This window comes from Streptomyces sp. NPDC005803 (assembly GCF_040630435.1).
GTDB lineage: Bacteria > Actinomycetota > Actinomycetes > Streptomycetales > Streptomycetaceae > Streptomyces.
The window spans coordinates 1-113,186 of sequence record NZ_JBEXXO010000008.1 but is presented as its reverse complement, the minus strand read 5'-3'; the positions used below and the strand labels follow the sequence as shown (position 1 = coordinate 113,186).

Annotated in this window: 102 protein-coding genes and 2 tRNA genes (1 of these 104 running past the window's edge); 41 read left to right on the top strand and 63 right to left on the bottom strand. The window is 72.1% G+C overall.

Features of this window, described 5'->3' with window-relative positions; translation table 11 throughout:
* Nucleotides 1-1,011: the 3' end of a ribonucleoside-diphosphate reductase subunit alpha gene (locus tag ABZ454_RS13875; RefSeq protein WP_359537905.1), read on the top strand. Its footprint begins 1,413 nt before the window's first position; 1,011 of the gene's 2,424 nt are visible here — the last part of the coding sequence; the start codon falls outside the window, past its left edge; the stop codon is at nucleotides 1,009-1,011.
* Nucleotides 1,011-2,027 carry a ribonucleotide-diphosphate reductase subunit beta gene (locus tag ABZ454_RS13870; RefSeq protein WP_359537904.1) on the top strand — a complete coding sequence of 339 codons (1,017 nt, stop codon included), beginning with the start codon at nucleotides 1,011-1,013 and terminating at the stop codon, nucleotides 2,025-2,027. The genes ABZ454_RS13875 and ABZ454_RS13870 overlap by 1 nt, the downstream gene beginning before the upstream one ends.
* 53 nt (nucleotides 2,028-2,080) lie before the next feature.
* On the opposite strand, the gene ABZ454_RS13865 is transcribed toward ABZ454_RS13870, so the two are convergent.
* On the bottom strand, nucleotides 2,081-2,293 hold the full coding sequence (locus ABZ454_RS13865; protein ID WP_356316847.1) for a hypothetical protein: 213 nt from the start codon (nucleotides 2,291-2,293) through the stop codon (nucleotides 2,081-2,083).
* Between the two features lie 81 nt (nucleotides 2,294-2,374).
* Between ABZ454_RS13865 and ABZ454_RS13860 the strand changes: the two genes are divergently transcribed.
* Both ABZ454_RS13860 and ABZ454_RS13855 read left to right on the top strand, forming a co-directional pair.
* Nucleotides 2,375-3,349 carry a helix-turn-helix domain-containing protein gene (locus ABZ454_RS13860; protein WP_356316845.1) on the top strand — a complete coding sequence of 325 codons (975 nt, stop codon included), beginning with the start codon at nucleotides 2,375-2,377 and terminating at the stop codon, nucleotides 3,347-3,349.
* Between the two features lie 104 nt (nucleotides 3,350-3,453).
* Nucleotides 3,454-5,361, top strand: coding sequence for a family 20 glycosylhydrolase (locus tag ABZ454_RS13855; RefSeq protein ID WP_359537903.1), 1,908 nt, complete (start codon nucleotides 3,454-3,456; stop codon nucleotides 5,359-5,361).
* Nucleotides 5,362-5,414: 53 nt separating this feature from the next.
* Here the strand turns inward: ABZ454_RS13855 and ABZ454_RS13850 are convergent, their stop codons facing one another.
* The 9 genes from ABZ454_RS13850 to ABZ454_RS13810 all read right to left on the bottom strand — a co-directional run bounded on the left by ABZ454_RS13850 (nucleotide 5,415) and on the right by ABZ454_RS13810 (nucleotide 13,714).
* A complete protein-coding gene (locus tag ABZ454_RS13850) occupies nucleotides 5,415-6,146 on the bottom strand; it encodes a D-Ala-D-Ala carboxypeptidase family metallohydrolase (RefSeq protein ID WP_359537902.1) in 732 nt (243 codons plus the stop codon).
* A 162-nt stretch (nucleotides 6,147-6,308) separates the two neighbouring features.
* Entirely contained in the window at nucleotides 6,309-6,947 is a 639-nt protein-coding gene (gene def / locus ABZ454_RS13845) for a peptide deformylase (RefSeq protein WP_359537901.1), read from the bottom strand.
* 127 nt (nucleotides 6,948-7,074) lie between these two features.
* Nucleotides 7,075-8,067, bottom strand: a complete 993-nt coding sequence (locus ABZ454_RS13840) for a hypothetical protein (RefSeq protein WP_148020640.1) — start codon at nucleotides 8,065-8,067, stop codon at nucleotides 7,075-7,077.
* Between the two features lie 90 nt (nucleotides 8,068-8,157).
* Nucleotides 8,158-9,450 carry an HD domain-containing protein gene (locus ABZ454_RS13835; protein WP_359537899.1) on the bottom strand — a complete coding sequence of 431 codons (1,293 nt, stop codon included), beginning with the start codon at nucleotides 9,448-9,450 and terminating at the stop codon, nucleotides 8,158-8,160.
* On the bottom strand, nucleotides 9,447-10,832 hold the full coding sequence (locus tag ABZ454_RS13830; protein WP_359537898.1) for an HD-GYP domain-containing protein: 1,386 nt from the start codon (nucleotides 10,830-10,832) through the stop codon (nucleotides 9,447-9,449). The genes ABZ454_RS13835 and ABZ454_RS13830 overlap by 4 nt, the downstream gene beginning before the upstream one ends.
* A 104-nt stretch (nucleotides 10,833-10,936) precedes the next feature.
* On the bottom strand, nucleotides 10,937-11,257 hold the full coding sequence (rsrA, locus tag ABZ454_RS13825) for a mycothiol system anti-sigma-R factor (protein WP_356316832.1): 321 nt from the start codon (nucleotides 11,255-11,257) through the stop codon (nucleotides 10,937-10,939).
* Complete coding sequence (locus ABZ454_RS13820) at nucleotides 11,254-11,910, bottom strand: sigma-70 family RNA polymerase sigma factor (RefSeq protein WP_018105559.1); 657 nt, start codon at nucleotides 11,908-11,910, stop codon at nucleotides 11,254-11,256. Before ABZ454_RS13820 ends, rsrA begins: the two co-directional genes overlap by 4 nt.
* Before the next feature lie 284 nt (nucleotides 11,911-12,194).
* Complete coding sequence (locus ABZ454_RS13815; RefSeq protein WP_359537896.1) at nucleotides 12,195-12,845, bottom strand: alpha/beta family hydrolase; 651 nt, start codon at nucleotides 12,843-12,845, stop codon at nucleotides 12,195-12,197.
* A gap of 53 nt (nucleotides 12,846-12,898) precedes the next feature.
* Complete coding sequence (locus tag ABZ454_RS13810) at nucleotides 12,899-13,714, bottom strand: SOS response-associated peptidase (protein WP_356316828.1); 816 nt, start codon at nucleotides 13,712-13,714, stop codon at nucleotides 12,899-12,901.
* 65 nt (nucleotides 13,715-13,779) lie between these two features.
* On the opposite strand from ABZ454_RS13810, the gene ABZ454_RS13805 reads away from it, so the two are divergent.
* The 4 genes from ABZ454_RS13805 to ABZ454_RS13790 all read left to right on the top strand — a co-directional run bounded on the left by ABZ454_RS13805 (nucleotide 13,780) and on the right by ABZ454_RS13790 (nucleotide 17,431).
* Nucleotides 13,780-14,493, top strand: coding sequence for a M50 family metallopeptidase (locus ABZ454_RS13805; protein WP_356316826.1), 714 nt, complete (start codon nucleotides 13,780-13,782; stop codon nucleotides 14,491-14,493).
* A gap of 89 nt (nucleotides 14,494-14,582) precedes the next feature.
* Nucleotides 14,583-15,923: a 3-phosphoshikimate 1-carboxyvinyltransferase gene (gene aroA / locus ABZ454_RS13800; protein WP_356316824.1), complete on the top strand. Its 1,341-nt coding sequence runs from the start codon at nucleotides 14,583-14,585 to the stop codon at nucleotides 15,921-15,923.
* A gap of 3 nt (nucleotides 15,924-15,926) precedes the next feature.
* Nucleotides 15,927-16,943 (top strand): ribosome small subunit-dependent GTPase A, encoded by a 1,017-nt coding sequence (rsgA, locus tag ABZ454_RS13795; RefSeq protein ID WP_356316822.1) that lies wholly within the window; start codon nucleotides 15,927-15,929, stop codon nucleotides 16,941-16,943.
* Between the two features lie 164 nt (nucleotides 16,944-17,107).
* On the top strand, nucleotides 17,108-17,431 hold the full coding sequence (locus tag ABZ454_RS13790) for a multidrug efflux SMR transporter (RefSeq protein WP_030969764.1): 324 nt from the start codon (nucleotides 17,108-17,110) through the stop codon (nucleotides 17,429-17,431).
* A gap of 15 nt (nucleotides 17,432-17,446) precedes the next feature.
* On the opposite strand, the gene ABZ454_RS13785 is transcribed toward ABZ454_RS13790, so the two are convergent.
* Nucleotides 17,447-18,067, bottom strand: coding sequence for a helix-turn-helix domain-containing protein (locus tag ABZ454_RS13785; protein ID WP_359537894.1), 621 nt, complete (start codon nucleotides 18,065-18,067; stop codon nucleotides 17,447-17,449).
* A gap of 123 nt (nucleotides 18,068-18,190) precedes the next feature.
* Here ABZ454_RS13785 and hisN point away from each other — a divergent pair, with 123 nt between their 5' ends.
* Together hisN and ABZ454_RS13775 are read left to right on the top strand one after the other, a co-directional pair.
* Nucleotides 18,191-18,991 carry a histidinol-phosphatase gene (gene hisN / locus ABZ454_RS13780; RefSeq protein WP_356316818.1) on the top strand — a complete coding sequence of 267 codons (801 nt, stop codon included), beginning with the start codon at nucleotides 18,191-18,193 and terminating at the stop codon, nucleotides 18,989-18,991.
* Between the two features lie 197 nt (nucleotides 18,992-19,188).
* Nucleotides 19,189-19,590 (top strand): CBS domain-containing protein, encoded by a 402-nt coding sequence (locus ABZ454_RS13775; protein WP_359537892.1) that lies wholly within the window; start codon nucleotides 19,189-19,191, stop codon nucleotides 19,588-19,590.
* A gap of 101 nt (nucleotides 19,591-19,691) precedes the next feature.
* Here the strand turns inward: ABZ454_RS13775 and ABZ454_RS13770 are convergent, their stop codons facing one another.
* A complete protein-coding gene (locus ABZ454_RS13770; protein ID WP_359537891.1) occupies nucleotides 19,692-21,143 on the bottom strand; it encodes a catalase in 1,452 nt (483 codons plus the stop codon).
* Nucleotides 21,144-21,317: 174 nt separating this feature from the next.
* Here ABZ454_RS13770 and ABZ454_RS13765 point away from each other — a divergent pair, with 174 nt between their 5' ends.
* The 4 genes from ABZ454_RS13765 (at nucleotide 21,318) to ABZ454_RS13750 (ending at nucleotide 24,810) form a co-directional block, all read left to right on the top strand.
* Complete coding sequence (locus ABZ454_RS13765) at nucleotides 21,318-21,737, top strand: Fur family transcriptional regulator (protein ID WP_356316812.1); 420 nt, start codon at nucleotides 21,318-21,320, stop codon at nucleotides 21,735-21,737.
* A 207-nt stretch (nucleotides 21,738-21,944) separates the two neighbouring features.
* The gene (locus ABZ454_RS13760; protein WP_359537890.1) at nucleotides 21,945-22,763 is read left to right on the top strand and encodes an ABC transporter ATP-binding protein; all 819 of its coding nucleotides are present in this window, start codon (nucleotides 21,945-21,947) and stop codon (nucleotides 22,761-22,763) included.
* Nucleotides 22,760-23,629: an ABC transporter permease gene (locus ABZ454_RS13755; RefSeq protein ID WP_359537888.1), complete on the top strand. Its 870-nt coding sequence runs from the start codon at nucleotides 22,760-22,762 to the stop codon at nucleotides 23,627-23,629. The genes ABZ454_RS13760 and ABZ454_RS13755 overlap by 4 nt, the downstream gene beginning before the upstream one ends.
* A 32-nt stretch (nucleotides 23,630-23,661) precedes the next feature.
* Nucleotides 23,662-24,810 (top strand): ABC transporter substrate-binding protein, encoded by a 1,149-nt coding sequence (locus ABZ454_RS13750; protein ID WP_359537887.1) that lies wholly within the window; start codon nucleotides 23,662-23,664, stop codon nucleotides 24,808-24,810.
* Nucleotides 24,811-24,890: 80 nt separating this feature from the next.
* On the opposite strand, the gene ABZ454_RS13745 is transcribed toward ABZ454_RS13750, so the two are convergent.
* The 4 genes from ABZ454_RS13745 to ABZ454_RS13730 form a co-directional block, all read right to left on the bottom strand.
* A tRNA-Met gene (locus ABZ454_RS13745) sits at nucleotides 24,891-24,964 on the bottom strand.
* A 97-nt stretch (nucleotides 24,965-25,061) separates the two neighbouring features.
* Nucleotides 25,062-27,113 (bottom strand): sel1 repeat family protein, encoded by a 2,052-nt coding sequence (locus tag ABZ454_RS13740; protein ID WP_359537886.1) that lies wholly within the window; start codon nucleotides 27,111-27,113, stop codon nucleotides 25,062-25,064.
* Between the two features lie 212 nt (nucleotides 27,114-27,325).
* A tRNA-Met gene (locus ABZ454_RS13735) sits at nucleotides 27,326-27,399 on the bottom strand.
* Nucleotides 27,400-27,451: 52 nt separating this feature from the next.
* Nucleotides 27,452-30,385, bottom strand: a complete 2,934-nt coding sequence (locus ABZ454_RS13730; protein ID WP_359538071.1) for a UPF0182 family protein — start codon at nucleotides 30,383-30,385, stop codon at nucleotides 27,452-27,454.
* A 127-nt stretch (nucleotides 30,386-30,512) separates the two neighbouring features.
* On the opposite strand from ABZ454_RS13730, the gene ABZ454_RS13725 reads away from it, so the two are divergent.
* Nucleotides 30,513-31,079 (top strand): PPA1309 family protein, encoded by a 567-nt coding sequence (locus tag ABZ454_RS13725; RefSeq protein ID WP_356316802.1) that lies wholly within the window; start codon nucleotides 30,513-30,515, stop codon nucleotides 31,077-31,079.
* 154 nt (nucleotides 31,080-31,233) lie between these two features.
* On the opposite strand, the gene ABZ454_RS13720 is transcribed toward ABZ454_RS13725, so the two are convergent.
* The 4 genes from ABZ454_RS13720 to ABZ454_RS13705 form a co-directional block, all read right to left on the bottom strand.
* Entirely contained in the window at nucleotides 31,234-32,322 is a 1,089-nt protein-coding gene (locus ABZ454_RS13720) for a PDZ domain-containing protein (RefSeq protein WP_359537884.1), read from the bottom strand.
* Nucleotides 32,323-32,467: 145 nt separating this feature from the next.
* On the bottom strand, nucleotides 32,468-32,656 hold the full coding sequence (locus tag ABZ454_RS13715; protein WP_356316798.1) for a hypothetical protein: 189 nt from the start codon (nucleotides 32,654-32,656) through the stop codon (nucleotides 32,468-32,470).
* 128 nt (nucleotides 32,657-32,784) lie between these two features.
* Nucleotides 32,785-33,246 carry a molybdenum cofactor biosynthesis protein MoaE gene (locus tag ABZ454_RS13710; protein ID WP_359537882.1) on the bottom strand — a complete coding sequence of 154 codons (462 nt, stop codon included), beginning with the start codon at nucleotides 33,244-33,246 and terminating at the stop codon, nucleotides 32,785-32,787.
* Nucleotides 33,247-33,360: 114 nt separating this feature from the next.
* Entirely contained in the window at nucleotides 33,361-34,599 is a 1,239-nt protein-coding gene (locus ABZ454_RS13705) for an SDR family oxidoreductase (protein ID WP_356316794.1), read from the bottom strand.
* 190 nt (nucleotides 34,600-34,789) lie between these two features.
* Between ABZ454_RS13705 and ABZ454_RS13700 the strand changes: the two genes are divergently transcribed.
* The gene (locus tag ABZ454_RS13700) at nucleotides 34,790-36,256 is read left to right on the top strand and encodes a zinc-dependent metalloprotease (protein WP_359537879.1); all 1,467 of its coding nucleotides are present in this window, start codon (nucleotides 34,790-34,792) and stop codon (nucleotides 36,254-36,256) included.
* On the top strand, nucleotides 36,253-36,837 hold the full coding sequence (locus ABZ454_RS13695) for an NUDIX hydrolase (protein WP_359537877.1): 585 nt from the start codon (nucleotides 36,253-36,255) through the stop codon (nucleotides 36,835-36,837). Before ABZ454_RS13700 ends, ABZ454_RS13695 begins: the two co-directional genes overlap by 4 nt.
* A 91-nt stretch (nucleotides 36,838-36,928) precedes the next feature.
* Here the strand turns inward: ABZ454_RS13695 and ABZ454_RS13690 are convergent, their stop codons facing one another.
* The 4 genes from ABZ454_RS13690 to ABZ454_RS13675 form a co-directional block, all read right to left on the bottom strand.
* Nucleotides 36,929-37,684, bottom strand: a complete 756-nt coding sequence (locus ABZ454_RS13690; RefSeq protein ID WP_356316788.1) for an AIM24 family protein — start codon at nucleotides 37,682-37,684, stop codon at nucleotides 36,929-36,931.
* A 19-nt stretch (nucleotides 37,685-37,703) separates the two neighbouring features.
* On the bottom strand, nucleotides 37,704-38,384 hold the full coding sequence (locus tag ABZ454_RS13685) for an AIM24 family protein (protein WP_250967767.1): 681 nt from the start codon (nucleotides 38,382-38,384) through the stop codon (nucleotides 37,704-37,706).
* A gap of 11 nt (nucleotides 38,385-38,395) precedes the next feature.
* The gene (locus tag ABZ454_RS13680; RefSeq protein WP_356316786.1) at nucleotides 38,396-40,045 is read right to left on the bottom strand and encodes a TerD family protein; all 1,650 of its coding nucleotides are present in this window, start codon (nucleotides 40,043-40,045) and stop codon (nucleotides 38,396-38,398) included.
* A gap of 106 nt (nucleotides 40,046-40,151) precedes the next feature.
* On the bottom strand, nucleotides 40,152-40,775 hold the full coding sequence (locus tag ABZ454_RS13675) for a M48 family metallopeptidase (RefSeq protein ID WP_356316784.1): 624 nt from the start codon (nucleotides 40,773-40,775) through the stop codon (nucleotides 40,152-40,154).
* 187 nt (nucleotides 40,776-40,962) lie between these two features.
* On the opposite strand from ABZ454_RS13675, the gene ABZ454_RS13670 reads away from it, so the two are divergent.
* Together ABZ454_RS13670 and ABZ454_RS13665 are read left to right on the top strand one after the other, a co-directional pair.
* Nucleotides 40,963-42,108: a ThiF family adenylyltransferase gene (locus ABZ454_RS13670; protein ID WP_356316782.1), complete on the top strand. Its 1,146-nt coding sequence runs from the start codon at nucleotides 40,963-40,965 to the stop codon at nucleotides 42,106-42,108.
* Between the two features lie 41 nt (nucleotides 42,109-42,149).
* Complete coding sequence (locus ABZ454_RS13665; RefSeq protein ID WP_356316780.1) at nucleotides 42,150-43,679, top strand: AarF/ABC1/UbiB kinase family protein; 1,530 nt, start codon at nucleotides 42,150-42,152, stop codon at nucleotides 43,677-43,679.
* A 39-nt stretch (nucleotides 43,680-43,718) separates the two neighbouring features.
* Here the strand turns inward: ABZ454_RS13665 and ABZ454_RS13660 are convergent, their stop codons facing one another.
* The 5 genes from ABZ454_RS13660 to ABZ454_RS13640 form a co-directional block, all read right to left on the bottom strand.
* A complete protein-coding gene (locus ABZ454_RS13660; RefSeq protein ID WP_356316778.1) occupies nucleotides 43,719-43,922 on the bottom strand; it encodes a hypothetical protein in 204 nt (67 codons plus the stop codon).
* Nucleotides 43,923-44,367: 445 nt separating this feature from the next.
* On the bottom strand, nucleotides 44,368-44,691 hold the full coding sequence (locus ABZ454_RS13655; RefSeq protein WP_356316973.1) for a hypothetical protein: 324 nt from the start codon (nucleotides 44,689-44,691) through the stop codon (nucleotides 44,368-44,370).
* 32 nt (nucleotides 44,692-44,723) lie between these two features.
* Nucleotides 44,724-45,092 (bottom strand): WhiB family transcriptional regulator, encoded by a 369-nt coding sequence (locus ABZ454_RS13650; RefSeq protein ID WP_356316776.1) that lies wholly within the window; start codon nucleotides 45,090-45,092, stop codon nucleotides 44,724-44,726.
* 173 nt (nucleotides 45,093-45,265) lie between these two features.
* The gene (locus tag ABZ454_RS13645; RefSeq protein WP_356316774.1) at nucleotides 45,266-45,601 is read right to left on the bottom strand and encodes a hypothetical protein; all 336 of its coding nucleotides are present in this window, start codon (nucleotides 45,599-45,601) and stop codon (nucleotides 45,266-45,268) included.
* A 164-nt stretch (nucleotides 45,602-45,765) separates the two neighbouring features.
* The gene (locus ABZ454_RS13640; RefSeq protein WP_356316772.1) at nucleotides 45,766-48,015 is read right to left on the bottom strand and encodes an ATP-dependent DNA helicase UvrD2; all 2,250 of its coding nucleotides are present in this window, start codon (nucleotides 48,013-48,015) and stop codon (nucleotides 45,766-45,768) included.
* Nucleotides 48,016-48,310: 295 nt separating this feature from the next.
* Between ABZ454_RS13640 and ABZ454_RS13635 the strand changes: the two genes are divergently transcribed.
* Entirely contained in the window at nucleotides 48,311-48,553 is a 243-nt protein-coding gene (locus tag ABZ454_RS13635; protein ID WP_279559893.1) for a mycoredoxin, read from the top strand.
* Between the two features lie 147 nt (nucleotides 48,554-48,700).
* Here ABZ454_RS13635 and nudC read toward each other — a convergent pair whose 3' ends face one another.
* The 5 genes from nudC to ABZ454_RS13610 all read right to left on the bottom strand — a co-directional run bounded on the left by nudC (nucleotide 48,701) and on the right by ABZ454_RS13610 (nucleotide 59,168).
* Entirely contained in the window at nucleotides 48,701-49,645 is a 945-nt protein-coding gene (gene nudC / locus ABZ454_RS13630) for an NAD(+) diphosphatase (protein ID WP_356316770.1), read from the bottom strand.
* A 44-nt stretch (nucleotides 49,646-49,689) separates the two neighbouring features.
* Nucleotides 49,690-51,084 carry a dipeptidase gene (locus tag ABZ454_RS13625; RefSeq protein WP_356316768.1) on the bottom strand — a complete coding sequence of 465 codons (1,395 nt, stop codon included), beginning with the start codon at nucleotides 51,082-51,084 and terminating at the stop codon, nucleotides 49,690-49,692.
* Nucleotides 51,085-51,094: 10 nt separating this feature from the next.
* Nucleotides 51,095-54,541 (bottom strand): UvrD-helicase domain-containing protein, encoded by a 3,447-nt coding sequence (locus ABZ454_RS13620; RefSeq protein WP_356316766.1) that lies wholly within the window; start codon nucleotides 54,539-54,541, stop codon nucleotides 51,095-51,097.
* 138 nt (nucleotides 54,542-54,679) lie between these two features.
* Entirely contained in the window at nucleotides 54,680-58,339 is a 3,660-nt protein-coding gene (locus ABZ454_RS13615) for a UvrD-helicase domain-containing protein (RefSeq protein WP_359537870.1), read from the bottom strand.
* A 427-nt stretch (nucleotides 58,340-58,766) separates the two neighbouring features.
* Nucleotides 58,767-59,168: an MGMT family protein gene (locus ABZ454_RS13610; RefSeq protein ID WP_359537868.1), complete on the bottom strand. Its 402-nt coding sequence runs from the start codon at nucleotides 59,166-59,168 to the stop codon at nucleotides 58,767-58,769.
* Nucleotides 59,169-59,389: 221 nt separating this feature from the next.
* Between ABZ454_RS13610 and ABZ454_RS13605 the strand changes: the two genes are divergently transcribed.
* The 3 genes from ABZ454_RS13605 (at nucleotide 59,390) to ABZ454_RS13595 (ending at nucleotide 65,459) form a co-directional block, all read left to right on the top strand.
* Entirely contained in the window at nucleotides 59,390-62,119 is a 2,730-nt protein-coding gene (locus ABZ454_RS13605; protein ID WP_359537867.1) for a lysylphosphatidylglycerol synthase domain-containing protein, read from the top strand.
* Between the two features lie 92 nt (nucleotides 62,120-62,211).
* Nucleotides 62,212-63,816 carry an alpha/beta hydrolase gene (locus tag ABZ454_RS13600; RefSeq protein WP_359537865.1) on the top strand — a complete coding sequence of 535 codons (1,605 nt, stop codon included), beginning with the start codon at nucleotides 62,212-62,214 and terminating at the stop codon, nucleotides 63,814-63,816.
* Nucleotides 63,817-63,884: 68 nt separating this feature from the next.
* Entirely contained in the window at nucleotides 63,885-65,459 is a 1,575-nt protein-coding gene (locus tag ABZ454_RS13595; protein ID WP_359537863.1) for an alpha/beta hydrolase, read from the top strand.
* Nucleotides 65,460-65,534: 75 nt separating this feature from the next.
* On the opposite strand, the gene moeZ is transcribed toward ABZ454_RS13595, so the two are convergent.
* The 12 genes from moeZ to ABZ454_RS13535 form a co-directional block, all read right to left on the bottom strand.
* Nucleotides 65,535-66,713, bottom strand: a complete 1,179-nt coding sequence (gene moeZ / locus ABZ454_RS13590; protein WP_356316756.1) for an adenylyltransferase/sulfurtransferase MoeZ — start codon at nucleotides 66,711-66,713, stop codon at nucleotides 65,535-65,537.
* Between the two features lie 85 nt (nucleotides 66,714-66,798).
* Complete coding sequence (locus ABZ454_RS13585) at nucleotides 66,799-67,641, bottom strand: spherulation-specific family 4 protein (RefSeq protein WP_356316754.1); 843 nt, start codon at nucleotides 67,639-67,641, stop codon at nucleotides 66,799-66,801.
* Nucleotides 67,629-68,594 carry an NAD-dependent epimerase/dehydratase family protein gene (locus tag ABZ454_RS13580; RefSeq protein ID WP_356316752.1) on the bottom strand — a complete coding sequence of 322 codons (966 nt, stop codon included), beginning with the start codon at nucleotides 68,592-68,594 and terminating at the stop codon, nucleotides 67,629-67,631. Before ABZ454_RS13580 ends, ABZ454_RS13585 begins: the two co-directional genes overlap by 13 nt.
* 140 nt (nucleotides 68,595-68,734) lie before the next feature.
* The gene (locus tag ABZ454_RS13575; protein WP_356316969.1) at nucleotides 68,735-70,096 is read right to left on the bottom strand and encodes a hypothetical protein; all 1,362 of its coding nucleotides are present in this window, start codon (nucleotides 70,094-70,096) and stop codon (nucleotides 68,735-68,737) included.
* Nucleotides 70,097-70,457: 361 nt separating this feature from the next.
* Nucleotides 70,458-72,371, bottom strand: coding sequence for a glycosyltransferase (locus ABZ454_RS13570; RefSeq protein ID WP_356316967.1), 1,914 nt, complete (start codon nucleotides 72,369-72,371; stop codon nucleotides 70,458-70,460).
* A 190-nt stretch (nucleotides 72,372-72,561) separates the two neighbouring features.
* Nucleotides 72,562-74,256, bottom strand: coding sequence for an ABC transporter ATP-binding protein (locus ABZ454_RS13565; protein WP_359537860.1), 1,695 nt, complete (start codon nucleotides 74,254-74,256; stop codon nucleotides 72,562-72,564).
* A complete protein-coding gene (locus tag ABZ454_RS13560) occupies nucleotides 74,253-75,242 on the bottom strand; it encodes an ABC transporter permease (protein WP_359537858.1) in 990 nt (329 codons plus the stop codon). The genes ABZ454_RS13565 and ABZ454_RS13560 overlap by 4 nt, the downstream gene beginning before the upstream one ends.
* Complete coding sequence (locus ABZ454_RS13555; RefSeq protein WP_359537856.1) at nucleotides 75,239-76,222, bottom strand: ABC transporter permease; 984 nt, start codon at nucleotides 76,220-76,222, stop codon at nucleotides 75,239-75,241. Before ABZ454_RS13555 ends, ABZ454_RS13560 begins: the two co-directional genes overlap by 4 nt.
* A gap of 2 nt (nucleotides 76,223-76,224) precedes the next feature.
* Complete coding sequence (locus ABZ454_RS13550) at nucleotides 76,225-77,952, bottom strand: ABC transporter substrate-binding protein (protein WP_356325803.1); 1,728 nt, start codon at nucleotides 77,950-77,952, stop codon at nucleotides 76,225-76,227.
* 228 nt (nucleotides 77,953-78,180) lie between these two features.
* Entirely contained in the window at nucleotides 78,181-78,276 is a 96-nt protein-coding gene (locus ABZ454_RS13545; protein WP_356325801.1) for an Ms4533A family Cys-rich leader peptide, read from the bottom strand.
* 157 nt (nucleotides 78,277-78,433) lie between these two features.
* On the bottom strand, nucleotides 78,434-79,915 hold the full coding sequence (locus ABZ454_RS13540) for a DUF3152 domain-containing protein (RefSeq protein WP_359537854.1): 1,482 nt from the start codon (nucleotides 79,913-79,915) through the stop codon (nucleotides 78,434-78,436).
* A complete protein-coding gene (locus ABZ454_RS13535) occupies nucleotides 79,900-80,865 on the bottom strand; it encodes an alpha/beta hydrolase (RefSeq protein WP_356325797.1) in 966 nt (321 codons plus the stop codon). The genes ABZ454_RS13540 and ABZ454_RS13535 overlap by 16 nt, the downstream gene beginning before the upstream one ends.
* A gap of 110 nt (nucleotides 80,866-80,975) precedes the next feature.
* Between ABZ454_RS13535 and ABZ454_RS13530 the strand changes: the two genes are divergently transcribed.
* The 4 genes from ABZ454_RS13530 (at nucleotide 80,976) to ABZ454_RS13515 (ending at nucleotide 83,047) form a co-directional block, all read left to right on the top strand.
* Nucleotides 80,976-81,191: a hypothetical protein gene (locus ABZ454_RS13530; protein WP_356325794.1), complete on the top strand. Its 216-nt coding sequence runs from the start codon at nucleotides 80,976-80,978 to the stop codon at nucleotides 81,189-81,191.
* Nucleotides 81,192-81,359: 168 nt separating this feature from the next.
* A complete protein-coding gene (locus ABZ454_RS13525) occupies nucleotides 81,360-82,001 on the top strand; it encodes a TetR/AcrR family transcriptional regulator (RefSeq protein ID WP_136329491.1) in 642 nt (213 codons plus the stop codon).
* 131 nt (nucleotides 82,002-82,132) lie between these two features.
* Complete coding sequence (locus ABZ454_RS13520; protein ID WP_024490505.1) at nucleotides 82,133-82,360, top strand: DUF3107 domain-containing protein; 228 nt, start codon at nucleotides 82,133-82,135, stop codon at nucleotides 82,358-82,360.
* A gap of 417 nt (nucleotides 82,361-82,777) precedes the next feature.
* Nucleotides 82,778-83,047 carry a hypothetical protein gene (locus tag ABZ454_RS13515; protein WP_356324318.1) on the top strand — a complete coding sequence of 90 codons (270 nt, stop codon included), beginning with the start codon at nucleotides 82,778-82,780 and terminating at the stop codon, nucleotides 83,045-83,047.
* Nucleotides 83,048-83,068: 21 nt separating this feature from the next.
* Here ABZ454_RS13515 and ABZ454_RS13510 read toward each other — a convergent pair whose 3' ends face one another.
* The gene (locus ABZ454_RS13510; RefSeq protein WP_356324316.1) at nucleotides 83,069-83,803 is read right to left on the bottom strand and encodes a ferritin-like fold-containing protein; all 735 of its coding nucleotides are present in this window, start codon (nucleotides 83,801-83,803) and stop codon (nucleotides 83,069-83,071) included.
* A 475-nt stretch (nucleotides 83,804-84,278) separates the two neighbouring features.
* Between ABZ454_RS13510 and ABZ454_RS13505 the strand changes: the two genes are divergently transcribed.
* The gene (locus tag ABZ454_RS13505; protein WP_359537851.1) at nucleotides 84,279-86,213 is read left to right on the top strand and encodes a DEAD/DEAH box helicase; all 1,935 of its coding nucleotides are present in this window, start codon (nucleotides 84,279-84,281) and stop codon (nucleotides 86,211-86,213) included.
* 134 nt (nucleotides 86,214-86,347) lie between these two features.
* Complete coding sequence (locus ABZ454_RS13500; protein ID WP_359537849.1) at nucleotides 86,348-87,211, top strand: alpha/beta hydrolase; 864 nt, start codon at nucleotides 86,348-86,350, stop codon at nucleotides 87,209-87,211.
* Between the two features lie 42 nt (nucleotides 87,212-87,253).
* On the opposite strand, the gene ABZ454_RS13495 is transcribed toward ABZ454_RS13500, so the two are convergent.
* Entirely contained in the window at nucleotides 87,254-88,141 is an 888-nt protein-coding gene (locus tag ABZ454_RS13495) for an NYN domain-containing protein (protein WP_356324309.1), read from the bottom strand.
* Nucleotides 88,142-88,362: 221 nt separating this feature from the next.
* Between ABZ454_RS13495 and ABZ454_RS13490 the strand changes: the two genes are divergently transcribed.
* Nucleotides 88,363-88,515, top strand: a complete 153-nt coding sequence (locus ABZ454_RS13490; RefSeq protein ID WP_177328023.1) for a hypothetical protein — start codon at nucleotides 88,363-88,365, stop codon at nucleotides 88,513-88,515.
* A 95-nt stretch (nucleotides 88,516-88,610) separates the two neighbouring features.
* On the opposite strand, the gene ABZ454_RS13485 is transcribed toward ABZ454_RS13490, so the two are convergent.
* From ABZ454_RS13485 to ABZ454_RS13475, 3 genes are all read right to left on the bottom strand, one after another.
* Entirely contained in the window at nucleotides 88,611-89,216 is a 606-nt protein-coding gene (locus ABZ454_RS13485; RefSeq protein ID WP_356324320.1) for a MarC family protein, read from the bottom strand.
* Nucleotides 89,217-89,395: 179 nt separating this feature from the next.
* On the bottom strand, nucleotides 89,396-90,262 hold the full coding sequence (locus tag ABZ454_RS13480) for a PHP domain-containing protein (protein ID WP_359537846.1): 867 nt from the start codon (nucleotides 90,260-90,262) through the stop codon (nucleotides 89,396-89,398).
* Nucleotides 90,263-90,419: 157 nt separating this feature from the next.
* Nucleotides 90,420-91,064, bottom strand: a complete 645-nt coding sequence (locus ABZ454_RS13475; RefSeq protein WP_356324305.1) for a DUF6758 family protein — start codon at nucleotides 91,062-91,064, stop codon at nucleotides 90,420-90,422.
* A 157-nt stretch (nucleotides 91,065-91,221) separates the two neighbouring features.
* On the opposite strand from ABZ454_RS13475, the gene ABZ454_RS13470 reads away from it, so the two are divergent.
* Complete coding sequence (locus tag ABZ454_RS13470; RefSeq protein ID WP_359537844.1) at nucleotides 91,222-92,454, top strand: MFS transporter; 1,233 nt, start codon at nucleotides 91,222-91,224, stop codon at nucleotides 92,452-92,454.
* 129 nt (nucleotides 92,455-92,583) lie between these two features.
* Here ABZ454_RS13470 and ABZ454_RS13465 read toward each other — a convergent pair whose 3' ends face one another.
* Nucleotides 92,584-93,168, bottom strand: coding sequence for a suppressor of fused domain protein (locus tag ABZ454_RS13465; RefSeq protein ID WP_356324299.1), 585 nt, complete (start codon nucleotides 93,166-93,168; stop codon nucleotides 92,584-92,586).
* A 410-nt stretch (nucleotides 93,169-93,578) separates the two neighbouring features.
* Between ABZ454_RS13465 and ABZ454_RS13460 the strand changes: the two genes are divergently transcribed.
* The gene (locus ABZ454_RS13460) at nucleotides 93,579-94,700 is read left to right on the top strand and encodes a magnesium and cobalt transport protein CorA (protein WP_356324297.1); all 1,122 of its coding nucleotides are present in this window, start codon (nucleotides 93,579-93,581) and stop codon (nucleotides 94,698-94,700) included.
* Between the two features lie 32 nt (nucleotides 94,701-94,732).
* On the top strand, nucleotides 94,733-95,251 hold the full coding sequence (locus ABZ454_RS13455; RefSeq protein ID WP_356324295.1) for a hypothetical protein: 519 nt from the start codon (nucleotides 94,733-94,735) through the stop codon (nucleotides 95,249-95,251).
* Between the two features lie 216 nt (nucleotides 95,252-95,467).
* On the opposite strand, the gene ABZ454_RS13450 is transcribed toward ABZ454_RS13455, so the two are convergent.
* Nucleotides 95,468-96,238 (bottom strand): hypothetical protein, encoded by a 771-nt coding sequence (locus tag ABZ454_RS13450; protein WP_359537842.1) that lies wholly within the window; start codon nucleotides 96,236-96,238, stop codon nucleotides 95,468-95,470.
* A gap of 207 nt (nucleotides 96,239-96,445) precedes the next feature.
* On the opposite strand from ABZ454_RS13450, the gene ABZ454_RS13445 reads away from it, so the two are divergent.
* The 3 genes from ABZ454_RS13445 to ABZ454_RS13435 are packed head-to-tail and all read left to right on the top strand — an operon-like array spanning nucleotide 96,446 to nucleotide 99,442.
* Entirely contained in the window at nucleotides 96,446-97,720 is a 1,275-nt protein-coding gene (locus tag ABZ454_RS13445; protein ID WP_356324290.1) for a CBS domain-containing protein, read from the top strand.
* Complete coding sequence (locus ABZ454_RS13440; RefSeq protein WP_356324289.1) at nucleotides 97,710-98,264, top strand: DUF1003 domain-containing protein; 555 nt, start codon at nucleotides 97,710-97,712, stop codon at nucleotides 98,262-98,264. Before ABZ454_RS13445 ends, ABZ454_RS13440 begins: the two co-directional genes overlap by 11 nt.
* A 44-nt stretch (nucleotides 98,265-98,308) precedes the next feature.
* Complete coding sequence (locus tag ABZ454_RS13435; RefSeq protein WP_356324288.1) at nucleotides 98,309-99,442, top strand: Mrp/NBP35 family ATP-binding protein; 1,134 nt, start codon at nucleotides 98,309-98,311, stop codon at nucleotides 99,440-99,442.
* A gap of 206 nt (nucleotides 99,443-99,648) precedes the next feature.
* Here the strand turns inward: ABZ454_RS13435 and ABZ454_RS13430 are convergent, their stop codons facing one another.
* The 5 genes from ABZ454_RS13430 to sigE all read right to left on the bottom strand — a co-directional run bounded on the left by ABZ454_RS13430 (nucleotide 99,649) and on the right by sigE (nucleotide 104,669).
* Complete coding sequence (locus ABZ454_RS13430; protein WP_356324286.1) at nucleotides 99,649-100,305, bottom strand: hypothetical protein; 657 nt, start codon at nucleotides 100,303-100,305, stop codon at nucleotides 99,649-99,651.
* 118 nt (nucleotides 100,306-100,423) lie between these two features.
* The gene (locus ABZ454_RS13425; protein WP_356324284.1) at nucleotides 100,424-100,900 is read right to left on the bottom strand and encodes a sec-independent translocase; all 477 of its coding nucleotides are present in this window, start codon (nucleotides 100,898-100,900) and stop codon (nucleotides 100,424-100,426) included.
* Between the two features lie 99 nt (nucleotides 100,901-100,999).
* Nucleotides 101,000-102,799, bottom strand: a complete 1,800-nt coding sequence (locus ABZ454_RS13420) for a trypsin-like peptidase domain-containing protein (protein ID WP_359537839.1) — start codon at nucleotides 102,797-102,799, stop codon at nucleotides 101,000-101,002.
* Between the two features lie 122 nt (nucleotides 102,800-102,921).
* On the bottom strand, nucleotides 102,922-103,911 hold the full coding sequence (locus ABZ454_RS13415; RefSeq protein WP_359537837.1) for a zf-HC2 domain-containing protein: 990 nt from the start codon (nucleotides 103,909-103,911) through the stop codon (nucleotides 102,922-102,924).
* Entirely contained in the window at nucleotides 103,908-104,669 is a 762-nt protein-coding gene (sigE, locus tag ABZ454_RS13410) for an RNA polymerase sigma factor SigE (RefSeq protein ID WP_356324277.1), read from the bottom strand. Before sigE ends, ABZ454_RS13415 begins: the two co-directional genes overlap by 4 nt.
* Nucleotides 104,670-104,851: 182 nt before the next feature.
* Here sigE and ABZ454_RS13405 point away from each other — a divergent pair, with 182 nt between their 5' ends.
* Nucleotides 104,852-105,517 carry an O-methyltransferase gene (locus ABZ454_RS13405; RefSeq protein WP_356324275.1) on the top strand — a complete coding sequence of 222 codons (666 nt, stop codon included), beginning with the start codon at nucleotides 104,852-104,854 and terminating at the stop codon, nucleotides 105,515-105,517.
* A gap of 110 nt (nucleotides 105,518-105,627) precedes the next feature.
* On the opposite strand, the gene ABZ454_RS13400 is transcribed toward ABZ454_RS13405, so the two are convergent.
* On the bottom strand, nucleotides 105,628-105,795 hold the full coding sequence (locus ABZ454_RS13400) for a DUF3117 domain-containing protein (protein WP_003966491.1): 168 nt from the start codon (nucleotides 105,793-105,795) through the stop codon (nucleotides 105,628-105,630).
* A 314-nt stretch (nucleotides 105,796-106,109) separates the two neighbouring features.
* On the opposite strand from ABZ454_RS13400, the gene ABZ454_RS13395 reads away from it, so the two are divergent.
* Entirely contained in the window at nucleotides 106,110-106,922 is an 813-nt protein-coding gene (locus ABZ454_RS13395; protein ID WP_359537835.1) for an enoyl-CoA hydratase-related protein, read from the top strand.
* A gap of 17 nt (nucleotides 106,923-106,939) precedes the next feature.
* Here the strand turns inward: ABZ454_RS13395 and ABZ454_RS13390 are convergent, their stop codons facing one another.
* Together ABZ454_RS13390 and ABZ454_RS13385 are read right to left on the bottom strand one after the other, a co-directional pair.
* Entirely contained in the window at nucleotides 106,940-107,533 is a 594-nt protein-coding gene (locus ABZ454_RS13390; protein ID WP_356324270.1) for a DNA-3-methyladenine glycosylase I, read from the bottom strand.
* On the bottom strand, nucleotides 107,530-107,943 hold the full coding sequence (locus ABZ454_RS13385) for a DivIVA domain-containing protein (RefSeq protein WP_359537832.1): 414 nt from the start codon (nucleotides 107,941-107,943) through the stop codon (nucleotides 107,530-107,532). The genes ABZ454_RS13390 and ABZ454_RS13385 overlap by 4 nt, the downstream gene beginning before the upstream one ends.
* A gap of 120 nt (nucleotides 107,944-108,063) precedes the next feature.
* On the opposite strand from ABZ454_RS13385, the gene folP reads away from it, so the two are divergent.
* Nucleotides 108,064-108,936 carry a dihydropteroate synthase gene (gene folP, locus ABZ454_RS13380; RefSeq protein WP_359537831.1) on the top strand — a complete coding sequence of 291 codons (873 nt, stop codon included), beginning with the start codon at nucleotides 108,064-108,066 and terminating at the stop codon, nucleotides 108,934-108,936.
* A gap of 499 nt (nucleotides 108,937-109,435) precedes the next feature.
* Here folP and ABZ454_RS13375 read toward each other — a convergent pair whose 3' ends face one another.
* Nucleotides 109,436-110,221 (bottom strand): TIGR00730 family Rossman fold protein, encoded by a 786-nt coding sequence (locus ABZ454_RS13375; protein ID WP_356324264.1) that lies wholly within the window; start codon nucleotides 110,219-110,221, stop codon nucleotides 109,436-109,438.
* Between the two features lie 96 nt (nucleotides 110,222-110,317).
* The gene (gene dapE, locus ABZ454_RS13370; protein WP_359537828.1) at nucleotides 110,318-111,397 is read right to left on the bottom strand and encodes a succinyl-diaminopimelate desuccinylase; all 1,080 of its coding nucleotides are present in this window, start codon (nucleotides 111,395-111,397) and stop codon (nucleotides 110,318-110,320) included.
* Between the two features lie 35 nt (nucleotides 111,398-111,432).
* On the opposite strand from dapE, the gene ABZ454_RS13365 reads away from it, so the two are divergent.
* On the top strand, nucleotides 111,433-112,380 hold the full coding sequence (locus ABZ454_RS13365; RefSeq protein WP_359537827.1) for a hypothetical protein: 948 nt from the start codon (nucleotides 111,433-111,435) through the stop codon (nucleotides 112,378-112,380).
* A 285-nt stretch (nucleotides 112,381-112,665) separates the two neighbouring features.
* Nucleotides 112,666-113,064, top strand: coding sequence for an ATP-binding protein (locus tag ABZ454_RS13360; protein WP_359537826.1), 399 nt, complete (start codon nucleotides 112,666-112,668; stop codon nucleotides 113,062-113,064).
* Nucleotides 113,065-113,186 lie beyond the last annotated feature (122 nt).

The following is a 113,186-nucleotide window of genomic DNA, read 5'->3' as shown; positions in this document are numbered from 1 at the left end:
AACCTCGGCTCTGTCAACCTCGGGGCCTTCGTCGAGGGCGGCTCGATCGACTGGGAGCGCCTGGACGCCACCGTCCGTACGGCCGTGACCTTCCTCGACCGGGTCGTCGACATCAACTTCTACCCGACCGAGCAGGCCGGCCGGTCCAACGCCCGCTGGCGGCCGGTGGGTCTGGGCGCCATGGGCCTGCAGGACGTCTTCTTCCTGCTGCGGCTGCCGTTCGACTCCCCCGAGGCCCGTGCCCTGTCCACGAAGATCTCCGAGCGGATCATGCTCGCCGCCTACGAGGCGTCCTGCGACCTCGCGGAGCGCTCGGGCCCGCTGCCCGCGTGGTCCGAGACGCGTGCCGCCCGCGGTGTGCTGCACCCGGACCACTACGACACCGAGCTGAACTGGCCGGAGCGCTGGGACGCCCTGCGGGCCCGGATCGCGACGACCGGCATGCGCAACTCGCTGCTCCTGGCCATCGCTCCGACGGCGACGATCGCCTCGATCGCGGGGGTGTACGAGTGCATCGAGCCGCAGGTCTCCAACCTCTTCAAGCGCGAGACGCTCAGCGGTGAGTTCCTCCAGGTCAACGCCTACCTGGTGGACGAGCTGAAGAAGCTCGGCGTGTGGGACGCGCGGACCCGTGAGGCGCTGCGCGAGGCGAGCGGCTCGGTGCAGGGCTTCGGGTGGATCCCCGAGGACGTGCGGGCGCTGTACCGCACGGCGTGGGAGATCCCGCAGCGCGGCCTGATCGACATGGCGGCGGCCCGGACGCCGTTCCTCGACCAGAGCCAGTCGCTGAACCTGTTCCTGGAGACGCCGACGATCGGCAAGCTCTCCTCGATGTACGCGTACGCCTGGAAGCAGGGGCTGAAGACCACGTACTACCTGCGCTCCCGCCCGGCGACCCGGATCGCCCGCGCGGCGTCCGCCGCCCCGATCCCCGCGCAGGCGCCCGCGCCCGACGCGGACGCGATCGCCTGCTCCCTGGAGAACCCCGAGTCCTGCGAGGCCTGTCAGTAATGAGCTCCACCGAGAACAAGAACCTGCTGGACCCGGGCTTCGAGCTGACCCTGCGGCCCATGCGCTACCCGGACTTCTACGAGCGCTACCGGGACGCGATCAAGAACACGTGGCACGTCGAGGAGGTCGACCTCCACTCCGACGTGGCGGACCTCGCCAAGATGTCGCCCGCCGAACAGCATCTGATCAGCCGGCTGGTGGCGTTCTTCGCGACCGGTGACTCGATCGTCTCCAACAACCTCGTGCTGACGCTGTACAAGCACATCAACTCCCCCGAGGCGCGGCTGTACCTGTCGCGGCAGCTCTTCGAGGAGGCCGTGCACGTCCAGTTCTACCTGACGCTGCTGGACACCTATCTGCCCGATCCGGACGACCGCGCGGCCGCCTTCGACGCGGTGGAGGAGATTCCGTCGATCCGCGAGAAGGCGCAGTTCTGCTTCCGCTGGATGGACTCGGTCGAGAAGATCGACCGGCTGGAGACGAAGGCCGACCGCCGCCGTTTCCTGCTGAACCTGATCTGCTTCGCGGCGTGCATCGAGGGGCTGTTCTTCTACGGCGCCTTCGCGTACGTGTACTGGTTCCGCTCGCGCGGGCTGCTGCACGGCCTCGCCACGGGCACCAACTGGGTGTTCCGGGACGAGACCATGCACATGAACTTCGCGTTCGAGGTCGTGGACACCGTCCGCAAGGAGGAGCCCGACCTCTTCGACGACGAGCTCCAGCAGCAGGTCACCGACATGCTGAGGGAGGCCGTCGAGGCGGAGCTGCAGTTCGGCCGCGACCTGTGCGGTGACGGGCTGCCCGGGATGAACACCGAGTCGATGCGCCAGTACCTGGAGTGCGTCGCCGACCAGCGGCTCACCCGGCTGGGCTTCCCCGCGGTGTACGGATCGGAGAACCCGTTCTCGTTCATGGAGCTCCAGGGCGTCCAGGAGCTGACGAACTTCTTCGAGCGCCGCCCGTCCGCCTACCAGGTGGCCGTCGAGGGCACGGTCGGCTTCGACGACGACTTCTAGTGCCGCGTCAGTCAGGGTCTGCGCGAACCTCGGCTGCCGCGGGACCAGTCCCTTCAGATCCTCGCCCAGCTCCTGACGTACGGACGCCGTGCGGCCCTCACCGGCCGCGCGGCGTCGGCCGTTTGCGGGGGTTCGGCGCCTCGGCCCCGTTCCGCCTCCCGCAGCTGGCGGTCGATGCGGCGTTCGCGGGCGATGCCGACCAGCGCCGGCAGCAGGAAGAGTGCGAAAACAACGGTTATGCCCAGGTAGTTCAGGAATGTGTTCATGCCTCTACTGTCGTCGGTTCCGGCCGATCGCGGCAGTGGCAGGACTGTCATGGAGCATCGAATTACTGCCACACTGGGGTCATGCTGAAAAATGTCGCCGTCCTGCTGCTCGACGAGGTCAATCCCTTCGAACTCGGCGTCCTGTGCGAGGTGTTCGGGCTCGACCGCAGCGAGGAGGGGCTTCCGGTGCACGATTTCGCCGTGGTGTCCGCCGAGGGCCCGGTGCTCCGGACGCACGCCGGGTTCACCCTCAGCACCCCGCACGGCCTCGACCGCCTGGAGGAGGCCGACCTCATCGCGGTCCCGGCCGGCAGCCACTTCGTGGACCGGGAGTACCCCGAGGAGGTCCTGGAGGCGCTGCGCCGGGCCGTGGACCGCGGGGCCAGGGTGCTGAGCGTCTGCTCGGGGGCGTACGTGCTCGGGGCGGCCGGCCTGCTGGACGGCCGGCGCTGCACGACGCACTGGCGCCACGCCGCCGAGCTGGCCCGCCGCTTCCCACGGGCCGTCGTGGAGCCGGACGTGCTGTACGTGGACGAGGGCCCGGTCATCACGTCGGCGGGCACGGCCGCGGGGATCGACGCCTGTCTGCACCTGGTCCGCCAGGCGTACGGGACCGCCACCGCCAACACCATCGCCCGCCGCATGGTAGTGCCGCCGCACCGTGACGGCGGGCAGGCGCAGTACATCCAGCGCCCGCTGCCCCGTACCCCCTGCGACACGGTCGGTGACACGCTGGCCTGGATGGACCGCCACCTCGACCAGGAGATGACGGTCGAGCAACTGGCCGCCCAGGCACACATGTCCCCGCGCACCTTCGCCCGCCGCTTCCAGCAGGAGACGGGCACCACGCCGTACCGCTGGTTGCTGCGCCAACGGGTGCTGCTGGCCCAGCACCTCTTGGAGACATCCGATGAAACAATGGATACGATCGCCGGACAGACCGGTTTCGGGAACGCCGCCGCACTCCGCCATCAGTTCGTCCGCGCCCTGGGGACCACACCGAACGCGTACCGTCGCACCTTCCGCGGACCGACCGAATTGACCGACGCCGCCTGAGCGCCTCCTAACGTGTCATCGGACCATTCGTCCAACTGATTCGTTCACCTGTCCATGGACCGGGCCCATGCCGGGGGTCCAGGGTCGAGCGCATGGACATCCGGATGGCTAAACGAAGGACCGTCGGGGCCGTGGTGGCCGCGCTCGCCGCCACTCTGCTGCCCCTGCAGAGCGCCTCCGCCGAGAACGCGGCGACCGCCGCGTCACCACCGCCCGAGGTGCTCCCCTCACTGCGGCAGTGGCAGGCCGGCGAGGGGGAGTTCACGCTGACCGACCGGGCCAGGATCGTGCTGGAGGGGGTGCGGGAGCAGCGCACGGCGGCCGACGCGGCACGGTTCGCGGGCGAGCTGGCCGGAAAGGCCGCGGTGTCCCGGGGCGCGGCCCGGTCCGGCGATGTCGTGCTGCGCCAGGACCCGTCCCTGAAGGGCTCGCTGGGCGCGGAGGGCTACCGCCTCGACGTCGGCGACCGCGTCACGGTCACGGCCGCGACCTCCGCGGGCGTCTTCTACGGTTCCCGCACGGTGCTCCAGCTGCTGAACGACGACGGCCGGGCCGCGCGCGGTTCGGCGACCGACGTGCCGGCCTACCGCGAGCGCGGGGTCGGGGTGTGCGCCTGTTACATCAACGTCTCGCTGCCCTGGTTCGAGCGGCTGATGAAGGACATGGCCTCCCAGAAGCTCAACCAGCTCTGGATCGAGGCGAAGGTCAGGAGCGACACCGACCCGGAGTCGGCGTTCTGGGGCTACTACACGAAGCCGCAGGTGCGCGCCCTGGTCGCGATGGCGAAGAAGTACCACATCGACCTGGTGCCGGAGATCAACTCCCCCGGCCACATGGACACCTATCTGGAGAACCACCCGGAACTCCAGCTCAAGGACAAGGACGGCGTCGCCTCGCCGCCCCGGCTGGACATCTCGCGCCCCGAGGCGCTGGCGTACTACACCTCGATGGTCGACGAGGCCCTGGAGGTGTGGGACACCCGCACCTGGCACATGGGCGCCGACGAGTACATGCTCGGCTCCTCGTACCCGAACTATCCGCAGCTGCAGTCGGCCGCCACGGCGAAGTTCGGCGCCTCGGCCACTCCCGACGACCTCTTCGTCGACTTCATCAACCAGGTCGGCGCCCATGTGAAGGCCGGCGGCCGGTCCCTGCGGATCTGGAACGACGGCCTGGCCGGCCGCAACGGCGTCGTCCCCCTCGACCGTGACATCACCGTCGAGCACTGGCTCGGCGGCGGCGCCATCCAGCAGCCGTCCGCGCTGCTGGCCGAGGGCCGGCCGGTGATGAACTCCGCGTACGCGCTCTACCTGGTGCGTGGCGGCTACACGATGAAGACCCAGCAGCTGTACGAGAGCGACTGGACCCCCCTGCGGTTCGAGGGCCAGACGCTGCCGGCCACGGCGGCGAACCTGACCGGCGCGAAGATCAGCCTGTGGCCGGACAGTGCGGCGGCCGAGACCGAGAACGAGGTCGAGGCGAAGGTCTTCATGCCGCTGCGCTTCATCGCGCAGGCGACCTGGGGCGGCCCCAAGCCCAGCGGGACGTACGCCGGTTTCGAGGCCCTGGCCCGCCGGATCGGCCACGCCCCCGGCTGGGAGAACACCGACCGCACCCCCCTGGCCGACGGCACGTACCGGCTGACCGCGGGCGCGAAGGCGCTGACGCCCGGCGCGGACGCCGGGGTGTCGCTGACCAAGGGCGACAAGGCGGCCTGGACGCTGACGGCGACCGCCGACGGCTATTACACCGTGAAGTCCGCACAGGGCGGCCTGTGCCTGGACGTGGTGCGCGGGAAGAGGTACCTGGGCGCTCCGCTGGAGGTGGGGGCCGAGCTGTCGCTCGGGGCCTGCTCGGCGGGCGCGCGCACGCAGCGCTGGCAGGTGGACGCCGGAGCCGGTGCGCTGGTCCTGCGCAACGCCGTCTCGCAGCTCCGTCTGACGGAGCGGTCCTCCGACGGCGCCGCTGTGCAGACGACGGGCGGGACGCGTCTGACGGCGAAGGCCGCCTGACCGCCTGACCGGACAGGTGGGGCCCGCCGGTACCGGCGGGCCCCACTCGCGTGTCAGATGCCGCAGTTGGGCGCCGACCAGAAGTGGCTGGGGCCCTGGTTCACGTGGACGTGGTCGTTGTGGTCCGGGTAGCCCGGGCCGAGGATCCCGTTGAACCCGTGGTTGCGGGCCTGCTGGGCCAGGGTGCAGAAGGCGATCCCGCCGAGGTCGGCCGCGTCGCCGTACAGGTGACGGCTGTTCGACGCACCGCCGGCCGCACTGTTGCAGGCCGTGGAACGGAAGCCGCTGTTGACGGTGATGGGGCGGTCACCGAGCGCGTGGCGCAGCGCCTCCAGCTTCCACATGGTGCTCAGCGCGTTGGCCTTGGCCGTGCCCGCCGCCACGGCGCCGCCCGCCCAGGTGGTGTTGCAGTGGTTGAGCTCGGCGTACGTGAAGTGGACGGGCGTGCAGTCGTTGTCCTGGAGGGCGTAGAGCTTGGACTGGGTGGCGGGGCCCGCGATGCCGTCGGCGGCCAGTCCGTAGGCGGCCTGGAAGCGCTTGACGGCGGCGGTGGTGGCCGGCCCGTAGGAGCCGTCGACGGCGAGCACGGAGTTGTACCCGGGGTATCCGGCGACGCGGATCTGAAGCTGGACGACGTCGTTGCCGGTGGCGCCCGGGGACAGGGTGCGGGTCCAGGTGTAGCAGCCGTCGGCCTGTGCGGTGCCGGCGGTCACCACCGCCCCGCCCCAGGCGAATGCCATGGTCATGACAAGGCCGAGCAGGAGGCGTGCGGAACGTCTGAGCATGGGGGGCTCCCTACCACGGTGAAGGTGTGGAGCGACAGCCTGGCCGACGAGTCGACGCGCGTCAACTATGCGTCGGAGAACGCGAGTTGACGATACGGGGACGCCACGGGGCCCGGCCCCGGTGTACCGGGACGGGCCCCTCGCGGAGCGCGCGCGGCCTGATCAGTCGTTCGGGACGACCTCGTAGCGCGGGGTGTTCTCCGCCATCTGACGCAGCGCGTCCTTGCGGTCGCGCTTGGAGAGGCGGTCGATGTACAGGTAGCCGTACAGGTGGTCCGTCTCGTGCTGGAGGCAGCGGGCGAAGTAGCCGTTGCCCCGGACCTTGACCGGGTTGCCCTTGGCGTCCTGGCCGCGCACCACCGCGTAGTCCGGGCGGGCCAGCGAGGCGTACGCCGTCGGGACCGAGAGGCAGCCCTCGTTGGAGTCGTCCAGGACGCGCTCTTCGGGCGGCAGCTCGTCGAGCACCGGGTTGCAGATGACGCCCGTGTGCCGGACCCCGTCGTCGTCCGGGCAGTCGTAGACGAAGACCTTGAGGTCGACCCCGATCTGGTTGGCGGCCAGCCCCACGCCCTCCGCCGTCCGCTGGCTGGCGAACATGTCGTCGATCAGCTGGGCCAGCTCGTCGTCGAACGCGGTGACGTCCTTGCACTCCTTGTGCAGGACCGGGTTGCCCACGACCGTGATCGGGCGCGAGGTGCCGCGCTCGCGGTGTGCCGCCTCACGCGCCTCACAGTCCTCGGTGTCGACCAGGAAACCTTCCTCGTCCACGCTGATCTGCTCGTCCGTCTCCTGCTGCGCCATGTCCGCCGTACGCCTTCCTCACAACCTGAAACCCGGGATCCGCGGCTCGCGAGGACCCGGGCGCCCGAGCACCGGAATCGGTGCGCGTACAGCCTACGGGCACCCGTCGGCGAACTTCCTCGAGACGTCAGCAGACTTCTTCGAGATCCCGCCACTCGCGGCTGTCCGGACTGTCCGCCACCCAGCCGTCGAGCAGCCCCCGGACCAGCCCCGCGGGGGCCGCGAGTCCGCACTCGCGCTCCGGCACCCAGAGCTCGCCGGCGGTGCGGTGGCCCAGCGGGCCGGGATGGCCCGGCTCGCTGTGGTCGTGCGGGTCGAGGTGCTCCCCGTCGCCCTCGTCGCTCTCCATCCGGCTCTCCGAACAGGCCCGGCACAGCAGCCGGACGGACGACGACCAGTCCTCGGCGGCGAAGCCGGCGTCGGACGCCAGCTGCTCCAGCGCGTCCCGGTCCGCCTCGGTGGCCGCCTCCAGGAGCACCACCCAGGTGGGGACGGGGGACGGGGCCCACAGCTCGATCTCGTCGAACACCGGGTACGAGGGCCCGGCCGCGGTGATCCGCTCGCCGTGCGGCACCCCGTCGTGCAGGACGACCTCGCCCCAGCGCCGCCCGGACGACGGCAACGGGATCGACAGCACTTCGATCCGCGCCGGATCCAGCCGGCGGCCCCAGACGACCTCGGCCTCGCCCTCGGGCGACAGCCGCACGGCGGCGCTGCCCAGCTCCATGCCGACCGGCTCGCTGCCCGACGCCGGAGTCTGCTGCCCGCCGCCGGGCACCTTCAGCCCGTACGCCTGCCAGGCCCGGCGGGCCAGCGGCCAGTCCTGGAGCGCGGTGGCGGCGATCCCCACGTTCCACCAGTCCGGGGCGCCGGACTCCTTGTCGAGCAGCGCGACGGCCCGCAGGCCCGCGGCTCTCGCCTGTTCCCAGTCGTGCCGGAACTTGTGCAGCAGCGCCAGGTTGAACCACGACTCGGAGAGCCAGGGCTCCAGGTCCGCCGCACGCGTCAGCAGTGCGCCCGCGTCCTCGTACCGGCCGTCGCCGATCAGCGTGAACGCGCGGTCCGTGGCCTGCCGCCAAGAGGCGGAGGGCCGATGCCGTACCTTCCCGAAGATCCTCACGATTCCCGCCTGTCCCGACTGGACACCCACGTTTTCCACTCTCTTCGCATCCAACCATGCCCGGCCGGACGCCCGCTCATTACCCATGGGTTACCCAGGTGGGACGGGGGCCAGACCGCCCCGGGCCAGAACCCGGGCGAGCGATTCCACGACCTGGGGCTGGTAATCGCGGCCGGTCCCGAGCCTGAGCTGTTCCAGTGCGCCGAGCGGCCCGCTGAGACCTTCCCCGCACAGGTCGTCGTATGCGTTGACCGCCCGGACGATCCTGGCGGACAACGGCTGCTCGCGGTAGGGGTCGGCCTGCCGCTCCACGACGACGGCTACCTCGGTGTCCACCCCGGTCTGGCGGACCACCGCGCCGCCCAGCAGGGCGATCCGCCGCTGCTCGGCGGCCGGCAGGGAGGCGGTCGCCCCGTCCGGCACCGGGTCGACGAGGGAGAGCTGGCCGATGTCGTGCATCAGCGCCGCGTACTCCAGGACGGTGAGCTCGGGCCCGGACAGACCCATCTCGCGCCCGACGGCCGTGCAGAGCGCCGCCACCCTGCGGGCGTGACCGTGCGGGGTGTAGCCGGCGATCTCGGTGGACCGGGCGAGCGAGGCGATGGTCTGCCGGTAGGTGGTGCGCACGGCGGCGAACCGGCGGAAGGACACCTGGGTGAGCAGCAGCGGTACGCACAGGACGGGCAGCGCCCACAGCCCGGCGACGGCGACCCCGAGCGCCATCAAGGCACCGGTCGCGCAGACCGCCGGTCCGATGCCCCGCAGCGCCCGCAGCTCGTCACGCAGCAGTGGCCCGTACGGGACGGGGGTGGCGCCCGCCGCACGGAGCCCGCGGGGCAGCGTGGGGGCCCGCAGCAGCAGGGCGCCCAGCACGGCGTCGCACAGGGCGGTGAGCCCGAGCAGCACGAGCAGGAAGGCCGCGTAGTACGGGCCGTCGCCGAACCAGCTCTCGGACCGGCCGGAGTTGTACAGCGGCTGGAAGCAGACGGCCGCGAAGGCGACGGTCAGGACGCGGCGGGCCACCTGGTCGGGGCCGGGCCCGCTGCCGCGCGCGACATGGGGCACCGAGGCGACGAGCTGCGCCGCGACGAGCACGGCGATCACCTGGAACACCCCGTGGCTGGTGGGCTCCCCGCCGCTGCGCCCGAGCAGGGCGTACGCGAGTGCTCCGGCGGCGCCGAGCGGCGCGGGTTCCCGCTCCTGGGGCAGGGCGCCCCAGCGGGCCAGCTCACCGATGGTGATGAGGACCCCGAAGGCGAGGGCGTGACCGGGTTCGTGGACGCCGTCCCGCAGGGTGTGCCCGAGCGCGGCGGCGGTGAGCGTCAGGGCGGCACCGCGCACGGCCAGGACGACGGGCGGGAGCCGTACCCACCGCGGGCTCACCGGCGCCGGTCCGCCGCCCCGGACGCCGGCGCCGGCGCCGGCACACCCCCGGCCCGCGGCACCGGCACGGGGCCCGCCTCGTCCGCCGTCACGGGCGTCGCCGACGCCGACCACCCGTGCCGTTCCAGGCCCCGCGCCAGCGCCCGTACCATCCGGGGGTCGAACTGGGTGCCGGCACAGCGCTTGAGCTCCTCCACGGCGGCCGGCACCGGGCGCCCCGGCCGGTAGGAGCGGGTCGAGGTCATCGCGTCGAACGCGTCGGCGACGGCGACGACGCGGGCGAACTCGGGGATCCGGCGGCCGGACAGTCCGTACGGGTAGCCGCTGCCGTCGAGCCGTTCGTGGTGGTGCAGGATCGCGGCCCGCGCCTCACCGAGGAAGCCGATGCCGCGGACGATCTCGTGGCCGTACTCCGGGTGCAGCTCGATCACCCGGCGTTCCTCCGGCGTCAGCGGCCCGTCCTTGCGCAGCACCCGGGTCGGCACCCCGAGCTTGCCGATGTCGTGGAGGATCCCGGCGAACCGCAGCACCTCGACGCGCTCCCGCTCCATGCCCAGCTCCTGGGCGATGAGCACGGATGCGTGCCCCACCCGCTCGCTGTGCCCCCGGGTGTAGGCGTCCTTGATGTCGACGGCCTGCACCAGGGCCCTGATCGTGGCGCGGTGCGCGGCGTGCTCGCGGTGGTACTGGGCGAAGACCCAGCAGGAGATGTACATCGGCAGCAGGACGAAGAGCGCGGCCAGCGGCCCGTACGAGCTGTTCCACAGGATCGCCATCATCAGTCCGGCCAGGCCGTGCACCAGGTGCGGCCCCACGGAACGCGGCAGCAGCCCGCTCCAGGCGCGTCGCAGGGGCAGTTGTTCGGCCGCGGCGAGGATGGACCCGTCCAGGGCGGTCAGGACGAGGCTGAAGACCAGGGCGGCGGCGCAGCCGGGCAGCAGGGCGTACGGGAGGTCGGGCAGCCGGTCCGGTCCGGGGCCGCCGAGCGCGGCGGGACCGCCGAGCAGGGCGTGTACGGACGAGGTCGCCCAGACGGTGACGGGCAGCCGGGCCGCCCGCCAGATCCGGCGCGCGAGGGCGGGCGGCTTCTCGACCCGGCCGACGAGCGAGCCCGGGACCGCGACCAGCGCGGCCGCCGGGGGCGGCAGCAGGAACGCCGCGGCGAGCAGCAGGGGGAAGAACGATCCGGCGCCGATCGGCACCGAGCTGCCGAAGAAGGGGCAGCGGCCGGGCAGTTCACAGACGAGGTAGAGCCCGGCGAGCAGTCCGAGGGTGGTCCACGGGGTGCCCGCGCCGGGACGCAGCGCGGGCAGGACACACAGGGCGGCGCCGAGCGCGACGGCCAGGATGTGCGCCCGCGCCGCGCCGCGTGTGGCTCTCACCCGTTCCGCCCGCCCCCCAGCATCGCCAATGGAGGCGTCAGGCTAGCGAGTTGGGCGTCCCGGCTGAGGGCCGACGACCGCGATTAGCACGTTCGGGTGATGCGTCATTCGTTGGCGGCGGCCGGCAGTTCGCTGCCGGAGACCGTGACGTCCTGTTCCGGCACCGCCTGTCCGGAACGGATCAGGTCGATCCGGCCCAGCACCTTCGAACGCAGGTCGGCCGGTACGTCGTCCTGACCGCAGCACCGCTTGACCAGCTTCTTCACGGCCTGCTCCAGGCCGTACTTCTCCAGGCAGGGGGAGCACTCACCGAAGTGCACCTCGAACTTGGTGCAGTCGCTGTCGGGCATCTCCCGGTCGAGAAACTCGTAGAGGTGATCGAGTACCTCTGCGCACTCCGTCTCGTGCGGCTCTCCGCAGCTCATGAGCCCGAGCCTTTCCGATCGTCCGACTCACCGGCGCCCGCCGGGACGAGCCCGCGGTCACGGGCGTAGTCCTCCAGCATGCCGCGCAGTTGACGGCGGCCCCGGTGCAGTCGGGACATCACCGTACCGATGGGAGTCCCCATGATGTCCGCGATCTCCTTGTAGGCAAAGCCCTCTACATCGGCGAGATACACCGCGATGCGGAACTCCTCGGGGATCGCCTGCAGCGCGGACTTCACATCGGAGTCGGGCAGGTGATCGAGGGCCTGCGACTCGGCGGAGCGCAGACCGGTGGACATGTGCGACTCCGCACGCGCCAGCTGCCAGTCCTCGATCTCCTCGGCGGCACTGCGCTGGGGTTCGCGCTGCTTCTTGCGGTACGAGTTGATGAAGGTGTTGGTGAGGATGCGGTACATCCACGCCTTGAGGTTGGTGCCCTCACGGAACTGGTGGAAGGAGCCGTACGCCTTGGCATACGTCTCCTGGACCAGGTCCTCGGCATCCGCGGGGTTGCGCGTCATGCGCAGCGCGGCCGAGTACATCTGGTCGAGAAAACCGAGGGCATCGCGCTCGAAGCGCGCGTTGCGCTCGGCCGTCGTCTCCTGCGGGCGGCCGTCGTCGGTCCCTGTGTCGGTCCCAGTGACCGGACCCACCTCCTCCAACGCTGTTGCGGATCCGAAGCCGGACCCGCTCGAATCGGAGAATAGTCGACCTTGGTCCGGCGCGTGCAGTCGATCCGGTCCGCTCAGTGCCCGCTCGGGAGTGGTCTTGGCCGCATGCAGGACCGTCCACTCCAGGTCAGCGGCGTTCGAGCGACGCGGGCAGATGGTCGAACCCATGCGACGGACTCCCTCTCCACATACGACGTTGGTGTACCGACGTCCCGAACAACAGCGGCCCCCCGTCCCGCATTCCCGGGCGCCTGACCAGTTCCGGATCACACGATTCCGGCCAGCCATCCGGTCACGGAAGTGGTGAGGATCTCCTTCACCCGGTCCTCGGTCATCCCGGACCGCTTGGGGACCGCGAAGCCGTGGTCCCCGTGCGGCACCTCGGCGATCAGGTACTCCCCCGCCGGGAATTCGGCGGGCTTGCCGAAGGGGTCGTTGCCGCCCTGGACGACGAGGGTGGGGAGCCCGGAGGCCAGGAGTTCGTCCGCGCGGGACTTCTCCGGGCGGCCCGGGGGGTGCAGCGGGAAGCTGAGCGCCAGGACCGCCCGGGCCCCGAGCCCGGCCGCTGTGCGGCAGGCCACCCTCGCCCCGGCGCTGCGCCCGCCGGCGACGACCGGGAGCCCGGGGGCCGCCAGCGCCGGCCACAGGCCGCGCCAGCCGGTGTCCAGGGTCTTGGGGGCGGGCGCCAGCTTCTTCCCCGCGACCCTCCAGGGCTGCTCCACCAGGGCCACGCCGACCCCGTGCGCGGGGAGCGCGGCGGCCAGGGCCCGCAGGTCCCGGGCCTCCACGCCGCCGCCCGCGCCGTGCCCGAGGGCGAGCAGGAGGCGCGGCGAGGACGCGGGGAACCAGGTGATCCGGGCGGTTCCGGTCTCGGTGTCGACCGTGTCGGTGTGCGGTGCTGTGCCGGTGGGTTTCACGTCCCCATCCAACCAAGCCGCCCGGGACCGGGCCGGTCGTGGCGCGGCCGGTGTCAGAAGAGCGTGCTCACCTCGGGCGCCGCCAGCTCGTCGAGCAGCTCGGGGCCGTTGTTGCGGACGTTGCTGACCGCGGTCGCCACCGGGTACGCCCGCATCAGCCCGCCGGGCGGCGGCGCGAGCAGTCCGCGCAGCTCCTCGACGTCGGTGCGGGAGGGGTCCAGCCAGTCGTCCCAGCGGTCCGGGGTCAGCATCAGGGGCATCCGGGGGTGGATGTCGGCGAGCGCGGCCGGGCCCTCGGCGGGCGCGACGGCCAGCGGGCTCGTCTCCGCCTCGGTCGTGATCACCGAGCAGGTCACCCACCAGGCCTGCGGGTGGTCGTCCGGCAGCGTCCGGTCGCGCCAGAACTCGTACAGCCCGGCCATGGCGAAGACCGATCCGTCGGCGGGTGTCACGAAGTACGGCTGCTTACGGGGGCGCTTCTTCCGGCCCTTCTCCTCCAGCTGCCGCTCCTGCGCGCCGGTCACCCACTCGTAATAGCCGTCGGCCGGCAGGATGCAGCGCCGCGAGACGAACGGGCGCCGGAAGGACGGCTTCTCGTGGATCGTCTCGGCGCGGGCGTTGATCATCCGGGCCCCGCCGTCCGGGGTCGTGGCCCAGGAGGGGACGAGCCCCCATTTCAGGGCGCGCAGCTGGCGAACCGGACGCTGGTCGTCGGCGTCCTTCACAGGACGTTCCAGTACGGCGTAGACCTCCTTGGTCGGCGCCACGTTGTAATCGGGTTCCAGCGTCTCGGCCGGTTCCCACTTCTCCACCTGGAAGAGTCCGGTCAGATCCTCGGGCCGCCGACTCGCTGCATACCGTCCGCACATAGGTGCCAGACTGCCACGACCGTCATCCGGACCGGACGCCAATACCGCAAGGAGCCGCCCCCTCCATGGACAGCACCGATCTCGGCAATCTGTGGGACCGCGTCTTCGGCACCCAGCCCGCCCCCGAGCAGTGGCTGGTGGTGGTGACCGCCACGGCCGCACTCATCGCCGTCGTGCCGAACTTCATATGGCGGCTCTCACGCAACGCGATCACCATCGCCCACGAGGGCGGCCACGGGCTGATCGCGCTGGTCACCGGACGGCAGCTCTCGGGCATCCGGCTGCACTCCGACACCAGCGGCCTGACGGTGAGCCGGGGCAAGCCGACCGGGATCGGGATGGTCCTGACCGCGGCGGCGGGCTACACCGCGCCGCCGTTGCTGGGTCTGGGGGGCGCCTGGCTGCTGGAGAACGGCAGGATCACCCTGCTGCTGTGGCTGGCCACGGCGCTGCTCGCGGTGATGCTCGTGATGATCCGCAATCTGTACGGGGCACTGACGGTGATCTTCACCGGTTCGCTCTTCCTGCTGATGTCGTGGCTGGCCTCACCCGCCTGGCAGTCCCTGTTCGCCTACAGCGCGGTCTGGTTCCTGCTGCTGGGCGGCGTGCGCCCGGCGTTCGAGCTGCAGTCCAAGCGGCGGCACGGCGGGGCGCCGGACTCGGACGTGGACCAGCTGGCCCGGCTGACGGACGTACCGGCCGCGCTGTGGCTCTTCCTGTTCCACGCGGTGTCGCTCTGCTCACTCATCGGCGGCGGCCGCTGGCTGCTGGGACTGTGAGCCGCATCCTCTACCACTCCGGGGTTACGCCCCGATTTCGTCATTTTTGATCAGAATCCAGGTTCGCGATGAGCCACTAAAGTGACCTCATGACCGAAAGTGCCGTGCACCCCGCCCTCTGGCCCGCCCCCCACGCGAGCGGAGCCGTCGACGCGACCGTCACCGTGCCCGGATCGAAGTCGGTCACCAACCGCGCTCTGGTGCTGGCCGCGCTCGCCGCGGAGCCGGGCTGGCTGCGCCGCCCGCTGCGCTCCCGCGACACCCTGCTGATGGCGGACGCGCTGCGCGCGATGGGCGTCGGCATCGAGGAGACGGTGTCCTCCAACTCGGCGGCGACCGGCGGCACGGACGTCTCGGGCGAGGCCTGGCGGGTCATCCCGGCCGGCCTGCACGGCTCGGTGACCGTCGACGTGGGCAACGCCGGCACCGTCATGCGGTTCCTGCCGCCGGTGGCGACCCTGGCGGGCGGCCCGGTCCGCTTCGACGGCGACCCCCGCTCCTACGAGCGCCCGCTGACCGGGGTGATCGACGCCCTGCGCGTGCTCGGCGCCCGGATCGACGACAACGGCCGCGGCTGTCTGCCGATGACCGTGCACGGCGTCGGCGCCCTGGACGGCGGGCCGGTGGCGATCGACGCCTCCTCGTCCTCCCAGTTCGTGTCGGCGCTGCTGTTGTCGGCGCCACGTTTCAACCAGGGCGTGGAGGTACGGCACACCGGTGACCGGCTGCCCTCCATGCCGCACATCCGGATGACCGTCGACATGCTGCGGGCCGTCGGCGCCCAGGTGGACGAGCCGGAGACGGGCGGCGAGCCGAACGTCTGGCGGGTCTCCCCCTCGGCGCTGCTGGGCCGCGACCTGACGGTGGAGCCGGACCTCTCCAACGCCCAGCCGTTCCTGGCGGCGGCGCTGGTCACCGGCGGCCGGGTCACCATTCCGGACTGGCCGCTGCGCACCACGCAGCCCGGTGACGCGCTGCGCGAGATCTTCACCGCGATGGGCGGCAGCTGCGAACTGACCGAGCACGGGCTCACCTTCACCGGCTCGGGCCGGATCCACGGCATCGACGTCGACCTCGGCGAGGTCGGCGAGCTGACCCCGGGCATCGCCGCCGTCGCGGCCCTGGCCGACTCCCCCTCCACCCTGAGCGGCGTCGCCCACCTGCGGCTGCACGAGACGGACCGGCTGGCCGCGCTCACCAAGGAGATCAACGAGCTGGGCGGTGACGTCACCGAGACGGCCGACGGTCTCCACATCCGGCCCAGGCCGCTGCGCGGCGGTACCTTCCATACGTACGACGACCACCGGATGGCCACCGCGGGGTCGATCATCGGCCTTGCCGTCCCCGGAGTGGAGATCGAGAACGTGGCGACGACTGCCAAGACCCTGCCCGACTTCCCGCAGATGTGGACCGGAATGCTCGGGGCCTGAGACATGCGCCGCTACGGCAAGAATCCCGACGAGGACGACATCCGGGTCCGCCCCAACCGCAAGGGCAACCGGCCTCGTACGCACACCCGGCCCAAGCACGAGGACGCCGAGGAGGGCATGGTCCTCACCGTGGACCGCGGCCGGCTCACCTGCCTCGTCGAGGGCCGCACGGTCATCGCGATGAAGGCCCGTGAGCTGGGCCGCAAGGCCGCGGTGGTGGGCGACACCGTCTCGATCGTCGGCGACCTGTCCGGCGACAAGGACACCCTCGCCCGGATCGTCCGGATCGGTGAGCGCCGCTCGGTGCTGCGCCGGACGGCGGATGACGACGACCCGTTCGAGCGGGTGGTGGTGGCCAATGCCGACCAGTTGGCCATCGTCACGGCGCTGGCCGATCCGGAGCCCCGTCCGCGCATGATCGACCGCTGTCTGGTCGCCGCGTACGACGGCGGGCTCTCCCCCCTCCTCGTGCTGACCAAGTCCGATCTGGCCTCGCCGGACAAGCTGCTGGAGGCGTACACCCCGCTGGGGGTCCCCTTCATCGTCACCAGCCGCGAGGAACTGGAGAACGGGGACGCCGCCGACCGGGTCCGCGAGCAGCTCAACGACCGGGTCACCGCCTTCGTCGGGCATTCCGGCGTAGGCAAGACCACCCTGGTCAACGCCCTCGTCCCCAAGGACAGGCGGCGCACCACCGGGGTCGTCAACGCGGTCACCGGCCGGGGCAGGCACACCACCACGTCGGCGCTGGCGCTCCCGCTGCCGGACTACCGGGGCTGGGTGATCGACACCCCCGGCGTGCGTTCCTTCGGTCTGAACCACATCGACCCGTCGCGGGTCATCAACGCCTTCCCCGACCTCCAGCCCGGCACCGAGGAGTGCCCGCGCGGCTGCACGCACGACAGCCAGCAACCGGAATGCGCGCTGGACGCCTGGGTGGCGGCGGGCCACGCCGATCCGGCCCGGCTGGATTCGCTGCGCCGGCTGCTGTCCACGCGGGAGCGGCGCGAAGGCGACTGAGCGGGAATCCGCGCGGCAGCGGCGCCAGGGCGCCCGGACCGCGATCCGGGCGGGAGTGAAGCGAAGCCGTCGGCCCCGCCACGTTTGCGATCACCCGTCACTGGTAAATGCATAATCACACCCAGCGGTACAAGGCGGTCACCTACGCGGGAGGGGCACGGACGATGGCGTGGCTGCTGGTCGTGGTCGCGGGACTCCTGGAGACCGGTTTCGCGGTCTGCCTCAAGCTCTCGCACGGCTTCACCCGGCTCTGGCCGACCATCGCCTTCTGCATCTTCGCCCTCGGCAGTTTCGGTCTGCTGACCCTGTCGCTGAAGAAGCTCGACGTCGGTCCCGCCTACGCGGTGTGGACCGGCATCGGTGCGGCGGGCACCGCCATCTACGGCATGGTCTTCCTGGACGACGTGGTCTCCACGCTCAAGCTGATCTCGATCTCGCTGGTGATCCTGGGCGTGATCGGGCTGCAGCTCTCCGGCTCGTCCCACTGACGGTCCGCACCACGCTCAGGCGGCCGGGTCGGACAGCCGGTCCACGATCTCCCGCACGAGGCGCACCCCGTCCCCCGCCCCGCCACCGGGCGCGGGCACCAGCGCGTAGGACAGGGCGAGCCGCAGAGCGAGCTCGCAGGTCCTGGCGAGGGCGGCCGGGTCGTGCGGCGGGCGCCCCTCGCCCAGAGCGGCCACCGCGCGGTCCCGCACCTGGCCGAGGAGTCCGGCGGGGGTCGGCGGGCCGGCATCGGCCCGGCGCTGGGCCGGCACGGAGGCGGCGGAGCGTCGCACCGAAGCCTCGGGGCGGGCTAACCGCTCACTCCAGCAGTCCGTGAGCAACGCCCTGACCAGGGTGTCCGTCCGTACGGCGCGGACCGTCCAGGCGGCGGTGGCCGCCAGCCTGTCGCTCGTACCGCCGGCGGAGCCGAGCGCTCGGTCCACACCGGCCAGATAGCGGTCGGCGGCTCGCCGGACCAGGGCCCGGGCCAGTCCGTCCTTGCTGCCGAACTCGTTGTAGAGCGTCTGGCGGGACACCCCGGCGGCCGCGGCCACGTCAACCATGCGCACGGCGGGCCACGGCCGGGCGGTCAGTGCCGCGTGGGCGGCGTCAAGCAAGGCTTCCCGCGCTGTCGGCATCGTCGCCTCCCACGCCGAGGGCTCCGTCGTTGCAGAGTTGAGGCGCTCCTGCGTGGTGTCAAGGGTTCCCGGGGCCTCCGGGGCCCTGTGGCTCCGTTCACCCGCGGTGGATACTGTGACGGCATGCCCGATTACCACGATGATCTGCGCCTCGCCCACGTGCTGGCGGACGCCGCCGACGCGACGACGATGGACCGGTTCAAGGCTCTGGACCTCAAGGTCGAGACCAAGCCGGACATGACGCCGGTGAGCGAGGCCGACAAGGCCGCCGAGGAGCTGATCCGCGGCCACCTCCACCGGGCACGGCCGCGCGACGCGATCCTGGGCGAGGAGTACGGGATCGAGGGGACGGGCCCGCGCCGCTGGGTGATCGACCCGATCGACGGCACCAAGAACTACGTGCGCGGCGTGCCGGTCTGGGCGACGCTGATCTCGCTGATGGAGGCCGGCGACGACGGCTTCCAGCCGGTGGTGGGTGTGGTGTCCGCGCCCGCGCTGCAGCGGCGCTGGTGGGCCGCGAAGGGCGCGGGCGCGTACTCCGGCCGCAGTCTGACCTCGGCGACCCGGCTCGGCGTCTCGAAGGTGGAGCGCATCGCGGACGCCTCGTTCGCGTACTCCTCACTGACCGGCTGGGAGGAGCAGGGCCGGCTGGACGGCCTCATGGACCTGACCCGGGCCTGCTGGCGCACCCGTGGGTACGGGGACTTCTGGCCGTACATGATGGTCGCGGAGGGTGCGGTCGACATCTGCGCCGAACCGGAGCTCTCGCTCTGGGACATGGCCGCGAACGCGATCATCGTTCAGGAGGCCGGTGGCCGGTTCACCAGCCTGGACGGCGTCAGCGGGCCGGGCGGCGGGAACGCCGCGGCTTCGAACGGGATCCTCCACCACGAGCTGCTGGGCTATCTGAACCAGCGCTACTGAACGCGCCGCACCGGGCCGCACGGCCCCTGACCGGCGCACCGGAGCGATCAGGGGCGTGCCGCACCACCGCACGCCCCTCGAACGATCTTCGCTCCCCCTTGTTGCCGCCCCCCATCGGTGCGACTCTGAGAGTCCCCCCGCTTGTGAACTTGTGAATCGGCTCACGTAGTCGTTTCACGAAGGAGGTGGCTCCCTTCATGATCGTCCGTGACGCCATGAGTACGGTGGTCCTCACCATCGGCCCGGCCCATACCCTCCGCCAGGCAGCCCGGCTGATGTCGGCGCGCCGGATCGGAGCAGCCGTCGTCCACGACCCGGACACCTGCGGACTCGGCATCCTCACCGAGCGTGACATCCTCAACGCGGTCGGAGCGGGCCAGGACCCCGACCGGGAGACCGCTTCCACCCACACCACGACCGACGTGGTCTTCGCCGCCCCGACCTGGACCCTGGAGGAGGCCGCCGCGGCCATGACGCACGGCGGCTTCCGGCATCTGATCGTGCTGGACGACGACGGGCCGGTCGGCATCGTCTCCGTGCGCGACATCATGCGCTGCTGGACGCCCGCCGGGCGCCGGCCGGTGGAACTGGTCGGCTGACAGCCCCCTGCGGGCCGGACGCACGACCGGCCGGCCCCCGCGTGCGGGAACCGGCCGGCTGGACGGACGAGGAGCCCCGGCGATGAGCCGCCGGGCGGGCGTCAGGCGCGCAGGGCCTGCACGGCCGCCTCCAGGCGCTTGCCGAAGTCCCCGTCGGCCTGACGGAAGTTGTCGATCGCGCGCTCGGCGATGTCATCGCGCGAGACCTTCGCGATGAACCCGGCGAGGTTGTCGATCAGCCGGCTCTTCTCGTCCTCGGTGTAGAGCCGGTAAAGGTTCCCGGCCTGCACGAAGTCGTTGTCCTCGGCGTGGCGCGGCGTCTCGTGCGTGCCGGTGCCGCCCGCGACCTGGGTGGCCTCCCACAGGGGGCGGTCGGTCTGGACCGGTCCGCCGAAGCTGTTCGGCTCGTAGTTCTTCGCGCCCTTGTGGCGGCCGTCGTACAGGTAACCGTCACGGCTGTGGGTGCGCGCCTCGGTGGCGTGCGGGCGGTTGACCGGCAGGTGGTCGGCGTTGATCCCGACGCGGTAGCGGTGCGCGTCGCCGTACGCGAAGAGACGCCCCTGGAGCATCTTGTCCGGCGACGGACCGATGCCGGGCACGAAGTGCGCGGGGCTGAAGATCGACTGCTCGGTCTCGGCGAAGACGTTCTCCGGGTTCCGGTTGAGCTCCAGCTTGCCGATCTCGATCGTCGGGTAGTCCGCGTGCGGCCACACCTTGGTGAGGTCGAACGGGTTGAAGCGGTACGTCGCCGCCTCGGCCGCCGGCATGATCTGGACCTGCACGGTCCACGACGGGAAGTCGCCGCGCTCGATGGACTCACGCAGATCGCGCTGGTGGCTGTCCGGGTCCTCACCGGCGAGCTTGTTCGCCTCGTCCTGGGTGAGGTTCTTGATGCCCTGGTCGGTCTTGAAGTGGTACTTGACCCAGAAGACCTCGCCGGCCTCGTTGTTCCACTGGTAGGTGTGCGAGCCGAACCCGTCCATGTGGCGCAGCGTGGCCGGGATGCCCCGGTCGCCGAAGAGCCAGGTCACCTGGTGGGTGGACTCGGGCGACAGGCCCCAGAAGTCCCAGACGTTGTCCGCCTCCTGCGAGCCGGTGTACGGGTCGCGCTTCTGGGTGTGGATGAAGTCGGGGAACTTGATGGCATCCCTGATGAAGAAGACCGGGGTGTTGTTGCCGACGAGGTCGTAGTTGCCGTCCTCGGTGTAGAACTTCAGCGCGAATCCGCGCGGGTCGCGCACCGCGTCGGCGGAACCGAGGTTGCCCGCGACTGTGGAGAAGCGCAGGAACGTCTCGGTCTGCTTGCCGACCTCGGAGAGGAACTTGGCCCGCGTCCACTGCGAGACGTCACGGGTCAGCGTGAAGGTGCCGTACGCACCGGCGCCACGGGCGTGGACGACGCGCTCCGGAATGCGCTCACGGTTGAAGTGCGCGAGCTTCTCCATCAGCAACTGGTCCTGCACGAGGACCGGACCGCCGACGCCCGCGGTCTGGCTGTTCTGGTTGTCGGCGACTGGTGCGCCGGCCTCCGTGGTGAGCGGTCCCTGTGTCACGTGCGCCTCCTGCGTCGTTCTGTACACGCGTCATGCCGTCATGCCGTCATGGCGAGCACAGCCTGTCCCTGGCCTATGTCGTATCTGATCCTACAATGGACTTTGTCCAAGTCAAGGCGGCTTCCAAAGCCACACACGTTCAGGACTTGGCATCACCACTGTTAGGCTTGCGCCATGAGCGACCTGCTGGAACGACTCCGTGGACGCGGCTGGCGCATGACTGCACAGCGGCGCGTCGTGGCCGAGGTTCTCGACGGGGAGCACGTACACCTGACGGCCGACGAGGTCCACGCACGGGCCGTCGCCAAGCTGCCCGAGATCTCCCGCGCCACCGTCTACAACACGCTGGGTGAGATGGTGACCCTCGGCGAGGTCATCGAGGTCTCCACCGACCGCCGCGCCAAGCGGTACGACCCGAACGCGCACCGCCCGCACCACCACCTGGTCTGCGCGCGGTGCGGCGCCATCCGCGACGTCCATCCGGCGGGCGACCCGCTGGCGGACCTGCCGGCCGGCGAGCGCTTCGGCTTCACGATCTCCGACGTGGAACTGACGTACCGCGGCATCTGCCCGAACTGCGCCGCGACCGCCTGAGCCCGCCCCGGCCCTCCCCTCCACCTTCGGCGAACGGCCGGTAAGGCCACCCTCGGCGCGTCCCGCCGCGCGGAACCGCGGCCGCGCCGCCGCACGGCTCGGCCCCGCACACCCCCTTCCCCAATCTGACGGGTCATCATATCGTCATCGGCGATCACAGCCGCCCCCGCGACGGCTGTGCACCTCGACGCGTACGAGGAGAGACCCGTGGGAGACCCGCACCCGAACCCACCCCAGGCAACCGCGCCGCCGATCACCGCCCCCAAACTCCGCGCCCGCGCCCTGTCCCGCTCCTTCGGGCGCGGCACCCGGGCCCTGGCCGCCCTCGGCCCCGTCGACCTCGACGTCGCGCCGGGCGAGTTCACCTGCATCGTCGGACCGTCCGGCTGCGGCAAGTCCACGCTGCTGAGGATCGCGGCCGGGCTCCTGCGCCCCAGCGCCGGCGAGCTGTCCATCCGTACGGCATCGCCCCGCCCCGCCGCGATGATCTTCCAGGACTACGGGATCCACGACTGGAAGACGGTCCTCGCCAACGTCCGCTTCGGCCTCGACGTCCAGCGCGTACCCCGCCGGGAGGCCGATGCCAGGGCGCGCGACTGGCTGGCCCGGCTGGGGCTCGCCGACTTCGCCGGCGCCTATCCCGCCGAGCTCTCCGGCGGGATGCGCCAGCGGGTGGCCATCGCCCGCGCGCTCGCCGTGGAGCCGGAGATCCTGCTGATGGACGAGCCGTTCGCGGCGCTCGACGCCCAGCTGCGCACGATCCTGCAGGACGAACTGCTCGACCTCACCCAGACCACCCGCACCACCACCCTGTTCATCACCCACAGCCTGGAAGAGGCGATCGTGCTCGGCGACCGGGTCCTGGTGATGTCCGCCAGGCCGGGCCGGATCATCGCCGAACACCGTCCGCCGTTCGCCCGGCCGCGCACCGGCGAGATCCGCTCGGCGCCCGAGTTCACGGCGCTGAAGAGCGAGTTGTGGGACCTGCTGCGCGGCGAGGTCGGCGGAGAGGCGGTTGCGGTATGAGCACAGCCGTGAAGTCCACGACCGCCGGCGAACAGCTCCTGGTGCGCAGGCCGGGGCCGCAGGAGCTCCACCCGGTACGCACCCACCGCAGGCGCCGCACCCTGGAGGTCGCGCTCGCCGTCGCCGTACCGCTGCTCCTGGTCCTGCTCTGGCAGCTGGCCGCCGCCAGGTCCTGGATCGACGAGCGCGTCTACCCCGCGCCCTCCACCATCCTCGCGGACGGCTGGGACCGCGCGGCCGACGGCGATCTGTGGCCGGACGTGTGGGCCACGCTCAAGCGGGTCCTCGGCGGCTATGCGATCGGCACGGTCGCGGGCTACGCCCTCGGCCTGCTGATGGGCTCGCTCGCGCTCGTCCGGGCCGCACTGGAACCGCTGCTCGACGCCCTCTACGTCGTACCGAAACTGGCGCTGCTGCCGGTCTTCCTCAACATGTTCGGCCTCGGCGAGGGGCCGCAGATCGCCCTGGTCGCCGCCACCGTCTTCTTCTTCGTCTGGATCTCGACGATGGCGGCCGTGCTCGCCGTGCCGGCCGGCCACCGGGACGCCGGGCAGGTGTTCGGCGCCTCGCCCTGGCAGATGTTCCGGCACATCCTGCTGCCCGCCTCGCTCCCCGCCGTCCTGGTCGGTGCGCGGATCGCGGCGGGGGTGGCGGTGCTGGTCATCGTCCCCTCGGAGCAGATCGCGGCGGCCGACGGGCTGGGGCACCTGATCTTCGACTCCCGCGCCCTGTTCCGGAACGACGTGATGTTCGTCGGCATCGTCTGCGTGGCGGTGCTCGGCGTGCTCTTCTCCGAGATCGTGCGGATCGCGGGCCGGCTGCTCACCCCCTGGGCACCGCGCGACCGCGGCCGCGGTCAGTCGTGAACGGCTCCACCCGCTCCCCGAACGGAGGCACTGTGCGTACCCGTACCCCTTTCACCCGCACCGTCGCGCTCGTGGCGGCGTCCCTGCTGGGCGCGGCCGGCTGCGCCGGGACGGACGCGTCGGACGGCGCCGACGCCGCTGACGCCGCGCCCCGCACCGTCGAACCGGTCGCCGGCTGCGGCGCCGGCAGCTGGACCGACCCCTCGGACCTCGCACCCGGCCGCGAGCCCGCCCGCTGCGAGAAGGGCGCGCCGGCCGCCCGGCCGCTCGCCGGGAAACGGAAGATCACCGTCGCCACCGGCACCCTGAGCGCGGAGTACGTCGCACCGCTCCAGGTGGCGGTCGCCAAGGGCGAGTTCGCGAAGGAGGGTCTCGACGTCTCCCTGAAGGTGCTCCCCACGCCGGACGCCCTGCCCCTGCTCGCCAAGGGCGACGTCGACGCGCAGTGGGCGGCGCCCGAGGCCGCGGTGATGAACGGCATCAACGGCGGCTTCGCCATCAAGTGGGTCGCGGGCAACTTCTCCCCCGCCCCGACGTCCAAGAGCGGCCTGTGGGTGCGCCTCAAGGACGGTGAGAGCGCCGATCACGTGGACATGGCGGGACGAAGGCTCGGCACGATGATCGGCAAGGGGTCGGTGATCGCGTACCCGATGGACACGTCGCTGAAGAAGCACGGCGGCGGGCTCGACAAGATCAGTTTCCAGCAGCTCGGCTCCGCGGACGTGCTCACCGCCCTGCGGAACGGCGGGGTGGACTCCGCCTGGCTGCTCGATCCCGTCTGGCGGAAGGTCGACGGCGACGAGAAGTACGCCTTCCTGGGCGGCCAGCCCCTCGGCGAGCCGCTCGGCGGCCTCCTCTTCGGCCCGACCCTGCTGAACGAGGACCCGGACGCGGGCGTCGCCTTCCTGCGGGCGTACATCCGCACGGTGAACACCTACTTCGCCGGCGACTACAAGTCCGACCCCGCCTTCGTCGCCGAACTGGCCGAGCTGATGAAGATTGACGAAGCCACCCTGCGCTCGACACCGTCGATGCGGATGGACTGGGAGATCCGCGCGGGCACGACGGACCGGCTGCAGAAGGCGTACGCCGACTCGGGCGTCTCGGAAGGCACTCCGGTGCCGGAGGACAAGGCGGTGGACCGCGCGATGTACGGGGAGGCGGTGGGGCACAAGCCCTGAGCCGGCACGGCTTGCCCAGCACTCGGCGCCCCATGCACAGAGGGCCGGATCCTCGAAAGGATCCGGCCCTCTGTCTTCAGTAGCGGGGACAGGATTTGAACCTGCGACCTCTGGGTTATGAGCCCAGCGAGCTACCGAGCTGCTCCACCCCGCGTCGTTGTGATCCCCACAGTACGTCACGCCCTGGACCAGCGCAAATCCCTTTCCCCGGGCCCTCCGGGGCGCTCGCCGCCGGGCCCCGGAGACCTCCGCTACGCGGTCAGCTCCTGGTGCAGCGCCTCGCTCAGCCGCCCCGCGCGCTCCGCGACCTCCGCGGGCCCGAGCTCGACGGCCCGCGCGCACCAGCGCCGTCCCTCGGTGAGCTCACCCCGGCGCGCGGCCAGCAGGGCCAGGCGCAGCGCGGCCCGCCCGTGGCCGTCGCCGGCGGCGCGGCTCCACCACAGCGCGGCCTCGCGCTCGCTGCCCTCGCGCGCGAGCAGCAGTCCCAGGTTGAAGGCCCCGTTGCGGCTGCCCGCCTCGGCCGCCTCCCGGTACCAGCGGCCGGCGCTTTCCACGTCCCCGCGGGCCGCGGCGAGCATGCCGACGCGCACCTGGGCGCGGCGGTGCCCCTGCTCGGCGGCACGCTCGTACCACTCCTCGCACTCGGTCTTGTCCGGCATGGGCTCGCCGAGCGCGGGGGGCCCGGGCGGCGGCTGGCGCGCGTCCAGCAGCCCCGCCAGCCGGAAGGCCGCCTCCGCGCTGCCACCGCCCGCCGCGCAGCGCAGGTGGCGCTCCGCCTCGCGCTCCTGGCCGTGGTGCAGCAGCGCCATGCCGACCTGGAGCGCGGCCTCGGTGTGGCCGGCCGCCGCGGCCCGCTCGTACCAGAGCAGGGCCGTGCGGTCCTCGTCCCGCCCGGCGTGCAGGATGCCGAGATTGAAGGCGGCGTCGACGCTGCCGGCCTCGGCCGCCTTGGAGAACCAGGGCTCCGCGCCGGTCGCGTCGCCCGCCTGCAGCAGGAGCACGGCCAGCGCGTTGGCGGCCTCGCGGTGGCCCGCGTAGGCGGCGCGCCGGTACCACTGCTCGGCCTGCGGCGTACGGTCCTGGGCCGCGCAGAGCAGCCCGAGGTTGTACGCGCCGTTGACGTCGCCCGCGTCCATCGCCGCGCGGTACCAGCGCTCCGCGGTCTGCTGCTCGCCCCGGGCCGCGTGCAGCGCGCCGAGCGCGTTCGCGGCGTTGCCGTCACCGTCCTGGGCGGCGCGCAGCCACCACACGGCGGCGCTCTCCTGGTCGCCCGCGTCGCGCAGCAGGAAGCCGAGCGCGCAGGCGGCCCGCGCCTCGCCCGCCTTGGCGGCGATGAGGTACCAGCGGCCGGCCTCCTTGAGCTCGCCGCGCTCCTCGAGGACGGCGCCGAGGTGCAGAGCGGCACGTCGGTGTCCACGCGCGGCGGCCTGTCGGTACCACTGCTCGGCCTCGCCCATGCGTCCCAGGTCGGTCCCCGTGACCGGGCTGCCGCCCTTGCGCGCGACGGCCGCGCGCACGTCGGCGGCCGCCCCGGGGCCGGTGCGGGGCCCCAGGCCGGGGCGTCCGAAGGCGTCGTGCGCGTCGCCCCTGGCGTTGCGCTCCAGGGTGCGTGCCAGCCGGTACGCCGCCTCGCGGTGCCCCTGCTCCGCCGCGGCCCGCAGCCAGCGCTCGGCGCCCACGTCGCCCCGGTGTTCCAGCAGGTCGGCCAGGGCGTACGCCCCCAGCGCGTGCCCCTGCTCGGCGGACTGGCGCAGCCAGTACTCGGCCCCGGGCTCGTCACCGCGCTCGCGGTAGTGGCGTCCGAGGGCGTGCGCGGCCGCGGCGGAACCGGCGACGGCGGCGATCCGCCACCAGCCCGCCGCCTCGTCCGCGTAGCCGCGCTGGTGGAGGAGGACTCCCAGGTTGTTGGCCGCCGCACGGTCACCGTCGGCGGTGGCGCCGCGCAGATAGGGCTCGGCGCCGCTGAGGTCGCCCCGGCGCAGCAGCAGCGCGCCGAGCACACTCATCGACGCGGTGTCCCCGGCGTCGGCGGCCCGGCGGTGTCGCGCCTCGCTCTCGGCGTTGTCCGCGCTCGCCGCGGTCTCCGCACTCTCGGCGTTCTCCACGCCGTCGGCGGTCTCTGTGGTCCCTGCACTCTCGACGGTCGCGGCACACTCCGCAGTCTCGGCGGTCTCGATGTGGTCGTTGTACTGCGCGGCGGCGGCAGCAAAGGCCACATCCGCCACTTTTTCCGCCGGATGGACGCGCCGCTGCACAAACCGCCCTGTCATCAACAGAGTTGCCCTGTCCCCCATAAATACCATCGTCCCACCACCCGCAACCCGCGTACACCGGGTAAAGCACGGCCGGTGAGGTCACTTCAGCGTTTTGTCGACATGCCCACAGGGAGACAAGTCAAACACGCCCGTGTCCAACTCGTGCCCCGCGAACCGCACTTCACGCAGACTGCGCAAGATGTCCACACGGCATGACGAAGGCCCGGATCCCCTGGAGGATCCGGGCCTTCGTCATGCAGTAGCGGGGACAGGATTTGAACCTGCGACCTCTGGGTTATGAGCCCAGCGAGCTACCGAGCTGCTCCACCCCGCGTCGTTGTGTTCAAACCGTACCACGACGCCGGGGTGGAGCTTTACCGGGTTACTCAGCCGCCACTGTCGGCACTGGCCGAACTGTCCGGCTTGGTCGACTTATCCGACTTATCCGGACTGCCGGACTTCGGCTGGGCGGCCGCTGCCCGCTCCAGCGCGTCCTGCAGATCCTGCTGGGCCTTGCCGTAGGCGGTCCAGTCCTGTTCCTTCAGGGCCGTCTCACCTGCCGTGTAGGCCTTCTGCGCGTCGGCGATCGCCTTCTTCAGCGCGGCGTCACCGGTGGCCGGCGGCTCCGTGGTGTCGCCGGGTGGTCGCGTCGTGTCGGCCGGTGGCTCGCTCGTATCGGAGCCGTCCACCCCGAAGACCGCGTTGAGCGCCTCACCGAGGCTGTTCTCGAAGACGATCTTCGACCCGTACGAGGCGGCCACCTTGCGCAGCAGCGGATAGTTCTGCGTGCCACCGCGCGTGTACACCGGCTCGATGTAGAGGAAGCCCCCTTCGAGCGGCACCGTGAGCAGGTTGCCGTACTCGATGTCGGAGTCGGTGCCCTTGAGGTTTCTCACGAACTCGGCGACGTCGTCGTTGCCGTTGAGCTCACTCTGTACCTGGCCCGGGCCCTTCACCGTGGTGGTGACTCTCAGCAGCCTTATCGTGCCGTAGTCCTTGCTGGCGGCATCGGCGTCCACCGCCATGAACGCCCCGAGGTCGGGTCGCCCCTTGGGGGTGAACGTCGTTGTCAGCGAGAACTTCTGAGCCGTCTGGTCCGGCATCTTTATGCTCAGGTAGTACGGCGGAACGGCACCGGACTCCTTGTTGGTCGGATCGTCCGGGACCTGCCAGGCGTCACTGCCGCTGTAGAACTGCGCGGGGCTCGTGACGTGGTAGCGGGTGAGCAGTTCGCGCTGCACCTTGAACAGGTCCTGCGGGTAGCGCAGGTGGTCCATGAGGTCCTGCGGAATGTCCGCCTTGGACTTCACGGTCCCCGGGAACGCCTTGCGCCAGGTCTTGAGGACCGGGTCCTCGGTGTCCCACTCGTAGAGCGTGACCTTGCCGTCGTACGCGTCGACGGTGGCCTTCACCGAGTTGCGGATGTAGTTGACCTGGTTCTGCTGGGCGACGACCGCGCGCTGGTTGGTGGTCAGCGAGTCGGCCGTGGTGTCACCGAGCGTCGTACGCGAGGCGTACGGGTAGCCGTTGGTGGTGGTGTACGCGTCGACGACCCACTGGATCCGGTGGTTCACCACCGCCGGATAGGCGTCGCCGTCGATGGTCAGCCACGGGGCGACCGCCTCGACGCGCTCCTTCGGCGTGCGGTTGTACAGGATCCGCGAACCCTCGCCGATGGCTCCCGAGTACAGGATCTGCGGCTCGCTGAACGCCACCGCGTAGGCGGCGCGGTTGAAGGCGTTGGAGAGACTGACCCCGCTCTTGCCCTGGTAGCTGGTGGTCTTCTCGCCGTCCTCCTCGTAGTCGAGCTCCTTCTGGGGCCCGCCGACGATGGAGTACTGCTCGGTCTTCTCGCCGTAGTAGATCTCCTGCTTGTACTCGCCCAGTTCGCCGGTGGTCGGCAGACCGGACTCCGTGAAGTCGGGAGATCCCTTCGGGTTCTTGCCTGTGGTGGTGCCCCGGGCCGCGATCGCGCCGTAGCCGTGGGTGTAGGTGAAGTGGTCGTTGATCCAGTTGCGCTTGGGGATGCCCTGGAGGTTGAGCTCGCGCAGACCGATGACCGTGTCCTGCTCCTTGCCGGCATCGTCCTTGTAGCGGTCGACGTCCAGCGTCTTGGGGAACTGGTAGTAGTTCCTCTTCTGCTGCAGCTGCTGGAACGCCGGGGAGACGACGTTGGGGTCCATCACCCGGTAGCTGGCGGCGGAGTCCGCGCTCGCGCGGAGCTTCGTGTCGTCGTCCGTCGTGGACTTGCCCGCGTAATCGGTGACCTGTGCGTCATCGATGTCGTAGGCGTCCCGCGTGGCCTTGATGTTCTTCTGGATGAACGGGGCTTCCTTGGCCTGCTCGTTCGGCTGGACCTGGAACTTCTGCACGATCGCCGGGTAGAGCCCGCCGATCAGGATCGCGGAGAGGACCATCAGCCCGAACCCGATCATCGGGAGCTGCCAGGTACGGCGCCAGAGCGTCGCGAAGAACAGCAGGGCGCAGATCACGGCGATGCAGAACAGGATGGTCTTCGCCGGCAGGTAGGCGTTGGCGTCGACGTACCGCAGGCCCGTCCAGTTGTCCGTGGCCTTGAAGTCGCTCGACTTCACGGCCAGCCCGTAGCGGTCGAGCCAGTAGGCCACGGCCTTCAGCGCGACGAAGATGCCGAGCAGCACCGAGAGGTGGCCGGTGGCCGCCCCCGTGGCCCGCGCGCCGGGACTCGTGATGCGCAGCCCGCCGTAGAGGTAGTGGGTCAGCGCGGCAGCGATCAGCGAAAGCACCGTCGCGGCGAAGCCGAAGCCCAGCAGGAAGCGGTACCAGGGCAGGTCGAAGGCGTAGAACGACACGTCCAGGTGGAACTGGGGGTCCTTCTGACCGAACGACACGCCGTTCACATACATCAGCCATGTACGCCACTGGCCGGAGGCGGACGCTCCCGCGATCAGACCGACGAGCGCGGTGATCGCGAGCAGCACCCACTTCTTGTACGGGGCGAGACTCATCCGGTAGCGGTCCAGGCTCTGCTGCTCCAGCGACATCGCGCTCAGCGGCGGCCGGAGCCGGTGCGCGAGCCAGATGTTCACGCCGATGGCGAGGGCCATCAGCAGTCCGAAGACGAGGAACAGTCCGATCTTGGTCCACAGGGTGGTGGTGAAGACGGATGAATACGCGACCGACCTGTACCAGAGCCAGTCCGTCCAGAACCCGGCGAACATGACGAACGCCATGGCGAGGATCGCCAGGACGCCCAGTGTCATGAGCAGGGTTCGGGCGCGCCGGGACGGGCGGCCGACTCTGATCCGTGGCCCGGTCGGGCCTCCGCCGCGGTCCGGCATCTGGAAAGCCAACGTGCGCACCTCGAAGTTCGCGGTCGTGTGGAGCGGGCCCAGCGATCGTAGAGCCCACCTATGCAACTTACTGAGGCTTTACCTAGTTCCCGTTCCCGGGGCGGAAGGAGGCAGGATGTTGTCCATGTCCAACGTTTCCCCCTCAGGCCCTCCGATGGCCGCGAGCCCGCTCACCGTCGCGGTGCTCGAAATCGACGAGTACGTCTCCGGCCTTGGCTGGGACCAGCCCGCCCGGCTCTTCGCCCTGGTCGACACCGCACGGCTGCGGGTCCAGGAGCCCGGGCTCGCGGCTCAGCTCGGCCTCGACGACGGCTCGAAGGCCGCCGCCCTCACCCCTATCGAGCAGGAGGAGCTTCCCGCAGGTACCGCACTGGACGAGTTCCTCGCCACGATCGCCTGGCCCGACGCGGTCGTCGGGTGCGCGATGACGGTCGAGCGGCTGATGCTGCCGCCGTCCGCCGAGGCCTCCGTACCGGAAGGTCTTGACGATGCCCAGCTGACCAAGTGGGTCGCCGGACACCCTGACCGGCAGGAGGTGCGGATGACCGTGGCGGTCCTGCGGGACGGCGCCCGCGAGTCGGCCGTACGCCTGCGGGAGAAGGACTCGCCGAACGAGGTGCTGACCGGTGCCGGCCTGGTGCCGGGGCTGGCCGAGGCACTGGCCGCGACCTTCGAGTCCTGACCCCTTCGTCCAGGCCCCGCGGGGATGACCTCGCAGGCCTGGCCCCGCCGTCCCGCTCCGGAGGGACGGCCTACCGGGCCTGATCCCGTCGTCCTGCCCTGCGGGGACGGCCCCGTGTCGCGTGGTCCCGCCGTCCGCTCCGGCGGGGACGCGGTCAGCCTGCCGAGCAGCTCGGCAGGCCGGCCGCGTCCCCGGTGCGGATCTTCTCCAGGGACTTCTTGGCGTCGTCGATGGTCTTGACCTTCACCAGCGTGAGCCCGTCCGGGGTGTCGGAGGCGGCCGCCTGGCAGTTCTCGTCGGGGGTCAGGAAGTAGCGTGCGCCGGCGTTGCGCGCACCGACCAGCTTCATGTTGATCCCGCCGATGGGTCCGACCTTGCCCTGGTCGTCGATCGTCCCGGTGCCGGCGATGAACTTGCCGCCCGTCAACTGGCCCGGGGTCAGCTTGTCGACGATGCCGAGGGAGAACATCAGACCGGCGCTCGGGCCACCCACGTCGGCGAGCTTGATGTCGATGTCGAACGGGAAGGTGTGGTCCGTCCCCGCCTGGATGCCGACGATCGCCCGGTTCTCCTTGGGTGCCTTCTCGGTGGTGATGGTGATCTTCTCGGTGCCCTCGGGCTCCTTGCCGGCCTTCTCGGCCGCCGCGGCGGTCTTGGCCGGGATGATCGTGAAGGTGACGTCCTCGCCGGGCTTGTGCCGCGTCACGAGCTTCGCCACGTCCTCGGGCCGCTTGACCGCGGTGCCGTCGACGGCCTTGATCACGTCGCCGGCGTGCAGCTTGCCCTGGGAGGGGCTGTCCTTGAGGACGGTGGAGACCACGACCCGCGACGGCACCGGGATCCCCAGTTCGGTGAGGGCCGCGACCTTGGCGCTCTCCTGGGACTGGCTGAACTCCTCGGCGTTCTCCTGCGTCGACTGCTCCTCGGTCTTGCCGTCCGGGTAGAGCGTGTCGTGCGGTACGACCACGCTGTCATGGCCCAGCCATCCGTAGACGGCCTCGACGAGGTTCATGTGGTAGTCGGCGCCGGTGACCCTGACCGTCGTCATGTTGAGATTGCCGGAGGTCTCGTACGTCTTGTGCCCGGTGATCCGCAGGACGGGCTCGCCACTGACCTTGCCGAGTGTGTTCACGGTCGGCCCGGGAGACATCTCCGAGTACGGCACTTTGATGAGCACGCCTGCGCAGAGCAGCGCGATGAGGATCAGGGTGGAGGCGAGCATCGTCGCGGTGCGGCGTGGCATGGAACGACAGTACGGGAAGGGCCTGTCAGTGCACCGTCGGGGCCGGTCCGTACGAGGGCCGGGGCCGGGAGCGACGAGGTCGCCGGGCGGCGGGGCGGGAGGCTGCCGGGCAGCGGATTGGCGACTGCGTACGCGAGGCGTCGCGTCAGGCGTTCGATATCTCCTCGACCGGCTCGGAAGTGGAGTGCGAACGCTCCATCGCCTCACGGAACCGGGCATAGCCGGCGAGCTCCGTGACGTCGCCGGTCGTGCGATTACGGGCAGCCCAGCTCCCCCATATCGCAGCACCGAGCGCAGCGAAAAACGGAATCAACAACCAGGCGAGTGCTGCCATGACGACCTCCCTGCCCCATGAGCGACCGCAACCGAATGATCAGCAGATTAACCATCTGCAGGACCAACGCTCATGGCAGGGGTGTGGTTACGCAAATCGGGGTGGATGCGTGCCCGTACGGTTTGCGCTCAGCAGGCCCCGACCCACTCCTCCGTACCGTCGGAGAAGCGCTGGTGCTTCCAGATCGGAACCTCGTGCTTGAGGTCGTCGATGAGCTTGCGGCAGGCCTCGAAGGCCTCCGCGCGGTGCGGGCAGGAAACCGCCACCACCACGGCGAGATCGCCCACCTCCAGTTCACCCACCCGGTGGACGGCGGCCAGCGCCCTGACCGGGAACCCGGCCACGACCTTCTCCGCCACCCGGCGCATCGCGTCCTGCGCCGAGGGGTGGCACGAATAGCCCAGCGCCCCGACGTCCTGACCGCCGTCGTGGTTGCGCACGGTGCCGACGAAGAGGGCGGTGCCGCCCGCCGCATCGTCGCCGACGGCGCGGAAGACCTCGTCGAGCGACAGCGGTGTCTCGCGGATCTCCAGCAGCCGGATGGGGTCCTGTGCCGCCTGCTCGCCGGGGTGGTCATGCGTGGTTGCCATGGCGACCATCGTGCCGTACGGCTGCGACATCACGGAATACGCCTTTCACCCGGCGGGCCGCCGGCCGCCTTGGAGCCTCCTACAGCCGCCCGCCCCGGAGCCGCCCGCGGTGCCCTAGAAGCGGCGGCGGGCCTTACGGGCACGGCGTACCAGGGCCGCGGTGCCGAGCAGCGCCACGGTCGCCCCGGCGGCACCGGCCGCGGTCGCGTCCTTGCGGCCGAGCCGGCGGCCGGCGACGGTGTGGCGTCCCTCGACCTCCTCGAGGAGAGCGGCGAGCACTTCCTCGTTCGTCCAGCTCGGACGCCAGCCCGCGTCGTGCAGCCGGCTCACGCTCACGACCCAGGGATGCATCGTGTACGCCAGGTCGCCCGCAGGGGACGGGGTCAGCCCGATCCGGTGCAGCCGGGCGGCGGCGCCGAGCGCGACGGCCGAGGGCAGCTCCATCCGGCGGACGCCGCTGAGCTCCTCGACCTCCGCCTGTTCGAGCCAGCCGTCGCAGCCGACCGCGAACTCCCCGTCGATCTTCTCCAGCGCGGCGTACTCCAGCGCCGTGACCAGGTCGTCGACGTGGCAGAACTGCCAGGTGGGACGCGATCCGGCGACGACCAGGAGGCGCGGCGACTCGAAGTAGCGGGTCAGCGCCGTGTCCGTACCGCCGACGAGCACGGTGGGGCGGACCACGGTGACGTGGAGTCCGGGGTGCGCGCGCGGCGCGCGGCGGCCGAGGCGTTCGATCTCCAGCAGGTCGCCGACGCCGGTCGCCTCGGCCGTGGCGCGCAGCTCGGCGTCCTCGGCGAGCGGGACGTCGTTGTCGGGCAGCGCGCCGTAGACCATGGCCGAGGTGCACAGCACGACGCGGTGGACGCCGACGGCCGCGGCCGCGGTCAGCACGGTCTGGGTGCCGCGCACGTTGTAGGCGGTGCGGGCGGCGGGATCGGTCTCCAGGTCGAGATCGAGCGCCAGGTGCACCACCACGTCGGCGCCGCGCAGCTTCTCCGCGATGGCGGGGTCGCGCACGTCGAGGAGGTGCCACGTCGCCTCGGAGACCTCTCCGCGTCGCTCGTCGAGGGCGATGACCTGCTTGATCTCCTCCGAGGCCGCCAGGCGCGCGGTGAGCAGCTCGCCGACCCCCGTGGCGGCTCCGGTGACGGCCACGACGGGGCCGCGGCTCCGGGAGCGGCTGCGGACGGAGCGGGTCTCGGGCTCGGCCCCGGACGCGTGCGCGGGTTCGGTCCCGGGCGGGTTCTCGGGCCGGTTCTCGGGCTTGTTCTCGGACGTGTTCGCAGGCTTGTTCTCGGGCGAAGGGTCGGCCAGGTTTCGCGCTGCGCGAACCTGAGGATCTGGGGAACTCACCGGGCGTCTCCAGCGGTTGTCTTCAGTACGTACCCGAATGACGCGTACGTACCAGGTGGCGTCCATCCTGCCGCAGGCCGGGAGCAGGCGGAGCACTGAGGCCCCGAGCGGACTTGGTGTCTACGCTGGATGGTGATGTCGGGCAGTCGCCGTCGGTTCGAGCCGGCGGCCCTACGAGCCGAGGAAACCCGTGAGTGACACCCCATTCGGATTCGGCCTTCCGCCGGAGGAGCCGGACGACGGCGACAAGGGCAAGAAGAACGACCCCACCGGAGGTGGGCAGGGTTCGGGCGGTCCGGCGAACCCGTTCGGCTTCGGCCCCGGTGCGGGCGGTGACAATCCCTTCGCCGCCATGTTCGGCTCGATGAACCCGAACGACCTGGGCGCCGCGTTCCAGCAGCTCGGCCAGATGCTGAGCTACGAGGGCGGTCCCGTGAACTGGGACATGGCCAAGCAGATCGCCCGCCAGACGGTCTCGCAGGGCACCCCGGACGGCACCAAGGACGCGAGCGTCGGCCCGTCCGAGCGTGCCGCGGTCGACGAGGCCCTGCGCCTGGCCGACCTCTGGCTGGACGGCGTGACGTCGCTGCCCTCCGGTTCCGTCTCGACCGTGGCGTGGAGCCGGGCCGAGTGGGTCGAGGCGTCCCTCCCGGCCTGGCAGAAGCTCGTCGACCCGGTGGCCGAGCGTGTCGGCCTCGCCATGGGTGATGTGCTGCCCGAGGAGATGCAGGCGATGGCGGGCCCCCTCATCGGCATGATGCGGTCGATGGGCGGCGCGATGTTCGGCCAGCAGATCGGACAGGCCGTCGGCGTGCTCGCCGGCGAGGTGGTCGGTTCCACCGACATCGGGCTGCCGCTCGGACCGTCGGGCAAGGCCGCGCTGCTTCCGCTGAACGTGGAGCGCTTCGGCAAGGACCTGAGCGTGCCGCAGGACGAGGTGCGGCTGTACCTGGCCCTGCGTGAGTCCGCTCACCAGCGGCTCTTCACTCACGTGCCGTGGCTGCGCTCGCACCTGTTCGGTGCGGTCGAGGGCTACGCGCGCGGCATCAAGGTCGACACCAGCAAGCTGGAGGACGTGGTCGGCCAGTTCGACCCGTCGCAGCCGGAGCAGCTGCAGGACGCCCTTCAGCAGGGCATGTTCCAGCCGGAGGAGACCCCGGAGCAGAAGGCCGCCCTGGCTCGCCTGGAGACAGCGCTCGCGCTCGTCGAGGGCTGGGTGGACGCCGTGGTCCACGAGGCCGCGAAGTCCCGGCTGACCTCGGCCGACGCGCTGCGCGAGACGATGCGCAGGCGCCGCGCCTCCGGCGGTCCCGCCGAGCAGACGTTCGCCACGCTCATCGGTCTCCAGCTGCGTCCGCGGCGGCTGCGTGACGCCTCGCGGCTGTGGGCCTCCCTCACGGACGCCCGGGGTCTCGACGGGCGCGACGCGCTGTGGGAGCACCCCGACATGCTGCCCACCGCCCATGACCTGGACGACCCGGACGGTTTCGTCCACCACGAGCAGCTGGACTTCTCCGAGCTCGACAAGATGCTCGGCGAGGCCGCGAAGGGACCGCAGAAGCCCGCGCCCGGCAGCGACGGGGCCGAAGACGGCGGCAGCGGGCCGGCAGGCGACGGGTCCGAGGGCGACGACGGCAAGGGCGACACCGACAAGTGAGCCTGCGCGACGACGCCGTTCTCGTACTGCGGGACTACCGGAGCGGGGCGGACGGGCCCGACCGGTCCGACGACGCCCAGGAGGAGCTGCGCAGCGCCTACCTGGACCATCTGGCGCTGCATCCCGACGGCATGTGGAAGGCCTGCGAGGCCGGGCATCTGACGGCCAGCGCCCTGGTCGTCGACCCGGAGCGCGGAAAGGTGCTGCTCACGCTGCACAGGAAGCTGCGGATGTGGCTGCAGATGGGTGGCCACTGCGAGCCCGGGGACGCCACCCTGGCCGCCGCGGCGCTGCGTGAGGCGACGGAGGAGTCCGGCATCGCGGGCCTGACCCTGCTGGCGGGCGGCCCGGTGATCCTTGACCGCCATCCGATCCCGGCGCCGTGTCACTGGCACCTGGACGTCCAGTACGCGGCGCTGGCGCCGGCGGGCTCGGCGGCGCGGATCAGCGAGGAGTCGCTCGATCTGCGCTGGTTCGCCTACGACGAGGTCGCGGGGGTCGCCGACTCCTCCGTGGTCCGTCTGCTGGAACGTACGCGCGCCCTCCTGGACGGTGGCCGGGAACCGGCGCGGCGAGGGTGACGGTCAAGGGGCGGTCTCTCATGAGACCGCCCCTTGACCGTGCGCGTGCCGTGCCCGTCTCACCCGTCGTGCACGGTGCGCTGCCGCGCGCTCAGTTCCAGGCGTTGTTCTGGTTCTGGGCGTGGGCCCCGTGCTGACCGACGCCGAACTGGGCACCCAGGCCCTGGCCGATCTGGGCGCTCTGCGGCGGCAGCACCTCGCTCGGCTGCACCAGGGCGAAGCCCTGGCCAAGGAAGCTGAGCTCCCAGCCCTCGCCCGTGTTGCCGCGTCGGCGGAAGACGCCCGAGGAGTGCGTCTGGGCCTGCATCTGGACCCGCAGGGAACTGGACCAGGCGACGATCGCGTCGGCGTCGGCATTGACGTACTTGTCGGGCGTGACCTGCATCATCAGCGGCTGGCCGGAGGTCATCAGCGCGACCTTGCCGGTGCCGGAGATGTTGAGCTGGTACTTGCCGGTGCCCGAGATGCCGTACTGGCTGTCCACCGCGATGACCTCGGTGTGGAGGGACGAGTCGAGCGCCAGGACGTAGGCGCTGTCGACCGTCAGACCGTCGCGGTCGACGTCCACCACGTGGACGTACTGCGCGAGATTGGCGAGGTAGACGGTGCCCTGCCCGGAGCAGCGCATCAGGTCGAGGCCCTCGCCGGTGGTGGCGCGGGCGCGGCGCTGTCCGTGCGACTGGTACTCGCCGTCGAACTCCATCAGGCCCTGGTACGCGACCATGGCCCCCTTGCGGGCGAGGACGTCGTCGTGGCCGGTCAGCGAGACCCGCAGGAGCTGCGGGTTCTGAACCGTGTACCGCTCCTGCGACTGCTGTTCCGTGTAGCTGAAAAGCGGACTCTGCATGGTGTGTTCTCCCTCCCCGTCAGTTCCGGACGCGCAGGCGGTCGGTGCTGTCCTCGCTCGGCTGGACGACGACGATCCCCTGTCCGGAGAAGGCCATCTGGAACGCCTCGCCGCTGCCCCGCCCGATGAGCGAGGAGGCCTTGAAGCTGCGCTTGCCCTTCACCTTCAGGTTCGGGGACCACGCCACGAGGGCGTCCGGGTCGACGTACGTCTCGTCCTCGCCGCGTCCGCAGTCGACGACGATCGGCGTGCCACGCGAGGTGATCGCGACCCAGCCGGTGCCGGAGATACAGACGTTCCACAGGCCCTGGCCGGCGAACTTGGCCAGCCCCTTGACCCTTTCGACGCCCCAGGTGAGATGGCCGTCGAACGCGAGGACGTTGGTGCCGTTGACGGAGAGTGAGTCGTTGTTGAGATTGACGACGACCACATCGGCGCCGTAGTCGGCGAGGTAGAGCAGCCCGTCGCCGGCGCACTTCATCAGGGGCGCGCCCTCGCCGGTGATCCACTGGGAGGCGATCTGGCGGACGGCCGGCGGGTTGGGCTCGTACTGGATGAAGCCCTCGTACGCCACCATCGAGCCGGTGCGTGCGTACAGGTCCTGGCCGGTGGCCATGGCGACCTTCAGCATCGAATGGCCGTGGTTCTCCATCCGGGCCGTGACGGGGGTCGGGGCGTAGCCCGCGAGTTGCTGATTCATGACGGGCTCCCTCAGACCTCGTAGGGCTGGACGACGATGAAGTTGCCGGGGGCGCCCCGGAACTGGAGGTTCACGGTCTCTCCGCTGTGGCCGGGGTAGGCGTTGCGGCGCAGCCGGACCTGGCTGGAGATGATCACCTGCGACGCGGCCGACCACGCCACGACGGCGTTGCAGTCGGCGAAGGTGGTCGGGGTGACCGGCAGGACGACGGGCACCCCGTGGGTCTTGACGACGACGGTGCCGGTGCCCTGGAACTGCATGGTGAACAGGGCGCCGCCGGGAATGCCGTGGCCCTCGATCCTGCGGACCTCGTACTGCAGCGACTCGTCGAAGGCGAGGACGCTCTCCGCCGAGACGCAGATGCCGTCGCCCTGGAGCTCGATGGCGTGCAGGTGGGAGCCGTCCTCGGCGAGGAAGACCTGTCCCCGGCCGGTACAGCGCATCAGCTGCATTTCCTGACCGGTGGCGTTGCCGACCATCCGGCCCGCGAAACCCGCGCCCTTGTAGCTGAAGTCGACCTTGCCCTGGTACATCACCATGCTGCCCTGCCGGGCCAGCACTCCGGCTCCGCCCATGGTGAGGTCGACGCGCATGAGCTGCTGGTTCTGCGGCGTCCAGCGCTGGCCGGTGGCGGTCTCCTTGTACGGCTGGAGCGCGGCCTGGAGGCCGGCCCCGGCCTGCGGTACCCCCTGGGGCACACCCTGCGGCATGCCGGGAGGCTGCTGTCCGTACGGAGCCGGGGCGGGCTGGCCGTAGGGCGCGGGAGCAGGCTGCCCGAAGGAGCCGGGCGCCTGGGCCGGGACCTGTCCGAACTGCGGCTGCTGGGGCGGCTGTCCCGGCTGTCCCGGCTGTCCGTAGGGGGCGGGCGGCGCGGGCGGCGGTGGCACGCTGCCACCTTGCGGGGCCAGCGGCGCCGCTATCGTCGGCGCGGCGTGCATCTGCTGGTGCGGCGTGGGCGCCGGGGCGCCGAAGGACGGGGCGGGCTGCGGGGGCTGCGGTGCCGCCGGGGCTCCGAAGGACGGGGCGGGCTGCGGGGCGGCCGGGGCGCCGAAGGACGGGGCGGGGGCCGACGCCTGTGCGGGCGGGGCGAACGACGGTGCCGCGGCCTGCGGCTGGGGAGCGGCGGGGGCCTCCTCGGCGACCTCGCCGCCGAAGTTCTTCAGCAGCGCGTCGAGCCCGCCGTCGAAGCCCTGGCCGACGGCGGCGAACCGCCAGACGTCCTTGAGGTAGAAGTCACCCAGCATCACCGCGCGCTCGGTGGTGAACTCCGAGCCCGTGAAGGCGTACCTGACGACTTCTTCGCCACCGGCGACGATCCGGATGTACCCGGGGCCGACCTGCGACATCTGTCCGGCACCGTCCAGCGTCGCGGTGAAGGACAGCTTGTGGATGTTCGCCGGAATGCGGTCCAGAGTGACGCGGAAGGACTCCGTGTCGCCGGCCTGCGCACCCAGGAGCTGAATGGACTCCTCGGGCGATTTCGGCTGGTTGAAGAAGATGAAATAACGGTCGTCGGAGAGCTGCTCATTGGCATCGAGCCCGAAGCAGCTGATGTCAAAGGTCAGTCCCGGGCCGGCGATCTGCACACCTACGTACAGGTCCGTCCCCGGCGTGAGATCGCTGATCTTGGCCTTGTGGCCGCGTTGGAATTCCCTGGCCATGCGTAACGACCGTCCCCCATCCGGAAGGTGAATGCGTCGCGTCAGGCTAACCGCAAACTCCGGCAATGGGCCAAGCCGGTACAGACCCGGTACAAAATCGCGAACGTCACTCGGTGCGTGCGGCGGGCAGGTGTGGCAGCCGCTCGGCAGCCACCACCCCTTCGAGGTAGCCGCGGGCCCGCTCGGTACGGGGGTAGGCGTCGAGGAGCCGCCAGAACCGCGGTCCGTGCCCGGGCACCAGGAGATGGGCCAGCTCATGGACCAGCACGTAGTCGACGACGTACTCGGGCATGCCCTGCAACCGGTGCGAGAGCCGGATGCTGCCCTCGGCGGGCGTGCACGACCCCCAACGGGTGTTCTGATTGGTCACCCACCGGACCGAGACGGGCCGGGCCCGGCCCTCGAAGTACTGGGCGGACAGACGCTCCGCCCGCTCCGCGAGCTCACTGTCGCCGATGATCCGCTTGTTCTCCTGCGCGGCGAGCTTGTCGAGCATCACGCTCACCCAGCGCCGCTCCTCGGCCTCGGACATCCGGGCGGGGATCAGCACGATCGTGCGGTCGCCCTCCCGGTACGCGGAGACCGTCCTGCTGCGACGGTTGCTCCTGCGGACCTCGACCGCGCTCGTCGCCGAGGCACGGGGCGGATGGTCAGCCGCACTGCGCCGGTGGGTTCCGGCGCCGCGCGCGGAAGTCTCCCCGGCGAAGCCGGGCGACGGGTCGGCGGGCACGCCCCGACGTTACCCGCTGTCAGTGCGGGAAGTCCCGCCCCCGGGACGGTTCGCGCATGATCCGGCCCATGGCTTGCACCATTTGAACGACTAATACCCCCCGCCTGTGGATAACTTTTCGCCCGGTTCCACGGCACGCCTCATTCTGGCAATGGATCTCACGCAGCCACACAGACCGGGGGAAGCCGTGCATCCGATGTTGAAGCCCGCACTACGCCGCGCATGGCGCGGCAGCGGCACCGTGCAATTCGGCGTGACGCCCGCACACGCGGTCAAGGTCGGCCCGATGGATATCGCGACGGGCTGTTTCCTGGAACTGCTCGACGGAACGCGCGGGATGCCCCTGCTGCGCGAGGAAGCCAGGGCACTGGACCTGAACGATCATCAGGTGGACACACTCGTCGCGCGGTTGATGGACGCGGGACTCGTCGACGACGTGCGGGCGGGCGGTCCGGAAGCCGACGCGTTACGGAACCGGGTGGACGCGCTGGAGCGCCACAGGCCCGACCTGGCGTCACTCTCCGTCGTACATCCCGAACCAGGAGGAGGGATGCGACGGATGGCGGCCCGCCGCTCCATGCGGGTCCAGGTGCGCGGAGCCGGGCGGGTCGGTGCGGCGGTCGCGGCGGTGCTCGCCGGTTCCGGGGTGGGCCGGGTCGAGGTCCTGGACGGCGGATGCGCCGAACCGGGCGACGTGGCGCCCGGGGGCCTGCCGGCCTCCGCGGTCGGCGAGCGCCGGGACTCGGCGGCCCGGCAGCTGGTCCGCCGCTCCTCCCCCGTTCCCGCGCCTCGCTCCACCCACTCCGCGGCCCATCCTGCGAGCGGTGAGCCCGGCCTGTCCCTGATCGTCGTCGCCCCTCGCGACGGCCTCTCCGTGTACGTCCCCGATCCGCGCACCGCCGAGCCGTGGATCGCCTCGGGCACACCCCATCTCTATGCCGGGGTCATCGAGGCGACCGGGTTCGTCGGTCCGCTGGTACTGCCGGGAGGCACCGCCTGCGCGGGCTGCCTGGATCTGAACCGGCGGGAAGAGGACCCGCAGTGGCCGCGCATGCTGGCTCAGTGGCAGTCCGGGCGGCGCACCGCCGTGCAGGCGTGCGACCTGGGACTCGCGACCGCGGTGGCGGGGCTTGCGGCGTCCCATGCGCTGGCCTTCCTCGACGGTGAGTTGCCGGCCAGCACCGGGGCCCGCTGGGAGGCCGCACTGCCGCTGTTGGACTGGCGCTCGGAGCAGGTCGGGGCGCACGTCGGCTGTTCCTGCGGGGCGGGTGGGCACACTGAGGGGGTGCGCGCCTCCGGGGCCGGCACGGCGCACGAGACAATGGCCGGGTAACCGCCGCACGCAGCGCGGCAGTCTGGGATTTGGAGGGGCATATGTCTGATCTTCCCCGGAAGGCGGTCACCCGAACCGCCAAGCTGGCCGCGCTGCCTCTGGGGTTCGCCGGCCGTGCCACGTGGGGGCTGGGAAAGCGCATCGGCGGGAAGTCCGCCGAACTGGTCGCCCGCGAGGTCCAGCAGCGCACCGCCGATCAGCTCTTCAAGGTGCTGGGCGAGCTGAAGGGCGGGGCCATGAAGCTCGGACAGGCCCTGTCCGTCTTCGAGTCCGCCCTGCCGGAGGAGGTCGCGGGTCCCTACCGCGCGGCCCTGACGAAACTGCAGGAAGCCGCCCCTCCCCTGCCGAGCGCCACGGTCCACGCGGTCCTGGCCGAGCGGCTCGGCGAGGACTGGCGGGAGCTGTTCCTCGAATTCGAGGACAAGCCGTCGGCCGCCGCCTCGATCGGACAGGTGCACCGGGCGGTGTGGCACGACGGCCGGGCCGTCGCCGTGAAGGTGCAGTACCCGGGCGCAGGCGAGGCGCTGCTCTCGGATCTCACCCAGCTCAGCCGGTTCGCCCGGCTCCTCGGCCCGCTGATCCCCGGGATGGACATCAAGCCGCTCATCACGGAGTTGCGCGACCGGGTGTCGGAGGAACTGGACTACGAGCAGGAGGCGCGGTCGCAGCGTGAGCACGCCGAGGAGTTCGCGGACGATCCCGATGTGGTGGTCCCGGGGGTGGTCCACCAGTCCGATCAGGTACTGGTCACCGAATGGATCGACGGTGTGCCGCTGGCCGAGGTGATCACGGACGGGACCCCCGAGCAGCGGGACCGGGCCGGGCAGTTGCTGGCCAGGTTCCTGTTCTCCGGCCCCGCCCGCACCGGGCTGTTGCACGCGGACCCGCACCCGGGCAACTTCCGGCTGCTGCCCGCGGCCCCTCCCTCCTCCCCGGACGGCGAGGGCGGTCACGACGCGGGGGACGCCGGTGAGGCGGCTCAGTGGCGCCTGGGGGTTCTGGACTTCGGCACGGTGGACCGGCTGCCGGGAGGACTGCCGCAGACCATCGGGAACTCCCTGCGGCTGACGCTCCAGGGGGATGCGGACTCCGTGTACGAGCTGCTGCGTGAGGAGGGATTCGTCAAGGACTCGATCGACCTCGCACCGGACGCGGTCCTCGACTACCTCCTTCCGATCATCGAACCGGCCGAGGTGGACGAGTTCACCTTCAGCCGGACCTGGATGCGGCAACAGGCCGCCCGCATAGCGGACCCGCGTTCTCCGGCTCATCAGCTGGGCAAGCAGCTGAATCTGCCGCCCGCCTACCTGCTGATACACCGGGTGACGCTGAGCACGATCGGCGTGCTGTGCCAACTCGGCGCCACGGTCCGGCTGCGTGAGGAACTGGAGGCATGGCTTCCCGGGTTCCTGCCGCCGGAGGAGGAGACCGCGGAGGCACCACCGGCCGAGGAGACACCCGCCGAGATGACACCCTCCGAGGAGACACCGGCCGAGCACGAAGAGATGGTGCACGAGGTGGCGGCGGAGGAGGCGACGGACGGCGACGCGGTGCCCGCGGACATCAAGTAGCCGCTTCCGGCCGGGCGGGCGGTGGCGCCCGCCGGCCCTTCACCACCAGGCGGAGTCGAGGCGGCTCTCGATGGCCCTGATGTGGGTGCGTGCACAGGCGTCGCAGAAGTAGCGGCGACTGCCGTCCTCCACGGAACAGAGCCAGGTCGGGGGTGCGTTCTCGCTCTCGGCGCGCGTGCCGCACAGGGCGCATACGACGTCCTCGGTGCCGCCCGTTCCGGGGCGATGTGTCTGCTCGTCCACCTCGTGACGATAACGCCGCAACGGAGTTCCGGCACGGCGCGGCACTGCTCGGTCGCAGCCTGCCCGGCACAGCGGGCACGGCGCGGCACTGCTCGGTCGCAGCCTGCCCGGCACGGCGGGCACGGCACCGCGAAGATCGGCCCGGCGCGACCTCGTGGCTCAGGTCCGCCCCGGCGCGGCCCCCGCGGCTCAGGTCCGCCCGGTGCGGTACCGCGGCCCAGCCCGCCCACCGCCCGCTCCCGCGCGGCACCGCGGCTCAGGTCCGGGCACCCGCACGGCTCTCGCACGGCCGTGGGCACAACGGCGGATGCGGCCCGGGCACGACCGCGGGGCCGGTCCAGGTGGACCGGCCCCGCGGTAGGGGTACGGATGTGGGTCCTGCTTGCCGGGGAGCAGAGAGCGGCTGCCCCCCGGCGGATGGTGCCGGCGTGCGGTCCTGCTGGGTTCAGTGCATGACCGCCATGGCCAGCGCCCGGCGGGCGCGCATCGAGGCGCGCTCGGCCCGGCGCTGCATCCGCCGCGCGGTGATCAGGCGCACGGCCTGACGTTCCGCGTCGGCTTCCCGCATGCGGTCGTGCATATGCGCACGAGCCAGGGCTTCTGGGATGAGTTGCATCTCACGGGTCCTGTTCTGACGCGAGTCGTTCGCGCCGATGATGGTGACGTCCGGTGTCGCGGAGCCGACGGGCTCCCTCGTGGGGATGGTCATTGGTGCCTGGTTTCGGGGGTCGTGGGTCAGGGGACGGTCGATGGTTCCGATGCGTTTCATGGGCTTGGGGGCCATGACCCCCAGGTCGGCGGTCACGCCGCGACCGGGTTCTTGCGCGGACGGCCACGCGGCCGCTTGCGAGCGACGACGACGCCCTGGATGAACAGCTCGCCACCCCAGACACCCCACGGCTCGCGGCGCTCCTTGGCGCCGGCGAGGCAGGCCTCGACGAGCGGACAGGTGCGGCAGAGGGACTTGGCGTACTCGACGTCGGCCGGCGACTCGGCGAAGAAGACCTCGGGGTCGTAGGAACGGCAGGGGACGGGCACGCCGAGGTTCTCGATGGCGTCGTCGAGCGCGGTGAGCGCGGTGAGGGGGATCAAGGTGGAGTCCTCCGTGAGGCCGGGCGGGGGGATCGTTTCGGAAGGCGGTACGGACGGGGCGTGCGCTTCGATTTGCACGGTGGTGGTGTCCTCGTCTGGTCGTTTCCGGCCTGTTGGCCGGGGGGCGGCTGGTACCAGGTCTTGCTTGTCCCGAGGCTCCTTCGCGCTGTCTCGCCCGTTTGGGCAAAACAAAAGGGCCGCGGATCCCGAGTAGGGTTCCGCGGCCCTGAAGGCGCCGGCCTGATCGTCGATCAGGCTGGATCACTCCAGGGTTCAGGCCCACGGAAGGCCCACATCGTGTGGTGATGCGTCGTCTGCTTCTTGGCTCCGGATTCCGCTCCCGCACCGACGGCCGCAAAGGCATAGGCCTGGGCCTGTCCCTTCGCTACTGCTGCTGCCGGTGCCTGGGTCGGTCGCTCATTGCGCTCCCGCACGGGAAGACCTGACAGGGACAGCGGGCTGACGGCGGAGATGCCGGACATACCGGTGCCACGCAGCGAGGAAGCCGACGAGCGGGCGAGGCCGAGCGAGCATGCGGAGACGACCGAGAGATCGGTCATTTTGTTGGTCTCGATGATGCTGATCACTTCAATCGCCTCCTCTCGGCGTCTCTGGGGACCGGCGGGCCGGTCCTGCGTATTCGGATAAGTACAGCACAGGATCAGGGCTTCAGAGAAGTCGCTGTTCCCGTGGTTAAGAACCTATGGTGATGACTGGGGCGGGCGCAAACTATTTTTCCGACGAGTTTTCCTCACACCTCGTCGTCGGCCGCCGCAGGCTCCTCTGACCCGTCCCCACCTGCGCAGATGTCCAGGACGGCGGCGCCGAACCGGCCCAGCTTCCGCGCGCCGACCCCGGAGATCCCGGCCAGTTCGCCCTCGGTCCCGGGCACCGCCTCGGCGATGGCCATCAGCGTCTTGTCGGTGAACACGCAGTACGCGGGCTGCCCGATGTCCTGCGCACGCGCCGCGCGCCAGTCGCGCAACCGCTCGTACAGCGCCTCGTCCATGTCCGACGGGCAGTCGTCGCAGCGCATCAGCTTCATCTCGCCGGCGTCCGTCAGCGTCTTGCCGCAGACCCGGCACAGGGCGGGCCCGCGCCGCTTGCGACGGGCCGCGGCCGGGCGTTCGATCCCGCTGCCGCCGCCCGCGCTCGCCCGGCCGCCGAACGCCGCCGAGCCGGGGCGCAGCCCGTTGAGGAACCTGCTCGGCCTGCGGCCCGCCCGGCCACCGGGTGAGCGGGCCAGCGACCACGACAGGGAGAGGTGGAAGCGGGCGCGGGTGACACCGACGTACAGCAGCCGGCGCTCCTCCTCGATCTGCTCGTCGGTCTTGGCGTAGGTGATCGGCATCATGCCTTCGGTCAGCCCGACCAGGAACACGGCGTCCCACTCCAGGCCCTTCGCCGAGTGCAGGGAGGCCAGCGTGACGCCCTGGACCGTGGGGGCGTGCTGGGCTGCCGCCCGCTCGTCCAGCTCGGCGACCAGGTCGGAGAGGGTGGCCCCCGGCCTGGCCTGTTCGAAGTCCTCGGCCAGCCTGACGAGGGCGGCCAGGGACTCCCAGCGGTCCCGCACCGCCCCCGATCCCGCGGGCGGCTCGCTGTTCCAGCCCTTGGTGGAGAGCACCGCCCGCACCTCGGAGGGCAGTCCCTCCGCGTCGTCGAGCAGGGAGTCGTTGCCCCCCGCCCTGGCGGCACCGCGCAGGGCGACGCCCGCCTCCCGCACCTCCGGGCGCTCGAAGAACCGTTCCGCGCCCCTGAGCTGGTAGGGCACCCCCGCGTCCGCGAGGGCCTGCTCGTAGACCTCGGACTGGGAGTTGACCCGGTAGAGCACGGCGATCTCCCCGGCCGGGACCCCGGCGGCGATCAGATCCCGGATACGGCGGGCGGTGCCCTCGGCCTCGGCGGGCTCGTCCGGGTACTCCAGGTAGGCGGGTTCGGGGCCGGACTCGCGCTGCGAGACCAGTTCGAGCCGGTGTTCGGCGGCGCGGCCGCTTGCCTGGGCGAGCAGCCCGTTGGCCAGATGGACGACCTGCGGCGTGGAGCGGTAGTCGCGGACGAGTTTGACCACGGTGGCCCGGGGGTGGCGGGTGCGGAAGTTGAGCAGGTGGTCGGGGGTGGCTCCGGTGAAGGAGTAGATCGTCTGGCTGGCGTCCCCGACGACACAGAGGTTGTCGCGGTCGCCGAGCCACAGGTCGAGGAGCCGCTGCTGGAGCGGGCTGACGTCCTGGTACTCGTCGACGACGAAGTGCTGGTACTGGCGGCGCACATGGTCGGCGATGTCGTGACGGTCCTGCAGGATGCCCACGGTGAGGAGCAGCACGTCCTCGAAGTCGATCACCGTGCGGTCGCGCTTCAGCTGCTCGTACATCGCGTAGACCTGGGAGATCTCGGCGGGATCGCGCGGGGCGTCCCGCTGGGACTTGGCGACCACGGCCGGATAGTCGGCGGGCACGGTCTGGGTGACCTTGGCCCACTCGATCTCGCTCGTGACATCGCGCAGCTCGTTGCGGTCGAGCCGGATGCGGCAGCGGGCCGCCGCCTCGGCGACCAGCTGGACCTTGCGCTCGACCAGCCGGGGCAGATCGCCGCCGACCGCTTTCGGCCAGAAGTACTGGAGCTGACGCAGTGCCGCGGAGTGGAAGGTCCGTGCCTGCACCCCGCCCGCGCCGAGCTGGCGCAGGCGCCCGCGCATCTCACCGGCGGCGCGGTTGGTGAACGTGACGGCAAGCACACTCGTCGGCTGGAGTATCCCCGCGCGCACCCCGTAGGCGATGCGGTGCGTGATGGCCCGCGTCTTGCCCGTACCGGCTCCGGCCAGCACGCACACCGGGCCCTGCAGGGCCATGGCGACCTCGCGCTGCTCGGGGTCGAGCCCGTCGAGGACGGCGTCGGCGGAGTCGGGGACCTGGGGGAAGAGGGTGGAATGCGTTGCTGATGTCACCCCGCCATGCTGCCAGGTCGAAAGGGGCGGCCGGGGAAGTTGTCCACAGGGCTGCCGCATCTGTCGTATTAATGAGAAGTGGCTCCGGGCTGAGGCGGAGGTGGCCCCGAGCTGACGCGGAGGTGGCCTGGGCCGGCAGGGAGGTGGCCCAAGGCCCGTGCGGGGACGGGCCCGGCCGGTACGGGGGCGGCCTGCCGGGAATGGTGGTCAGGTCGCGTGCGTTCCCCTTCCGTGCGGCAACGCACGTCCAGGCTTCTCCGTCCGACGTTCGGTGTGACGGAGGAGTGTGACGGAAGAGACCGCGCCGGGACGTGAGGGGATTGCCGTGACCGATGAGACCAAGGAGCGCGAAGACATGCCGGGCACTGTGACGATGTACAGCACCACGTGGTGCGGCTACTGCCGTCGGCTCAAGGGCCAGATGGACCGCGAGGGCATCGCGTACACCGAGATCAACATCGAGCAGGACCCGGAGTCGGCGGCCTTCGTCGAGAAGGCGAATGGCGGAAACCAGACGGTCCCGACCGTCCTCTTCCCGGACGGTTCGACGCTGACGAACCCTTCGCTGGCCCAGGTGAAGCAGAAGGTCGGCGCCTGACCTCCTGCCGCCATACGGCTGCGACCGCCCGCCTTCTCCCGTTCGTGCGACGGGAGGGGGCGGGCGGTTTCGTGTTGCCCCGGTCGAGGCGGGGCAGCGGCGGCGGTGGGCAGCCCGGCACGGGCAGGCCCTGCGGGCCGCGCCGGGTCAGCTCGCCCGGAGCGGCTTCGGGAGGGGCTTGCCGTACCAGATCTCGATCAGGCGGGCCGCGATCGAGATGCCGAACGGGGGCAGGATCGCGCCGGATTCGAAGGCGGCCGTCAGCTCCTCGCGGGAGAACCAGCGGGCCTCCTCGATCTCCTCGCCGTCGACGTTGATCTCGAACGTCGTGGCCCGTGCCATGAAGCCGAGCATCAGGCTGGAGGGGAACGGCCACGGCTGGCTGGCGATGTACTCGACCTCGCCGACCGTGATGCCGGCCTCCTCGAACACCTCACGGGCCACGGACTGCTCGATCGACTCGCCGGGCTCGACGAAACCGGCCAGGGTGGAGAACCGGCCCTCGGGCCAGTGCACCTGGCGGCCCAGCAGCGCGCGGTCCTGGTCGTCGGTGACGAGCATGATGACGGCGGGGTCGGTGCGCGGGTAGTGCTCCGCGCCGCAGGCCTGGCAGCGGCGGATGTGGCCGGCCGCCGCGATGACCGTCCGTTCGCCGCAGCGCGAGCAGAAGCGGTGCAGCCGCTGCCAGTTCTCCAGCGCCACGGCGTGCACCATCAGGCCCGCGTCGCGGGCGCCGAGGAGCAGACCGGCCTCGCGCAGGCCCGCCGGCCGGGCCGACTGGTCCATGCGGCCCGGCAGCGCGTCCTTCTGGAGCGCGAAGTAGCTGACGCCGTCCTCATCGGTGCCGAGGAAGTAGCGGTGGGTCTCGGTGACCGGCGCCTCGAAGGCGGGGGTCATCACGAGTTCGGTGCCGTCGGCGGTGTCGTCGATCAGCACCTGCCCGCCGGAGACGACGAAGACCCGGGTCGTCGGGTGGCTCCACGCGGCGGCCAGCCAGGCCTCGTCGAGGCGGTGGTGCGCCGCCCGGTCGATGCCGCTAGGCGCGGTCAGACCGATGGGACGGCCCGTGGTGGCGTTGTCGAAGGTGCTCACAGGTGCTTCCTACTCCCCCGGGATGGATCGGGTGTTCAGAGGATTCAGCGGAGTGCGGCTGCCAGCTCGCCCCAGAGGTGGGCGGCGGTCTCCACGCCCTTGAACAGCAGGTCGAGTTCGACCTTCTCGTTGGGGGCGTGCCAGCCGTCGGAGGGTACGGAGATGCCCAGGAAGAGGACGGGTGCGCCGAGCACGTCCTGCAGGTCGGCGGCGGGTCCTGAGCCTCCTTCGCGGGTGAAGAGGACTTTTTGGCCGAAGGCCCGTCCCATGGCGCGGGCCACGGCCTGCAGCGCGGGGTGGTCCAGGGGCGTGAGGCAGGGGCGGGTGGCCGGGAGGAAGGTGATCCGGTGGCGGATGCCGGCCGGGACGCGGGCCTCGGCCCAGGTCCGGACGGCTTTCTGGACATGGTCCGGGTCCTGGCCCGCGACCAGGCGGAAGCTGATCTTGACCCGGGCGGAGGACGGGATGATCGTCTTGCTGCCGGCGTCCTGGTAGCCGCCGCCGATGCCGTTGACCTCGGCGGTCGGGCGGGCCCAGATCCGCTCCAGCGTGGAGTAGCCGGCCTCGCCGGACGCTGCCTGGGACCTGGCGGTGCGCAGCCAGGTGGCCTCGTCGAACGGCAGCTCGGCGAAGAGGGCGCGTTCGGTGTCGGTGAGCTCGGCCACGCCGTCGTAGAAACCGGGAACGGCGACCCGGCCTTCGTTGTCGTGGAGCGCCGCGACGAGGCGGGCGACCTCCGTCGCCGGGTTGGGGACGGCGCCACCGAACGATCCCGAGTGGATGTCCTGCTCAGGACCGTGCAGCTCGATCTCGCACTCGGCGAGGCCACGCATGCCGGTGCAGACGGTCGGGGTCGTCTCGTCCCACATGCCGGTGTCGGAGACGATCACGGCATCGGCGGTGAGGCGGTCGGCCCGCTGCTCCACCAGGGTGCGGAAGTGCGGGGAGCCGGACTCCTCCTCGCCCTCGACCAGGAGCTTGAGGTGGACGGCGGGGGTGGTGCGGCCGGTGGTGGCGAGGTGGGCCCGGACACCGAGGGTGTGGAAGAACACCTGCCCCTTGTCGTCGGCCGCGCCGCGGCCGTACATCCTGCCGTCGCGGACGACCGGCTCGAAGGGGTCCGTGTCCCAGCCGTCCTCGCGGGCGGCGGGCTGGACGTCGTGGTGCCCGTAGACGAGGACCGTGGGCGCTTCCGGGTCGTCGGACGGCCACTCGGCGTAGACGGCGGGCGCCCCGTCCGTCTCCCAGATCTCGGTGACCGGGAAGCCGGTCTCCTTCAGCTTGGCGGACAGCCACGCGGCGCTGCGCCGTACGTCCCCGTCGTGTTCCGGCTGCGCGGATACGGACGGGATGCGCAGCCACTCGGCGAGGTCGTCGAGGAAAGCGGCGCGGTGCTGCTCGGTGTACGTACGGACGGCGCTGTCCGGGGTGTCGCTCATGACCTTCAGCTTATCCGCCCGCGGGAGGTGGCTCGTCCAGGAGGATCCGCTCCAGCTCCGGGCGGCCCGGGAGGCGGGCGGGGCGGACGGTCTCGCCGCTGCGGACGAAGAGGAAAGTGGCCGTGACGTCGGTGAGCGCCAGCCCGTGCAGTTCGGCCCACGCCAGCCGGTAGACGGCGAGCTGGAGGGGGTCGGCGGTATGGGTGCGGCTGGTCTTCCAGTCGACGATCTCGTACGTGTCCCCCGTGCGGTACACCGCGTCGATGCGGCCCCGGATCACCCGGCCGGCCAGGGTGATCTGGAAGGGGGTCTCGACGCGGTACGGAGTGCGGCGGGCGTACGGGGTGCGCTCGAAGGCCTCCTTCAGCTCGGCGAGATCGCGTTCGTCGGCGATGTCGGCGTCGCTCTCGTCGCCGCCGGGGAGTTCGTCGGGGCCGAGCATGGGCAGCGGCAGTTCCTCGAAGCGGGACTCGACCCAGGCGTGGAAGCGGGTGCCCCGGCGGGCGGCGGGCTGCGGGGGGCGGGGCATGGGGCGGGCCAGTTCCTGGGCGAAGCCGTCGGGGTCGTCGGCGAGGCGCAGCAGCTGGGTCGCGGAGAGCGAGGCGGGGACGAGGACGTCACGCACGGTGGCGCGGGCTCGGCGCAGTTCCCCGGCGAGGGCGTCGAGATCGCGGTCCCAGGAGGCGAGGGTGCGGGCCTCCTCGGGGGTGAGGCGCGAGGGGCCCCGTTCGGGAGCACGGGCGGCCGGGACGCGCGGGGCGACGGGGCCCGGGGGCGGGTCCTCGCCGGGGAAGGGGCCGTCGTCCGGGAACGGGGCCTCGTCCAGGAAGGGGTCGTCCTCCGGGAAGAACGGCTCGTCCTGCGGGAACGGCTCGTCGCCGAGGGGGGCGTCGTCCGGCGGCGGGGCCGACCCGGCGTGGACCTGGGGCGCCGGGCCCGCCGTGGCCAGCGCCTCCAGGTGGGCCATCACCGTGTCTGCGGCGGCCCGGCGGCGGGCCAGCGCGGTGTCGTCCAGGGGCAGTGGCCAGGCGTGGCCGGCCGCCGACTCGGCGAGGGCGGGGTTCTCCTCGTCCTCGGCCGGCTCGTCCGCCCAGGCCTCGATCTCGCCGTGCCCGGCCGCGCAGTGCTCGTACAGGGCGTGCAGGAAGGCGGACGGGCCGCGCGGCTTCTTCTGGCTCGGGCCCCACCAGTGACCGGAGCCGAGCAGCAGGGTGCGGGGCCTGGTGAAGGTGACGTAGCCGAGGCGGAGCTCCTCGGTGTGCTGGTGCTCCTTCATCTCCTCCTTGAAGCCCTTGAGGCCCTTGGCGTCGAAGGAGTGGATGACGGGCAGCGTGGCCGTGTCACCGCGCAGGGCGTGCGGCAGGACCTGGGGCTGGGAGGTCCAGGCGTCACGGGACTGCCCGCTGGGGAACTGCCCGGTGACGAGTCCGGGCACGGCCACGACGTCCCACTCCAGGCCCTTGGACTTGTGGGCGGTGAGGACCTTGACGGTGTTCTCCCCGCCGGGCAGCGCGTTGTCGAGGCCCTTCTCGTACTGCACGGCGGTGCGCAGGAAGCCGAGGAAGGCGAGCAGCGTCGCCTCCCCGTCGACGGAGGCGAACCGGGCGGCGACGTCGAGGAAGTTGGCGAGGGTCTCGCGGCGGCGGGCCGCCAGGGCGTGCGGCGAGGCGGAGAGCTCGACCTCCAGGCCGGTGGTGGCGAGGACCCGGTGCAGGACGTCCATCAGCGGGTCGGCGAGCGAGCGGCGCAGGTCGCGCAGTTCGGTGGCGAGGCGGGCGAAGCGGATGCGGGCCTCGGCGGAGAAGGGGAGCCGGTCGTCCTGCTCCCCGCCGGAGTCGAGGAACGTGTCCAGGGCGTCCGCGAGGGAGATCACCTCTGCCGGGTCGATGCCCTCCACGGCCTCGGCGAGGCGGCGGTCGGGGTCGACGTCGTCGTCCCCGTGGGCCGCGCGGTGGACGAGGAGGCGGGCCCGGCGGCCGAGCAGGGCCAGGTCGCGGGGGCCGATCCGCCAGCGGGGGCCGGTGAGCAGCCGGACCAGGGAGGCGTTGGCCCCCGGGTCCTGGAGGACCTCGCAGACGGCCACGAGGTCGGCGACCTCGGGGAGGTGGAGCAGCCCGGAGAGGCCGACGACCTCGACCGGGATGTCCCGCGCCACCAGCGCCGCCTGGATCTCGGGGAAGTCGCCCGCGGTGCGGCACAGGACGGCGATCTCGCCGGGGGCCTTGCCGGTGCGCACGAGGTGGGCGATCGAGTCGGCGAGCCAGTCGATCTCCTCGGCGTGGGTGCGCAGCAGGGCGCAGCGGACGAGGCCGTCGCGCTCGGCTCCCGGGGCGGGGCGCAGTGCCTCGACGCCCTCGTGCATGGCGCGCAGGGGTGCCGCGAGCCCGTTGGCGAGGTGGAGGAGACGGCCGCCGCTGCGGCGGTTCTCGCTGAGGGAGTAGCGGGCGGCGGGGGTCCCGTCGGCGTGCGGGAAGTGGTGCGGGAAGTCGTCGAGGTTGGCGACGGAGGCGCCGCGCCAGCCGTAGATCGCCTGGCAGGGGTCTCCGACCGCGGTGACGGCATGTCCGGAGGCGGCGCCGTCGGGGCCGCTGCCGAAGAGGGCGGAGAGCAGGAGGCGCTGGGCGACGGAGGTGTCCTGGTATTCGTCGAGCAGGACGACCCGGTACTCCTCGCGCAGGATCGCGCCGACCTCGGGGCGGGTGAGGGCGAGCTGGGCGGAGAGGGCGATCTGGTCGCCGAAGTCGAGGAGGTCGCGGCTGCGCTTCGCCTCCCGGTAGCGCCGGGTCAGCGCGAGCAGCTCGCGGCGGGCCTCGGCGGTCTCGGGGATCTTGCGCAGTTCCGCGTTGCTGAGCCTGGCGGTCTCCAGGGTGCGCAGGAGTCCGGTGTCGTACTCCGCGAGCTGTTCGGGACGTACGAGGTGTTCGGCGAGCTCGGCGTCGAGGGCCAGCAGATCGCTGACCAGGGTGGGGAACGACCTGGTCAGGGCCGGGTAGGGGCCGGGCGCCTCGCGCAGCACGCGGGCGGCGAGCTGGTAGCGGGTGGCGTCGGCGAGGAGGCGGGTGGTGGGTTCCAGTCCTATCCGCAGCCCGTGCTCGGTGAGGAGCCGCCCGGCGAAGGCGTGGTACGTGGAGATGCCCGGTTCGCCCGGGGGGTTGTCCGGGTCGATGGCGTCCGGGTCGGTGACTCCGGCGGCGATCAGCGCCTTGCGGACGCGCTCGGCGAGCTCTCCGGCCGCCTTGTTGGTGAAGGTGAGCCCGAGGACCTGTTCGGGGGCGACCTGGCCGGTCCCGACGAGCCACACCACGCGCGCCGCCATCACCGTGGTCTTCCCCGACCCGGCCCCGGCGACGATCACCTGCGGGGCGGGCGGCGCGACGATGCACGCGGTCTGCTCCGGGGTGAAGGGGATCCCGAGAAGCTCCTTGAGCTGCTCGGGATCGGTGATACGTGAGGACACTCCACAGAGGCTAACCGGAGGGACCGACAACCCACGAAGCCGCGAGGAGGCTCCGGGCCGGCCCGCGCCCTCGCGCCCGCGGCGCGCCCCGAGGGGTGAGGGCCCGCAAGCCCCGACGGCACGAGGACCGGGCCCGGCTCATTCCAGGACGTGCTGTCCCTCCGGCTGCGCGCTGCACGAGGCCCTGAAGGCGCAGTGGGTGCAGTGCTGGCCGGTCGAGGGGGTGAACCGTTCGTCCAGGACCCGCCCGGCGGCGGTCGCCAGCAGATCGGAGACCCACTCGGAGTCCGGCGGCTCCTGGGCCTGCACCTTGGGCACGGCGTCGCCGCCCTCCTTCTTGGGGGCGGGCTGGCGCAGCTGTACGAGTTCGGCCCCTCCGGGTTCGGGACGCGTGCCGTCGAAGACCTCGTCGACCGCGCCTTCCCGGACCGCGAGCTGGTACACGGCGAGCTGGGGGTGGCGGGCGACCTCGTCCTTCGTCGGGGACTGCTTGCCGGTCTTGAAGTCGACGACGTAGGCGCGGCCGTCGGCGTCGCGTTCGACGCGGTCCATGGATCCGCGGATGCGCACCTGGTACTCCCCCGCCTCCAGCGTCACGTCGAAGTCGTGCTCACTGGCGGCCGGGGTACGGCCGCTGCGGTCCATGACGTGCCAGCGCAGGAAGCGTTCGAGGGCGATGCGGGCCTGCTGCTTCTCCTGCTGCGACTTCCAGGGCGCGTCGAAGACCAGCCCGTCCCAGACCGAGTCGAGCCGCTCCATGAGGACCGCCAGATCGGCGGGCGTCCGGCCGGAGGCCACCTCGTCGGCCAGGACGTGGACGACGTTGCCGAAGCCCTGGGCCGCGGTCGCCGGGGCGTCGGCCTTCACCTCGCGGCCCAGGAACCACTGGAGGGCGCAGGTGTTGGCGAGCTGGTCGAGCGCGCTGCCCGACAGGGCGACGGGCTGGTCCCGGTCGCGCAGCGGGACGGCCGAGCGGGTCGGCTCGTACAGGCCCCACCACCGGTAGGGGTGCGCCGACGGCACGAGCGGCTGCCCCTCGTCGTCGCTGAGGGCCGCGAGGCGGGCGAGGCGGTGGGCGGCCTCCTCGCGCAGCGCGTCGGAGGCGTCGGGGTCGACGGTGGTGGCGCGCAGTTCGGCGACCAGGGCGGCGACGGCGAGTGGCCTGCGGGGCCGGCCGGTGACGTCGCGGGGTTCGACGCCGAGCTCGGTGAGGAAGCGGGACGGCTGGTCACCGTCGTCGGCGGGCGCCTTGACGGCGGTGACGACCAGGCGTTCCCGGGCGCGGGTCGCCGCCACGTAGAACAGCCGGCGCTCCTCGGCGAGGAGCGCGCCCGGAGTGAGCGGTTCGGCGATACCGTCGCGGCCGATCCGGTCCGCTTCGAGCAGCGAGCCGCGCCGGCGCAGGTCGGGCCAGAGGCCCTCCTGCACTCCGGCGACGACGACCAGGCGCCATTCCAGGCCCTTGGAGCGGTGCGCGGTCATCAGCCGGACGGCGTCGGGCCGCACGGAGCGCCGGGAGAGGGTGTCCGCCGCGATGTCCTGGGCGTCGACCTCCTCCAGGAAGTTGAGGGCGCCACGGCCGCCGGTGCGCTCCTCCGCACGGGCCGCGGTGTCGAAGAGGGCGCAGACGGCGTCGAGGTCGCGGTCGGCGTTGCGGCCGCCCGCACCGCCGCGCAGCGCGGCACGCTCCAGCCTGGCCGGCCACGGGGTGCCGGACCACAGCGCCCACAGCGCCTCCTCGGCGGTGCCGCCGGCTTCGAGCAGCTCGCGCGCCGTGCGCAGCAGCCCGCCGAGGCGCTGGGCGCCGCGGGCGTACGCCGGATCGTGCGCCACGAGCCGCTCCGGTTCGGCGAGCGCGCGGGCGAGCAGTTCGCCGGAGGGCGCGGGCACCCGGTTGCCGGCGGCGCGCTCCTCGTCGCGCAGGGCCCGGCCGAGCCGGCGCAGGTCGGCGGCGTCCATGGATCCGAGGGGGGAGGCGAGGAGGGTGAGCGCCGTCTCGGTGTCGAGCCAGGACGCGGCGGGGGCAGGGACTGGGGCGACGGTCGGGGGTTCCATCGCGGCCCCCGCCTCGGAAACCACTTCGGCCTCGGGAACCGCCCCGGGCTCGTTGACGGCTTCAGCCTCCGCGACCACTCCCGCCTCGGCAACCGCCTCAGGCACCGCCTCCGCGACCACTCCCGCCTCGGCAACCGCCTCAGGCATCACTCCAGCCTCAGGCGCAGCCTCCGCGACCACTCCCGTCTCGGAAACCGCCTCAGGAACCACTCCGGCCTCAGGAACCGCCTCAGGCGCCGCCTCTGCCACCACTCCCGTCTCGGGAACAGCGTCGGAGACCGCCTCGGCCCCGGCCTCCGGACCCGCGTCCGCGTTCCGGTGGAGCGCCGCCGTGGCCACCGTGCGCAGGGCCGTCAGCAGCGGGGCCACCGCCGGTTCGTGGCGCAGGGGCAGATCGTCGCCGTCGACCTCCAGCGGCACGCCCGCCGAGGTCAGGGCCCGGCGCACGGCGGGGATGGTGCGGCCGCCGGCCCGGACCAGGACCGCCATCTCGTGCCACGGCACCCCGTCCTCCAGATGCGCGCGGCGCAGCAGGTCGGCGATGTTGTCGAGCTCGGTGGACGCGGTCGGGTAGGTGTACGTCTCGACGCTGCCGCCCTCGCGGACCGGGCCGAGTTCCCGGTGCGCGCGGACCTTCGCCGACGGCAGCCGGGTGAGCGGCATCCGGCGGGTGAGGAGCCGGGTCGCGGCGAGCAGCCCCGCGCCGGAGCGGCGCGAGGTGGTGAGGACGGCGACCGGGGCCGGGGCGCCGTCCGCGCGCCGGAACAGCTCGGGGAAGTCGAGGATGCCGTTCACATCGGCGCCGCGGAAGGCGTAGATCGACTGGTCCGGGTCGCCGAACGCGATCAGGTTCCGGCCACCGCCGCCGCCCGGGGCGCTCCCCCGGTTCCCGGCCAGTGCGTGCAGCAGCCGTACCTGTGCCGGGTCGGTGTCCTGGTACTCGTCGACGAACACCGTGTCGTACTGACCGGCGAGCAGACCCGACACCTCGGGGCGCTCCGCGAGCAGCACGGCGCGGTGGACCAGCTCCGCGTAGTCCAGCACCCCCTGGGCGTCCAGGACGTCGAGGTACTCGGCGAGGAACGCGGCCGCCGCACCCCAGTCGGGCCTGCCGGTGCGCCGGGCGAAGTCGGCCAGGGCGTCCGGTCCGAGGCCCAGTTCGCGGCTGCGGGCGAGCACGGCGCGCACCTCGTCGGCGAAGCCGCGTGTGGTGAGGCAGGCCCGCAGTTCGTCGGGCCAGCGGATGCGGGCGTGGCCCTCCTTCTCCAGGTCGAGCTGGCCGGCCAGCAGATCGCGGACGGTGACGTCCTGTTCCGGACCGGAGAGCAGCCGCAGCGGGTCCGCGAAGAGGTCGGCGTCCTGGTGGGCGCGCACCAGGGCGTAACAGAAGGAGTGGAACGTGGTGGCCTGCGGTCCGCGGACGGCGCCGAGCCGGGCGGCCATCCGGTCGCGCAGCTCGACGGCGGCCTTGCGGCTGAAGGTGAGGACCAGGATGCGGGCCGGGTCGGCGCCCCGGGCGACGCGGGCGGCGACCGCCTCGACGAGCGTGGTGGTCTTTCCGGTCCCCGGCCCCGCGAGGACCAGCAGCGGGCCGCCGGGGTGGTCAACCACCGCCCGCTGCGCCGCGTCCAGGAGAGGGGGGTCCACGGAGCCCGGCAGGGTACGCACCAGCCGGTACGCGCCCGTGGTCCTACGCCGTGCCTGACGGTGCGGACTGTTCCGGGTGGTGGAGGAGGAGCTCACGTTGGGATCGCCGGTCCTGGTGGGTGTGCTGGAGGTGCTGGGGGTGAGGGCGCGGCGCGTGCCGCGAACTGACGACGCTACTCCGGCGCGAGCGCCGATCGGGGCGGGACGGCTGCGGGAATCGTCACGTTCCGCCGGGCCGGGTGCTGCTGCGCGGGCGGGGAACGACGATGCGGCACGGCCTGCGGGCCGGGCCGGGGCGAGCGGCCCCGCCGGAAGCGCGCCCCCCGTACCGCTCCCGCCGGCGGGCCCGGCCACGACGAGCACCGCCGCCGGAGCCGAGCGCCTCGTGCCCGTCCCGCCGGCCGGCCCGGCCGCACCCTGCGCCTCCGCCGCCAGGAAGCGCGGCGAGCCGCTCCCGCCTCGCGCTTCCCGTACGTCGTACGGGCCCGGCTCCGCCCGATGTGCCGCCGGATGGCCGAAGCTGTCAGGTGTGAGCTCCCCCGCCGTCGTCGCCCACCGCGCCCGCCCCGCCCGGGGCCCCGCCGGACGCGCCGTCCCACCGCGCGCGCCGCATGTCCAAGCGCGGCACGTGGCCCTCCGCGGTCCGCGAGGCCGCGCGCAGCGGGGTGTTCTCCTCGCGGTAGTGATCCAGCGCACGCAGCTCGTGCCCGGGCAGCAGCGCGCCGTCGGCGCGCACCACGCGCCACCACGGCACCGCTGCCCCGTACAGCGCCATGGCCCGGCCGACCTGGCGCGGTCCGCCGTCCCCCAGCCACTCCGCGATGTCGCCGTACGTCATGACGCGGCCGGGCGGGATCAGTTCGGCGACGTCGAGCACGCGCTCCGCGTACTCAGGCAACGCGTCGCCCGTCGGGTGTTCGCTCATCCGGACCATCCTGCCGTACGCCACCGACAGTCCCGCCCGTTCCGTGTCCGGCCGCTCACGGAGTGTGCGCGCGGGCGGAATGGAGCGTATCTTGCGCATCGCGCGCCCCCGCATCGCACCCTGATGCCCCCCTGCGCGAGCCGGCCGTGCCACCATCATGCGGGCGGTGACCGGTGATACGAGAACACGAAGACGAACCAGAGGCGACGAAGGAGCAGGGCGTGCAGCCACCGAAGGCGGCCGACGCCTCTGATGCCGAGCCGCGCCCCGACGGGGGCGAACAGGAACCGGACACCGGCCCGCAGGCGCCCCCGGCCCACCCGGCCGGCTCGACCCTCGCGAACTCCGAGGCCGCGCTGTCCGACCGTGTCTCGGGAGACGAACCCCTGCTCCCCGCCCGGGTGCACCGCCCCTCCGATCTCCTGCGGCTCCTCTTCGGGGTCCTGGCGGTCGTCGTGCTGTTCGCCGTCGCCGCGTTCGCCCACGGCACGACCGCCGGCCTCGAGCAGGACATCAACAAGGGCACCGGACAGGCGCCCGACCTGCTCATCAAGCTCGCCGGTCTCGTCTCCAGCATCGCCGTGCTGCTCGTCCCGGTGGCCTTCGCGATCGAGCGGCTGATCAAACGCGACGGGCTGCGGATCGCCGACGGCGTCCTGGCCGCCGTGCTCGCGCACGGGGTGACGCTCGCCACTGATCTGTGGGTCGCCCATTCCGCGTCCGGCACCATCCAGGACGCCCTGACCCAGCCGCAGCCCGGTGACGCGCTCACCGATCCCGTACACGGTTATCTCGCCCCCGTGATCGCGTACATGACGGCGGTCGGCATGGCGAGACGGCCGCGGTGGCGGGTCGTGCTGTGGGTGGTGCTGCTGCTCGACGCCTTCGCCATGCTGGTGGGCGGCTACACGACCCCCTTCTCGATCATCCTCACGGTGCTCATCGGCTGGACGGTCGCGTACGGCACGCTGTACGCGGTCGGCTCGCCGAACGTCCGGCCGACCGGCCAGCACCTGATGGCCGGTCTGCGCCACGTCGGCTTCCGGCCGGTCACCGCGATGCGGGCCGAGGAGGCGCCCGACTCGGGTGACCAGAGCGACCGCGGGCGCCGCTACCAGGTCTCCCTGGAGGACGGCCCGCCGCTCGACGTGACGGTCGTGGACCGCGAACAGCAGGCGCAGGGCTTCTTCTACCGTGCGTGGCGCAGGCTCACCCTGCGCGGCATCACCCAGCGGCGTTCCATCCAGTCGCTGCGCCAGGCACTGGAACAGGAGGCGCTGCTCGCGTACGCGGCGATCGCCGCCGGTGCCAACGCCCCCAAGCTGATCGCCACCTCCGAGCTCGGCCCGGACGCCGTGATGCTGGTGTACGAGCACATCGGCGGGCGCTCCCTGGACGCGCTGGAGGACTCCGAGATCACCGACGACCTGGTGCGCGGCGCCTGGCGTCAGGTGCGGGCGCTCCAGTCGCGGCGGATCGCGCACCGCAGGCTCACCGGTGACGCGATCCTGGCGGACCCTTCCGGCACGGTGTTCGTCACGGATCTGCGCGGGGGCGAGATCGCGGCCGGTGACCTGGTCCTGCGGATGGACATCGCCCAGCTGCTCACCACCACGGGCCTGCGGGTGGGCGCCGAGCGGGCGGTCGCGGCCGCGCTGGCGGAGCTCGGCCCGGACGCCGTCGCGGACTGTCTGCCGCTGCTCCAGCCGATCGCGCTCAGCCGCTCCACCCGGGCCCAGCTGCGCAGGCTCGCCCGGGAACGGTCGCAGCGCGAGCGCGAGGCCGTACTGGAGGCGTCGGACGCGGCGAAGCGGGCCCGGTCGCAGGACGCGGAGCGTTCCGACGACGCCGGCCGCAAGACCGCCCGCAAGTCCCAGCGCACCGAGAAGCAGGCCGAGAAGCGGGCCATGGACGACGCGCTGGACGGGGCCCGTGAGGAGGACCTGCTCTCCCGGATCCGCCAGGAGGTGCTGCTGATCCGGCCGCAGGCCCCGGTCGAGCCGGTCCGGCTGGAGCGCATCAAGCCACGCACCCTGTTCAGCTTCATCGCCGGTGCCATCGCCGCGTACTTCCTGATCTCCCAGGTCACCGAAGCCGACTTCGGCGCGGTGGTCGAGGAGGCGGAGTGGGGCTGGGTGGCGGCCGCGCTCGGTTTCTCGGCGCTCAGCTACATCGCGGCCGCGATGAGTCTGCTGGGCTTCGTGCCCGAACGGGTGCCGTTCGGCAAGACGGTCCTCGCGCAGGTCGCCGGCTCGTTCGTGAAGATCGTGGCCCCGGCCGCCGTGGGCGGGGTCGCGCTGAACACCCGGTTCCTCCAGCGCTCCGGCGTGCGCCCCGGGCTCGCGGTCGCGAGTGTCGGCGCCTCCCAGCTGTTCGGTCTCGGGTGCCACATCCTGCTGCTGGCCGCGTTCGGCTACCTGACCGGTACGGAGAAGACGCCGTCCTCCCTCACGCCGTCCAGGACCGTGATCGCGGGGCTGCTGACGGTCGCCGTGCTGGTGCTGGTGGTGACGGCCATCCCGTTCCTGCGCAAGTTCGTGGTGACCCGGGTGCGGTCGCTGTTCGCCGGCGTCGTCCCGCGCATGCTCGACGTGGTGCAGCGGCCGCAGAAGCTGCTCACCGGCATCGGCGGGATGCTGCTGCTCACCGGCCTGTTCGTGATGTGTCTGGACGCGTCGGTCCGGGCCTTCAGCGGTCCGGACACGCCGCATCTCAGTTACGCGAGCATCGCGGTGGTCTTCCTCGCCGGCAACGCGCTGGGGTCGGCGGCGCCGACGCCGGGCGGCATGGGCGCGGTCGAGGGCGCGCTGACCCTGGGGCTGATCGCGGTCGGCCTGCCCAAGGAGGTCGCGGCGCCCGCGGTGCTGCTGTACCGGCTGCTGACGCTCTGGCTCCCGGTGCTCCCCGGCTGGCTCTGCTTCAACCATCTGACGCGCAAGGGCGAGCTCTAGCCCGACGACGTCCCCGGGCGTCCGCCCGAGCCGTCCACCCGCATGGACCGGCGCCCCGTGCACCCCCCGGGGCCCCGCCGCACGATGGAGGGATGAGGACCTCCCCTGCCCTGCGCGCCGCGGCCCTCGCCGCCACCGTGACCGTGCTGCTCCCCCTCACCGGCTGTTCGGGCGGGGGTGGACAGGGCACGGCCGGCCGCTCGGAGGACTCGCCTCGCGCGGCCGAGACCGGCGCGGCCGCCACCCCGGGCGGGCTCACCTCCCAGAAGCTGAAGTGGACGCCGTGCCCGGCGCCTTCCCAGGCGCAGGGCGGCGGCTCCTCACCCTCCCCGCTGCCCGGCGGAGCCGTCTGGGAGTGCTCCTTCATGGACGCCCCGCTCGACTACGCCGCGCCGGACGGCGACACCATCGAGCTGGCGCTCGTCCGCGCGAAGGCGATGAACGCGCGGGAGCGGATCGGTTCGCTCATCTTCAACTTCGGCGGCCCCGGCGCCTCAGGTGTCGCCACCCTGCCCGCGTTCGGCACGGAGTACGACAAGCTCCGCACCCGCTACGACCTGGTGAGCTTCGACCCGCGCGGAGTCGGCCGCAGCGCGGGTGTGGAGTGCGAGGACGACGAGCAGCTGGACGCGCGGTACGAGGGCGACGGCACCCCCGACGACCCGGCGGAGGAGAAGGAGTTCACCGAGGACACGAAGACGTACGTGGCGGCCTGCGAGAAGAACTCGGGCAAGCAGCTCCCCTTCGTGGGGACGACGAACGCGGCCCGCGACATGGACCTGATGCGCCAGGTACTCGGCGACGAGAAGCTGTACTACTTCGGCATCTCGTACGGCACCGAACTGGGCGGCGTCTACGCGCACTTGTTCCCCGAGAACGTCGGCAGGGCGGTCCTGGACGCGGTGGTCGACCCCGCCGAGGACGCCGAGCAGTCCTCGCTCGGCCAGGCGAAGGGCTTCCAGCTGGCGCTGGACAACTTCGCCAAGGACTGCGCGGGCCGGGGCGACGCCTGCAAGCTGCCCGGTTCCACCGCCGAAGAGGTCGAACAGGGGGTGGCCGCTCTCCTCGACCGGCTGGAGAAGAAGCCCCTGCCGGGGATCGGTTCCCGGAAGCTGACACAGACACAGGCAACGACCGGCATCGCGTCGGCCCTCTACTCCAAGGAGACCTGGCCCCTGCTGGAGCAGGGCGTGGAAGAGGCGGACGGCGGCGACGGCGCCCTGCTCCTCGCCCTCGCCGACTCCCTCAACGGGCGTTCCGAGGACGGTCACTACAACAACTCGGCCGCGGCCAACACGGCCATCAACTGCGCCGACTCCAAGGAACGGTTCACCCTGGAGCAGACCAAGGAGAAGCTCCCCGTGTTCCGCGACGCCTCACCGGTCTTCGGCGACTACCTCGGCTGGGGTCTGATGGCGTGCACCGGCTGGCCGGTGACCGGCGCCTGGGACACCCCGGACGTCAGCGCCGAGGGCGCGGCTCCCGTCCTGGTCATCGGCAACACCGGTGACCCCGCCACCCCTTACGCGGGCGCGAAGGTGATGGCCGAGGAGCTGGGTGAGGGCGTCGGCGTGGAGATGACGTACAAGGGTCAGGGCCACGGCGCGTACAACAGCGGCAACGCCTGTGTGCAGAAGGCGGTGGGCGGTTACCTGCTGGACGGCAAGGTGCCGGCGGCCGGGACGGTCTGCGGCTAGGCGCGGGCGGTACGCGCCTACCATGGGCGAACTGCCCGACGGGCAGGCCGAGGGGGAGGGACGTACACGTGGTCGCATACCTACGGGCCGGGGGGCTGGCCGCCGCCGCACTACTGCTGACGGGGGCGCTCGCGGGCTGCGAGGACGGTACGGACGACAAGCCGGGCGAGCGGGCGGACGGGGCCACGGCTTCGGCCGCCTCACCGTCCGCGGTCCCCTCACCCGGCGCGAGCGCGAAGCCCCTGCCCGCCGCCCTCACCTCGCAGCGACCGGACTGGAACCGCTGCGAGGCCCCCGAGGGCGGCAGTGCTCCGGGCTCGGTCTGGCGCTGTGCGACGGTCAGGGTCCCGCTGGACTACGCGAAGCCGGACGGCGACACGATCAAGATCGCGCTGATCCGCAAGGAGGCCCGGGACAAGGGCCGGCGGCTCGGCTCGATGCTGTTCGACTTCGGCGGGCCCGGCGGCTCGGGGGTCTCCATCCTGCCGCGCGCCGCCGGTTCGTACGGGACGCTCAACACCCGGTACGACCTGGTGGGTTTCGATCCGCGCGGGGTGGCCGGGAGCGCCGGGGTGCGGTGCCGCACCGACCGGGAGCAGGACACCTCCAACCGGAACGTCGACATGACGCCGGACACGGCGGCCGAGGAGGCGGCGTTCATGAAGGACGGTTCCGCCTTCGGCGCCGGCTGCGCGAGCCGCTCGGGCAAGGTCCTGCCGTTCGTCGGCACGACGAACGCCGCCCGCGACATGGACCTGATCCGCGAGGTCCTCGGCGACGAGAAGCTGACGTACTTCGGCATGTCGTACGGCACGGAGCTCGGCGGCACCTACGCGCACCTCTTCCCGGCGAACGTCGGGCGCACCGTGTTCGACGCCGTCGTCGACCCGACCGCGGACACCACCGGTCACGCCCGCAACCAGGCGACCGGCTTCCAACGGGCGCTGGAGAACTACCTCGAGGACCGCGGCCAGGACCCGGGGAAGGGCACGCGGCGCATAGCCGCGCTCCTGAAGCGGATCGACGCCGAGCCGCTGCCGACCGGTACGGGACGCGAGCTCAACGAGTCGCTGGCGATCACCGGCATCGTGCTGCCGCTCTACTCCAAGGACAACTGGCCGACGCTCACCCAGGCCCTGGACGAGGCGGAGAGCGGCACCGGCTCCCTGCTGCTGCAACTCGCCGACTCGTACAACGGGCGGGACGAGAACGGCCATTACGACACCCAGAACCACTCGCAGCGGGCCATCTCCTGCGCGGACACCAAGGCCAGGCCCACGGCGGCCGACGCGCGGGCGCTGCTGCCCGAGTTCCGGAAGCTGTCGCCGGTCTTCGGCCCGTTCCTGGCCTGGGACACCGCGGGCTGGTGCTCCGACTGGCCGGTGGCGGGCGAGCACGACACGCCTGAGGCGAGCGCTCCGGGCGCCGGTCCGATCCTGGTCGTGGGGACGACGGGGGACCCGGCGACGCCGTACGAGGGTGCGCGGAAGATGGCGGACGAGCTGGGCGAGGGCGTCGGCGTCCTGCTCACCAACAAGGGCGAGGGGCACGGCGCCTACGGCGTCAGCAGTTGCGTCAATTCGACGGTGGACGCGTACTTCCTGGACGGGAAGGTACCGGCCGACGGCAAGACCTGCTCGTAGCCGGGCCGCTTGCGTCCACACGGCGAAGGGGCCGGTCCGCGTGGTGCGGACCGGCCCCTTCGTCGTGCTCAGCCTCTAGTACACCGGCTTCTCGGGCTCGATCTGGTTGACCCAGCCGATCACGCCGCCGCCGACGTGCACCGAGTCGGCGAAGCCCGCCGCCTTGAGGACCGCGAGGACCTCGGCACTGCGGACGCCGGTCTTGCAGTGCAGCACGATGCGCTTGTCCTGCGGGAGGTCCTGGAGGGCGTTGCCCATCAGGAACTCGTTCTTCGGGATCAGCTTCGCGCCGGGGATCGAGACGATCTCGTACTCGTTCGGCTCACGGACGTCGATGATCTCGATCTTCTCGTCCGCGTCGATCCACTCCTTGAGCTGCTTGGGAGTGATCGTGGAGCCGAGCGCCGCCTCCTGGGCCTCCTCGGACACGACGCCGCAGAAGGCCTCGTAGTCGATGAGCTCGGTGACGGTCGGGTTCTCGCCGCAGACCGCGCAGTCGGGGTCCTTGCGGACCTTGACCTGGCGGTACTGCATCTCCAGCGCGTCGTAGATCATCAGCCGGCCGACGAGCGGGTCACCGATGCCGGCGAGCAGCTTGATGGCCTCGTTGACCTGGATGGAGCCGATGGACGCGCAGAGCACGCCGAGGACACCGCCCTCGGCGCAGGACGGAACCATGCCGGGGGGCGGCGGCTCCGGGTAGAGGCAGCGGTAGCAGGGACCGTGCTCGGACCAGAAGACGGACGCCTGGCCGTCGAACCGGTAGATCGAGCCCCAGACGTACGGCTTGTTCAGGAGCACCGCGGCGTCGTTGACGAGATAGCGGGTGGCGAAGTTGTCCGTGCCGTCCACGATCAGGTCGTACTGGGCGAAGATCTCCATCACGTTCTCGGCTTCGAGCCGTTCCTCGTGGAGGATCACGTTCACCAGCGGGTTGATGCCCAGCACCGAGTCCTTGGCGGACTGGGCCTTGGACCGGCCGATGTCGGCCTGGCTGTGGATGATCTGGCGCTGCAGGTTCGACTCGTCGACCTCGTCGAACTCCACGATGCCGAGCGTTCCGACACCGGCGGCGGCCAGGTACATCAGGGCCGGCGAGCCGAGGCCGCCGGCGCCCACACAGAGCACCTTCGCGTTCTTCAGCCGCTTCTGTCCGTCCATCCCGACATCCGGGATGATCAGGTGGCGGGAGTACCTGCGGACCTCGTCGACGGTGAGCTCAGCAGCTGGCTCGACCAGGGGTGGCAGCGACACAGGAACCTCAACAATGCAGGTGGTCGGTTTCTACGTACTTCGGCTACGTACGGTTGTTCTTGCGGTAACACTGCCACGCCCCCTCTCATTCCGAGATAGCCGGTCCGATCCGCGAGACGATTTCGTCCCAGTAGCTGGGCAGCGTCGCAAATGGATCGCTTTGCCCACGCCCGTTTCCGGGATCGGTCTCACCGGGACGGTCCGTGAAGAAGATCGTCCCCGCGCCCTGCCAGCGGGCGATGCGCATCGCCTCCTCCAGGTGGGTGCGCGGGACACCGTGGACGAAGTGGGCGAAACGGCCGGGCGGGTAGGTGGCGGTCCACTCCGCCACTTGCGACCAGCGGTAGTCGCTCCACGCGCCGCGGAAGGTGACGAGCTGGTCGGCGGCCTCCGCGTAGCCGGGGTGCGGGTGGGTGTCGTGGCCGAGGACGAGGTGTCCGCCGTGCCGCGCGCTGTCGCTGTCCGCCAGGAGGGCCGTCAGGGTGCCGGTGAGACGGCGGACGGCCGGAAGGTCCTGGCGTCCGGCCGGGCAGCGGTCGAGGTAGAAGCCGTCGACGCGGTACCAGTTCCGGTAGGACCGCGCGTCGGCGATCAGTGCGTCGAGGGGCCGTTCGCCGTGGGCCAGATCGAGCCGGCCGAGCAGCCGTCCGGCCGAGGCCCGGACGGAGCCGGGCGGCTCCTCCCCGTGCGCGGCCCGCTCGCGCGCGTTGCGGATCCGGCCCGCGGCTTCGAGACAGTGCGGGTCGGGGCGGACGCCGGGGCCGTTGTCGATGTCGAGGACGGCCCAGTGCAGGGGGGTGCCGGGGCGGGCGAGTTCGGCCCATTCGACCGGGGCGAGCAGGGGGTGCGCACAGCCGGGCACACCGAAGCCGAGCTGTCCGGCGCCGCTGGTCCGGCGGGCGGTGCCGGTACTGGTCAGATGCGGCACGCCGCCTCCATCCAGATGTCGGCGAGGGACTCCTCCAGGTTGATCCGGGGGCGCCAGCCGAGCCGGTCCCTGGCGGTGCGGACGTCGGCCTGCTGCCAGGCGCCGCAGCCGTCCGGGTAGGGGGACGGCGTGACCGAGAGGTGCTCCATGACGGATTCCGCGGAGGTGCGGGGGGCGCCGATGGGCAGCCGGGCGGGGGGCGTGTCCAGCTCGTGGAGTGCGCCCCCGTACCCGGCGACCTTGGCGAGGACGGCCGCGGCGTCGCGCAGGCGCACGGCCCGGCCGGTACCGATGTTGACGACGCCCTGGGCGGCGGAAAGCGAGGCCGCGTGCACGGCGCGGGCGACGTCGCGTACGTCGACGAAGTCGCGCTGCACGCCGAGACCGCTGAGCTTCAGCTCGCCCTCGCCCGACTGCATGGCACGGCGCATCGCCTCGGCGAGCCGGCCGAGCGGGGAGCCGGCCGGGGTACCGGGGCCGACCGGCGAGAAGACCCGCAGCACGACCGCGTCGAGGCCGGAGCCGAGGACGAGTTCGGTGGCGGCGAGCTTGCTGACGCCGTACGGCCCGCCGGGGCGCGGGATGGCGTCCTCGGCCGTGGAGGAGCCGGGCTGCGAGGGCCCGTACTCCGAGGAGCAGCCGACCTGGACCAGCCGGGCGGTGCAGCCGCTGCGCCGCATCGCCTCGCAGACGGTGGCGACGGCGACGGTGTTGTGACGGGTCAGGTCGCGGGCCCCGCCCCGGGTCGCGCCGGCGCAGTTGACGACGACTCCGGGGTGGACGGCGTCCAGGAAGCGGGTGAGCGCTCCGGGACTTCCGCCGGCGAGGTCGAACCGTACGTCGGCGTCGTCGCCGCGGCCGAGCGCCGTGAGGTGGACGGCCGGGTCGGCGAGCAGCCGGTCGGCCACGAACCGGCCGAGGAATCCGTTGGCTCCGAGCAGCAGCACCCTCATCGCGCGCCCCCTCGGTGCCGACGGCGGGCTGCCGGTGCGGGGGATTGGGGGGTCATGTCCGGTGTCTCCTTGAGGCAGTTGTGTGCGGTGCGGAAAGGGACCCGCGGCGTCGGCTCCGCGGGGTTTCTCATGTGCGTCGGTCAGGCAGCGGTGTGGGCGGACGCCCTGGAGAGGGTGACGGTGGCGGTGATCAGCAGGCCGAGCGCCGCCGCGCCGCAGGCGACGGCGGACACGGCCCCGGTCCCGGCCGCCGCGACGAGCGCGTCGACGGGGCGGGCGAGGGCGTCGAGACCGGGCAGCCGGCCGGCCAGGACGAGGGCGGGGGCTGCGGCCTCGACAGCGCAGGCGGCGGCGAGGCCGGTGGCGGCCGGTTCGGGGAAGCCGTGGACGGTGAGGAGCCGGGCCAGCAGGAGCAGCACACCGAGCGCCGCGGCCCCGGCCGGGGCGCCGCCCGGGCCGGTCCCGAGGCGGGCCAGGTACAGCAGCCCGCCGAGGACACAGAGGAAGGAGGCCACGGCGGCGAACAGCAGGGGGCGCACGCCCGCGGCGAACTCCTCCAGCGCCTGGCTGCCGTTGAGTTTGCGCTGCGCGTGTACGGAGAAGAGGTGGGCGCACCAGGCTGCGGGGGCGACCGCCACGGCGAGCCCGAGCAGCGGCGCCGGGGTGAGGTCCCAGGGGCCTTCGGGGCCGCCGCTGAGCACCTGGCGGAGCAGGGCGTCGCCGTACAGGACGTAGCCGATCAGCCAGCAGCCGAACAGGCCGGCGGCGCCCGAGGAGCGGCCCTCGGCACCGAGGGGGCCGGTGCGCAGGGCGAGAGCGAGCCCGATGAGCGCGAGGAGACCGCCGCCGGTGCCGATGGCGAGCCGCGCTCCACCGTCGAGCGCCCCCTCGGTGAGGCGCAGCGTGACGAGGGTCGCGAGGCAGGCGGCGCCCGGCAGCAGCGCCCGGAGCGACCACGCGGCGCGCGTCTCGATGTCCCGGGCCGGGGTGGAGGACGTTCTCATGGGCTCCCCGGCGACACCCGGTACCCGGGCGAACAGTTCCTCGGCGAGCGAGAACACATCGCGGTGCCGGTAGCGGGCGGCGGTGCGGTCGGTGACTCCGTGGGCCTCCAGCCCGGCGGCGATCTCCAGCGGGTCGACGGCGCGCTCACAGAGCGCGCGGTGCCGGTGCATGAGCGTCTTCACGGGGTCGGCGGGCCCGCGCCGCCCGGTGGCGAGCTTGCGCGCCGGTGCGGTGTGGGCGACCTCGGGAGCGCGGGGGACGAGGGGCTGTCCGGGGCTCCCGGGGGGCTGCGCGGGGTCCTCGGGAGGCTGCGCGGGGTCCTTCGGGCACGCCGGGTCCCCGGCTGCCGGGAGGGGCGTGGCGTCAGCGGCTCCGGGGAGCGCCGGGGCAGAGGGCGCGGGCGTGGAGGGCTGCGGGGGCGCGGGGGCATGCGCGGGCGCGGAGGCGCAATCCGGGCGTGGCGTGCTCCCGGGGGTGTCCCCGAGCGCCGGGTGCACGGCCTCGGGTGCTTGCGCCGGGTCCGCCGCGGCCTGGTCCGGTGAGGCGGCGGAAGGCCCCCAGGCCGGTTCGGAGACGTCCGCGACCAGGGCCCCGGAGGCCGAGGCCCATGAGCCGTGATCCTCGCTGCTGCTGGTCATCGGCGTGCCGGGCGCCTCGGGCACCTCGGTCGGGCGGCCCATCGTCGTTCCTCCGTGTTCATCACCGGGTGCACCGGACGCATCAAGGGCATCGAGGGCGCCGGGTGCGTCGAGTGCTTCGAGGGCACCCGGGGCATCGAGGGCGCTGATTCCGTCGGGCCCGCTCGGTACGGCCATCGGCCCCGGCCGGTTCGTACGGCCCGGCGTGGCCGTCTCCCGGTCACCCATCGCCGTCTCCCGCGCCGCGCGCTCCCGCACCGACCCCCTGCACGGCCCAGCTGGGCGTCCGCCCGGCCGGCATCGGGCCGGGGCCGTCGCCCGGATCCGGCCACAGACCGAGGACGTGGGCTTCCGGCGGGGTGGCGAAGGGACGCGGTCCGTCGTCGGCATCGGGCACCGGCTGCCTGCGCGGCGGTGCCTGCGCGATCAGTTCCAGGTAGATGCCGCGAAATGCCGCGAGGTTCTGTTCGACGGTGAAGAGTTCGAGTGCGCGGGCGCGCGCCGCGGCTCCCAGGCGCGCACGGCGCTCCGGGTCGCGCAGCAGCGCCAGGCAGGCGTCCGCGAGCGCCCGGGGATTGCGTGGCGGCACCACGAGTCCCGTACCGCCGATCACCTCGACGACGGCGCCGACGTCCGTGGACACCGTCGCCCGGCCGCAGAACATCGCCTCGACCAGGCTGATGGGGAAGCCCTCGACCACGCTGGAGAGCACCACGACCCCGCCCGCCGCGTACGCCTGGGCGAGATCGGGGACGTCGGCCCCTCCGATGCCCTCGAAGGAGACGGGGTTGTCGCCGACGGCATGCGCGTCCTCGGCCTCGTCGGGAAACAGCTGGGTGGCGAGCGCCTGGCAGTGCGCCAGGTAGGAGGCGCCCTCCGGCCCCTGGGCCGCCGCGCCGATGATCCGCAGCCGCGCGCCGGGCTCGGCCCTGCGCACCTCGGCGAAGGCGTGCAGCAGGGCGATCAGGTCCTTGGCCGGCTCGATGCGGCCGACCCAGACCAGCGTGTCCGGGCCGCCGTCGTCCTCGCTCTCTCCGAGCGCCGCGAAACGGCCGGACTCCATGCCGGGATAGACCGTGCGCACCTTGACCGGGTCGGCCCCGCACCGCTCCTGCCAGCGGCGGGCGTGCGTGTTGCCGGGGGTGATGAGCGCGGCCTGCCGGTACACCTCGGCGGCGAGCCGCCCGTGGAAGTTCGCGAGCAGCGCGCGCACCGGCGCACTCATCGGCGTACCGGTGTCCGCGAGGTAGTGCGCGCGCAGCTGCACGGCGTGCTCGGTGACGAGCAGCGGCACCCCGAAGAGACGTTTGGCCAGCAGGCCCGGCAGTGCGGCGGCGCCGCCGGAAGCGGCGTGGCAGAGGTCGACGGCGCCGAGGCTCTCGTCGTCGTACCAGTCGAGGGAGAGCGGGCGCAGCACCCGGTCGAGCTCCGCGGCGAAGGCGAGGAGGTCGGAGACCGTGGCGGTCTGGACGGTGCGGCCGGTGCCGGGCGCGCGGCAGGCGGACTCAAGGATCCGCACCGCGGTCTCGGAGCGGAGGGCGGCGGGAAGTCCACCGTGCTCGCGGGCCAGTTCGGCCAGCCCGTAGAGCCCGTCCGTGAACTGCGCGTCCATGGCCCGCGCGTCCGGGCCCTGCGTCTTGGCACCGGCCCGCGCGCCCCGGCCGCCGTCCGCCACCGCACCGGCCCGCCCGCCCCGGCCGCCACCCGCGACCGTGCCGGCATCCGCCCGTTCCCCGCGGCGGGCGACCTCGTCCCGGTCGCCCTGCTCGCCGCCCGTCGTCGCGCCCGCCACGCACACCGAGGTCGCGAGCGCCGTGAAGTGGGTGATGAAGCGCCGCCGTTCGCGCCGTCCGTACGTCCGCGCGCCCCCGCCGGTCAGCAGCCGGGAGAGCGGTCCTCGGGGAGCGTGGAGGCCGAGGGCGTCCTCGTCGGCGGTCCACAGGGGTGCCGTCCGCACCTGGTTGACCTGGGACGGGAGCCGCACCCAGCCCTGCGCCTCCTGCTCGGCGCTGCGGCTGAGCGCGAAGAGATCGAACTCGTGCTGCGCGAGCCCGCGCACCAGGCGGTCGCACCAGAGTCTGGACTCACCGGACGCATACGGATAACCACCGTCGGTGAGCAGTCCGATCCGCACGAGCACACCCCCGATCTCCCTTGTGAGCGGCCGCCGTTGGATCGGCGACTCGCAGCGGGACGACCGTAAGCGGATACGACGGTGGTGCGACGGACGGTTGTCCGTCGCACCACCGAAAGGGGTGAACCGGCGTAACTTTCCCGCCCCGGTAGCGTTCTGTCGCGCTATGGAGGAGGCCGGTCACACAGGGTCAGGCTGCGGCCAGCTCCTTGCGGGCCGCGCGGCGCACCGCCGCGAGCGCCGGATCGACGGCCGGCACGGCGGCCAGCAGCTGCCGGGTGTACGGGTGCCGGGGCCGCGCGTACACCTGCTCCACCGGCCCCTCCTCGACGATCCGGCCCTGCCGCATGACGGCGACCCGGTCGCTCACCTGCCGTACGACGGCGAGGTCGTGGGCGATGAAGACCAGCGCGAGTCCCAGCTCCTGCTGGAGCTCGGCCAGCAGGGCGGTCACCTGCGCCTGGGTGGTCACGTCGAGCGCGGAGACCGCCTCGTCACAGACGATGAGCTCCGGTTCGGCGGCCAGCGCCCGGGCGATCCCGACGCGCTGGCGCTGTCCGCCGCTGAACTCGTGCGGATAGCGGTCGTACTGCTCCGGATCCAGCCCGACGCGTCCCAGCAGGTCCCGTACGCGCGCCCTGATCACGCCCTCGTCGCGCTCCCCGCGCGCCCGCAGCGGGTCGGCGACCGACTCGCCGACGGAGCGGCGCGGGTTGAGCGAGGAGACCGGGTCCTGGAAGACCATCTGCACCCGGTCCACCCGGTCGAGCCGGCCGGAGGTGGGCTCCAGCAGGCCGACGAGCATCCGCCCCAGCGTCGTCTTGCCGCTGCCGCTCTCGCCGACGATGCCGAGCGTCTCACCGCGGCGGACCGTGAGGGAGACCCCGTCGACGGCGGCCAGGGCGGACTTCCCCCGGCCGAACACCTGGCGCACGTCCTCGGCCGCGACCAGGACCACGCCTTCGCGGGCTGCTTCCTGCCCGTCCGGGACCACGCCTTCACCGGCCGCTTCCTGCCCGTCCGCGACCACGCCTTCACCGGCCGCTTCCTGCCCGTCCGGCGCCTCGCCCTCGGCGGCCGCCTTCCGGCCGCCGGCAGGGCCCTCCGGCCCCGGGGCGATGCGCGGCACGGCTGCCAGCAGCGCCCGCGTGTACGGCTCGCGCGGGGCGCCGAGCACCTCGGCCACCGGCCCGCGCTCCACGGCGAGGCCCGACCGCATGACGAGCACCTCGTCCACCGACTCCGCCGCCACGCCCACGTCATGGGTGACCAGCAGCAGTCCCATGCCCGTCTCGCGGCGCAGATCGTGCAGCAGGTCGAGGATCTGGGCCTGGACGGTGACGTCGAGCGCGGTCGTCGGTTCGTCGGCGATGAGCAGCTGCGGCTCGCACGCCAGCGCCATCGCGATCAGCGCCCGCTGGCGCATCCCGCCGGAGAACTCGTGCGGCCGGGACCGGGAGCGGCGTACCGCGTCCGGGATCCCGACCCGGTCCAGCACCTCCACGGCGCGGGCCCGCGCCGCCCGCCGGGAGACGCGGTGGTGGACGCGGTACACCTGGGCGATCTGGTCGCCGACCGCGTAGTAGGGGTCCAGCGAGGAGAGCGGGTCCTGGAAGACCATCGCGGCCTTCGCCCCGCGCAGTCCGCGCAGTTCGGCGTCCCCGGCGGTCTGGACGTCCACGCCCGCGACCCGGACGGAGCCGCCGACCCTGGCACCGGTCCCCCGGTGCAGGCCGAGCAGCGCGTACGCCGAGGCGCTCTTGCCGGAGCCGGATTCGCCGACGACGCCGAGCGCGCCGCCCGCCTCCAGCGAGAAGGACAGCCCGCGCACCGCGTGCACGTCGCCGAACGAGATCGAGAGATCGGTGACCTCGACGAGACTCATGACAGCACCACCCGTCGGTCGGCCATCGCCTGGAGGATGTCCGCGACGGCATTGGCGAGGACGACGAAGAATCCGGTGACGAGCACCAGACCGACGACGACCGGGAGGTCCACCTGCTTGACGGCCTCGACGAGTTCGCGGCCGACGCCCGGGATCCCGAAGAGCGATTCGGTGAGCACGGCGCCGCCGAACATCGAGCCGATGTCGAGTGCGCCGAGCGCGATCACCGGGGCGAGGGCGCCGCGCAGCGCGTGCCGCCCGACGATCACGCGCTCGCTGACCCCGTACGCCCTGAAGGTGCGCACATGGTCCTCGGCCAGGGTCTCCAGCATCGAGGCCCGGGTCATCCGGGCGTACGGGGCCGCGGAGACGAGGGCGAGCGAGATCCAGGGCAGCAGCAGGTTCCACGCCCACTGCTCCGGGTCCTCGGTCAGGGGGACGTAGTCGGGGAACGGCAGGATCTGCAGGGCCGTGACACAGATGATGATGAGCAGCAGGCCGATCACGAAGACGGGCGTGGCCATGCCGGCCAGGGTGATCCCGGTGAGGATGCGCTCGGTGGCGCGGCCTCGCCGCCACACGGAGAGCAGCCCGGTGCCGACGCCGAGCAGCATCCACAGCACGAACGCGCCGACGGCGAGCGAGGCGGTGGCGGGCAGCTTGGCGAGGATCAGCTGGGTGACCTGCTGGCCGCTCTGGTAGGAGAGGCCGAGGCACGGGGCCTGGCAGTGCACCACGCCGGTACCGGTGGAGTAGTCGCGCCCGGCCACCAGGCTCTGCAGGAAGTGGGCGTACTGCACGTACACCGGGTCGCCGAGGTGCAGTTGTTCGCTGACCTGGGCGACCTGCGCGGGCGAGCAGCGCGGTCCGCAGGCGATCTGCGCGACGTTGCCGGGGGCGACGTAGAAAGCGGCGTACACGACGACGCTGAGGGCCAGGAGGACGAAGAGCGCTCCGCCGAGGCGGCGCAGCAGGAACCACTTCATGCCGCGGCCTCCTTCTTGCGCCCGGTGCCGATCCGCAGCCGGGAGGCGGCGCGCGGGTCGAGCGCCGTGCGCACGCCCTCGCCGAGGACGGTGAGGGCCAGCACGGTGACGAAGAGCAGCCCGGCCGGGATGAGGAGGTAGGTGGGCGCGGCCTGGTACCAGGTGTCGGCGTCGCTGAGCATCTGTCCCCAGGAGGGTGTGGGCGGCTTGATGCCGACGCCGAGGAAGGACAGGGCCGCCTCGACGACGATGTTGCCGGGGAAGAGCAGGACGGCGTAGGTGATGACGGGTGCGGCCAGCGCGGGCAGCAGTTCGCGCCGGGCGATCTGCCAGGAGCCCCAGCCGCTGAGGCGGGCGGCCGCGACGTGGTCGCGCGACTTCAGGGAGAGGGTCTGGGCGCGGACGATCTTCGAGATACCGGACCAGCCGACCAGGCCGACGATCACGGTGATCAGTACCGGGCGGGGGAAGCCGGGCGGGACGACGGCGAGCGCGCCGAGCGCGATCACCATGACGGGCAGGGCGACCACGACGTCGGTGACCCGGCTGAGCGCCTGGTCGACGAAGCGGTTGCCGAGTCCGGCGGACAGCCCGATGAGGACGCCGATGACCACCTGGAGCAGCGTCGCGCCCAGCGCGACGCCGAGGGAGACCCGGGCGCCGTACGTGACGCGGGCGAAGAGGTCGCGTCCGGTGAGCGGTTCGACGCCCAGCCAGTGCTCGGCGCTGATCCCGCCGAAGGAGCCGAGCGGAACCCCGCCGGTCGCGGAGTCGACGAGGTCGGGGTGGTACGTCGTGGGGTTCTGGCCCTCGATGCCCGTGAGCAGGGGCGCGGCGAGCGCGACGAGGACCAGCACGGCGACGACGGCCGCCGCCACGAGGGCGGAGCGGCGGGCGCGCAGCCGCCGCCAGAACGGATGGGCCCCGGAGGCGGGGGCCACGACGGCCCCCGCCTCCTCGACCAGCAGTGCTTCGGCCATGGTTACTTGACCGCGACCTGCGAGATGTCGAGTACGCCGGTCCAGTCGCTGATCACGACGTTCTTGACGGACTCGCCGTACAGGCGCTTGTAGACGGGGTGGAACAGCGGCACGGTCAGCGCCTGCTCCCCGACCTTCTTGTCGAGCGCGCCCCAGCGCTTCGCCGCGGCGCTCAGGTCGGTCAGCTTGTTGATCTCGTCGATCTCCTTGTTGACGGCGGGGTCGTTCAGCTGGGCGGAGTTGAAGTTGTACCCGGCCTTGACGATCTGGCGTCCGTCGAAGATCGGGGCGTAGAACGGCCCGCCGGACGGCCAGTCGGCGCCCCAGCCGCCGAGGAAGAAGCCGGGCTCGGTCTTGACGTTGTAGACCGTGTCCGAGTAGGCGTTGGACTCCAGGCCGCGGAGCTTGACGGTGATGCCGGCCTTCTTCAGCGCCTCCTGGAGCGCGGTGGCGATCTCCGGGCTGGTCTCGAAGTTCTTCTCGTTGTTGTGGGTGAGGGTGACGGTCAGCCCGTTCGGGTAACCGGCTTCCTTCAGCAGTTCCTTGGCCTTGGCGGCGTTGCCGGATTTGCCGGCCGGGAAGGCGTCGTACGGCGTGTAGCCGAAGGACGCCTGGTCGGGCAGGAAGGTGGTGGCGGGCTCGGCGAGCGAGGAGCCGCCGGCGGCGTTGACCACGGAGGTGCGGTCGACGGCGTACGAGATGGCCTGGCGCACCTTCGGGTTGTCGAACGGCTTCACCTTCGGGTTGAAGGCGATGTAGTTCGTGTAGCCGAAGTGGCCGGTGCCGACGCGGGCGGCGAGCTTCTTGTCGCCGCTGACCTTGGCGAGTTCGGCCGGGCCGAGGTTGGTGTCGGTGGTGACGGCCGCGGCGTCTGCGCCCTGGGACGCGGACAGCCGCTGGTTGATGACGGCGGAGTCGAGTCCGGAGCGGACGTCGATCCGGTCGGGGTAGGCCTTGCGCTCCTCGTCGGTGGCGGCCGACCAGTAGGTGTTGCGCTCCAGCGTGAGGCGCTCGCCGTCGCCCTCGTTCCTGACGACCTTGTACGGGCCCGAGGAGAGAGGGTGCTCCTCGTACTTCGTGCCGGTGTCCTTGGCCTTCGGCACCGGGGTGGTCTGCGTCTGGGTGGCCAGGTAGGGGAACTCGCCCTCGGGCTTGTTGAGGTGGAAGACGATGGTCTTCGCGTCGGGCGTCTCGATCGAGGCGAGGCCCTTCTTGTCCTTGTACGGGCCCTGGTAGTCGGCCCCGCCGACCAGCCAGTCGCGCAGGTAGGGCGCGCCACCGGAGAGTTCGGCCGCGAAGGAGCGCTCGATGCCGTACTTGATGTCGGCGCTCGTGATGGCGGTGCCGTCCTCGTACTTCAGCCCGTCCTTGAGGGTGTACGTCCAGACGGTGGCGTTCTTGCTGGGCGTGCCCAGGTCGGTCGCCAGGTCGGGGACCACCTTCGAGCCCGCCGCGCCGTCCTCCCGGTTGCGGGTGGTGAGCGTACGGAAGACGAGGGAGGGGACGTTGCCGCCGCCGGACGTGTAGAGCCGCGCGGGGTCGAAGTCGTCCTGCGGCTTGCTGTTGAGGACGGTGAGCGTGCCGCCCTTCTTGGGGGCGCCCGCCGCGCCGGAGGCGCCGTCGCTGCTCTTGCTGCTGCCCTCGGGGCCGCAGGCCGCGGCGCCCGCGGCCACGACGAGTACGGCGGTGGCCGCTGCCACGCGGCGCGATATGACGGACGGTTGACGCATCGGAAGGTGACCTCTCGGAGTACTGCCTGAATGAAGGAACAGAAGGTGATTCCGTACAGGCGGCGACGAGAGACATGTGCACACGGCCGGTCGCCGTGGGTGGAGGTGACCGGAACACCGGAACTGCCGCGCCTGCGGAGGGAGTGCGCCCGGGCGCGGCAGTCGGGGGAAGGGCGGTCCGTAGCCCTCAGGGCTCGGACGGCGAGCCGACGCGCACGCGGGCGGGCGTCAGCAACAGTCGATGTCGGCGACGCTGTGCCCGGTCACACCGATGAGCGCCAGCTCGATGGCGGCGGGATCGGAGGTGACGGGGCTGCGTGACATGCCGAGAAATATCGGTGACCGCCTGCCCGATGTCAACGCGATACGAGACAGTCATCTCACCATATGGACAGCATGTGTGGGAGGGCGCTCCACGGACCACCCCCGCGCACCCGGCCGGCCCGGCCGGACGCCCCGTGCGGAGCGCCCCTGCCGGGCCTCAACCCTCCGGGTACACCCAGGCGTTGGGGCGGCACTTGATGCCGTCGATGTCGAGCGACTTGGTCTGCTGCTGCATGACCGGGGCGAGGGCGCCCTTCGTGCCGCAGCTCACATGGTTGTGACCCAGCCGGTGGCCGACCTCGTGGTTGATCAGCATCTGGCGGTAGGCGAAGAGCTTGTCCGGCCCGAAGGTGGACGAGCCCTGGGCCCAGCGGTAGGCGTTGATCATCACGCGCTCGGTGGCCGCCGAGTCGCAGGAGACGTTGTCCTCCATCGTGTCCAGCCCCGACTTCGCGCACCACGCTCCCGTGGTCCCCGGACTGGCCAGCGTGATGACGAAATCCGGCTTCCCGGTGGAAATCCGTTCGAAGGTCATATCGCCGTCGTGCGCCCAGCTCCGGTCATCATTCAGGGTTTTCTGGACCGCCTGGGCGAAGAGCGCGGAGTCGAGTCCGAGACCGTGCTCGACATCGATCCGGTAGCGCCAGACGTGCCCCTTGCCCGGAGCCTCGGCCGCCCCGGTGACCGTCTCGAACTTCCCGGAAGCGGTCAGCGTCGGCGCCAGCGGATAGGGCTTGGCCATTTTCTGCTCGTACGAAAGGGGCTTGACCGCGGCCGCCTGGGGGGCGGGCGTCGTCCGGTCGTCCGAGCGCGAGGCATCGCCCGCGCCGTCCCGGTTCACGCCCGCGGCCTGCGCGACGCCGGACCGGCCGCCGCCGTCCTGGGCGACCTGGCCCGCCACGATCACCGCGAGCACGGTCGTCACGGCGGCCGCGGCGATGCCGGTGAAGGTACGCCCCTTGCCCCCCTTGGCTTCTCCGGCCTGGTCGGCGTCCTGAGCCTGCGGGGCGTCCTCGCCGGCCTCGGCCGGGCGCACCGCGTCGTCGTCCGCGTCCGCCGGCCGGCCGCCCCGCACGGGGACGGAGCGGTTCGGACCGGCCGGCCCGGAGGGGGCGGTGGCCGGTCCGCGGGGCGCGGGCGGGGCGGCCGGGCTGTCGAAGGCCTCGACGAACTCCCGCCGCGGTCCCGGTATCAGCGGCCTGGACGCGGTCCCCTGCGCGTTCCGTGGCGTCTGCGGGTTCGGCGTCTCCCGTGCGGGACGCGGTCCTCGCGGGTTCTGCGGTCCCTGCGGGTTCTGTGCCCCCCGCTGCCGTCCGGGCTCCGGGACCTGAGTGCCGGTGCGGCCCTGCGGGGCCGGCCGCTCGCCCAGCCGCCCCAGGGTGCCGGTCCCCCAGCCGCCGCCGGGTTCGCGCTGTTCGGGATGGCCACCGCGCACCTGCGGCGTGCCCTGGAACGGGGTGTGGCCATCGAGGCCGGAAGTCGCGTCACCCGGCCGCCTGCGCCGGCCGCTGCCGACCGCCGGCCGGGCGCCTTCGCGCCCCGCTTCCTCGTCCGCCCCGTCCGGCCCGGTCTCGGGCGCCCTGGGCGCAGGGCCCTTTCGGCTGTGTCGTCCCACGCCCCGGATCAGCTCCCGCCGCATTCGTCGAGCAGTTCCCGGAACGCCTGGGCGACCACCTCCGGGTACTCCATCATCGCCACGTGCCCGGCATCGGGCAGTGTCAGCAGTCGCGCATCGCGGAAGGCCGCGGACGCCCTGCGTGCCATCCGGTGCGAGACGAGCTGGTCCCGTCCGCCGTACACGAGCTGGGTCGGTGCGAGCACCCGCTCGGCCTGACGCCACAGCCCGTGCTGCCCGCCCAGTGTGTACGCGTCGACGATGCCACGTGCCGAGCGCGCCATCGCGTCCCAGAAGTACGGCAGCGCCAGTCGCCGTTCCATTTCGGCCACCGCGTCGCGCAAGCCGTCAGCGGACACGCGTGCCGGATCGCCGTAACAGAGTGCCATGACTCCGCGGGTGCGTTCTTCCGCGGTCCAGTCCCGGCTCATCCGGGCGAACAGGGACACGACTCCCGGAACGGCGAGCAGGGCGGTCGGCACGGCCGTCCGCTGGACCCGGATCTCGGGGAGCGCGGGCGAGATCAGGGTGAGGGTGCGCACCAGGTCGGGGCGGACCGCCGCGACCCGGGTCGCCACCGCGCCACCCAGCGAGTTGCCGACGAGGTGGACGGGGCCGCGCTCCCCGGCGTCGAGGAAGCGGATCACCGCGCGGGCGTGCCCGGTGACCGAGTAGTTGCCGTCGTCCGGCGGCGGTGAGTCCCCGAAACCGGGCAGGTCGAGCGCCTCCCCGTCCACCACGTCCTGGAGCAGCGGCATCAGCGCCGTCCAGTTCTGCGAGGAGCCGCCGAGTCCGTGCACGAAGAGCGCGGGCGGCAGTCCGGTCCGCTCCGGCGGCCGCGAACGGACGGTCAGCGTCAGTCCGGGCAGCGTGACGGAGCGAAGCCTCTCCCCCTCCGCGACTCTGACGGCGCTCACCGTGGGGGCCACCGCTGCGGCGGCGGCACGGACTCCCGGCAGCTCGGTCGAAGACATGCGGCAATGTTACGAGACGATCACACCGTGGTTCATGTGTTCGCCGTCACAGATCGCATGGCGGCTTCGGGGGGTACCTCCTAGGCTCGGACCCAAGGAAGGGAGACCCCATGACGGTCGACCCCAGTGACCCGGAGACCTTCGAGGACGAGCAGCCGGACGAGCCGGCCCCTGAGGCGCCCGACGCGGACGCCGCCGAGCAGCGGGCCGAACTGCGCCCCCAGGACGACGAACCCCTGACGGGCGTCGACCGCGACCGCGCGAACGAGGCGGATGCGGCGGAGCAGGCCCGCGTCGTCCGCGAGGACGAGGACGATTACCGCTGATACGCCCCGCTATGCGGCACGGGGTGCGGAAACTGCGGCTACCGCAGTCGTCCGGTCCGTGAAATTCTGCGTCCGCGCCGCGCATACCCGGGTTACCCAAAAGTACGATGTCGGTATGGCGCAGCGTGCAAGGAACTGCTGGGTCAGATCACAATTTTGGGAGGCGGCGTGACAGCCATCGAGCAGACCGAGGCGGCGCGCCCGCGGGGCACTCGCCTGCCCCGCCGCGCCCGACGCAATCAGCTGCTGGGAGCCGCGCAGGAGGTCTTCGTCGCCCAGGGGTACCACTCCGCGGCGATGGACGACATCGCGGAACGGGCCGGGGTCAGCAAGCCGGTCCTGTACCAGCACTTCCCGGGCAAGCTGGAGCTGTATCTGGCCCTCCTCGACCAGCACTGCGAGTCGCTGCTCCTCGCGGTGCGCACGGCGCTGGCGTCGACCACCGACAACAAGCTGCGCGTGGCCGCGACGATGGACGCGTACTTCGCGTACGTCGAGGACGAGGGCGGCGCCTTCCGGCTGGTCTTCGAGTCGGACCTGACGAACGAGCCCGCCGTGCGCGAGCGGGTCGACCGGGTCTCGCTCCAGTGCGCCGAGGCGATCTCCGACGTGATCGCGGGTGACACGGGGCTCTCCAAGGACGAGTCCATGCTGCTCGCGGTCGGGCTGGGCGGGGTGTCCCAGGTGGTCGCCCGTTACTGGCTCTCCAGCCGGTCCGCCATCCCGCGCGACACCGCGGTGCAGCTCCTGACCTCGCTGGCCTGGCGGGGCATCGCGGGCTTCCCGCTGCACGGTCTCGATCAGCACTGAGCGGGGCGGCCGCACCGGTGTTCGCTGCGGGCGTGGCCCGCAGAGCCCTGCCCGGTCCCCTCAGCGGGCTAATGTGTGCTGCGTACGGCGCGGTTCACCGCGCAGGGACTGACCGTCGGAGGGACATAGCCGTGGAGGTCAAGATCGGGGTGCAGCACACGCCCCGGGAGATCGTTCTGGAGAGCGGGCTTTCCGCCGAAGAGGTGGAGAGCGCGGTTTCCGAGGCTCTCGCCGGCAAGGCGCAGCTGCTCAGCCTCACGGACGAGAAGGGCCGCAAGGTCCTGGTGCCGGCCGACCGGATCGCCTACGTGGAGATCGGCGAGCCCAGCACGCGACGGGTGGGGTTCGGCGCGCTGTAGCACGCCCGGACGCGGAGACCGTGGAAGCGGCCCGGCGGGGGATTCCCCCGCCGGGCCGCTTTCCGTCGTGCGACGGGTACGGACGGCTCCGAGCCGCGTGAGGCGGACGGTCCCGAGCCGGGGGCTCGGGCGGCGGACCCGTGCCGCAGGCGCGCGGACGTTCTCGTGCCGCACCCGTGGACGCCGGCCCCGCGCCGCAGCGGCCGCGCGCGGACGGTCTCACCGCAGAGGCGGCCGGTCCCGTGCCGCAGGCGCACCCGCGCCGGGGGCGCGGACGCGGGTGCGGGTGCGGACGCGGGTGCCGTTCCTGTGCGACAGCTGAGCGAAGCCTGTCCGGGGAGGGTTGCCTTCCGCCGCTCGCGGGTAGTACCGCCTACGACCGATTTGCCCGCCCTCCCACCTGCGAGGTGATCGTCTGTGATCTTGGAAACCCTGGGCTCCGTCGTGCTCGGACTCGTCCTCGCCTGGACGGCCCTGCGCACCCTGTCGCCCCGGCTCCCGTCGCGCCGTGCCGTGCTCGCCACCGGTGCGCTGGGAGCGTTGTTCGGCGCCGCCCTCACGCACTCGGTGCTGGGGCCGGGCCACGCCGCGGCCACCCTGGTCGGCTCGGTACTGATCTCCGCGGTGACGCTGTCCCTGCTGCTGAGGCCGCGCAGCCGCCGGCTCGGCCGGTCGGCGGCGGCCTGACGCCCGCGCGGGCCGGAGGGGCTACGCGGCCAGCCCGAGGGCGGCCATCCGCTTGGTGTGCGCCTCGGTGATCCGGGAGAACATCCGCCCGACCTCGGCCAGGTCGAAACCGTCGGCCACGCCGCCCACCAGCATCGTCGACAGCGCGTCGCGGTCGGCCACCACCCGCTGCGCCTGCGAGAGCGCTTCGCCCATCAGACGGCGCGCCCACAGCGCGAGCCGGCCGCCGAGCCGCGGGTCCGCCTCGATCGCGGCGCGCACCTTCTCGACGGCGAAGTTGCCGTGCCCCGTGTCGTCGAGCACGGCGAGGACGAGGGAGCGGGTGTCCGAGTCGAGCCGGGCCGCGACCTCACGGTAGAAGTCACTGGCGATCGAGTCGCCGACGTAGGCCTTCACCAGGCCCTCCAGCCAGTCCGACGGCGCGGTCTGGCGGTGGAAGTCGTCGAGGGCCTTGGCGAACGGCTCCATGGCGGCCGTCGGCTCCACCTCGATCGCGGTCAGCCGGTCCGTCAGCCGCTCGAAGTGATGGAATTCAGCGGACGCCATCTTCGCCAGTTCCGCCTTGTCGGCCAGGGTCGGCGCGAGTTTCGCGTCCTCGGCGAGCCGCTCGAAGGCCGCCAGTTCCCCGTAGGCGAGAGCTCCCAGCAGGTCGACGACGGCGGCCCGGTACTGCGGCTGTGTGGACGCCGTGGCCCAGTCCTGGTCGGCGATTCTGGTGGATGCGGGGGCTTCAGTGGCGTTGTCAGGCGTCTCCATGAAGCGCAGAATAGCCCGCCCGCCGGGGGGTGGACGGGTCCGGCCGCCGAGCGACGTCACACCGTTCCGATGAATTCGCCCAACACAGATGCGCGAATCCGGGGTACAGTGGTAATGCGCCTACTGAGCATTTTGCAACTGCTCGTTGCGCGAAATTGAATGAGGATGCCCGGTCGGAGGCCCGATCGGCTCCGACCCGACAGCCCTCCACGCGGTGTGTACGACACGTGCGACCGCAGATGAGGGGCCCCCTCAGCGGCACGAGCGCTCGAGCGACAGCAGTGGTCCCGCGCCACCCGGCCCATCCACGGCCGGATGACCAACCCCGGCACGGTACGACCCCCTTCGTTCGCCTCGGACCGCGTTTCACAGAAGAGGCAGCACCCTGACTACGTTCCGAGACCTCGGGATCCTTTCCGAGACGGCCGAAGCCCTTGAGGCCGTCGGCATCACGTCCCCCTTCCCCATCCAGGAGATGACGCTCCCCGTAGCGCTCTCCGGCTCCGACGTCATCGGGCAGGCCAAGACCGGCACGGGCAAGACGCTCGGCTTCGGCCTGCCGCTGCTGGAGCGCGTCACCGTCCTCGCGGACGTCGAGGCGGGCCGGGCCCAGCCCGAGAAGCTGACCGACGCCCCGCAGGCGCTGATCGTCGTCCCCACCCGCGAGCTCTGCCAGCAGGTCACCAACGACCTGCAGACCGCCGGCAAGGTGCGTAACGTCCGCGTGCTCGCCATCTACGGCGGCCGGGCGTACGAGCCCCAGGTCGAGGCCCTCAAGAAGGGCGTCGACGTGATCGTCGGCACCCCGGGCCGACTGCTCGACCTGGCGGGCCAGCGCAAGCTCGACCTGTCGCAGGTCCGCGCCCTCGTCCTGGACGAGGCCGACGAGATGCTGGACCTGGGCTTCCTGCCCGACGTCGAGCGCATCATCACGATGCTGCCCGCGAAGCGCCAGACGATGCTGTTCTCGGCGACCATGCCGGGCGCGGTCATCAGCCTCGCGCGCCGCTACATGTCGCAGCCGACGCACATCAACGCCACGTCACCCGACGACGAGGGCACGACCGTCAAGAACACCGCGCAGTACGTCTACCGCGCGCACAACATGGACAAGCCCGAGATGGTCTCGCGCATCCTGCAGGCCAACGGCCGCGGACTCGCGATGATCTTCTGCCGCACCAAGCGCACCGCGGCCGACATCGCCGAGCAGCTGGAGAAGCGCGGCTTCGCCTCCGGCGCCGTCCACGGCGACCTCGGCCAGGGCGCCCGCGAGCAGGCGCTGCGCGCCTTCCGCAACGGCAAGGTCGACGTGCTCGTGTGCACCGACGTCGCGGCCCGCGGTATCGATGTCGAGGGTGTCACCCACGTCATCAACTACCAGTCGCCCGAGGACGAGAAGACCTATCTGCACCGGATCGGCCGGACCGGCCGTGCGGGCGCCAAGGGCATCGCGATCACGCTGGTCGACTGGGACGACATCCCGCGCTGGCAGCTGATCAACAAGGCGCTGGACCTGAAGTTCCCGGACCCGCCCGAGACGTACTCCACCTCCCCGCACCTGTACGAGGAGCTCGACATCCCGGCCGGCACCAAGGGTGTCCTGCCGCGCACCGAGCGGACCCGTGCCGGCCTGCGGGCCGAGGAGATCGAGGACCTCGGTGAGACGGGCGGCCGCGGCCGCAAGTCCGCCCCCGCCTCGGCCCCCGCGGTCCAGGAGGAGCGTCCCCCGCGCACGCCGCGTCAGCGTCGTCGCACCCGGGGCGGTTCGAGCGCGGAGGAGGGCGCCGTGACGGTGCCCGCACCGGCCACGGAGGCCGTCGAGGCGCCCGTGGCGACGGACGGCCCGTCCGAGCCGCGCACCCCGCGCCGTCGCCGTCGCAGCCGTGTCGGCGCCGCGGACATCGCCGCCGCGGACATCGCCGCCGAGACCGCGGTCGCCGTGGCGGAGGCTCCGGCCGTGGTCGTCGACGCCGAGCCCGAGGCCGAGCCGAAGAAGCGCACCCGGACCAGGGCGGCCAAGGTCACGGCCGAGGTCGTCGTCGACGTCGCGCCCGAGGCCGAGCCGGTGGCCGAGGAGAAGCCGCGTCGCCGCCGCGCCGCCCGGGTCGCCAAGCCGGCGACGGAGGAGGCCGACTTCCAGACCGCTCCCGTGGCCGCGCCCGCGGCCGAGGCGCAGACGGTCACCAAGCCCCGCCGCCGTGCCCGGGTGATCAAGCCCGCCGAGGACGAGGTCGACTTCCAGATCGCGCCGATCGCCGAGCCCCAGCAGGACTCCCGGCCGCGCCGCCGCCCCCGTGCGGCCGCGAAGCCGAAGACGGAGGTCGTGGTGGAGACGCCGGTCGCCGAGGGCGAGGCCAAGCCGCGCCGGCGCCGGGCCCCGCGCGCCGCTGCCGCGAAGTCCGAGGGCTGAGCGCACCTGGTGTGAGCACTGCCGGACGGGCCCGAGTCATCGACTCGGGCCCGTCCGGCGTTCCACGCCACGCCGCCCCGTCCACCAGGGCGGGTGCGGTCATCCGCCCCTGCCCACGGCCGTAACCTCGTCCCATGAGCAGGCCACCCACCTTCACCCCGCCCCCCTGCGCCCGTTCCCGTGCCTTGCACACCGGACGCGGGGACTTCGCCGTGCTGGACGCCGTGCCGCGTACGCCGCCCCGGGGCACCGTCCTGATGCTGCCCGGCTACACGGGCAGCAAGGAGGACTTCATCGCGCTGCTGCAACCGCTCGCCGACGCCGGCTACCGCGCCGTCACGGTCGACGGGCGCGGTCAGTACGAGAGTGACGGGACGGACCACCAAGAGGCTTACGCGCAGGGCGAGTTGGCCCGTGACGTGCTGGCGCAGGCGGCCGCGCTCGGTCTCGGCGACGGCGCGGTCGACCTGCTGGGCCACTCGCTCGGGGGGCAGATCGCCCGCGCCGCCGTGCTCATGGACCCCGCACCGTTCCGTTCGCTCACCCTGATGTCCTCCGGGCCCGCCGAGGTCGTCGAGGCCCAGCAGGTCAAGCTGAAGATCCTCGGTGACGCGCTCGCCACGATGAGCATGGACGACGTCTGGGCCGCCATGCGCGCCTTCGACCCGCCGGCCGAGGCGGAGACGGACGGCGAGGACCTGCGGCGGCGCTGGCTGCGCCACCGCCCCGCGCAACTGATCGCCACCGGGCGGCAGCTGGCCGCCGAACCGGACCGGGTGGCCGAGCTCGCCGCCACGGGACTGCCGGTACACGTGATCTCCGGCGAGCGCGACGACGTCTGGCCGGTGCCGCTGCTGGACACCATGGCGGTGCGCCTCGGCGCCCGCCGGACCCGGATCGAGGGCGCCGAGCACTCCCCCAACACGGACCGGCCGGGGCCGACGGCGGCCGCGCTCGTCTCGTTCTGGGACGGCCTGCGGGCCTGGGACGGCCCCTGAGCGCAGGAGAGGGCGCGGCGGCACCCGCGGGGGCGGCCGACGTCAGTACTGCGCCTGGAGGTGCTGCCAGAAGCCGTCACGCAGGGCCCGGCGCAGAGGGGCGTGGCCGCGCAGCGAGTGCTGGAGCAGCCGCTCGGCCTCGACCAGCAGGTCCTGGTCGACGGAGCCCGGCAGATACGGGTGCCCGGGCAGCAGGTCGGCCAGTGATTCACGGCCGCGCTCGGAGAGCCAGGTGGCGGCGATCTGGGCCCCGACGAAGCGGACGTCCTCGCGCGAGGGCGCGGGGGTGTCCTCCTCGTAGGTGGTGACGGGGCGTCTGGTCACGTAGGGGCGGCAGAAGTCGAGATCGAAGGTCCGCTGGCTGTCGACCTCCCAGAGCAGCGGTTCGGCCTGGTTGCGCCCTTCCGCGGCCTCGATGCCCCAGAGGTGGACCCGGGCCCCGTACCCCTGCGCGGCCTCGACGGCCGACACCAGGTCCTCGTCGCCGCCGACCAGCGCGGCGTCGCTGATGGCGCGGTGGCGGGCGAGGGATTCGAGGTCGGTGCGGATCAGTGAGTCGACGCCCTTCTGCTGGTTGTTGGCGTTGAGGTTGCCGAGCCTCACCTTGACGTCGGGGAGTTCGGCGATGGACTGCTGCTCGACGGTGTGGATCCGGCGCCGTGCCCCGTCGTACCAGTACACGCGCAGCAGTCTGCTGTCCGCGAAGATGGTGCGGGCCTTGTCGATGAACGCCTCGATCAGCCCTTCGGCGTCGAGGTCGAAGGAGCGCCGGTCCTCGGTGCCGGTGACGAGCAGCCCGGCCGCGGCGTACACATAGCCCGCGTCCACGAAGATCGCGTGGGTCGACGGGGTCTTCGACACCTCGGCGAGCACCCGCTGGAGCAGTTCGTTGACGCGGTCCAGACGATCGGCGGTCTCTGCCTCGTTCATGCGGGCCTCGTCGTGGGAACCCTCGTCATGGCGTGCTCGGTTACCTGCTGGTACTTAGACATCCAAAAAATTTCCTTAGCGTAGGGAATGATTGCAGGGAGCAAGCCGTTGTACATCCCGTGGGGCGCGGGACAGAGATGCCTGTGCTCCTCATCCTTGCGGACGGGCCACCCGTCCTCCCAGTAGTTCTCCAGCAGGAGGATCAGACGAAGGGAAGCCATATGCGCTTCGAGATCATGCGACTCGACGATGTCGACGGTACCGCCGTGGACAGCACCGTCGTGGACGCCGCCTCCGTCAACCGGATCGTGCAGCAGGCCGCGGCGATCGGCCAGCGCATCTATATCCGCCCGGCCGAGACCTCGGCTTCGTAACACCTTTGCGGGACGTAATGAAGACGCCGGCGTAAAAGACGAAGCGCCCCCGTACGGATGGTCCGTGCGGGGGCGCTGTGGTGTCCAGGGCCCGGTCAGGCGTTCTGGATGACCTGGGTGACGCCGTTGATGATCTGCTGGACGGCGATGGCCGACAGCATCATGCCGGCCAGCCTGGTGACCAGCACGACGCCGCCGTCCTTGATGACGCGGATGATCAGCAGCGAGTAGCGCATGGTCAGCCAGAGCACGACGTGCATGACGATGATGGCCGTCCAGACCGATATCTGGCTGCCGACGGTGTCGGCGTGCTGCACCGCGAGGATCACCGAGACGATCGCACCGGGGCCGGCGAGCAGCGGCATGCCGAGGGGGACGAGAGCCACGTTGACGTCCTTGGTCTGCGTCGGCTCGTCGGTCTTGCCGGTCAGCAGATCGAGCGCGATCAGCAGCAGGAGCAGTCCGCCCGCGATCATCAGCGCGGGGACGGAGACGTGCAGGTAGTCCAGGATCTGCTGGCCGAGCACCCCGAAGACGGCGATGACGCCGAAGGCGACGGCGACCGCCTGCAGCGCCATCTTGCGCTGCATCCTGGCGGGACGGCCCGCGGTGAGGGCGAGGAAGATCGGGGTGATTCCGGGCGGATCCATAATCACGAAAAGGGTGAGAAAAAGGGATCCGAAGACAGCGACGTCGAACACAGTGAGCCTTGCGAGGAGAGAGCGGGCATGCGGCAGGAAGGAGCGCACCGCCGCCCTGCCGGACCAGCTGCGACGCACGGTGCGACGACAGCGGCGGCGGGCCGGTGCGCGGGGGTGGGAAAAGAGGCGTCACGCGGACGCGCGGTGGCGCGAGCGTGGTGGGGGTGGCGCGTGGGCCGTTACGGGACGGCCGGTCCGCCGGCCCCCGGAACCGGGAAGGCTCCCGTGGCGCGCCGGGTGATCTCGCCGTAGATCTCAGGGTCGGTGGTGTACTCGCCGAGCGCCACGGTCTTGCGGCTGCCGTGGTAGTCGCTGGACCCGGTCGTGAGCAGGCCGAGCTCGCGGGCGAGCCCGCGCAGCCGGGCCCGGGTGGGCTCGTCGTGGTCCATGTGGTCGACCTCGATGCCGTCCAGTCCCGCGGCGGCGAGCTTCGCGATCGACGCCTCGGAGACCGTCTCGCCGCGTTTGACGGCGGCCGGGTGGGCGAGGACGGTGACGCCTCCGGCGGCCTTGACCAGCCGGATCGCGTCGAAGGGATCGAGTTCGTGCTTCTCGGCGTACGCGCGTCCGCCGTCGGCGAGCCACTCGGGCGTGAAGGCGTCGGAGACGGTCGCCACGACGCCGAGCTCCACCAGTGCGGTCGCGACGTGCGGCCGCCCGACCGAGCCGTCCCCGGCGATCCGCGCGACCTGCTCCCACTCGACCGGCACGCCCAGCTCCCGGAGCTTGCGCACCATGGCCCGCGCGCGCGGCACCCGGTCGTCACGCACCAGCTCGCGCTCACGCGCCAGCTCGGGCTCGTCGGGGTCGAAGAGGTACGCCAGCATGTGCAGCCCCACCCCGTCGATGCGGCAGGAGAGCTCGGCGCCGGTGACCAGGGTGAGGCCCTCGGGGAGGGCGGCCTTCGCCTCGGCGTGACCGCGGACGGTGTCGTGGTCGGTGAGAGCGACGACGTCGAGCCCGGCGGCGGCCGCGTTGCGCACCAGCTCGGCGGGGGTGTCCGTGCCGTCCGACGCTGTGGAGTGGGTGTGCAGGTCGATGCGCACGACACATACTCCAGTGCTCGCAGCCGGGTGGGGGACGCTCAAGGATAACCGGCGCGCGGACGCGTTCCGGCCGGTCGGGGGCCGGTCCAGCGGCGGGCGGTTCCCCCGTCCCCCGCAGAAGCCGGTCCTCCGGCGAACCGTCCCTCTCCGGCCCCGCTCAGGGGCCCGTCAGCAGCCGGGGCGTCAGGGCGCCGCAGGGCACCAGGTCGACCTCTCCCCCGGCGTCGCGCAGGTCGGTCAGCACCAGCTCGTCGTACATCAGGAGTCCCGACTGCTCGGGCCAGACGATCGCCCAGAGCCAGAGACCACGTGCCTCACCGGCGAAGACCGCCCGGTCGGCGGGGGCGTCCTTCACGTGCCAGAGCGGGGTCGGGCGGCCGGCGGCGAGCACCTTGACGTCCGGCGGCCCGTCGACCTGCAGGAGCGGGCCCGGGTCCGGGCCGTCGATCCCGGCGTACCGCGCCCCGAGCCCCACGCCGAGTTCCTCGGCGACGAGCAGCAGCTCACCGATGCCCCCGAGCGGCCCCGGTCCGGAACAGGCGACGGCGGTGGCCCGGCCGCCGCTGCGGTCGTCGCCCGCGGCCGCGACGCCGGTGAACAGCCAGCCGACCGGCAGCGGCCAGGGCATCCACACGGGCACCTGCGCGCGGTGCACGACCACCCCGAGTCCCTCGACGCTGGGCGGGATGACCGGCTGCATCGGGTGGACGCTGCCGTGCGCGTCACACTGCCAGGTCTCGGCAAAGAGACCGGGCGCCCTGACCCGGCCTCCGCACTTCGGGCAACTGGGTTCGCCCCTCATAGGGACCAACGGTCCTCCCCGGCCGTCGCCGCGTCAAGGACGATCACCCTTCCGCAGCGTGGCTCCGACCAGCGAATTTAGATGTAACTTGCACTTATTAGGCACGCTAACTTATTCTGTGGACAACACACCGGTCTAGTGGAGAGCGAGAAGTCCCATGCAGGGAGAGGATCCGTTCGAACAGGGGACGGCGAGCATCCTGCGCCAGCCGAAGGCCGTATGGGCCACAGCGGGCGCTTCCGTCGTCGCGTTCATGGGAATCGGCCTGGTGGACCCGATACTCCCGTCCATCGCGAAGGGCCTGGAGGCGACGCCGAGCCAGGTGTCCCTGCTGTTCACCTCGTACTTCCTGATCACGGCCGTCGCGATGCTCGTCACCGGCTTCGTCTCCAGCCGTATCGGCGGGCGCAAGACGCTGCTGGCCGGTCTGGCGCTCGTCGTGGTCTTCGCCGCGCTCTCCGGCACCTCGTCCTCCGTCGCGGAGCTCGTCGGCTTCCGGGCCGGCTGGGGCCTGGGCAACGCGCTCTTCGTCTCGACGGCGCTCGCCGTGATCGTGGGCGCCGCGGCGGGCGGCAGTTCGGCGGCGATCCTGCTGTACGAATCGGCGCTCGGCCTCGGCATGGCCTGCGGGCCCCTGCTCGGGGCGCTGCTCGGTGACGCCAGCTGGCGCTACCCGTTCTTCGGCACGGCGGCGCTGATGGCGATCGGCTTCGTCTGCATCACGGCGTTCCTCAGGGAACAGCCCCGGCCGGCCCGCAAGACCTCCCTGCTCGACCCGCTCAGGGCACTCGGCCACCGCGGACTCGCCTCCGTCGCGACCTCGGCGTTCTTCTACAACTACGCGTTCTTCACGATCCTGGCGTTCACGCCGTTCGTGCTGAACATGACCCCGTACAAGTCCGGCGCCGTCTTCTTCGCCTGGGGCCTGCTGCTGGCGGTCTTCTCGGTGCTCGTCGCGCCGCGCCTGCAGAAGCGCTTCGGCTCGCTCAAGGTGGTCGGCGCCTCACTGGTGCTGCTCGCCGCGGACCTGGTGATCCTCGGGTACGGCGACCACACGACGGCGATCGTCTGCACCATCGTCTCCGGCGCCTTCATCGGCATGAACAACACCGTCTACACGGAGCTGGCGCTCGGGGTCTCGGACGCGCCGCGCCCGGTGGCCAGCGCGGGCTACAACTTCGTCCGCTGGTTCGCGGCCGCCGCCGCGCCGTACCTGGCCCCGAAGATCGAGGAGTGGAGCGACATCCACATCCCGTTCGTGGTCGCCGCCGCCGCCGCTGTCGTCGGTGCGGTCGTCGTCTGGGTCCGGCGCTCGGCGCTGACGCACGAGGCCGAGGAACTGGAGCCGAAGCACGCGACCGAGGACGGCGTCACGGTCTTCGCCAACTGACCGCCCACGCCGCCCGCGCCGCCCCGCCCACGGCTCCAGGCCGTTCGGCGGGGCCTTCGTGTTCCGTTCGTCCCAGGCCAGGGCGACCGTCCCAGACCCCGGCGACCGTCTGAGTCCAGGGCGACCGTCTCAGTCCAGGGCGACCGAGGCGCGTAGCGGATCGCGCAGATCCGTTCCGTGCGACAGCCACCGCTCCTGGAGTTCCTGCCCGCCCCGGACCCGCTTCCAGGCCGCCTCGTTGTGCGTCATCGGCAGCAGCGGCAGGAACCGCACCGGCTCCATGGGAGCGTCCAGCTCCAGGTCCTCCACCAGTCCCCCGGACTCGGCGACCAGTACGGAGCTGAACGGCGCCCCGGGCCACAGGGGTTCGCCCACGTCCAAAGAGGCGCCCGGTGCCACGATCACCCCCTCCACCTGCGGCGAGGCGGCCAGCACGGCGAGCTTGCGGAGCACCTGGTCGGTGTCGGCGAGGCCGGCCCGTACCGAGAGGACCAGTTCGGCGCGCGGCCCCTTGACCGGGTCGGCGAGCGTGGCGGTCGGATCGGCCATCGGCTGGGCGGACATGCCGAGCGTGGCGTACCTCACCACATCGCCGTCGATGAATCGGAGTACCTCGATCCGGTCCGTCCCGAGAAACGTCACTGCTGCGCGTGCGTCCGGTTCACCCAGGGCCGTCCGCAGACGTGCCTCGACCAGAGCAAGAATTTCTGCCATGTCGCGAGCATAGGACGCGTATGGAACGGGCAAAGTAAGGGATTGACCCTGTACCGGCTGCTAGCCTGGGGTGCCGGTCGGGACAGCACGCAGAAGCGTCGCTCTCAAGTCCCGACGAAACGTCATCCCCCACGGGGGACCGACCGGAGGAGGTGGGGCTGCGGTGGATCCAAGTCGACCGTGCAGTACCAACCGCTCTTCCGCTCGACACCTTTCTTCTGTGATCTGACGCCTTTTCGGCCCAGGCCCCTGGCATTTCGCACGACGGAAGAGCACTCCCTTTTTGCCTGTCTGTAGCGAACGCCGTCGTCGTGCCTCCGCGGTGCCGCCCGCTTTGCGGACGTGAGCCCACGTCCCCATTCCGGGCTGTTCCACGCCTGCGCCGGCGGCCCTCCGTGAAGGAGCCAGCCATGTCGATGATCCGTGACCTGCGCGCCGTGGTGCGCCCGTCCCTGCGCAAGACCAACACCCTGCACAACGGTTACGACGCCACGCGCGACCCGTCCGCGTCCAGCGCGGTCGTCGACTGCGCGGTCTACCGCGACGGCCACCGCATCGCCGAGGTGGACGGCACCTGCCGCACGCCGCACGAGGCGATGCTGCGCGTACGGGAGAAGGGCGGCTTCGCCTGGATCGGCCTCCATGAGCCCACCGAGGAGGAGTTCGCGGGGATCGCCCGGGAGTTCGGGCTGCACCCCCTCGCCGTGGAGGACGCCGTCCACGCCCACCAGCGGCCGAAGCTGGAGCGGTACGACGACACGCTGTTCACCGTCTTCAAGACGATCCACTACGTCGAGCACGCCGAGCTGACCGCGACCAGCGAGGTCGTCGAGACCGGCGAGGTGATGTGCTTCACCGGCCGGGACTTCGTCATCACCGTGCGGCACGGCGGCCACGGCTCGCTGCGCGCGCTGCGCCACCGGCTCCAGGACGACCCCGAGCTGCTCGCCAAGGGCCCGTCCGCGGTCCTGCACTCCATCGCCGACCATGTCGTCGACGGGTACATCGGGGTGGCCGCCGCGGTGCAGGACGACATCGACGAGGTGGAGATCGAGGTCTTCTCCACCCCGGACAAGGGCAGCCCGCGCGGCTCGGACGCCGGCCGGATCTACCAGCTCAAGCGCGAGGTGCTGGAGTTCAAGCGGGCCGTCTCACCGCTGCTGCGCCCGATGCAGCTGCTCAGCGAGCGGCCGATGCGGCTGATCGACCCGGACATCCAGAAGTACTTCCGGGACGTCGCCGACCACCTGGTGCGGGTGCAGGAGGAGGTCATCGGCTTCGACGAACTGCTGAACTCGATCCTCCAGGCCAACCTGGCGCAGGCGACCGTCGCGCAGAACGAGGACATGCGCAAGATCACGTCCTGGGCGGCCATCATCGCCGTACCGACGATGATCTGCGGCGTCTACGGCATGAACTTCAAGCACATGCCGGAGCTCCGCTGGACGTACGGCTACCCGATGGTGCTGGGGTTCATCGGCGTGGTCTGCTTCTCCATCCACCGCATGCTCAAGCGCAACGGCTGGCTCTGACGCCCCGTGCCGCACCCTCTAGGCTCTGCCCCATGACTGCTGCTGACACGCTGCTCGGGCCGGCCCTCGTCGAGGAGGCCACCAAGAAGTCGGGCCTCATCTGGGTGCGCGGCACCGGCCCCGCGCGGGCGCTGTGGCACGTGTGGCACGAGGGTGCGGCGCATCTCGTCGGGGACGGCCCGGGCGAGCAGCCGCTCCCGGCCGGTCTCACCGACGGCGCCACCGCGGAGGTGACCGTCCGCAGCAAGGACAAGGGCGGCCGTCTCGTCGCCTGGTCGGCCTCGGTGGCGGAGCTCGCCCCGCGCTCCGAGGAGTGGGAGGCCGCGGTCGCCGAACTGAAGGGCAAGCGGCTCAACGCGCCGGACGCCGAAGTGATGCCCGAGCGGTGGGCGCGCGAGTGCCGGATCGTACGGCTGACGCCGCTCGACTTCCGTACGGAACTGCCCGACACCTCGGGGGCGGCGGCTCCGCTGCCCACCACCGCGACCACGCGGCTGCCGGTGCCGGCCGGGCTGCCGCGGCTGCTGAAGCGCTCCCTGCGCAAGTCGTAGCCCGGTCCGCACGAGCGGGCCCTCCCGCGGCGTCGCGGGCCGCAGGCAGCCGCTAGTGCCGCGGCAGCCAGGGTTCGCCCCGTCGCGACGCCATGCACGCACTCTCGCCGCACCGGCCGAAAGTCCAAGTACGTCCAGTACGAGGACTTCCGGCCGGCACGCCGAGAGCACGCACCTGACGCCGCTCCTACCGGGCAAACCTTGACTGACGCGGCACTAGGAGGCCGCCGAGGACTTCGGCAGCTGCTGCCCGTAGTCGACCGTCTCGTCCTCGGGCGGGGCCGCCAGCGCGAAGTCCTTGCCCCAGTCGGCGAGCGTCACGACGCCCGCGCCGCCGCCACGGGCGAAGCTCAGCGGATACGGGACGCCCTCCAGGGACACGTCGAGCGCGCCGCCCTCGCCCGTGCCGCCCAGGATCCGGATGGTGCGCACACCGCCCACCTCGTCACGATCGCCCTTGGCGACCTTGCCGTGCAGCGTGAGCAGCCCGTCGAGCAGCACCTTCTTGTCCGTGAAGCCGCGCAGCTGGTTGTACGTGGGGTCGTCCTCGGGGACCTTCACGTACTTGTCCTCCAGCTTGTCGGCGGCGGCTCCGCCCGCGTCGCCCGATTCGCCGGCGTCGTCGTGGTCCCAGAAGCCGGCGTCGGCCTTGAGGTAGAGCTCGTCACCGATCCGCAGCAGCTCGAAGGTGCTGTTCTTCGAGGTGACGGAGCCCGCGCCGCCCTTGTCCTTGAGCTTCATGTCGATCTTGTACGTGCCGCCCTTGCTGACCAGCGTGCCGGCCAGCCGGACCGCGTCGGCGGAGTCCGCCGCCGCCTGCGCCTTCTTCTCGATCTCCGGCGCCGTCAGTCTGCCGACGCCGTTGGTCCCCTCGTCCGGATCCTCACCCGCACACGCGGTCAGGGCCGCGGTCAGCCCGGCGCAGAGCACGAGGGCGAGGGAGGCGGTCCGGCGGCGGGCCCGGACGGACGGGACGGAAGAGGTCACAGGCGCACTGCCTCTCATCTGCATGGCGGGGGTGGCAGACGGCAGCGTACCCGTGCGGCCTACGTCTTCCGGCCCAGAGCCGTACGGACGGCTCGCCGGGGCGTCCCCCAGCGGTAAGAGCTAGCCTGATCACGTCATCAGGGTGCGACAACTGTCGGAACAGACCGGACGCGTCAGAGTGTCCGGGGCGAGCGAGGAGGCGCAGGCATGGCACCAGGCACGCCCCGCGTCTTCGTCTCGCACCTGTCCGGCGTGCCGGTCTTCGATCCCAACGGCGACCAGGTGGGGCGCGTCCGCGACCTGGTCGCGATGCTGCGCGTCGGCGGCCGGCCGCCCCGGCTGCTCGGGATCGTCGTCGAGGTGGTGAGCCGGCGGCGGATCTTCGTGCCGATGACCCGGGTGACGGGCATCGAGTCGGGGCAGGTCATCACCACCGGCGTGGTCAACATGCGGCGCTTCGAACAGCGGCCGACCGAACGTCTGGTGCTCGGCGAGTTCCTCGACCGGCGGGTCAGTCTGGTGGAGACCGGCGAGGAGGTCACCATCCTGGACGTGGCCATCCAGCAGCTGCCGGCCCGCCGCGACTGGGAGATCGACAAGTACTTCGTCCGCAAGGGCAGGGGCGGGGCGCTGCGCCGCAAGGGCGAGACCCTGACCGTCGAGTGGTCGGCGGTGAAGGGCTTCTCGCTGGAGGAGCACGGGCAGGGCGCGGAGTCCCTCGTGGCCACCTTCGAGAAGCTGCGCCCCACCGATGTGGCCAACGCCCTCCACCACCTCTCCCCGAAGCGCCGGGCGGAGGTCGCCGCCGCCCTGGACGACGACCGGCTCGCCGACGTCCTGGAGGAGCTGCCGGAGGACGACCAGGTCGAGATCATCGGCAAGCTCCATCAGGAGCGCGCGGCCGACGTCCTGGAGGCGATGGACCCCGATGACGCGGCCGACCTGCTCTCCGAGCTGCCGGAGGAGGACAAGGAGCGGCTGCTGACGCTGATGCGTCCGGACGACGCGGCCGACGTGCGGCGCCTCATGTCGTACGAGGAGCGGACCGCGGGCGGTCTGATGACCACCGAGCCGATCATCCTGCGTCCGGACGCGACGGTGGCCGACGCGCTCGCCCGGGTGCGCCAGTCGGACCTGTCCCCGGCGCTCGCCGCACAGGTCTACGTGTGCCGGTCGCCGGACGAGACGCCCACGGGCAAGTACCTGGGCACGGTGCACTTCCAGCGGCTGCTGCGCGACCCGCCGTTCACCCTGGTCAGTTCGCTCGTCGACAGCGACCTGGTGGCGCTGACGCCGCAGACCCCGCTGTCGGTGGTGACCAGCTATCTGGCGGCGTACAACATGGTCTCGGTCCCCGTGGTGGACGAGAGCGGCTCGTTGCTGGGCGCGGTGACGGTCGACGACGTCCTGGACCACCTGCTGCCGGACGACTGGCGCGAGACCGACTTCCACGGGCGCGAGGGGGTGCCCGGTGACCGGTGAGGACCGCTCCAGGGCGTCGAACGGCTCCACGGCGCTGACCCGCGGCCCCCGCGCCCGGCTCGATCTGCCGAAGGCCCCGCGCCGACGGCTGCTGCCGGAGTACGACCCCGAGGCGTTCGGCCGGTTCTCGGAGCGGATCGCGCGTTTCCTGGGGACCGGGCGGTTCATCGTCTGGATGACGCTGATCATCATCCTGTGGGTGGTGTGGAACATCTTCGCGCCCGAGGGCCTGCGGTTCGACGAGTACCCGTTCATCTTCCTGACCCTGATGCTCTCGCTCCAGGCCTCGTACGCGGCCCCGCTGATCCTGCTCGCACAGAACCGGCAGGACGACCGCGACCGGGTCACCCACGAGCAGGACCGCAAGCAGAACGAGCGCTCCATCGCCGACACCGAGTACCTGACCAGGGAGATCGCCGCCCTGCGGATGGGCCTCGGGGAGGTCGCCACCCGCGACTGGATCCGCTCCGAACTGGAGGACCTGGTGAAGGACCTGGACGAGCGGCGGGCCCTGCACTCCGCCGAGAGTGACGAAGACCGCTGACGAGGTTACCCGCGCGTACCGGCGAGCGCCGTAACATCGTCCGTATGGCTACGGAAGACGCGGTGCTTGAGGCACTGGCGACAGTGAACGACCCGGAGATCCACCGTCCGATCACCGAACTCGGCATGGTGAAATCGGTCGAGATCGATCCTGACGGTGTGGTCGCTGTCACGGTGTACCTCACCGTCTCCGGCTGCCCGATGCGCGAAACGATCACCAAGAACGTGACGGACGCGGTCGCCCGCGTCGAGGGCGTGTCACGGGTCGAGGTCACGCTCGACGTCATGAGCGACGAGCAGCGCAAGGACCTCGCGGCCTCGCTGCGCGGCGGCACGGCGGAGCGCGAGGTGCCCTTCGCCAAGCCCGGCTCGCTGACCCGCGTGTACGCGGTCGCCTCCGGCAAGGGCGGCGTCGGCAAGTCCTCGGTGACGGTGAACCTCGCGGCGGCGATGGCGGCCGACGGACTCAAGGTCGGCGTCGTGGACGCGGACATCTACGGGCACAGCGTGCCCCGGATGCTCGGCGCGGACGGCAAGCCCACCCAGGTCGAGAACATGATCATGCCGCCGTCCGCGCACGGCGTGAAGGTCATCTCCATCGGCATGTTCACCCCGGGCAACGCCCCGGTGGTGTGGCGCGGCCCGATGCTGCACCGCGCACTCCAGCAGTTCCTCGCCGATGTGTACTGGGGCGACCTGGACGTCCTGCTGCTCGACCTGCCGCCGGGCACGGGTGACATCGCGATCTCGGTGGCGCAGCTGGTGCCGAACGCGGAGATCCTGGTCGTCACGACCCCGCAGCAGGCCGCGGCCGAGGTGGCCGAGCGGGCCGGTTCGATCGCCGTCCAGACCCACCAGAAGATCGTCGGCGTCGTCGAGAACATGTCGGGCATGCCGTGCCCGCACTGCGACGAGATGGTCGACGTGTTCGGCTCCGGCGGTGGCGCACGGGTGGCCGAGGGACTGACGAGGACGGTCGGCGCGGAGGTGCCGGTGCTGGGCTCCATCCCGATCGACGTGCGGCTGCGCGAGGGCGGCGACGAGGGCAAGCCCGTCGTGCTGTCCGACCCCGACTCCCCGGCCGGCAAGGCCCTGCGCTCCATCGCGGACAAGCTGGGCGGCCGTCAGCGCGGCCTGTCCGGCATGTCCCTGGGCATCACCCCGCGCAACAAGTTCTGACGCGACCACAAGGCGCCGGAGGCCGACGGCCTCCGGCGCCTTGTGCGTACGCCCGCCGGGGAACGCCGGGCCGTCAGGACGGTGTCCCGTACATCCGGCCCGTGTCCCGTTCGAGCGCCTCGTGGCCGGCCGTCAGGCCCTCCGGCCGCGGAGAGGACCTCGCGGTCCGCCGGACGCACCGGCCGGCAAACCCGTACCCGGACCCGCTAGGCGTACGACGTGATGTCCTCGACGACCGAGAACCCCAGCCCGTACGCGCTCATCCCCCGCCCGTACGCCCCGATGTGCACACCGTGCGCCGACCCCGCCAGCACCCAGCCGAACTCGGACTCGCGGTAGTGGAAGGGCACCGGCACGCCGTCGACCGGCAGCGACAGCGCCGACCAGGCCGGGCCGTCCAGGTCGTCGGCGAGCTCGAACGCCGTCTCCGTCTGCTGGTCCAGCCAGTCGTCGCGCAGGGTGTGGTCCAGCTGCGGGGGCCAGGTGTAGGCGAGCAGGCCGGAACCCGCCAGCCAGGCGGCGGAGGAGACCGTCGTCGCGTCCAGGACGCCCGTGCCGTCACCGCTGCGCCGCACCGGGCTGCTGGCCACGGTCACGACCACCGCGAACCGCTGCTTGTCCGCCCCGGCCTCGCCCCGTACCGAAGGCTCGTCCCCGTGACCGGTGGAACCGTGCTGCACGGTGCCGTCCGCCGCGGTGCCCACCTGCATCAGCCAGCGGCGCCCGGTGAAGGCCTCGTCCAGTCCGTACCAGGGGAACGGTGCCTGCAGATAGCCGTCGACCGTGAGCCGGGCCGCCGGCGCCCCTTCTGCCGTGACTGTGTCCGGCGCACCATCCGCGCCCACCCGACTCGTTGTCGCCATCTGCCCGGCCGCCTCCTCGATCCGTAGGTCCGGAGCGGCCCGCCCGCCGCGGGCGTTCTCACCATCGGACAGATGGAGAATAGCCATACGGTCCGGACGAGTCGGGATTGGCGGGGTGTCAGGTGGCGTCGGCGTCGAACGGCGGGTGGTCGGCCTCGGCGGCCCGCTCGCGCTTCTTCAGCAGGTCGGGAGCGCCCGCCGAGCCGTTGGCGGCGGTGATCGCGGAGGCGCCCGGCACACCGCTCTTCGCCTCGACGGCAGAGGTCTCGCGCCCGTTCACCGCGTCGGTGACCTCGGCGACCTCCTTGCGCAGGTCGAAGCTCTCCCTGATCTCCTTCAGCCCCAGGTCGTCGTTGCCGTCCATGAGCTGCTTGCGGACGAACGTCTTGGGGTTGAGGTCCTCGAACTCGAAGTCCTTGAACTCCGGGCCCAGCTCCGTACGGATGTCCTCCTTGGCGCTCTCCGAGAACTCCCGGATCTTCCGGATGAACCGCGAGGCGTCCTGAATGACCTTGGGAAGCTTGTCCGGGCCGAAGACGAGCACGCCGATGATCACCAGCGCGACCAGCTCCAGTGGGCCTATGTCATTGAACACCTTGTGGCTCCTCGTGTTCTCCGCGACCAGGTCGGATGAGGCCCGGACCCGGCCCACGGTACCCGGCCGAACTGTCCGGGCGGTAGCTCCTCGTGTCCGTCACGTGCCGGTCGCCGAACCGAGCGTCAACGTCATGGACAGGTCTTTGCCACCTCGGGTCAGCGTCAGCTTCAGCCGGTCGCCCGGCCGGTGCGCGCGGATCTTCACGATCAGTTCCTCCCCGCTGTGCACCCGCCTTCCGTCCACTTCGGTGATGACGTCGCCGGGCCGGATGCCCGCCTTCGCGCCGGGCCCGCCCGCGGTGACGGAGGACTTGCCGTCGGCGCCCTTGGGCCCGACCTTGGCGCCGTCCCCGGTGTACTTCATGTCGAGGCTCACACCGATCACCGGGTGGGTGGCCTTCCCGGTGTTGATGAGTTCCTCGGCGACGCGCTTGCCCTGGTTGATCGGGATGGCGAAGCCGAGTCCGATGGAACCGGCCTGGCCACCCTCCGTGGCCGAGCCGCTGTCGGCGGCGCGGATGGCGCTGTTGATCCCGATCACGTGCGCGTCGGTGTCCACCAGCGGGCCGCCGGAGTTGCCGGGGTTGATCGGGGCGTCGGTCTGGAGCGCGTCGACGTAACTGACGTCACTGCCGTCGCCCTTCTCCCCGCCCGCGGTGATCGGCCGGTCCTTGGCGCTGATGATGCCGGACGTGACGGTGTTGGACAGGTCGAAGGGCGCTCCGATGGCCACCACGGGGTCCCCGACCTGCACGTTGTCGGAGTTGCCCAGTGGCAGGGGCTTCAGCCCGGAGACGCCGCTGACCTTGACCACGGCCAGGTCGTAGCCGCTGTCCTTGCCGATGATCTCGGCGCTCGCCGTCTCGCCGCCGCTGAACGTCACGGTGATCTCGCCGGAGGAACCGGCCGGGGCGACCACGTGGTTGTTGGTCAGGATGTGGCCCTGGTCGTCGAGGACGAAGCCGGTGCCGGTGCCCGATTCGGTGGTGCCGCTGACGTGGAGGGTGACCACGCTGGGCAGGGCGCTGGCCGCTATGCCCGCGACGCTGTCGGGGGCGCGTCCGCCGCCGTTCCTCTCGTCCTGGGGCAGTTCGATCTGGGTGAGGCCGCCGTTGCGCTCGATGTAGGCGCCGATGCCGCCACCGATACCGCCCGCCACGAGTGCCAGGAGCAGCGCGCCGATGAGGACGGGGCCGCGTCGCTTCTTCCGGCGGCCGTCAGGGCCGAGCGGCGGCCCGGGCTGGGTGATGAGCGGCTGCCGGGGTGCGCCCCAGGGGTCGTACTGGACCCACTGCGGCGACGGGTGGTGCGGCTGGGAGGGCGTGGCCTGCGCGGGGATCTGCGGGTGCGGCGGCAGCGGGGGCGGCGCCTGGAAGGCGGGCGCGGGGGCCGGCGCGGGCGCGGCCGTGGTGCCGGCCCCGTTCGTCCCGGCGTACGGCGGGGGCACCGGGGTGCCGTGTGCCGGGGTCGGCCGCTGCACGGGAGGCGCGGGCGCCCAGGGGCCGGGGCCGCCGTAGGGCGGGGTGCTGTACTGGTCGGGCTCGTGGAGCGGCTGGGCGGCCTGCGGCGCGGGGGCGGCGGCCTGGAGCGCCGGGGTTTCGGGCACGGAAGTGCCTGTGGCCGGGGTTCCGGGCGCCGTGGTTTCGGACACGTGGATACCTGCGGCCGGGGTTCCGGGCACCAGGGTGCCGGGTGTCACGTCCTCCGGTGCCGCGTCGTGGTGAGGCGCGTCCTGGGGAGGCGCGTCGTGGGGCGGCTCGCTCAGGGCCGGCGCAGCTGCGGCGGGTCCCGCGTCCTCGACGGGCGACGGCTCCTGAGGCGCTGTGCGCGTGCTGCGCCCCGGCGTGGGCCGGCTCCACCACTTCGCCTTCGGCTCGGTGGTCTTCCCGTCGTCCATGCTCTCCCCGCAACTGCCGTGTCCGGCCTCCGCACGCCCTGCCGAGCGGCGTCCTTCGAAAATCCTGCCGGAATTCAACCAGGTTTACGGATGTGCCGCGCAGCCCCGTACGGAGACCGTCATCAGCGACGGGGCGAAAGCGGCAGGCCGTGATCGGCGGGGGCCGGTGCTCCGGCGGCCGATGTCGGGGTGCGGGACGGTTCCGCGGAGGGCTCCGGGGTGGCCGGGGCGAGTCCGCTGCCGAGCGCGCGGGCGAACAACGGGTTGCTCGCGTCGGGGCGTATCAGCGACGGCGCGGACACGGTGGCCTGGACCGGAAGGGCGAACGGGTTCCTGTTGACACCGCCGGTGCCGAGCAGGGCGGGCGCCGAGGAGAACGCCAGCGGGGCGGCGTTCGCCGCGAGCGAGAACGGGCGGTCGGCGCCGGCCGCGGCGAGCGCCCCACCGCCTCCGCGGCGGCTGACGGCGCCGGTCTGCGCGCGGGCGTCGGCGTCGAGCGGTGCGACGGAGTTGCCCGGGCCCTCGGCCCGCGTGGGGGTGTCGGTGCCCGCGTCCGTCGGCAGGGCGCCGCCGAGCGCGATGGCGGCCAGCGAGACGGCGCTGGCGGCGGCGAAGGCGAACCGGCGTCCGCGCCACGGTGAGCGGTCGCCCTCACGGCCGGTCTCGTGGATCCGGAAGACGGAACCGGCAGGTGCCGCGGGCATCACCGCGGTCGCACCGTGCAGCGTCGGGAGGTAGCCGAAGGCGGTCGGCGGGGTGCCGTCCGAGGGCGATTCCGCGCGGCTGCCCGTGGGGTGCAGCACGGGAAAGATCCCGTCGCCGAAGCGCCCCGGGTCACCCGCGGGTCTTCCCCGGCCGCTGTCGTCACCCCCCGGTCCGCCGGGAAGGCCCTGGAGCCGGGCAAGGAACCCCTCCGAGGGCGAGGGCGGGGCCGACTGCGCGAAGACGCTCTTCAGCCGCCGCTGGGCGGCGGCCTCGGCCTTGCACTTGGCGCAGGTCGCGAGGTGAGCGAGGACCCGGTCACGGGCGTCGTGCTTCAGCTCGCCGTCGACAAGCGCGGCGAGGCGGTCCCCCAGGTGCTGTTCCGCGGAGGTCGGACCTGTGCCGCTCACGCCGATCCGCCCTCCCCTGACACGAGGGCCCCCGCCAGCGAGCGCTGCTCGGCACGGGCTTCGGGCGAACGGTGCCGCAGCGCCTTGCGCAGGTGCGAGCGCCCGCGGTGGATACGGCTGCGCACGGTGCCGAGCTTCACGCCGAGTGTCGCGGCGATCTCCTCGTACGAGAGTCCTTCGATGTCGCACAGCACGACCGCGGCCCGGAATTCGGGCGCGAGGGTGTCGAGCGCCTGCTGGACGTCCGCGTCGAAGTGGGTGTCGTTGAAGACCTGCTGGGGCGACGGCTCACGGCTCGGCAGCCGCTCCGCGGCGTCGTCCCCGAGGGAGTCGAAGCGGATGCGCTGCTTACGGCGGACCATGTCCAGGAACAGGTTGGTCGTGATGCGGTGCAGCCAGCCCTCGAAGGTGCCGGGCGTGTACGTCGACAGCGAACGGAACACCCGGACGAAGACCTCCTGGGTGAGGTCTTCGGCGTCGTGCTGGTTACCCGTCAGTCGGTAGGCAAGGCGGTAGACACGACCGCTGTGCGTGCTGACGATCTCTTCCCATGAGGGCGGCGTCCAAGCCTGGGAGTCCGCATCTGAGGCGAAGGTCGCGGTCGGTGCGGAGTCGTTGGAAGAACGGTCAGCAATGTTGGTCACGGATTTCGGCTCACCCGCCGACCTGAGAAAGCGCCGCAGCACTCCTCCCCGATCCACAGGCGCAGCCGCACCTCCCCTGTCGGCTCTGGTGGTGTCCAGTGGAGCCCCTACCATAGCCACCTCGCCCGTTAGCTCCGGATAAGCCTTTTTCCTGCTGGGGCCGGGGGTCTCCCCGGGAACCGCCGACCCGCGGGTCCCGGTCCCTGTCCGCGGGCCCGGTCCACGCGCTTTCCCCTGCCCTTCTCTAACGCCCGGTCCCATCTGCGGGTTCCCGGGCGCAGCGGATACAGTCACCGTTGCGCCAACTACGGGGACAGGAGAGGGTCATCACCGCCAACCGGCAGACGAGCTGGGCGTTCGCCGACGCCTTTGTCGCCGAGGACGAAGCACTGCGCTGGGCCCGGGACCGGGCACGGGACGCGGGGCTCCGCTCGGTGTCGCCAGGCACAGGCGCAGCCCTGCGCCTGCTCGCTGCCACGACGGACGCCAAAGCGGTGGCCGAGATCGGTACCGGGACAGGCGTCTCCGGCATCTATCTGCTGCACGGCATGCGACCTGACGGGGTGCTGACCACGGTCGACCCGGAGCCCGAGCGCCAGCAGTTCGCCCGTGAGGCGTTCCGGGCGGCGGGGTTCGCCACCAACCGGGCCCGCTTCATCCCCGGCCGCGCCCTCGACGTACTCCCCCGGCTGGCGGACGGCGGGTACGACCTCGTGTTCTGCGACGGCGACCGGCTGGAGAGCCTGGACTGCCTCGCCGAATCGTTGCGCCTGCTGCGGCCCGGCGGCCTGGTCTGCTTCGAGGGCGTCTTCGCGGACGGCCGTACGATCGACTCCGCCGCCCAGCCCGCCGAGGTGCTGCGCCTGCGTGAGCTGCTGCGGGCGGTCCGCGAGAGCCAGGAGCTGATGGCGACGCTGCTGCCGGTGGGCGACGGTCTCCTCTGCGCGGTACGTCGGGGCTGACCCCGGCGGTGCGCCGGGCCGACCCCCCCCGCGCCGCACGTCCCCGGAACGCACCACTGCCCCGGCACGGGAACCGTGCCGGGGCAGTGGTGAAGTGTGGGCGTCTCTGCTCAGCCGACGACCTTCTTGAGGGCATCGCCGAGGGCATCGGCCTCGTCCGGAGTCAGCTCCACGACAAGCCGACCGCCGCCTTCGAGCGGAACGCGCATGACGATGCCCCGCCCCTCCTTTGTCACCTCGAGCGGGCCGTCGCCCGTCCGCGGCTTCATGGCCGCCATGCTCGTTCCCCTTCCTGAAACCAGCTCATCGCAACCGGCGGCCCCATGACAGGCGCTGCCTCACCGGCATCGAACACATTGCTTCCAGGTCATTATCCCGCATCACAGACCCCGATGACCAACATCGCTCTGCATCGCTTGCGCAACGCGCTCGCTCAAAACCACTCAATTCGGCGATCCGACTGCGATACTCCGTCCCCACGCGCCCCTCATCGGAGCGGAATCGTTAGACGCAGGTCACATGTTCGCCCTCGCCGAAGTCGGCCATGCTTGCCTGGACAGGCATGTTGGACGAGGCGCAAAGGGGACCGCACATGGCCGATCACGACGACACCGTGCTCTACGAGGTGAGCGACGGGCTCGCGACGATCACGATCAACCGTCCCGGCGCGATGAACGCGATGAACACGGCCGCCAAGGTGGCGCTGCGGGACGCCCTGCGGTCGGCCGGCGCCGACACCGCCGTGCGGGCGGTTCTGCTCACCGCGGCGGGCGGGCGGGCCTTCTGTGTCGGCCAGGACCTGAAGGAGCACCTCTCCAAGCTGTCCGAGGTCCGCGCGTCGGGCGGCGGCAACGCGCTCAGCACCGTGCAGGAGCACTACAACCCCATCGTGCGGGCGCTGACGGAGATGCCGAAGCCGGTCGTCGCCGGGGTCAACGGCGCGGCGGCCGGCGCGGGGTTCGGTTTCGCACTCGCCTGCGACTACCGGGTCGCCGCCGACACCGCCTCGTTCAACACCTCGTTCGCCGGGGTCGCCCTCACGGCGGACTCCGGTGTCTCCTGGACGCTGCCCCGGCTCATCGGCCACAGCCGCGCCGCCGATCTGCTGCTGTTCCCGCGCTCCATCTCCGCACAGGACGCCCACGACCTGGGCATCGTGAACAAACTGGTGCCCGCCGCCGACCTCGTCGCCGAGGCCACCGCGGTGGCCCGCGCCCTGGCGGACGGCCCCACGGTGGCGTACGCCGCGCTCAAGGAGTCGCTGGCCTACGGCGCCGGTCACACCCTGGGCGAGGCGCTGGAGAAGGAGGACGAACTCCAGACCGGGGCGGGCGCGTCGCAGGACCACGCGATCGCGGTGCAGGCGTTCCTCGACAAGGAGAAGCCGAAGTACCTCGGCCGCTAGCCCGCATCGGACCGGGGCTACGCCGTGGTCCCGCCGCCGCGGGCCACGCAGTCGGCGAGATGGTCGTCGACCAGGCCGCACGCCTGCATCAGGGCGTAGGCCGTGGTCGGGCCGATGAACCGCAGCCCGCGCTTCTTGAGGTCCTTCGCCAGTGCCGTGGACTCCGCGGTGACGGCCGCCACGTCCCCGAGGACGCGCGGGGCGGGGCGGCTCGCCGGATCGGGGGCGTACGACCAGATCAGTTCGTCCAGCTCGCCGTCCCGCCAGCCTGCCAGCACCTGGGCGTTGGCGAGGGTGGCGTCGATCTTCGCCCGGTTGCGGATGATGCCCGCATCGGCGAGGAGGCGCTCCCGGTCCGCCTCGGTGAACGCCGCCACCTTCGGGATGCTGAACCCGGCGAACGCGCTGCGGAAGCCCTCCCGGCGGCGCAGGATCGTCAGCCAGGACAGCCCGGACTGGAACGCCTCCAAGCACAGCCGTTCGAAGAGGGCGTCGTCTCCGCGGACCGGGCGGCCCCATTCGGTGTCGTGGTAGATGAGGTAGTCCTCCGTGGACAGGCCCCACGGGCAGCGCAGTCCGCCGTCCGCCGCCGCTACGGCCCCGCCGCTCATCGCCCGGTCTCCTCGCCGGGGCGCGGGTCCTCGCCCCGCGGATCCGGCGCCTCCCACGGCGCGGGCGGGTGGTCCTGCGGCTGCTTCAGGAGATCGGGGCCGCCGGCTCGCGTCGCCTGGGCGCCGGCGAGCGCCGACTCCAGCTCCGCGATCCGCGCGTCCCGCTCGGCGAGCTCGGCGCCGAGCCGGCCCAGCGCGTCGTCCACCTCGCCCATCCGGTAGCCGCGCACGGCGACCGGCAGCCGCAGCGCCTCGACATCCGCCCGGCCGACCGGGCGCGTCGCGGGCAGCGGGTCCGTCAGCTGCTCGGGCGCCACGTCCTGCAGGACGGCGCTCTTCCCTCCACCGACCACCGCGAGGGTGACCGCGGCCACCACCACCACCATCGCGAGCAGCAAGAACCAGAACACGTGTGTCTCCCCGGGAGCGGAATTCGTCCGGGTCCGATCGTGCCATGAGGTACTGACAGTTAGGGTCGCAGTCGGCTCCGGTGGGCGTTCCGCCGGGCGGATTCGAAGGAGAGACACGGGATGCGAAGCGGTGCGCTCAGGCTGGGGCGGCGCGAGTTCGGTGCGCACGAGCCGGTGATCATGGCGATCGTGAACCGCACCCCGGACTCCTTCTACGACCAGGGCGCCACCTTCCACGACGAGCCCGCGCTGACCCGGGTCGAGCAGGCCGTGGCCGACGGTGCCGCGATCATCGACATCGGCGGGGTGAAGGCGGGCCCCGGCGAGGAGGTCACCGCCGAGGAGGAGGCCCGGCGCACCGTCGGGTTCGTCGCCGAGGTGCGCCGCCGCCACCCGGACGTGGTGATCAGCGTCGACACCTGGCGCCACGACGTCGGGGAGGCCGTCTGCGAGGCCGGCGCCGACGTGCTGAACGACGCGTGGGGCGGGGTCGATCCCAAGCTGGCGGAGGTCGCCGCACGGTACGGGGCCGGGCTGGTCTGCACCCACGCGGGCGGCGCCGAGCCGCGGACCCGGCCGCACCGGGCCGGGTACGAGGACGTCATGGCCGACATCCTGCGGGTGACCGTGGGACTGGCCGAGCGGGCCGTGGACCTGGGGGTCCGGCCGGACGGGATCATGATCGACCCCGGTCACGACTTCGGGAAGAACACCCGGCACTCGCTGGAGGCGACGCGCCGCCTCGGCGAGATGACGGAGACGGCGTGGCCGGTGCTCGTCTCGCTGTCCAACAAGGACTTCGTGGGCGAGACGCTCGACCGGCCGGTGAAGGAGCGGCTGCTCGGCACGCTGGCGACGACGGCGGTGTCCGCGTGGCTGGGGGCGCGGGTGTACCGCGTCCACGAGGTGGCCCAGACGCGGGAGGTACTGGACATGGTGGCATCCATCGCGGGCCACCGGGCGCCGGCGGTGGCGCGGCGCGGGCTGGCCTAGCGGCGGGGGGCTCGCCTGCGGGGGCGGCCGGGCGGGCCGTGCCTACGGGGGCGCGTTCGTTCCCCGCCGCGCCTGCGGGGGCGGCCGGGCGGGCCGTGCCTACGGCTGCGCGTTCGTTCCCCGCCCCGCCTGCGGGGTCGGCCGGGCGGCCCCGCCCGCGGGGACGGCCGGGTGGGCCGTCCTTGCGGCGGGCGCGTTCGTTCCCCGCCTCGCCCCTTCCCGTGACCGGGGCTCCGCCCCGGACGCCGCACCGCACACGCCGGAGGGGCCGGAGGGTGGGTGGGACGGGCCCGGGAAGCACCCGGGCCGGCTCCGGAAGCACGCGGGGACGGGCCCGGGAGCACGCGGGGACGGGCCCGGAAACACGCGGGGACGGGCCCGGGAGCACGCGGGGACGGGCCCGGGAGCACGCGGAACGAGCCGGGGACACGCACGGCGCGCCGCCCGCGACGTGCGGCCCGGAAGCGCGCGGCGAAGGGCGGGCCCCCGGGCAGGCGGCCTACCGGCCGACCTCCTTCGTCACCAGGTCCACCGCCTCGTCCACGTCGTCCGTGACGTGGAACAGCAGCAGGTCCTTCGACGACGCCTTGCCCTGGGCCACCACCGTGTCCCGCAGCCAGTCCACCAGGCCGCCCCAGTACTCCGTGCCGAAGAGCACGATCGGGAAGCGGGTGACCTTGCCCGTCTGGACCAGGGTGAGCGCCTCGAAGAGCTCGTCCAGGGTGCCGAGGCCGCCGGGCAGGACGACGAAGCCCTGTGCGTACTTCACGAACATCGTCTTGCGGACGAAGAAGTAGCGGAAGTTGACGCCGATGTCGACGTGCGGGTTGAGGCCCGACTCGAAGGGCAGCTCGATGCCGAGGCCGACCGAGACGCCGTTCGCCTCCCGCGCCCCCTTGTTCGCCGCCTCCATCGCTCCCGGGCCACCCCCGGTGATCACCGCGAAGCCCGCCTCGACGAGCGCCCTGCCGATGCGTACGCCCGCGTCGTACTCCGGCGTACCGGCCGCTGTGCGGGCCGATCCGAAGACGCTGATGGCGCTCGGCAGTTCGGCGAGTGCGCCGAAGCCCTCGACGAACTCCGACTGGATGCGCATCACCCGCCACGGGTCGGTGTGCACCCACTCGGAGTCGCCCTCGGAGTCCAGCAGCCGCTGGTCGGTCGTGCCGGGCTGCACCTGGTCCCTGCGCCGCAGCACCGGGCCGAGTCGCTGCTCCTCGGGCTTGACCGCTCCTTCGGGGATCTCCGCGCCCTCAGGGATCCTCGCGTCCTCCGGGTTGCCCATGACCTGCTCCCTACGCCGACGTCAGAGCCGCCCTGCGGCGCTCTGTCTCAGGCCAGCGTAGATCCCCCGAGGTTACGGACAGGGGAACGCCCGAGGTCAGGTCGTGAGCCAGGAGCGGAGCCGGTCCTCGCAGTGGGTGATCCGCTCGGTCCGCACGTGCTCGTCGCGCTTGTGCGCGAGGATCGGGTCGCCGGGGCCGTAGTTCACCGCGGGGACGCCGAGCGAGCCGAAGCGGGCCACGTCCGTCCAGCCGAACTTGGGCCGGGCGGTGCCCCCGACCGCCTCCATGAAGGCCTTGGCCGCCGGGTGGGAGAGACCGGGCATGGCCGCGCCGGAGTGGTCGTCGACGATGAATTCGACGACGCCGCAGTCGGCGAAGACCTCGCGCACGTGGGCCAGTGCCTCGTCCAGGCCGAGGTCCGGGGCGTAGCGGTAGTTGACGACGACCGTGCAGGCGTCGGGGATGACGTTGTTGGCGACGCCGCCCTCGATCCGTACGGCGTTGAGGCCCTCGTGGTACTCCAGCCCGTCGATCACCGGCTTGCGCGGTTCGTAGGCGGCGAGCCGGTCGAGGACCGGGGCGGCGGCGTGGATGGCGTTGGACCCCATCCAGCTGCGGGCGGAGTGCGCCCGCTCGCCCTCCATGCGCAGGAAGACGCGCAGCGTGCCCTGGCAGCCGCCCTCGACCTCTCCGTTGGAGCCCTCCAGGAGGACGGCGAAGTCGCCCGTCAGCCAGTCGGGGTGGGCGTCGGCGATGTGCCCGAGGCCATTGAGGTCGGCGGCGACCTCTTCGTTGTCGTAGAAGACGAAGGTGAGGTCGCGGTTGGGCTCGGGCACGGTCGCGGCGATCCGCAGCTGGACGGCTACGCCGGACTTCATGTCGGAGCTCCCGCAGCCCCACAGCAGGCCGTCCGCGTCGAGCCTGGAGGGCACGTTGCCGGCGATCGGCACGGTGTCGATGTGACCGGCCAGCACGACGCGCTCGCCGCGGCCCAGGTTCGTCCTGGCCACCACGTTGTTGCCGTGCCGGTCGACGGTCAGGTGCGGAAGGGTCCGCAGCGCCGACTCGATGGCATCGGCGAGGTCCTTCTCCTCCCCGCTGACCGAGGGGAAGTCGACGAGCCACGCGGTGAGCGCGGGCCCGTCCAGTGTGAGGTCAAGCGTGCTTTCGGCCATGGCTACGACCCTAGTGCCTCGCGTACGGTGGCCCCGTGCCCCGGACCGTTGCGCCTGCCCGCCGACACACCGCCCGCAGCCGCCGTCTGCGCATCACGGCGGCCTTCGCCGTGCTCGTGGCGGTGGCCGGGTACCTGACCGTGCAGTACGTGACGGGCGGCAGAGGCTCCGACCAGTGCACCGTGCGGTCGGCCGACGGTTCGCCGGACGAGGGGCGCACCTACCGGCTGAGCGCGGAGCAGGCGGCGAACGCCGCGACGATCTCCGCGGTCGGCACCACGCGCGGCATGCCGGAGCGCGCGGTGACGATCGCCCTGGCGACGGCGCTGCAGGAGTCCGGGCTGCGCAACATCGAGCACGGCGACCGGGACTCGCTGGGCCTCTTCCAGCAGCGCCCCTCGCAGGGCTGGGGCACCGAGAAGCAGATCCTGGACCCGGTCTACTCGGCCGGGGAGTTCTACCAGCACCTGGCCGAGGTGCCCGGCTACTCGCGGCTGCCGCTCACGGTCGCCGCGCAGCGGGTCCAGCGCAGCGGATTCCCGCAGGCGTACGCGAAGCACGAGCCGGACGCCGCGCTGCTGGCGGCCGCGCTGACCGGCCGGACGCCGGCGGCGCTGAGCTGCGAGCCGCCGCGGAGCACGGCCGGCGCGGGCCGGATGTCGAAGGTCCGTGCCGCCCTGGTGCGCTCCTTCGGCAAGGACGTGCTGCCGGCCGAGGACGACGGGGCGGGCGGACGGGCTCCGGCCGCGGGTGCGACGGCTGCCGGCTCGCTCGCGGTGCCCGTGCGGGCCGACCGCCGTCCGACGCGGGGCGGTGCGCCCCAGCGCGGCTGGGAGCTCGCGCACTGGGCCGTGGCCCAGGCCGATGCGCTGGGCATCGACGAGGTCGCGTACGCGGGCCGGGTGTGGGGCGCCGGATCGGGCTGGCGGACGGAACGCACGGAATCGGACACCACTCAGGTCCGCATGCGCGTCGCGCGTTAGTGCGACCCCTCACCCGTGCAGGGGACCCGCCCCTGCACGGAACGGGCCCTTCCCGGCGCCTCGCACACCGCCTTCGTGCCGTCCCGGCAGCCTTGCGGCGCTTGGGAAGTGACGGTTCGGCAGGTGGTCGCCGCACGCATGGTCCGCCCGGGTTCCTCCGCTTCGGATTATCCGACGCATTGCCCAGTCTTTACGCGGCCCCACCGCAACCTCCCCCACCCCCTCGGCGGTTGTCATGGCGTCCGACCCACGGACAGCCAGTTCTCCCCCCGTCGAAGGAGCATCATGTCCCTCCCCCTGACCCGTCGGATCGCCCGTACCGCGCTGCTGATCGCGGCGGGCGCGGCCCCCGTGGTCGGTGCGGCCGGCGCCGCGGGTGCCGCGGAGCTCTCGCAGGCCCCGGACCTCGGCGGTCTCACCAGCGTCGAGGGTTCCGGTCTCGGCACGGTGACCGATGGCGCGGCCAAGCCGGTCACCGACACCGCGGGCAAGGCCGGCGGCAAGGTCGTCGGCACCACGCTGCCGCTGGCGAGCAAGACCCTCGGGGACGCGGGCGCCAAGGCCGCCCCCGTGGCGAAGACCACCGGCAAGAAGGCCGACGGCACCCTCGGCAAGACGGCCAAGGGCGGTCTGCCCACCGACAACCTGATCGGTCTGCCCACCCAGGGCCAGCGGCTCAGCTGACCGCGGCCCGTCCGTACAGTCACGCGCGAGGGGCCTCGACGATGACCGTCGGCAACGTCGCCGCCCTGCGCCAGAGCGCCACCCGCGCCCGCAGCGCCGTACGACTGCTCGCCTGGTCGTCC

Coding starts and splice junctions, on each gene's coding strand:
- ABZ454_RS13460 (WP_356324297.1), top strand. CDS start 93,579: ATGTCGATGATCCGTGACCTGCGCGCCGTGGTGCGCCCGTCCCTGCGC.
- ABZ454_RS13395 (WP_359537835.1), top strand. CDS start 106,110: ATGGCCGATCACGACGACACCGTGCTCTACGAGGTGAGCGACGGGCTC.
- ABZ454_RS13535 (WP_356325797.1), bottom strand. CDS start 80,865: ATGTCTTCGACCGAGCTGCCGGGAGTCCGTGCCGCCGCCGCAGCGGTG.
- aroA (WP_356316824.1), top strand. CDS start 14,583: ATGACCGAAAGTGCCGTGCACCCCGCCCTCTGGCCCGCCCCCCACGCG.
- ABZ454_RS13455 (WP_356324295.1), top strand. CDS start 94,733: ATGACTGCTGCTGACACGCTGCTCGGGCCGGCCCTCGTCGAGGAGGCC.
- ABZ454_RS13465 (WP_356324299.1), bottom strand. CDS start 93,168: ATGGCAGAAATTCTTGCTCTGGTCGAGGCACGTCTGCGGACGGCCCTG.
- ABZ454_RS13665 (WP_356316780.1), top strand. CDS start 42,150: ATGTCTGATCTTCCCCGGAAGGCGGTCACCCGAACCGCCAAGCTGGCC.
- ABZ454_RS13805 (WP_356316826.1), top strand. CDS start 13,780: ATGGACAGCACCGATCTCGGCAATCTGTGGGACCGCGTCTTCGGCACC.
- ABZ454_RS13755 (WP_359537888.1), top strand. CDS start 22,760: ATGAGCACAGCCGTGAAGTCCACGACCGCCGGCGAACAGCTCCTGGTG.
- ABZ454_RS13530 (WP_356325794.1), top strand. CDS start 80,976: ATGACGGTCGACCCCAGTGACCCGGAGACCTTCGAGGACGAGCAGCCG.
- ABZ454_RS13390 (WP_356324270.1), bottom strand. CDS start 107,533: ATGAGCGGCGGGGCCGTAGCGGCGGCGGACGGCGGACTGCGCTGCCCG.
- sigE (WP_356324277.1), bottom strand. CDS start 104,669: ATGGTAGGGGCTCCACTGGACACCACCAGAGCCGACAGGGGAGGTGCG.
- ABZ454_RS13565 (WP_359537860.1), bottom strand. CDS start 74,256: ATGAGTCTCGTCGAGGTCACCGATCTCTCGATCTCGTTCGGCGACGTG.
- ABZ454_RS13720 (WP_359537884.1), bottom strand. CDS start 32,322: ATGCCACGCCGCACCGCGACGATGCTCGCCTCCACCCTGATCCTCATC.
- folP (WP_359537831.1), top strand. CDS start 108,064: ATGCGAAGCGGTGCGCTCAGGCTGGGGCGGCGCGAGTTCGGTGCGCAC.
- ABZ454_RS13545 (WP_356325801.1), bottom strand. CDS start 78,276: ATGTCACGCAGCCCCGTCACCTCCGATCCCGCCGCCATCGAGCTGGCG.
- rsrA (WP_356316832.1), bottom strand. CDS start 11,257: ATGAGCTGCGGAGAGCCGCACGAGACGGAGTGCGCAGAGGTACTCGAT.
- ABZ454_RS13610 (WP_359537868.1), bottom strand. CDS start 59,168: ATGAGCGAACACCCGACGGGCGACGCGTTGCCTGAGTACGCGGAGCGC.
- ABZ454_RS13625 (WP_356316768.1), bottom strand. CDS start 51,084: ATGAGCGACACCCCGGACAGCGCCGTCCGTACGTACACCGAGCAGCAC.
- ABZ454_RS13640 (WP_356316772.1), bottom strand. CDS start 48,015: ATGCGGCAGCCCTGTGGACAACTTCCCCGGCCGCCCCTTTCGACCTGG.
- ABZ454_RS13655 (WP_356316973.1), bottom strand. CDS start 44,691: ATGAAACGCATCGGAACCATCGACCGTCCCCTGACCCACGACCCCCGA.
- ABZ454_RS13855 (WP_359537903.1), top strand. CDS start 3,454: ATGGCTAAACGAAGGACCGTCGGGGCCGTGGTGGCCGCGCTCGCCGCC.
- ABZ454_RS13715 (WP_356316798.1), bottom strand. CDS start 32,656: ATGGCAGCACTCGCCTGGTTGTTGATTCCGTTTTTCGCTGCGCTCGGT.
- ABZ454_RS13470 (WP_359537844.1), top strand. CDS start 91,222: ATGCAGGGAGAGGATCCGTTCGAACAGGGGACGGCGAGCATCCTGCGC.
- ABZ454_RS13600 (WP_359537865.1), top strand. CDS start 62,212: ATGAGGACCTCCCCTGCCCTGCGCGCCGCGGCCCTCGCCGCCACCGTG.
- ABZ454_RS13540 (WP_359537854.1), bottom strand. CDS start 79,915: ATGCGGCGGGAGCTGATCCGGGGCGTGGGACGACACAGCCGAAAGGGC.
- ABZ454_RS13730 (WP_359538071.1), bottom strand. CDS start 30,385: ATGCCGGACCGCGGCGGAGGCCCGACCGGGCCACGGATCAGAGTCGGC.
- ABZ454_RS13420 (WP_359537839.1), bottom strand. CDS start 102,799: ATGGACGACGGGAAGACCACCGAGCCGAAGGCGAAGTGGTGGAGCCGG.
- ABZ454_RS13550 (WP_356325803.1), bottom strand. CDS start 77,952: ATGCGTCAACCGTCCGTCATATCGCGCCGCGTGGCAGCGGCCACCGCC.
- ABZ454_RS13710 (WP_359537882.1), bottom strand. CDS start 33,246: ATGGCAACCACGCATGACCACCCCGGCGAGCAGGCGGCACAGGACCCC.
- def (WP_359537901.1), bottom strand. CDS start 6,947: ATGGCGCAGCAGGAGACGGACGAGCAGATCAGCGTGGACGAGGAAGGT.
- ABZ454_RS13685 (WP_250967767.1), bottom strand. CDS start 38,384: ATGAATCAGCAACTCGCGGGCTACGCCCCGACCCCCGTCACGGCCCGG.
- ABZ454_RS13500 (WP_359537849.1), top strand. CDS start 86,348: ATGAGCAGGCCACCCACCTTCACCCCGCCCCCCTGCGCCCGTTCCCGT.
- dapE (WP_359537828.1), bottom strand. CDS start 111,397: ATGGCCGAAAGCACGCTTGACCTCACACTGGACGGGCCCGCGCTCACC.
- ABZ454_RS13790 (WP_030969764.1), top strand. CDS start 17,108: ATGGCGTGGCTGCTGGTCGTGGTCGCGGGACTCCTGGAGACCGGTTTC.
- ABZ454_RS13375 (WP_356324264.1), bottom strand. CDS start 110,221: ATGGGCAACCCGGAGGACGCGAGGATCCCTGAGGGCGCGGAGATCCCC.
- ABZ454_RS13810 (WP_356316828.1), bottom strand. CDS start 13,714: ATGTGCGGACGGTATGCAGCGAGTCGGCGGCCCGAGGATCTGACCGGA.
- ABZ454_RS13430 (WP_356324286.1), bottom strand. CDS start 100,305: ATGGCGACAACGAGTCGGGTGGGCGCGGATGGTGCGCCGGACACAGTC.
- ABZ454_RS13560 (WP_359537858.1), bottom strand. CDS start 75,242: ATGAAGTGGTTCCTGCTGCGCCGCCTCGGCGGAGCGCTCTTCGTCCTC.
- ABZ454_RS13505 (WP_359537851.1), top strand. CDS start 84,279: ATGACGCTCCCCGTAGCGCTCTCCGGCTCCGACGTCATCGGGCAGGCC.
- ABZ454_RS13635 (WP_279559893.1), top strand. CDS start 48,311: ATGCCGGGCACTGTGACGATGTACAGCACCACGTGGTGCGGCTACTGC.
- hisN (WP_356316818.1), top strand. CDS start 18,191: ATGCCCGATTACCACGATGATCTGCGCCTCGCCCACGTGCTGGCGGAC.
- ABZ454_RS13445 (WP_356324290.1), top strand. CDS start 96,446: ATGGCACCAGGCACGCCCCGCGTCTTCGTCTCGCACCTGTCCGGCGTG.
- ABZ454_RS13690 (WP_356316788.1), bottom strand. CDS start 37,684: ATGCAGAGTCCGCTTTTCAGCTACACGGAACAGCAGTCGCAGGAGCGG.
- ABZ454_RS13510 (WP_356324316.1), bottom strand. CDS start 83,803: ATGGAGACGCCTGACAACGCCACTGAAGCCCCCGCATCCACCAGAATC.
- ABZ454_RS13785 (WP_359537894.1), bottom strand. CDS start 18,067: ATGCCGACAGCGCGGGAAGCCTTGCTTGACGCCGCCCACGCGGCACTG.
- ABZ454_RS13850 (WP_359537902.1), bottom strand. CDS start 6,146: ATGCTCAGACGTTCCGCACGCCTCCTGCTCGGCCTTGTCATGACCATG.
- ABZ454_RS13400 (WP_003966491.1), bottom strand. CDS start 105,795: ATGGCGGCCATGAAGCCGCGGACGGGCGACGGCCCGCTCGAGGTGACA.
- ABZ454_RS13765 (WP_356316812.1), top strand. CDS start 21,318: ATGAGCGACCTGCTGGAACGACTCCGTGGACGCGGCTGGCGCATGACT.
- ABZ454_RS13435 (WP_356324288.1), top strand. CDS start 98,309: ATGGCTACGGAAGACGCGGTGCTTGAGGCACTGGCGACAGTGAACGAC.
- ABZ454_RS13490 (WP_177328023.1), top strand. CDS start 88,363: ATGCGCTTCGAGATCATGCGACTCGACGATGTCGACGGTACCGCCGTG.
- ABZ454_RS13725 (WP_356316802.1), top strand. CDS start 30,513: ATGTTGTCCATGTCCAACGTTTCCCCCTCAGGCCCTCCGATGGCCGCG.
- ABZ454_RS13680 (WP_356316786.1), bottom strand. CDS start 40,045: ATGGCCAGGGAATTCCAACGCGGCCACAAGGCCAAGATCAGCGATCTC.
- ABZ454_RS13865 (WP_356316847.1), bottom strand. CDS start 2,293: ATGAACACATTCCTGAACTACCTGGGCATAACCGTTGTTTTCGCACTC.
- ABZ454_RS13775 (WP_359537892.1), top strand. CDS start 19,189: ATGATCGTCCGTGACGCCATGAGTACGGTGGTCCTCACCATCGGCCCG.
- ABZ454_RS13870 (WP_359537904.1), top strand. CDS start 1,011: ATGAGCTCCACCGAGAACAAGAACCTGCTGGACCCGGGCTTCGAGCTG.
- ABZ454_RS13555 (WP_359537856.1), bottom strand. CDS start 76,222: ATGGCCGAAGCACTGCTGGTCGAGGAGGCGGGGGCCGTCGTGGCCCCC.
- ABZ454_RS13860 (WP_356316845.1), top strand. CDS start 2,375: ATGCTGAAAAATGTCGCCGTCCTGCTGCTCGACGAGGTCAATCCCTTC.
- rsgA (WP_356316822.1), top strand. CDS start 15,927: ATGCGCCGCTACGGCAAGAATCCCGACGAGGACGACATCCGGGTCCGC.
- ABZ454_RS13475 (WP_356324305.1), bottom strand. CDS start 91,064: ATGAGGGGCGAACCCAGTTGCCCGAAGTGCGGAGGCCGGGTCAGGGCG.
- ABZ454_RS13360 (WP_359537826.1), top strand. CDS start 112,666: ATGTCCCTCCCCCTGACCCGTCGGATCGCCCGTACCGCGCTGCTGATC.
- ABZ454_RS13580 (WP_356316752.1), bottom strand. CDS start 68,594: ATGAGGGTGCTGCTGCTCGGAGCCAACGGATTCCTCGGCCGGTTCGTG.
- ABZ454_RS13740 (WP_359537886.1), bottom strand. CDS start 27,113: ATGGTATTTATGGGGGACAGGGCAACTCTGTTGATGACAGGGCGGTTT.
- ABZ454_RS13495 (WP_356324309.1), bottom strand. CDS start 88,141: ATGAACGAGGCAGAGACCGCCGATCGTCTGGACCGCGTCAACGAACTG.